Below are 109,344 nucleotides of genomic sequence, written 5' to 3' on the forward strand. Positions count from 1 at the left end.
CGCCGACATCGGCATGCTTGTGCTTGACCATGGCGCTCTCGGTCCACGAGGCATTGGCATCCGGCACCGCCTTCAGCGCCATGGCCATCGCCTTGATCACCATGTCGTTGACCGACAGCTTGTAGGCAGGCGCCTCACCCTTGTCGGTCTTCTTCACCGGCGCGGCGGCATTGAGTTGCGTGCGCAGGGCCAGCAGCGCATCGAGTTCGCAATCGAGTGTCAGGTAGAAATGCGGGATGGTGGTTTTGGCTTCGACCAGGCGCCGCGCGATGGTCTTGCGCATGTTGTCATGCGGAATGAGTTCGTAGGAGCCTTCCTCGAACAGCTTCAGCACCTGGTCGTCCGACATTGGCTTCACCGCCGGAGCGGCGGCTGGTGCGCCAGCCGGAGCCTTGGCGGCGGGCGCTGCCTTGGCACCACCGCCGGCGATCGCGGCATCCACGTCTGCTTTCACCACCCGGCCATGCGGGCCGGTGCCGGATATGGCCGACACGTCGACCCCCGCCTCCTTGGCGACACGGCGTGCGAGCGGCGATGCAAAGGTGCGGTCGCCAGCCGCATGACCATTGGCAGTGGCTGGAGCTGCCGAGGCAGGCTCGGCCTTCGACGCCTCGGTCTTTGGTGTCTCGGCCTTTGATGCCTCGGGCTTTGATGCCTCGGGCTGGGGCGCTTCAGCCTTGGCGGCTTCAGCCTTCGGCGCTTCGGCTTTCGCCGGTGCGGCATCGCCACCGCTTTTGGCGGCAGCGCCCGCATCCTCGCCTTCGGCGGCAAGCACGGCGATCAGCGCGTTGACCTTGACGCCTTCGGTTCCGGCCGGCACGACGAGCTTGGCAACCGTACCCTCATCGACGGCCTCGACCTCCATCGTCGCCTTGTCGGTCTCGATCTCGGCGATGACATCGCCCGGCGAAACCTTGTCGCCTTCCTTGACCAGCCATTTTGACAGATTGCCTTCTTCCATCGTGGGCGACAGGGCCGGCATGGTGATGTTGATAGGCATCGCTCACTCCTGGATGAATTTGAAAAGGCCGCGCATGACGGTCAGCGTGGCGACAATGAACACGGATGGCAAGACACCGAAATGGTAGCTACCCTTGCCCATCTCGAGCACCATCATGCTGCCGGTCTGGTCGACCTTTGCGGAAGCAGTTGCCACAATAGCAAGAACCAGCGACGCGGCACCGCTGAGCATCAACAAAACCGCATCGAACTTCCCGGTCATCGATCGCACGAAAAATGCGACCACGACAGTGGGAACAATGATGGCTGCCAACGTCCAGAAAGACAGCATCCGCATTGCTCCCTAGCGATATGTGACTGCCTTAACCGCCTCGATGACCTCGCCGACATTCGGCAATGCCAGCTTTTCGAGGTTGGCCGCATAGGGCATCGGCACGTCCTTGCCGGCAATGGTGATCACCGGCGCGTCGAGGAAATCGAAGGCGCGTTGCGAGACCTGGTTGGCGATATGGTCGCCGACCGAATTCTGCGGGTAGCCTTCTTCGACCACGATCAGCCGGTTGGTCTTCTTGACCGAGGCGATGATGGTGTCGAGATCGAGTGGACGGATGGTCCTGAGGTCGATGATCTCGGCATCGATGCCCATGCCGCGCAGTTCGGCTTCAGCCTTGACGGCATAGGTCATGCCGATGCCGAAGGAGACGATGGTGACATCCTTGCCTGCCTTGTGGATGCGCGCCTTGCCGATCGGCAGCACGAAATCATCCAGCTTCGGCACGTCGAAGGACTGGCCGTAGAGGATCTCGTTCTCGAGGAAGATGATCGGGTTCGGATCGCGGATCGCCGCCTTGAGCAAGCCCTTGGCGTCGGCCGCCGTATACGGCATCACGACCTTCAGGCCCGGAATGTGGCTGTACCAGGCGGCATAGCACTGCGAGTGCTGTGCGGCGACACGGGCCGCCGCGCCGTTCGGCCCCCGGAACACGATCGGCGCGCCCATCTGGCCGCCCGACATATAGAGCGTCTTGGCGGCCGAATTGATGATCTGGTCGATCGCCTGCATGGCGAAGTTGAAGGTCATGAACTCGACGATCGGCTTCAGCCCAGCCATCGCCGCACCGACGCCAACGCCGGCAAAACCATGTTCGGTAATCGGCGTGTCGACGACGCGACGCGGCCCGAATTCCTGCAGCAGGCCCTGCGTGATCTTGTAGGCGCCCTGGTATTCGGCGACTTCCTCGCCCATCACGAAGACATCGCCGTCGCGGCGCATTTCCTCGGCCATGGCATCGCGCAACGCCTCGCGCACCGTGGTCGAGACCATCTCGGTGCCGGCCGGAATATCCGGATCGGCGGCGATTTCCGTTTTCGGCGCGGCCGCGACAGGTGCGGCGGTTGGCTTTGCCACCTCCGCCTTGTCCTCGGCCGGCGCTTCCGCCTTTGCCGGTGCTTCCGCCTTGGCGGGAGCCGCGGACTTGCCGACATCGGCGGCGCTCTCGCCGTCCTGCAGCAGAACGGCGATCGGCGTGTTGACCTTGACGCCTTCGGTGCCGGCGGCGATCAGGATCTTGCCCAACGTGCCTTCATCGACGGCTTCGACTTCCATCGTCGCCTTGTCGGTTTCGATTTCGGCGAGCACGTCACCGGCGACGACCTTGTCGCCCTCGTTCTTCAACCATTTGGAAAGATTGCCCTCTTCCATGGTCGGCGAGAGCGCGGGCATGAGAATTTCGATCGGCATGTCCTGGCCCTCCCTTACAATACGATATCGGTCCAGAGCTCGGACGGATCCGGCTCGGCGTCGTGCTGGGCAAATTCGGCGGCGTCGGCGACGATGTCGCGAACCTCCTTGTCGACGGTCTTGAGTTCGTCCTCGGTTGCCCACTTCTTCTCGATCAGGCGCGCCTTGACCTGCTCGATCGGATCATGGTCGGAGCGCATCTTCTGGACTTCTTCCTTGGAGCGGTATTTGGCCGGGTCGGACATCGAGTGACCGCGATAGCGGTAGGTCTGCATTTCGAGAATGATGGGTCCGTTGCCGGCACGGCACCACTCGGTAGCCAAATCGCCGGCCGCCTTCACCGCACGTACATCCATGCCGTCGACCTGGATGCCCGGAATCTTGAAGGAGGCGCCGCGATGCGAAAAATTGGTTTCAGCCGACGAGCGCGAAACCGAGGTGCCCATGGCGTAGCGGTTGTTCTCGATGATGTAGATCACCGGCAACTTCCACAGCGAGGCCATGTTGAAGCTCTCATAGACCTGACCCTGGTTGGCGGCGCCGTCGCCGAAATAGGTCAGCGAGACATTGTTGTTGTCGCGGTAGCGGTTGGCGAAGGCCAGGCCGGTGCCGAGCGACACCTGCGCGCCGACAATGCCGTGACCGCCATAGAAATGCTTCTCCTTGGAGAACATGTGCATGGAGCCGCCCTTGCCCCTGGACAGGCCGCCGCGGCGTCCGGTCAGCTCGGCCATCACGCCGCGCGGCGACAGCTCCATCGCCAGCATGTGGCCGTGGTCGCGATAGGCCGTGATCATCTGGTCGCCGTCGATCAGCGCCATCTTCATGCCGGTGACGACCGCTTCCTGGCCGATATAGAGATGGCAGAAGCCGCCAATGAAGCCCATGCCGTAGAGCTGGCCGGCCTTTTCCTCGAAGCGGCGGATGAGCAGCATGTGCCGGTAGGCGGCAAGCTCTTCGTCCTTGGTGAAGTCAGCAGGCTTGGGTGCCGACAGACCGGATTTGCCGTCGGATTTCGATTTGGCAGGCGCTTTTCTGGCTGCGTTGGCCATGCATCACTCCCTGTTGGCGTCTCTTGGCGGACACTGGAGCAAGGTCAACCTGCTCCGGGGAGATCGCCCTCCCCTTCGATTTATGGGAGGCTAACACGTAGAAAGGCGTTCCGCCATGTCGAAATTGCATAGCTGGCATGCGCCTAAGCGGTTAAAATCATTGAAAATATTGCTGATTAACCGAAAATGGGTTACTTCGTCGAAACCGGCAGCATGATGGTGATCTCATCAGGTTGGGATAAATTGAGCGCTTTACGCGCCTGCTCGTCGAGCATGTCCTTCTCCAGCGTGCCATCATGCATGAGCTTGACGCGCCGTTCGAGCTCCGTCCTGCGCGCCTTGATCGCATCGAGCTGACCCTGCAGCGCGACCGTCTCGGCCTCCAGCTTGTATTTGGAATTGATGCCGAATTCACCATGGTAGGCATGAAAGCCGAAATAGGCCAGGAACGCCACGCAGAGCGAGGGAATGATCAGCCGGCCGGTGTTTCTCTGCTTGTGCTGACGTGTCCACATGTTCCAAATTCCTTCGGGTCGCGAACGCTACGACCTGGCATCTATCTCGCCCGATTGTGCTTAATGGACGGTTACGCACGACTGGATTTGGCAGGCTGCCGAAACGAAGAAACGAAAAAGGATGGACATACAGCGCACGCCATAGCCGCCTGAGATCGCTGATCAGAGTCCCCGAGGAGGAGTACCCCCAATGCAAACGCGAGCACTCGATATCACGGCGCGATGTGCGTTTGTTCTCTTTCTGGTTTTCGCGCACCTGCCTGTCTCCTTGGCGGAGTCGGGACATCTGGTTGCGGCGACCGCGATCTCTGGCGCTCCTGCGGGTGCGATGGCGTGGCGCATTCGCTACGACACGACCGAACACGAGGGACGCCCGGTGCAATCGACCGGCGTGCTCGTCGCGCCGAGCGGCCTTGCGCCGAGTGGCGGTCGCAAGGTGGTAGCTTGGGCGCACGGTACCACGGGCATCGCGGAGCCTTGTGCCCCGTCATTGGGACCGCGCGCATTGGCTTCCATTCCGGCCCTCGAACAAATGGTCAGGCAGGGATGGACCGTTGTGGCCACGGACTACCCGGGGCTCGGAACGCCGGGGCCTCATGCCTACCTCGTGGGGGAGGCCGCGGCACACGCGGTGCTCGATTCGGTCCGCGCCGCGCGACAGGTCGAGCATGCGAATGCCAGCACGCAATTCGTCGTGTGGGGGCTGTCGCAAGGCGCGCACGCCGCGCTCTTCACTGGACAGGAGGCGCACGGCTACGCGCCCGGTCTGCAACTGCTTGGTGTAGCCGCCGCAGCGCCACCGACAGACTTGATCATGAACCTTGGAGATAGCTCCAGTCCGATGGTTCGCACGATTTTGACGGCGTTTGCGGTCGACAGCTGGTCCAAGGTCTATCACGCGGATACGGGAACGATCGCCAAACCGACGGCCCGGCGCTTACTGCATCGGCTCGCCTCTACATGTGGCAGCGAGGATCCGGCCCTTCGAACCAAGATCCAAGTGGCACGCCTCCGTCGTCAGATTACGGATGTTGACCTGACCGCCATCGAGCCGTGGCGTTCGCTGCTTGTCACCAATTCGGCAGGTGGCGGTCCCGCTGGTGCACCGCTGTTCGTGGCGCAAGGCACCGACGATGCCGTCGTCTCTGCCGATGTGACGAAGCGCTTCGTTGTCAATGCTTGTGGACGCGGAGAACAAATTCGCTTCGTGTCGATATTGAACGGCATTCATCGCACAACGGCGACCGCTTCCGCCGAAGAGACATTGCGCTGGATGGCCGGACGATTCGCAGGTCAGCCATCACCGAACGACTGTCCTATCCGATGACGGGACGGCGAGATGTGACCTCGCCGCCTCCGGATATGGTGTTCCCGCTCAGCTCTTGATCACCGACTTGCCGGCGTAACGCGCCTGCTTGCCGAGTTCTTCCTCGATGCGGATCAACTGGTTGTATTTGGCCATGCGGTCGGAGCGCGACAGCGAGCCGGTCTTGATCTGTCCGCAATTGGTGGCGACGGCAAGATCGGCGATGGTCGAATCCTCGGTCTCGCCCGAACGGTGCGACATGACGGCCGTGTAGGCTGCCTTGTGCGCGGTCTCGACCGCGTCGAGTGTCTCGGTCAGCGAGCCGATCTGGTTGACCTTGACCAGTATCGAATTGGCGACACCCATGCGGATGCCATCGCGCAGGCGCGCCGTGTTGGTGACGAAGAGATCGTCGCCGACAAGCTGCGTCTTCTTGCCGATCAGGTCGGTCAGGTATTTCCAGCCTTCCCAGTCATCTTCGGCGAGGCCGTCCTCTATCGAGATGATCGGATAATCGGCGGCGAGCTTGGCGAGGTACTTGGCCTGCGCCTTGGGGTCGCGCGTCTTCTTCTCGCCCTCATAGACATAGTTGCCGTCCTTGAAGAACTCGGTCGCGGCGCAATCGAGGCCGAGCGCGATCTCTTCGCCTGGCTTGAATCCGGCCTTCTCGATCGATTCCATGATGAAGTCGAGCGCCACCGGCGCGCTCTTCAGGTTCGGTGCGAAGCCGCCCTCGTCACCGACATTGGTGTTGTGGCCGGCATCTTTCAGCTTCTTGCGCAGTGTGTGGAAGATTTCCGAACCCCAGCGCACGCCTTCGCGCAGCGTCGGCGCGCCGACCGGCAGGATCATGAATTCCTGGAAGTCGATCGGATTGTCGGCATGCGCGCCGCCATTGATGATGTTCATCATCGGCACCGGCAGGACATGCGCCTTGGTGCCGCCGACATAGCGATAGAGCGGCAGGCCGGCGGCATCGGCCGCGGCTTTCGCGACCGCCAGCGAAACGCCCAGAATGGCGTTGGCGCCGAGTCGGCTCTTGTTGGGCGTGCCGTCAAGCTCGATCATCGTCTGATCGATATGGATCTGGTTTTCGGCTTCCATGCCGCCGATCGCCTCGAACAGTTCGCCATTGACCGCCTCGACGGCCTTCAGCACGCCCTTGCCGAGATAGCGGGCGCCGCCGTCGCGAAGTTCGACGGCTTCGTGGGCGCCGGTCGAGGCGCCTGACGGCACAGCGGCGCGGCCCATCGAACCGTCTTCGAGAACGACATCGACCTCGACGGTCGGATTTCCACGGCTGTCCAGGATTTCACGCCCGACAATATCGATGATGGCGGTCATTGCGATGTCCTCGATTGATCTGGAGAAAGGGGTCGCGCCCGTCTTAGCCAAAGCGACGCAAAAGGCAATCGGGCCCTGGCCGAATATTGCCGTTCGCTCGATTCACGAAGCGCAAGTTTCTGTCATCATAAGTCATGCCACCACACGCGCATTCCGGGTTATGGATGTTGTCGCGCGGGGCGAAACAGGAGGAGTTTCGCCATGTCTGAGTTGAGCGGTATCGTCAGTCTGTTCCTGATCGCCGCGGCGTTCCTGACGTCATGCGACAATCAGCAGTCACCGCCAAAAGCCTTTGCGCCTTTGGCGGCTTCGCACATCAGCGAGTAGCGTTGCCTTGAATCGAAAAGGGGGCCGTCGAAACGACCCCCTTTTTCGATTGTGGCGTCAATGCCAATAGGGCGTGACTTTGTAATACTGATAGGACTCGTCGCGCGCGCTCTCGCCATCCGCGCCGGCCAGTTCGTTGATCGAATGGGCAGGCGCTGCCTTCAGCTGTTCCTTGGTGAAGGGTACGACATAGCCGCCTCTTGCCTCATCATAGTCGAGGGTTGCCCAAGGAACGGCGTGGTACTTCTCGCCAATGCCAAGAAAGCCGCCAAATCCGATCACCGCGAACATGATGCCATTCGACGTCTTGTCGAGCATGACGTCCTCGATGCTGCCGATGCTGTCGCCCTGGGTGTTGTAGACGGTAGTGCCGATGACTCGCGAAGCGGCAATGGCTTCGGTGTGGCCTGTCTGGGTTGTCATTATCGTACTCCTCGTTGTCGTTGATCACTGCTTGACAATGAGAGGCGCGGGCGAAAGTTCCCGACTTTTTGGCGGCTGCCTGATCACTCCGCGAGGATGAAAGTCACCTTCATGTTGACGCGATAGGCCGCGATCTTGCCGTCCTCGACAACGATCTTCTGGTCCTGGATCCAAGCGCCCTCGACGTTCTTCAGGGTCTTCGAGGCGCGCGCAATTCCCTGCTCGATGGCGTCCTGAAAGCTCTTGCTGGACGACGAGGTGATTTCGGTGACGCGGGCGACAGACATTGGCTTCCTCCTGCCAAAACGCTCATTTGCAGGACAAAGCGTACAACCGGGGCTTGTTCGCTACAAGACGGTGGCTTTTCAGCCCTTTGCGATCCTGTCGAAGGCCATCAGCCTTTCCAGCAGTGCCGGCATGTCTTTCAGCGGCACCATGTTGGGACCATCGGAAGAGGTCGAATTGTCGGGGTCCTGATGGGTCTCGATAAAGACGCCGGCAACACCGACGGCAACGGCCGCGCGGGCCAGCGTCTCGACAAAGCGGCGCTCCCCGCCAGACGACCCGCCCTGCCCGCCCGGCTGCTGCACCGAATGGGTGGCGTCGAAGATCACCGGGGCGCCGATCTCGGCCATAACAGGCAGAGCGCGCATATCCGACACCAGTGTGTTGTAGCCGAAAGAAGCGCCACGCTCGGTGGTCAGCACATTGGCATTGCCGGAACCGGTGATCTTGGCGACCACGTTCTTCATGTCCCAAGGCGCGAGGAATTGCCCCTTCTTGACATTGATGACCTTGCCCGTCCTTGCGGCGGCGACCAGCATATCGGTCTGGCGCGACAGGAAAGCTGGTATCTGCAGCACATCGACATGCGGAGCAACAATCGCGCACTGCTCCTCGGTGTGGACATCGGTCAACACGGGCAGCGAGAATTCCTTGCGCAATTCGTCGAAAACTGGAAGCGCGGCGTCCATGCCGGCACCACGCGTTGCCGACAGCGAGGTGCGGTTGGCCTTGTCATAGCTCGTCTTGTAGACGAGGCCGATGCCGAGCCTGCCGGTCAGTTCCTTCAGCGCACCGGCCATATCGAAGGCGTGCTGGCGCGATTCGAACTGGCACGGGCCGGCGATCAGCGCCAGGGGGCCTGCATTGTCGAAGACGACATTGCCGACGGTTACCGACGAATTGGGCGCCAGGGGGTTGCTCATTGGATCTCCCGAAAGATGAAAGCCGCGCCCTGCCCGGGTGCCGGCCGCACGATGATGTCATTGCCCGACATATCGTGTTCGATGGCATTGGCCGCAAGCAGGCTTGCGGCGGCGTCAATGTCGCGGATCGAAAAAACCACGGCGGCGAAGCGCAATTCTGATGGCGCCCCGGCCGGCATTCCAAAGCGCGCCGTGAAAGAGGCGGCGTCCAGGACGGTCAAGATCGCGTTCGGCAGATGAAAAGCGCCGCCTTGCGTATCGGCGGACGGGTCGTTGACCGCCACTGAAAGCAGCCGGTGCTGCTCGGCAGCGGCGCCACCGCTGATTGCAATCACCTCGACAATTCCGCCGACGCCGTTGGGGTGAGCCTGCAGTGCCGCGCGGTCCACTTTCGGCGCATTGATGCGCTGGCAGGTAAAAAGAAATGCGTCCGTTTGGCCGTGAGCCGCGGCAAAGGCGAGCTTGAACGAGGCCGTATCGCTTTTGCCCGCCGTGTCAGTGAAAGCTCGCGAGAAGCTCAGCGTGTCTCCCGCGGACAGGCCGGCTTTGACATGGCGTTCATGGTCACCATCGGCATTGTCCGTGCCAAGAGCCACCGCGGAAAATCCCTCGTTGCCATGGCTTTCGCGATAAAGGCGGTCGCGCGCAACGAAGACATTGCCCTCGGCAGCCGCCTCTGTCGCAGCCTGTTCACTGCCAATCGCAAGCGGCTCCAGATAGGTACCGTCGGCAAGGAAAACGCAGCAGTTTTCCGTGCCAAAGGGATGGATGCCGGTCGGAGCGACGACGAAGCCAAGCGCGTCGAGCCGGGCGCGCGCGGCATCGAGGCTCTGTGTCGGCAAAACCAGATGATCGAGCGGATGAATGCCTGATGAGGTCATGGAAGCGCGATGTGCATCATTCGGAAGATCGGTTCAAGACCTTGATCGCCGGCGGCGGCGCGTCGCGCTGGACGAATTGCGGGCCTGGCGGAAGGCCATCAAGCTTCCCGGCGGCCTTCACGTGCTGCCCGGTTATTTCACGGGGCGCCGCGAACGGCACCTTCTGGAGCAAGCGCTGGATCAGCTTCCGGCCACGACATCAGCGGAATAGCGCAGTTCGCGCATTGGTTTGACGTTGCTGGTGGTCTGCGCATAGAGCGGGTGCGCCTTGTAGGCGGCCAGCGCCGCGTCATCGGCGAATTCCGCGTAGACGACGACATCAACTTCATCCGACAGCGGGTCGACCTTGGTGTTCAACGTGACCTCGAAAAGGCTGGAATGAGGAATATCGCCGAGCGCCAGCAGCCCGGTGCGAACTGCTTCCACATCTTCCTTTCGCCGTGCGCTGAAGAAAACGATATGCCGGATCAATCCCGCCTCCTCGATCTGAATGTCGGGGTCTTTTGTGACGGCGGTCTCTTCGCGTCAACCGGTCATGGCGCCACACGTCCTTGCGACGCGCCTCGATCGGTGCTGGACCTCAGCTGCCAATTTGAAGGGGGATGTCTAGGTCTTGCCGGTGACGTAGCGCACCGCATGAGAAACCTCCCTGACCGTGACGTCGAGATACCGGCCCTGATTGTAGAGGCCGTCCCAGATCAGGAAGAACGCGATGGCGGCAATGACAATTACATAACGCATGGCTAAAGCTATCGCACTAGCGCCGCTGCTGCCATAGGCGTTTTTGATTGGGTTGCAGCGACCTTACGCAAGGCGTCAGATGCCGGGCGCCGCGTGGCAGGGTCCAGCTTTCGGCATGCCTCTTGAAGTCCCCCCTCATGACGTGGAAGATTGTGGCAGGCATTCACTGGAAGCGCCGAAGCCCTGGCTAAGGGGGCGCGCTTTCGTTCGAGCCCGCCTGTCGCCGGATCCGCAAGCTACCGGTCGAGGCAAGGGCGTTCGAACCCGGCGGATGATCCAAGGGAACCGTAGCTCGGCAATTGCGCCGACGCCACGGAGATCCAGGGGCATGGAATGGGACACGGGGAACATCACGGCATAGTGCCGAGCGAAGCGGTCAGGCTCGATGAATTCAATTTCGCCGAGATCGTCAAGGGCCTGCCGGCCAAGGCGCGCATGGTGCTGTCGGCGGCCATGAGCCTGCCGCGCGGTTCGCTGAAGGTCAGGATGCCGGACGGCCGAGCCGTTCTCGTCGGCGGCAAGGCGCCGGGTCCCGACGCCGAACTCGTGCTCAAGAACTGGCGTCTGCCAGGCCGCGCCTTTTCCGGCGGCACGATCGGCGTTGCCGAATCCTATATGGACGGCGATTGGGAAAGCCCTGACGTCACCAGCTTCCTCGAACTGTTTGTGGTCAACTCGGCGATCGGCGAACGCGTCGCGGGCGGCGCCAGCTGGCTCATCAACACGGTCCAGCGCATCCGCCACTGGTTCAACGAGAACACCCGCACAGGGTCGAAGCGCAATATCTCGGCGCATTACGATCTCGGCAACGCCTTCTACAAGGAATGGCTCGACCCGAGCATGACCTATTCCTCGGCGCTTTATGCCAATGGCGCCAACGATCTCGAGAGCGCCCAAGCCGCCAAATACCGGGAGTTGGCCAGGGATACGGGCATAAGTGGTAAGGATCATGTGCTGGAGATTGGCTGCGGCTGGGGCGGCTTTGCCGAATTCGCGGCGCGCGAAATCGGCTGCCGGGTTACCGGATTGACCATCAGCCGCGAGCAGCACGATTTCGCCAAGGCGCGCATCGCCAAGGCCGGGCTTGCCGACAAGGTCGACATCAAGCTGCAAGATTACCGCGATGAAACCGGCACTTACGATCGCATCGCCTCGATTGAGATGTTCGAGGCTGTCGGCGAGAAATACTGGCCGGTATTCTTCTCCAAGATGAAGGCTTGCCTGAAGCCCGACGGCACTGCGGGGCTGCAGATCATCACCATCAACGAAGCCGCCTACGACACCTACCGCGCCAGGCCGGATTTCATCCAGCGCTACGTCTTCCCGGGCGGCATGCTGCCGACGCCGTCCATCTTGAAGTCGCTTGGCGCGACGCACGGCCTTGCCCATCTACGCGAACGCGTTTTCCCCGAGGACTATGCCCGCACGCTTGCCGAATGGCGCCAGCGTTTCCGGGGATCGTGGGAAAAGATCGTGCCGCTCGGCTTCGACGATCGTTTCAAGAAGCTCTGGGAATTCTACCTGCATTATTGCGAGGCCGGCTTCCGCACCAGCTATATCGACGTGCGCCAGGTGGTCTACAAGGCGTAGGGCTGGCCAGGCTGACAGCGGCTTTGCCACGGATGCGCTGGATCTTGTCATGCCGGTGATCAAGGGCAATCCGCGCCGCCCACCCCTCCAAAGAGCTGACTGGAGGCCTTGGGGGTGCGGCCAGGACTGACCGCACCCGGCTTTGACGGCCTTATCAGAGAAGAATGCGATATCTGGCAAAACCGGCTTCGCCCTCGCCGGCAGGCTCGATCCTCAGCGACTTCACATCGGCGATGAAGTCCTTTGCCTTGACGCCTGTCTCGAAGACGACGCTGGCTCCCGGCAACGGCGCGAACGACCAGTTGCCATCCGCCGTCGGGTTGATGGTGCCTTGGCTGACGACGTAGCGGACGATGACGTCGCGGTTGGTGTCAGGCGCCTCGTAGATGATCTTCGAGGCATTGATGTCGGGAAAGTTGCCACCGCCGCCGGCACGATAGTTGTTGGTCGCAACGATGAATTTCGCTGCTGGATCAATCGGCTTGCCGTCGAATTTCAGGTCGAGAATGCGATTGGAACCGGCATTGGCGACGCCGCCCTTCGAATCGTATTTCGGCGGTTGCGACAGGTCTATCCTGTAGCTGACGCCATCGATGACATCGAAATTGTAGGAGGGGAATTCAGGGTCGATCAGCGGCTGGTCAGCCTTCCCTGCCTCGATCTTCTTGAAGATGCCGGCCGACATCTCCAGCCATTCCTTCACCTGCGCACCCGTGATCTCAACCGCGCGAACCGTGTTCGGATAGAGATAGAGGTCGGCGACGTTCTTGATTGCGATGTCGCCCACCGGCACGTCGGTGTAGTAGTCGGCGCCGCTGCGCCCGCCGGCCTTGAAGGGCGCCGCCGCCGACAACATCGGCACGTCCTTCCACGGGGTGCTCTTCAGGATATCCTTGAGATACCAGCTCTGCGCCTGGTTGACGATTTGCACCGACGGATCATCGGCCACCAGCGCGAAATAGGAATAGAGCGGCGCCGAGGTCTTGCCGACAGGGCGGCGCACATAGGCGAGTGTCGCCTCGTGGTCCTGCTCGAGAGCGGCGATGATGCGCTTGTCGTCCGGGACGGTCGGCTTGTTCTTGTTGTCGACACGCTCGAAAATCGGCCGCGCCTCCGATGTCGCCGAGACCACTTTCCACTTCGACCCGTCGCGTTCCAGCATCAGGTCGATCAGGCCCATATGCGAGCCCCAGAAACCGCCCATGACGGCGGGCTTGCCTTGCAGCGTCCCCTTCTGTGCGTCAACACCCTCTAACGCCTGGAAATCCTTCTTGCCGGGGAAGACCAGGTGCTGGTGGCCGGTGAAGACCGCGTCGATGCCTTTGACGCCGGCGACGAAGAACGAGGCGTTCTCCATCATGTCACCCTGTTTGACGTCGATGCCGGAATGCGAGAGCGCGATGACAATATCGGCACCCTCCTCCTTCATCTGCGGCACCCAGGCCTTCGCCGCCTCGACGATGTCGCGCGTCTTGACGTTGCCTTCGAGATTCTTGAGGTCCCAGATCATGATCTGCGGCGGTACGAAACCGATGATGCCGATCCTGATCGGCTGTTCCGCGCCTGACCCGTCCTTGATTTTCTTGTCCAGGATTATGTAGGGCTTGAGGTAGAGCTTGTCGTCGCGCGGGTTGGCGGCAAGCTCGGTCCCCCGGATCAGATTGGCGCAGACGAACGGGAAATTGGCGCCGGCCAGTACCTTGTCCAGAAAGGACAGGCCGTAGTTGAATTCGTGGTTGCCAAGTGTCGAACACTCATAGCCGAGCAGGTTCATGCCTTTCATGATCGGATGGAGATCGCCCTCCTTCAGACCCTTCTCATAGGCGATGTAATCGCCCATCGGGTTGCCCTGCAAAAGGTCGCCATTGTCGATCAGCATCGAATTGGCTGCTTCCTTGCGCACGGCGTCGATCAGGGACGCCGTGCGCGACAGCCCCATCGTGTCATTGGCTTTGTCGGCGTAGTAATCATAGGGCAGCACGTTCACATGGATATCGGTGGTTTCCATGATTCTCAGATGCGCCTGGTTGGCCTGCGCACGGGCGGAGAAGGGATGAAGCATGATCAGCGCCCCTGTGGCAGCGGCCCCCGCAAGGAGACCACGGCGAGAGACGGGATGGAGCAGTTGCGACATGTTTTCTCCTTAGTTCGACGACCTGACAGGCCCTGCCCCGAAGCGAACTTCGCTCTGAAACCGGCTCAAGTCCACTCAAGAAGTCGCGCGCATCGGCACGCCAATCCATCAGCTACAGATGACGGCCCGATGAAAAGCGCGGTGAAGAAAGTCAGCTCTTGTCGTCGTCGCCCTGGGTGATCAGCCGGGCGCTGCGCTGGCCTGTGACGTAGATCCATAGCCAGCTCAGCGAAACCGCAAGCCGGTTGCGGAAACCGATCAGGAAATAGATATGCGCAATGCCCCAGAGCCACCAGGCGAGCCAGCCGGTCAGCTTGATCCAGCCGAAATCGATCGCGGCCGCGCGCTTGCCGATCGTCGCCAGATCACCGGCATGCTTGTAGTGGAAATGCCGCGGGCTCGTGTCGCCGGCAAGCCTGGCCTTGACGGTCGCGGCAACATGCCGTCCCTCCTGCTTGGCGGAAGGTGCCACGCCGGGCACCGGCCGTCCGTCGGGCCGCAGCACAAGTGCTGCGTCGCCTATGACAAAAATCTCCGGGCTGCCAGGCACACTGAGATCAGGCTCGACCAAGACCCTGCCGGCCCGGTCCGCCTTCGCTCCCAGCCATTCGGCGGCGGGCGATGCGGCAACGCCGGCTGCCCACAGGATCGTGCGGGCCGGCAGAACCGTGTCGCCAAAAACCACGCCTTCGGCATCGCAGCGCGTAACGGCCCGGCCAAGCTCGACCACAACACCAAGCCGCTCCAGCGCCTTCCCGGCATAGTCGGAGAGCGTCGGCGCGAAATTGGCCAGAATGCGGTCGCCGGCCTCGATCAGCACCACGCGCGTCTGGTGCGTATCGATGTTTCGGAATTCGCCGCGCAGCGTGTCATGCGCCAGTTCGGCAATGGTTCCGGCAAGTTCGACGCCGGTCGGCCCGCCGCCGACGATGGCAATGGTCAGCAACGCCTGGCGCCTGGCTGGGTCGGATTCCCGCTCCGCCTGCTCGAAGGCCAGAAGAATGCGTCGCCGAATGGTGGTGGCGTCCTCCAACGTCTTCAGGCCCGGCGCGAAAGGCTCCCATTCGTCATGGCCGAAATAGGCATGGCGCGCGCCGGTGGCGAGCACCAGCGTGTCGTAGGCGACAGCGCTGCCGTCGTCGAGCAAAACACATCTGCCGGCCCGGTCGACTCCCGTGACATTGGCCAGCAGCGTGGCCACATCCTTGCGCTTGCGCAGGAGATGGCGGATCGGCCAGGCAACCTCCGAGGTCGCCAGCGCCGTGGTTGCCACCTGATAGAGCAGCGGCTGGAACAGATGATGGTTGCGCTTGTCGATCATAGTGATGCGCACTGGTACACCGGCCAGCGCGCGGGTGAATTCAAGGCCACCGAACCCGGCGCCGACGACGACGACATGATGTCTGGCATCGCTCATTTCATTCACCCTTGATGGGCAAGATTGCCTGCCTAGATGTAGGTATTTTTGTGCAATGCAACAATGGCAGAACAGTGCGCGAGACTCGTCGTGCCATGTCGTGAATGCGCATGTTGTATCGTATCGCGAGGTATAGCGTCATCGAACGCGAGATGAGGTGAGGCATGGCTAAAGATCATGACGAACAGGGGCCGGCACAGTATGCCTCGCCGCCCTGCTTCATGCATGAGCTCGATCCAGCGTTCCAGCCACCGCTCAGCGACTGGACCGACGTCAGGCGTTGGCGCAAGGCCGAGCGTGAACGCCTGATCGCGGCGCGCCTTGCCGTTTCCGCCGAAGCGCGAACGGCAATGTCGCAACGCATCGCGGAAGGCCTCGACGCCGTGATCGGTGGCATAGGAGGCCGGATGGTCAGCCTCTACTGGCCGTTTCGCGGCGAGCCGGATCTGCGGCCATGGATGGCGTCGATCAACGCGCACGGCGGCCGCACCGCGTTGCCCATCGTCGTCGAAAAGGGTCAGCCGTTGATCTTTCGCGCCTACAAACCGGGCGACCGGCTGGAGAAAGGTGTGTGGAACATCCCGATCCCGGCCGAAGGCGATCCGGTGCTGCCGGACATCGTCATCTCGCCCATTGTCGGCATTGATCCCGCAAGCTATCGGCTGGGCTATGGCGGCGGCTTCTTCGACCGCACGCTGGCCGCCATGTCGTTCAAGCCACTGGTCATCGGCGTCGGCTACGAATTGCAGCGCATCGCCACCATCTATCCGCAGTGGCACGACATCCCTATGGACCGGATCGTGACGGAGGCTGCCACGGCATAAGTTAGAGCCCGTTTCGAAGGCAGAAAACGCCTTCAGATGACCATAGGAACGAGGTTTCGGTCGGGCTCTAAGCCATTTCCGGCTTCAGCCCCATGGCCGTCCGGTCGACGATTTCACGCAAGGCGAAGGACGAATTGATCTTCGTTACATGCGGCATCGCCGACAACCATTCCTTGTGGATGCGCTCGTAGTCGACGAGATCCTTCGCCGCGATCCTCAGGATATAATCGTACTCGCCCGACATCAGGTGGCACGACAGCACGTTCGGACAGCGTTTGATCGCCGCTTCGAAATCCGACAGCGTCTTCTCGAACTGGCCGGAGAGCGATATGTGGACGATCGCCGTCATCTGGTGGCCAAGGGCTGCGTTGGAAAGCCGGGCGTGGTAGCCGCGAATGGTTCCGGATTTTTCCAGATTGTCGAGCCGGCGCGAACAGGCCGACTGCGACAGGCCGACCTTTTCGGCCAGGGCCGCGTTCGGCATCCGGCCATCCTTCTGCAATGTCTCCAGAATGGCGATATCAATCCTGTCGAGCGGCATTCTTCGTGATTCCTGCGAATATCGGTACATTTTTCGCAACGATTATCGAAGGACGCGCGCTCCCGCAAGCGCATTCGCAAACACCTGCGCGCCGATTCATGGTTCACTGCGTCCATACAGGGAGTGAGCCCAAAAGGGCCCGGATTAGGAGAAGAAAATGCGTGTCGGCTGCCCCAAGGAAATCAAGAACCACGAATACCGTGTCGGCCTCACGCCGGGCTCGGTACGTGAATATGTCGCCCATGGCCATGAAGTTCTGGTCGAAGCCGGCGCGGGCGCCGGCATCGGCGCCGATGACAATGCCTATCGCGCCGCCGGCGCCACCATCGCCAAGACGGCCGCCGACGTGTTCGCCAAGTCGGACATGATCGTCAAGGTCAAGGAGCCGCAGCCCAATGAGTGGGTACAGCTGCGCGAAGGCCAGATCCTCTACACCTATCTTCACCTGGCCCCGGATCCGGAACAGACCAAGGGCTTGCTCGCTTCGGGCGTCACTGCGATTGCCTATGAAACCGTGACCGACGATCGTGGCGGGCTGCCGCTTCTGGCGCCGATGTCGGAAGTCGCTGGCCGCCTGTCGATCCAGGCCGGCGCCACGGCGCTGCAGAAGGCCAATGGCGGCCGCGGCGTGCTGCTCGGCGGCGTGCCCGGCGTGCTGCCCGGCAAGGTCACCGTGCTCGGCGGCGGCGTTGTTGGCCTCCACGCGGCCCGCATGGCCGCCGGCCTTGGCGCAGATGTCACCATCATCGACCGCTCGATCCCGCGTCTGCGCCAGCTCGACGACCTCTTCGCCGGCCGGGTCCACACCCGTTACTCGACCGTCGAGGCGCTCGAGGAAGAATGCTTCTCGGCCGACATCGTCGTCGGCGCCGTGCTCATCCCGGGCGCTGCCGCGCCGAAGCTCGTCACCCGCGAAATGCTGTCCGGCATGAAAAAGGGCTCGGTGCTGGTCGATGTCGCCATCGACCAAGGCGGCTGCTTCGAGACCTCGCACGCGACCACCCACGCCGAACCCACCTACGAGGTCGACGGTGTCATCCACTACTGCGTCGCCAACATGCCTGGTGCGGTGCCGGTCACTTCGGCCCATGCGCTGAATAACGCAACGCTGCACTATGGCCTGCAGCTCGCCGACAAGGGCCTGAAGGCCCTGGTCGACGACCATCACCTGCGCAACGGCCTCAACGTCCACAAGGGCAAGATCACCAACCGCGCGGTCGCCGAAGCGCTCGGCTATGAACTGGTCGAGCCGAAGGCAGTGCTGGCGGCCTAATACACCCAGAAAAAGTCAACTTACGTTCTTGCCCGCCGGTTCGCTCCGGCGGGCTTTTTCTTTTGGCGATGATGCGCCAAACCTGCTTCCCACTGGATCCATTGAAGCGTATGCCGTAAGGGCACTTCGCCTCCCGTTGTTGCATTTTTGTCATACCAGTATTGGCCGACTCCCTGCTAGGAACATCTTGGGCTTATCATCAGGGGTACGGGCTATGTTTGTTCGCGTTTCAGCGAAATCTCTTCTTCTTGGTGCAGTTTCTGTTGTGGCTTTGATGTCGGCGGCTCATGCGGCTGATGTTGTGCAGCCGGTCGAAGCATCCGGTTTCAACTGGAGCGGGGTCTATGTTGGCTTCGGTGTCGGCGCCGGTGCTAACGTCCATAAGTTGAGCAGCGATTTTGCTCCCTTCTCTTTGGACGGCATCGGTGGTGAAGGCATCTACGGCGAGCTTACCGCCGGTTACGACTACATGGTATCGCCCCGCTTCCTGCTCGGCGGATTGCTGGACGTTCATGCGGGCGATATCAAAACCAAGCTCGACGCTGGTGGTTTCAACGCCTCGATCCAAGAGACATACGGTTTCGACGCCGGTCTGCGCGTAGGTTACCTGTTTACCCCGAACACATTGGGCTACGTGCTTGGCGGCTATTCCTGGCAGAAGTACAAGCTTGATTCCAACGCTGGCTTTGGCTTCGATTGGGACCAGAGCGGATATTTCGTCGGTGGTGGTCTCGAAACAGCCATCAACAGCAATTGGACGATCAAGACCGAGTATCGCTATACGCGCTTCGGCACCAAGGACGATCTCCTTTCCGAGGCCGGCCTTGTCGGGGCTCCGGATGGCCTTCTCAATCTCGATACGTCTCGGCATACATTCCAAGTTGCCGCCAGCTATCGCTTCGGGGCGCAGAACGGCGCCGCCACTTCGTTTGAAACACCCGCCTATAACTGGTCCGGCTTCTATATCGGTGGCGGCTTGGGCGCGGGTGCGTCCGTGCACCAGATCGAAATCCCACCGCTTGGCGGCGCGAACTTCAACGGCCTCGGCGGTGAAGGCGTGCTTGGCGAGTTGAACGTCGGCTATGACCAGGACTTCGGCAGCTGGGTTGCGGGTGTCATGGTCGACGCTCGCTATTCGAACATGACCACCCAGCTCGATATCCCAGGTGGATCGATCAACCTGGATACGGACTACGGCTTCGATGTGCTGGGCCGCGTCGGCATGAAGATGAACGAATCGACCCTTGCCTATGCACTGGCTGGCTACAGCTGGCAGCATTTCGATCTGAACGCTTCCGATCCGGTCGGTGATATCATCGACTGGGGTTCCAGCGGCTTCTCAGTCGGTGGCGGCCTGGAAACGGCAGTGTCCAGCAACGTTACGCTCGGTTTGGAATACCGCTATTCGCAGTTCGCCAAGAAGGATTTCTCGTCGGATCTCGGCCTCCCCGACGACTCCATCACTTCCAAGGCTTCCTTCCACACGGTGCGTATCGGCGCGAAGTACAAGTTCAACTAAGCCCCTCCAGGCAAACAGTCGAAGCCCGTCGGCATGCCGGCGGGCTTTTCTTTGCGGCGAAGACTTTGGGCTGAACGCAGGCAACAAAAAAGCGGAGCCAAAGCCCCGCTTCCTCGATATCGAGATTGCCGCCGGTTCATCCGCGGTCGGCCAATCGATCGACAACGGCTTTCTAGCGCGTCCATGCGACAGCAGTGCGACAGAAGCTTTCTTCCGGCAATCGTTGCATCTCATGCGCGCTCGATACGGCACTGGTAGCAATTGTTGCGCGCCGAGCGGACATGCACATAGGCAATGTCTTCACGCTCGAACAAGGTCTCGGCTCGTGCGGCAATTGCTTGGGTCGGGATGACGCCACCGCTACCGTAGACGATACGATCATCGCTGCCATAGCCGCGCACGATATAGTCCGGGCTATCGAGAATCTCCGGCGGCAGCCCTGTCCCGGCGGCACGCTCGCACTCCTGGGCATGCAGGAAGATCGGCCCTGTTTCAGCGTAGGGCTGAGGGTTCGGAAATGGCCGGTAGGCGAGGACTAGGTAGACATCTCCGGCGGCGATATTCCCAAGGCAATGCCGGCAAGGCATGCCATCACCGTCAGAGATTTTCCGCTCGGGCGTCTGGCCATAGGCATCGGGGCCGCCGCGCTGCAGGGCCCTTACATCTTCGGTCGGCAGAGCTGTGAACTGGATGGCCATGGCAAGATCTCCGTTGCTATCGACCGGAAATTACCCGCTCGCGACAGGGCTTCCCACCCGATTCCCGCCAAGCATCCGGGAACCGATCCGATGTGAGGATCGGTCCCCGTCGACCTACGATGGGATCACCGGCATCCTCAGATATAAGCCGGCTAATCAGTGCGACAAATCACTTGATGAAATCGTCGAAGCGGCGGTTCAGATTCCGGCTGGAGTTACGGCCGCATGACGCTGGCCGAGCGCTCGGCGAAAGGTAGGGGATGCACGACCTCTTTCTTCTGAGCGACCGGCTTGAAACCGAGCTTCTGGTAGAGCGGCAGGGCTGCGGGGTGGTCGAGCGTGCAGGTCTGCACCGTCACCCGTTTCGGCCCATACGACCATGCCGCCGCAATCGCCGAGCCAAGGAACCAGCGGCCGATGCCTTGCCCGGTAGCGTGTTCCATCATGCCGAAATAGGCGAGTTCGACTTCCTCGGGCAGATGCGGCTTGAGGTCGAAGAAGCCTGCCGGCGAACCGTCAAGATAGAGCACCCTGATGTCGCGATCCTCGCGGTGGATTCCGGCCGACAGCTCGTCGTCATTCAGCCTTAGAACATTCACCCAGTGCCATTTGCGCCCCACCCGGTCCATCAGGTAGCGGTAGAAATGCAAGGGAATATCCCTGGTCTTCAGCAGTGCGACCTGGCGGTTGTAGGGCACCGGTGGCGAGGCGGCCTGTGGGGCATGCATCTCCAGAAAAGTCACCGTGACTTCAATATCCTGCAGCACGCCGTTTTCCATCAATTCATTCCTTGCCGGTCGTCGCTGGGCCGGTCACGACCGGCGTATCGGACAGCCCGCCCCACTCGGTCCATGAGCCGTCATAAAGCCTGTTGTCGGTGTGGCCAAGCGTCTCCAGCGCCAGCGTGACCACCGCGGCGGTGATGCCGGAGCCGCAGGAGGTGACCACTGGTTTGGACAGGTCGATACCGGCGTCCTCCATCACCTTGCGCAAACGGTCTTTCGGCAGCAGCCTGCCGTTTTCGGAAAGCGCTGAATAAGGGATGTTGCGTGCGCCCGGCATATGGCCGGAGCGGATGCCAGCGCGGGGCTCGGGCTCGACACCGGTAAAGCGGCCCGGTCCCCGGGCGTCGGCAATCTGGCTTGCTTTCGTCTCGACGATCCGGCGCATGTCGGCCAGACCGACGACGCGACCGGCATCGAAATCGGCATGAAAAACGCTTGGCGCGATTTTGGTCGGCTCGGCCGTTACCGGCCGGCCGGATGCCTTCCATCTGTCGAAGCCGCCGTCCAGAATATAGGTCTGGAAGACGCCCATGATGCGGAACATCCACCATGCCCGGGGCGCCGAGAAGAAACCCGGGCCATCATAAACGACGATGGTGTCATCGGCCGAAACGCCCATTGAGCCGACATACTGGGCGAAATGCTGCGGCGATGCGAGCGTATGCGGCAAGGCGGCGTCGGGATCCGAGACGGCATCCTGGTCCAGGAAACGGGCGCCTGGAATATGGGCTGCATCATACTCGGCGCGCGCGTCGCGTTTTTGCGCCGGCAGATACCAGGAGGCGTCTATAATCGTCAGGCCCGGCTGGCCCAAGCGCTCCTGCAGCCAGTCCGCGTCGACGGTGAAAGGACTGTCTTGGGCCATCTTTTTTCTCCTACCGCCTTTCGACGGTGTCTGTCTGTTCAGTTCGCCGGCATGGGGCCGAAGCGGATGCGGAAGCGCCTGTTCTCCCGGCCCTTCTTCTCGATCTTGCCGATGTGGATCTCGCCGATTTCGCCGGTGCTCTTCACATGGGTGCCGCCGCAGGGCTGGCTGTCCACCGAGGCGCTTTCGCCGATGCAGACAAGGCGGATATTGCCCGTGCCAACGGGCGGTCGGACATTCTTGGATTTCACCAGGCCGGGATTGGCGGCCAATTCCTCGTCGCTGATCAGCCTGGTGAAGATGGGATGATCAGCCCTCACCAGGTCCATCATGCCGGCAGTCACATCTTCCTTGGTGAAGCTGGCGTCCGGAATGTCGAAATCGACACGGCTGTCGTCCTCGGAAACCGCCGCACCGGTGATCGGGAATGGACAGACGACGGTGAGCAGGTGGCAGGCAGCGTGCATGCGCATCAACAGGTGCCGGCGCTCCCATAAGATCGCCAGCTTCACCCGCTCGCCAACGGCCGGTGCCGCCTGCGCGGGCGCCGGCACATGGATGATCTCGTCCTTGGTTTCGCCTGTAATCGTGGCGGCGATCTCGATGCGGCTGCCGTCGGCACACTCCAACGTCCCGCTATCGCCCGGCTGGCCACCAGAAGTGGCATAAAAGATCGTCCGGTCAAGGATGATGCCGCCGCGCTCATTGATGGCGACGACCGTGGCGTCAGCCGTCCTGAGATAGGCATCGTGGCGAAACAGCGCTTCTGTCTTGTGCGCCATCACGCGACCTTTTCGAACGGCACCGAGATCTTGCTCTGCAGTTCCATCCAGCCCGGCACAGGCAGCTTCTTGTCGCGCAGGAATTCCGGGTTGAACAGCTTCGACTGATAGCGCGTGCCGTAGTCGCAGAGGATCGTCACGATGGTGTGGCCCGGGCCCAATTCCCTGGCCAGCCGCATCGCGCCGGCAATGTTGATGCCGGTCGAACCGCCGACGCACAGGCCTTCCTCCTGGATCAGGTCGAAGACGATCGGCAGCGCGTCCTCATCCTTGATCTGGTAGGAAAAGTCAGGCGTGAAGCCTTCGAGATTGGCGGTGATGCGCCCCTGCCCGATGCCTTCGGTGATCGAACTGCCTTCGGACTTTAATTCGCCGCTGGTGTAGAAACTATAGAGGGCGGCGCCGAGAGGATCGGCGAGCGCAATCTTGACGTTCTTTCTCTTGGCCCTCAAACCGAGCCCGACACCAGCCAGCGTTCCGCCCGAACCCACCGCCGAGACGAAACCGTCGACCTTGCCGCCGGTCTGGGTCCAGATTTCCTCGGCAGTGGTACGGATATGGCCATCGCGGTTGGCGACATTGTCGAACTGGTTGGCCCAGATGGCGCCGTTCGGCTCGGTTCTCGCCATCTGCTCGGCCAGCCGCCCCGACAGCTTCACATAATTGTTGGGGTTCTTGTAAGGCACGGCGGGCACTTCGATCAGTTCGGCGCCGAGCAGCCTGATCGTGTCCTTCTTTTCCTGGCTCTGCGTATCCGGGATGACGATGACCGTGCGATAGCCGAGCGCCTTGGCGACGAGCGTCAGCCCAATGCCGGTGTTGCCGGCCGTCCCCTCGACGATGACACCGCCCGGCTTCAACAGGCCACGTTGTTCGGCATCGCGGATGATGAACAGCCCGGCGCGATCCTTGACCGACTGGCCCGGATTCATGAACTCGGCCTTGCCCAGGATCTCGCAGCCGGTCTCTTCGGAAGCTTTATTGAGGCGGATCAGAGGCGTGTTGCCGATCGCGTCGATCACAGAACGGGGCATTCAGGATTCCTTGTGTACGTGCGCCGAAACCCTAGAAACCCAACGCTTCGGTTTCAAGGCAAGAATTCGTCTGGTCCAGTCGCATTTCCGGCGCTGCGGTGTATGGATGTCGCTGGGGACCGGGTGGACACAGGACAGTTCATTTGCACCCGGCGTCGAGAAGCACTCTTTTCATTCGATTTCTCCACCGCTAGAGCAAGACACCAATAACTCGGCGGGGGCGCAAGCATGACACTCTATCGGGCCGATCCGAAACACGGCGTCGCCTGGGTCACGGGCGGCAGCAGCGGCATCGGCCGCTCGCTGGCCAGGGATCTGGCGTCACAAGGGTATGCGGTGGCAGTGACAGCGCTGGACGACGATCCGATCGACACGCTCATCGTCGAGACCGCACAGATGCCGGGCAAGGTCGTATCCTTTCCCTGCGACGTCACCGACGAGCCGCGCATGGCAAGGACGGTGGCGGCGATCGAGAAGGACCTCGGGCCGATCGTGCTCGCCGTCTTCAATGCCGGAAATTACATCGCGACACCTGGAGAGTCCCTCGTCGTCAAGGACTTCCGCCGCACCTTCGAGGTCAACTATTTCGGCATCATCAATGGGCTCGTGCCTGTGGTCGAGTATATGCGGGTGCGCGCTCGTGGCCATGTCGTTCTGGTCGGCTCGGTGACCGCCTATTTCGGCTGGCCGACCACGGCGGCCTATGGCGGCACCAAGGCGGCGATCAACATCCTGGCCGAGTCGCTGAAATATGATTTCGACAAGATGAACATCCGCGTCCAGGTCGTAAACCCCGGTTTCGTCGACACGCCACTGACCGAAAAGAACATGCTGCCGATGCCGGGTCTGATGCCGGTTGGACGCGCGACGCGCCGCATGGTGAAGGGAATCAAGTCCGGCGGCTTCGAAGTCACCTTCCCGTATAGAACGAGCTGGCCGCTGAAAATTCTTGGCATGCTGCCAAGGCCTTTATGCAGATGGGTGATCAACCTGACGACCAGCTGGAAGGCACGGCCGCTGCAGTATGAGCGCAAACCGCCCAACAAATAGATGCCCACAGGATTGGTGGCTTGGCTGCCTGAACGGCCGTTGCCTGTGCATGGCCACCACCATAGCTTGAATGTTGTTGCGTGGAGTCTGCGATGGGGCGACGGATCGTGTTTGCTGTGCTGGGCCTGATCGCCGTCCTCGCACTGGCCTTTGTATTGGGTCCACGCGTACCGGTCGACACCACGATCCGTTTCGATCCTTCCGTCATCGGTGACGACCCACAGGCCTATGTGGCAAAGGTTGAAGCCGCCATGCCCGGTATTCGCGACGGGCTGGAGAAGGAGATCGTCTGGGCGAACCCGATGGTGCACGCCAAGACGCCGCTGTCGATCGTCTACATCCATGGCTTTTCCGCATCGAAGGGCGAGGTCCGGCCCTTGCCCGACGACGTTGCCGACCAGCTCGACGCCAACCTGTTCTACACCCGCCTCACCGGTCACGGGCAGGACGGCGCGGCGATGACGCAAGGCAGCGTCAATGCCTGGATCAACGACTATGAGGAGGCGCTCGCCGTCGGCCGGGCGATCGGCGACAAGGTGATCGTCATCTCAACGTCGACCGGCGGCTCGCTGGCGGCCTGGGCGGCGACGCAGGCCGGTGCTTCGGATGGCGTGGCGGCCATTGCATTCATCTCGCCCAATTTCGGCGTGAAGGCATCCGGCGCCGAGGTCCTGGCCATGCCATGGGGCAAGCAGATCGCTGAACTCGTCGCCGGCAGGGAACGCAGCTTCGCGCCGCGCAACGCGCTGCATGAGAAATTCTGGACCACCAGATATCCGATCGCAGCGACAATGCCGATGCAGGCCCTGACGGAGCTAGCCTATGGCGCGCCCGTGGAGAAGGCGACCATCCCGGCTTTGTTCATCTTCTCGGACTTGGACAGAGTGGTGCGGGCCGACCGCACCCGCGAAATCGCCGCGCGCTGGGGCGGCCCGCATGAACTGGTCCCCATCGAAAGCAGTGGCGATCCCGACAATCATGTCATCGCCGGCGACGCACTGTCGCCATCCACCACGGCTTTCCTGGCGCAACGGATTGCTGTCTGGGTCGAGGCGGTGGCGAAGTAAGGTTCGGAGACGAAAAGGGCTGATGAAGCATTGCTTCATCAGCCCCTTTCTTTGTTGGTCAGTCACCAGCCAACCACCAAGGGTTGGCCAACTGCATAAGGCGTATTAAGCAGCTCGCGCCGCCGGACGCTTGCCACCGAAGCGGCGCTTGTTGTTGCCCTTGAAGGGCTTGGCGCCTTCGGGCTTGCGTTCGCCGGCAAAGGCTGGCTTGTCGCCGAAACGCTTCTTGCCGAAGCCGTTGTTCTGCTTCTTCTCGCCGCCCGGTCGCCGGCCGTCGCGACGCCCATTGCGGTCGCTGCGATCATTGGCGGGTTCGAAGCGCTCGTTCTTTTCCGCCGGATTGCGTGCCGGATCCGGGCTGCCGAGATGGTCGGCAACAACAGGCAGCTTGGTGCGGATGATCCGCTCGACCTGGCGCAGCTTGCTGTTCTCCGAAGGATCGCAAAGCGTGATCGCGATGCCGTCCATGCCGTTGCGACCGGTGCGGCCGATGCGGTGGACGTAGCTTTCAGCCTCGTCCGGCAGGTCGAAATTCACGACATGGCTGATGCCGGGCACGTCGATGCCGCGCGCGGCGATGTCGGTCGCGACCAGAATGCGCACCGAACCGTCGCGGAAATCATTCAGCGCCTTCTGACGGGCATTCTGCGACTTGTTGCCGTGGATGACGGCCGCCTTGAAGCCGTCGCGCTCGAGGTCCTTGGTCACCCGGTCCGCACCATGCTTGGTACGCGAAAAGATGATGACGGACTTCATCGCCTCATCGGCGAGCATCGTCGACAACACCTGGCGCTTCTGCTTGGTGCGGGCGAAGACGACGCCCTGGACGATTTCGGCGGCCGCGGTGCTTTGCGGCGAGACTTCGACACGGACAGGGTTCTTCAGGAGGCCCTTGGCGAGTTCAGCGATCTCGTCCGGCATGGTGGCCGAGAAGAGCGCCGTCTGGCGATCGGGCGCGGTCGCCTTGGCGATGCGCTTGACGTCGTTGATGAAGCCCATGTCGAGCATGCGGTCGCCCTCGTCCAGCACCAGCCATTTGGTGTCGGAGAGGATGAGGTCGCCCTCGCGCACGAGGTCGGTCAACCGGCCGGGCGTGGCGATGAGGATATCGACGCCGGGAGCAACCTTCTTCACCTGGCTGAAGCGCGAGACACCGCCCAGCACGAGTGCCGTCGAGACATGCGCGCCCTTGGCGAGGATCTTGATGGTGTCCTCGATCTGCACCGCGAGTTCGCGGGTCGGCGCCAGGATCAGCGCGCGGGTCGTCTTGGCGCGCCGCTTGGTGCCGAGCGCGATGATCTTGGACAGGATCGGCAGCGCAAAGGCCGCGGTTTTGCCGGAGCCGGTCTGCGCGATGCCGAAAATGTCACGGCCTTCCAGCTGCGGCGGGATGGCCTGCATCTGGATCGGCTTCGGTTCGGCGAAGCCGGCATTGTGGGTGGCCTTGAGCAGCGCACCCGTAATTCCCAGCGCCGCGAAACCGGAGAGTTCCGCGGTATCGTTGCCGGGCAAAGTGTTTTCGTTGGTCAAAATAATCTTCTTTCACGCGGCCTCTGGCCGCAAACGTCAATCGCGGCAGGGCGCAACCTGCCGTCGAAAATTTGATATGAAACGACAAGGCGGGCGAACACGTGCGTCCACTCGGCTGCGCTGTCGCGCCCGCAGGCATCATGCCACGGGGCTTTTTCGCCACTTTGTGATGTATCGGAAAGAGGAGCCGATATACCGGAAAGAGGGAAAACAGACGCAACCAGTCTCATTTGTCGAGAAGGCCGGAATCTCCCGGCCCAAGCGCCTATGGGTTGCATATGGCTGAGTTCGCCCCGGAATGCAAGAGGCGCGATGTTGCGGTGCAGCAAAAACCAGCTAGAAGCCGACGCTTGCGCTCCCCGACGGGCACCATTACCACAAACGCAGCTTCCGTTTCCTGGGGACCCGAGCGATGAAAGACGTGCTGAAGGAACTCGAGCGGCGGCGTGACATCGCCCGCATGGGCGGCGGCCAGGCCCGCATCGACGCCCAGCACAAGAAGGGCAAACTCACAGCGCGCGAGCGCATCGAGGTGTTCCTCGACGAGGGGTCGTTCGAGGAGTTCGACATGTATGTCGAGCACCGCTCGACCGACTTCGGCATGGAGAAGACCAAGATCGCAGGCGATGGCGTCGTCACCGGCTGGGGCACGGTCAACGGCCGTCCGGTCTATCTCTTCGCCAAGGATTTCACCGTGTTCGGCGGTTCGCTGTCGGAAGCCCATGCCGAAAAGGTCATCAAGGTGCAGGAGATGGCGCTGCGCAATCGCGCGCCGATCATCGGCCTCTACGATGCCGGGGGCGCGCGCATCCAGGAAGGCGTCGCCGCACTCGGCGGCTACGCCGAGATATTCCAGCGCAATGTGCTCGCTTCGGGTGTCATTCCGCAGATCTCCGTCATCATGGGCCCTTGTGCCGGCGGTGACGTCTATTCGCCCGCCATGACCGATTTCATCTTCATGGTGCGCGACACCTCCTACATGTTTGTCACCGGGCCGGATGTGGTGAAGACCGTGACCAACGAGACGGTGACCGCCGAGAGCCTCGGCGGCGCTTCCGTCCACACGACGAAATCCTCGATCGCCGACGGCGCCTATGACAATGACGTCGAAGCACTCTTGCAGATGCGCCGGCTGGTCGACCTGTTGCCAGCTTCCAATACGTCGGAGCTCCCCGAGATCGAATGCTACCAGTCGGTCACCGACCATGACATGTCGCTCGACCGGCTGATCCCCGACAATGCCAACAAGCCCTACGACATCAAGGAGCTGATCCTGAAGGTCGCCGATGAGGGTGATTTCTTCGAGATCCAGCAGAGTTTTGCGAAGAACATCGTCACCGGTTTCGGCCGGGTCGAGGGCCGCACGGTCGGCTTTGTCGCCAACCAGCCAATGGTGCTGGCGGGCGTGCTCGATTCCGACGCCAGCCGCAAGGCGGCACGCTTCGTGCGCTTCTGCGACTGTTTTTCTATTCCCATCGTCACCTTCGTCGATGTTCCCGGTTTTCTGCCCGGCACGGCGCAGGAGTATGGCGGCCTGATCAAACATGGCGCCAAGCTGCTTTTCGCCTATGCCGAGGCGACCGTGCCGAAGATCACCGTCATCACCCGCAAGGCCTATGGCGGCGCCTACGACGTCATGGCGTCAAAGCATCTGCGCGGCGACATGAACTATGCCTGGCCGACGGCGCAGATCGCCGTTATGGGGGCGAGAGGCGCGGTCGAGATCATCTACCGCAAGGACATCGGCGATGCCGAGAAAATCGCTGCCCATACAAAGGCTTACGAGGACCGCTTCCTGTCGCCGTTCGTAGCCGCCGAGCGCGGCTATGTCGACGAGGTGATCATGCCGCACTCGACCCGCCGCCGTATCGCCCGGGCGCTTCGCATGCTGCGCAACAAGGATATGCAGAACCCCTGGAAGAAGCACGACAACATCCCGCTGTGAACTGGTGTCGCGGGCATCGCGGTTGATCAGCGCCAGCCTCCGGCAGCCACCAGTTCGCGCAGCACCGGCACCATTGCCAGCGGCAAATCCTCGGCGATCAGCCCCGGCCCGGACCGACTGCCGGCCTCGGCATGGATCCAGACCGCCGCGCAGGCCGCTTCGAAGGCCGGCATGCCTTGGGCAAGCAGTCCGGCCGTGATGCCGGACAACACATCGCCCGACCCAGCGGTGGCAAGCCAGGCCGCGCCATTGGAATTGATCGCCGCCCTGCCGTCCGGAGCGGCGATCACCGTATCGGCGCCCTTGTAGACGATGACGGCATTGGCGCGCGCTGCCGCCGCGCGTGCCTTGTCAAGCTTCGATGAGGCATTGTCATCGGCGATGCCAGGAAACAGCCTGGCGAACTCCCCTTCATGCGGTGTCATCACCAGCGCGGGCGCGTTCGGCCCGCGGGCAGCTTCGAACAAGACATCTGGCGCCTCACGAAACGAAGTGATCGCGTCGGCGTCGAAGACCAGGCCGGCAATTCCAGTGGACGCGGCCGCTGGCTTGCCCGACGCGAGCAGCGCAAGCGCGAACGCCTGGGTTTTTTCACCGACGCCAAAGCCAGGCCCGAGAACAAAGGCCGATGGCCGGCGCTCCTCGACAAATGCCTCAATGTCGGCAGCGTCGTCGGCCCTGTGCAGCATGATCGAGGTCAGGTGCGCGGCATTGACCTGCATGGCGTTGCCCGGCGACAGGACCGTCACCGCCCCTGCCCCGCTTCGGGCAGCGCCAAGCGCTGAGAGCCGCGCCGCGCCGGTGGCATTGGGGCCACCGGAAAAGACACCGACATGACCGCGCCTGTATTTGTGCGCGTCGACGGCCGGCACCGGCAAATAGCGCAACCAAAGCACTGGTCCGTTCTCGAACGTCCGGGGCTGGAGCCTTGCAATGATTTCCAGCCCAATGCCGATATCGGCAAGCACGATCTCGCCGCATCGCTGCCGGCCGGGCAGGAGCAGATGGCCAGGCTTCTTGCGCGCAAAGGTCACTGTGAGCTCGGCCGAAAACGACCTGCCGAGCACCTTGCCGCTGTCGCCGGCAATGCCGGAAGGCAGGTCGACCGCGACAACCGGCAAATGCAGGTCGGTGACCAGATCGACCGCCCTGGCGGCCTCACCCGAGAGCCGCTTGGACAGCCCTGCCCCGTAAAGCGCATCGACCACGATCGAGCCGAAACCGGCATCAAAGTCCGATAGCGGCCGGGGCTTGATTGAGCATTCGGCGGCGGCGAGTGCCGCATCGCTATGCGGTTTCGGCGGGGCAGACGCCCAGACCGTGGTGGCGACGCCGCTGCCGGCGAGGATCCGGGCAACGACATAACCGTCGCCACCATTGTTGCCCGGGCCGCACAACACATGGACGTGCGACGCCGCGGGATAGCGGCTGAGCACTTCGGCCGCGACGGCTTGCCCGGCACGTCGCATCAATCCAATGCCGCCGGTTGGACCTGCTGCAATTGTCAGCCGATCCGCCTCGCCCATCTCGGCGGAAGTAAGAAGTTCATGGCTCATGGATTGCCGATCCGCATTCGATCAAGCATTGTCCAGTTTTCGGCTCGACGCAAACGGGGAGGAGCTGGCGCTGTCATGACCATGTCGATCGGTGCAAGGATCGCGGGCACCAAGCTGCGCGCCTGATGAGCACTTTGCCCAGATCTTGGGCAGACATGCACAGGAGTGCCGGATAGGCTACAGCCGTTCATGCCGCTTCCAATGCAGCGAATAACGCGAATTTGCATCTGGGGGTGACATGGCTTTGAAATCGTATGACACCGCTTCTGTTCCCTCCGACTGGCACAGTTCGTGCTTGATTGAGGCGCAAGCGGGGGCTCACAACCCGTTTTTTTGGCAGTGGAGGCCACTTTTTACATGAAAAAGATCGAAGCGATCATCAAGCCATTCAAGCTGGACGAAGTGAAGGAAGCGCTTCAGGAGGCCGGACTGCAAGGCATCACCGTGACCGAGGCCAAGGGGTTCGGGCGCCAGAAGGGTCACACTGAACTCTACCGTGGCGCCGAATATGTCGTCGACTTCCTGCCCAAGGTGAAGATCGAGGTCGTGCTCGGCGACGATGCCGTGGAAGGCGCGATCGAGGCCATCCGCAAGGCGGCCCAGACCGGCCGCATCGGCGACGGCAAGATCTTCGTCTCCAACATCGAGGAAGTCGTGCGCATCCGCACCGGCGAAACCGGAATGGACGCGGTTTGATCCGAGCCGGCCATCCTCTAAGAAACGTCATCCATCAAAAAATGTCAGCACACAGGGATACATGACATGACGACAGCCAAAGACATCATGAAGCAGATCAAGGACAACGACGTGAAATTCGTCGACCTGCGCTTCACCGACCCGAAGGGCAAGCTGCAGCACGTGACGATGGATGTTGTCGAGGTCGAGGAAGACATGTTTGCCGACGGCGTCATGTTCGACGGCTCCTCGATCGCCGGCTGGAAGGCCATCAATGAGTCCGATATGGTGCTGATGCCCGATACGGACACGGTCCACATGGATCCGTTCTTCGCGCAGTCGACCATGGTCATCCTGTGCGACATCCTCGATCCGGTCTCGGGCGAATCCTACAACCGCGATCCGCGCGGCACGGCCAAGAAGGCCGAGGCCTACATGAAGTCGGAAGGCATCGGCGACACCATCTATGTCGGCCCGGAAGCCGAGTTCTTCGTGTTCGACGACGTCAAGTACAAGGCCGATCCCTACAACACCGGCTTCAAGCTGGATTCGACCGAACTGCCGTCGAACGACGACACCGATTACGAGACCGGCAATCTCGGTCACCGCCCGCGCATCAAGGGCGGCTATTTCCCGGTACCGCCGATCGATTCGGCACAGGACATGCGCTCCGAAATGCTGACGGTGCTCGCCGAAATGGGCGTGCGCGTCGAAAAGCATCACCATGAGGTGGCCGCCGCCCAGCACGAACTCGGCATCAAGTTCGACACGCTGGTCCGCAACGCCGACAAGATGCTGATCTACAAGTACGTCGTGCACCAGGTCGCCAACGCCTATGGCAAGACCGCGACCTTCATGCCGAAGCCGATCTTCGGCGACAACGGCTCGGGCATGCACGTTCACCAGTCGATCTGGAAAGGCGGCAAGCCAACTTTCGCCGGCAATGAGTATGCCGGTCTGTCGGAGAGCTGCCTGTTCTACATCGGCGGCATCATCAAGCATGCCAAGGCGATCAATGCCTTCACCAACCCACTGACCAACTCCTACAAGCGTCTGGTGCCAGGCTACGAGGCGCCGGTGCTGCTCGCCTATTCGGCGCGCAACCGTTCGGCGTCCTGCCGCATCCCGTTCGGCAGTTCACCGAAAGCGAAGCGCGTCGAGGTCCGCTTCCCCGATCCGGGCGCGAACCCCTATCTCGCTTTCGCCGCCATGCTGATGGCCGGCCTCGACGGCATCAAGAACAAGATCCATCCGGGACAACCGATGGACAAGGATCTTTACGACCTGCCGCCGAAGGAGCTGAAGAAGATCCCGACCGTCTGCGGTTCGCTGCGCGAAGCGCTCCAGAGCCTCGACAAGGACCGCGGCTTCCTGAAGGCCGGCGGTGTCTTCGACGACGACCAGATCGACAGCTATATCGAGCTCAAGATGGCCGAAGTGATGCGCTTCGAAATGACCCCGCATCCGGTCGAATACGATATGTACTATTCCGTCTAAGGTTTCCGTTCGGATAGTGTTTCAAAGCCCTTGAAGGATTTCCCCCTTCAAGGGCTTTTTTGCTGATCCAAGGAGGACGCATCACAGCTGGGGCAGCCGGCCCTCTTGGCCGCCGCAGAAGACCTCGGGTTGGGTGGCAAAAAACCCGTTCGAGCAAGTTGGCGGATGGCCTTTCGGGACGCAATCGAACGCCAGGAGCGAGCGGCGCACTGCCTCAGGCTGCAATGCCCGCTCGTCCGGCGCCCCCGCCAATGCCGTCGTTCACGAAACCCCCGCCCCGTTCGAACAGCATCGCTTTGGCGTAACCCCCAAGGCGACGAATACGCATGCCGCGCCGTGGCCTGTCAACGCCGCCTTCCGGAGGCACAAATCGCCGATTTCGATGTATGAACAGTGGCTTATATAACGGGTCGGTGGTGTACGGACGAGCTGAAACAGGCTGATTTCCGGGCTTTTTCAATGAAACTCGGAAATGCATGAGACGAGTGGCGGCAAGGGGCGTCAACCAAAGCCTCTCGTTCGGCTAAAATTGCCCGTCGCTTTTCAACCTGACTTTTTTTGGGGGAATTCGCCGTTCCGGCAAAAAGGCCCGGGCGTTTCCGCCCGGGCCTTTTCCACAATGAACATCCGCGTGCGGCGCGGAGCCGACCACGCCGCAAAGAATCAGGCAGCGGCCGAAACCTCTGCGCTCGCCGGCACCGAAGCGATCGTCTTCAGGATCTGCGAGGCGATCTGGTAGGGGTCGCCCTGAGAATTCGGACGGCGGTCTTCCAGATAGCCCTTGTAGTCGTTCTTGACGAACGAATGCGGGACGCGGATCGAGGCGCCTCGATCGGCGATGCCATAGCTGAACCTGTTCCACGGCGCTGTCTCGTGCTTGCCGGTCAAACGTTTGTCGTTGTCCGGGCCGTAGACGGCGATGTGGTCCATCAGGTTCTTGTCGAAGGCCGCCATCAGCGCTTCGAAATAGGCCTTGCCGCCGACTTCACGCATATAGGACGTCGAGAAATTGGCATGCATGCCCGAGCCGTTCCAGTCGGTGTCGCCGAGCGGCTTGCAGTGGTATTCGATGTCGATGCCGTACTTCTCGGTCAGGCGCTGCATCAGATAGCGGGCCATCCACATCTGATCGGCGGCCTTCTTGGAACCCTTGCCGAAAATCTGGAATTCCCACTGGCCCTTGGCCACTTCGGCATTGATGCCTTCGTGGTTGATGCCGGCCGCGAGGCAGAGATCAAGATGCTCCTCGACGATCTGGCGCGCAACGGAGCCGACATTCGAATAGCCGACGCCGGTATAGTACGGGCCCTGCGGCGCGGGATAGCCGCTTTCGGGGAAGCCGAGTGGACGGCCATCCTTGTAGAAGAAATACTCCTGCTCGAAGCCGAACCAGGCGCCTTCGTCGTCGAGGATGGTGGCGCGCTTGTTGGATGCATGCGGCGTAACGCCGTCGGGCATCATGACTTCGCACATGACGAGCACGCCGTTGGTGCGGGCCGGATCGGGATAGACGGCGACCGGCTTCAGCACGCAATCTGAGCTATGCCCCTCGGCCTGCTGCGTCGAGGACCCGTCGAAACCCCACAGCGGCAGCTGATCGAGCGTCGGGAACTCGGCGAATTCCTTGATCTGCGTCTTGCCGCGAAGATTGGGGACCGGGGTGTATCCATCGAGCCAGATATACTCGAGCTTGTATTTGGTCATTCTAGAGCCTCTCGTTGCTTGGACACCGCAAGCAGGCGATGTCGATGCATGGCCGAAACAGGCCGGCCTGCCGCCGATTAAAAAGCAATTCGTATGCCACTCGGCCTCCGACGGGTGCGGCAAAATGGTCATGCCAAGGCTTTGATTTTGCTGAGCCGTCTCGGCAATGCGTCAAGATCGGCCAAACGGCAATACTGCTTAAATCATAGGCAAATCATGATCTTTTCCTGAGCATATTGCCTAAATGACTCGCAGAACCTATTTTGATGAGAACTGAATCGGCAAGCTTCTGAAAAAGCAGGGAGACCGGCAATGCAAGTCACGCAATCGCGTCCGTCGGCGAAAATCCTGATGTTCCCGCTGGCAGCGCGCAAGCCTGCCTTAAATTTAGGCGCCAAGGCCAAATTCGCGGCAGAGCTTGCCGCGCTTCGCGGCGAGCACGCCGATTCCGATGGCTGGTATCACGAGGCCGCCGTCGAGGAAGAGAATCCGCAACGGAAGAGCTGAAGCCCTCCACGTCGATCTCACATGAAAAAGCCCGGCGCGATCGCTCGCGCCGGGCTTTTCGTTCGTATCGGCCGATCGGCTACTCCTTGGTGTGCAGGTCGGTCCCGAGCGTATCCTTGACGAAGATCATGCCGATGATCAACGTCATTGCCGCGATTACCACCGGATACCAGAGGCCATAATAGATATCGCCCTTGTAGGCGCTGAGCGCGAACACCGTCGCCGGTAGCAGGCCGCCGAACCAGCCATTGCCGATGTGGTAGGGCAATGACATGCCAGTGTAGCGAATGCGAGTCGGGAACATCTCGACAAGGATCGCCGCGATCGGCCCGTAGACCATGGTCACGAACAGCACCAGGATGAACAGGATACCGATTGTCATCGGCCAGTTCACCGCCGCCGGATCGGCGAACATGGCGAAGGCGCCGCCGCCCGGTATGTTGTAGACGGTGACCTCGGGCGCGCCCGCGGCCTCTTCGGTGGTCAAGAGCTTGTCCTTGACCGCCTGATCAATCGGCACAGTCGCCTTCTCACCGGCACGGATCGCGGCAGCGTCCAGCTTCAGTTCCGGGTTGGCGGCAACAAACGCATCGAGTTTCTGGTCCGCAACCTTGATCGCCGCACGCTTCAGCGGATAACCGCCGTCCCGCAGGGACATGTTGACAGCCTTGACGAAGGCCGCGTCCTTGGCCTTGGCCTGATCGCCGGCGGCGACCGCGTCGTAGGACGCCACCGTCTCTGTACCAATCTTGACTGACGCGGCCGTTCCGGGCGCGGCCGTCGACACCACATCGTACGGTACCGAGTTCTTGGTCAGGAACGAAGTCGCGATGTCGCAGGACGTCGTGAATTTCGCGGTTCCGACCGGATTGAACTGGAACCTGCAGTCGCCGGGTGCTGCCGTCACAGTTGCCCGAGTGCTCTGCTGTGCCTTGGCGAGCGCTGGATTGGCGGTCCAGGTCAATGCCTTGAACAGCGGGAAGGTGCAGACGATGGCGAGCGCCAGGCCAGCCATGATGATCGGCTTGCGGCCGATCTTGTCGGAGAGCCAGCCGAACACGACGAAGAAGATCGAGCCGAGCGCCAGCGCGATGGCGATCATGATGTTGACCGACTGCGCGTCGACCTTCAGCACGTTTTGCAGGAAGAACAGCGCGTAGAACTGGCCATTGTACCAGACGACGGCCTGACCGGCGGTGAGGCCGAGCAGCGCCAGGAGCGCGATCTTCGCGTTTTTCCACTGACCAAAGGCTTCCGAGAGCGGCGCCTTGGAGCCCTTGCCCTCGTCCTTCATCTTCTGGAAGGTCGGGGACTCCGAGAGAGACAACCGGATCCAGATCGAAATGGCGAGCAGCAGGAAGGAGACGATGAAAGGAATGCGCCAACCCCAGGCGGCGTAGCTCTCCTTGCTCAGCGATCCCTGCACAATCAGGATGACGATCAGCGACAGGAACAGGCCGAGCGTCGCTGTCGTCTGGATCCAAGAGGTGTAAAAGCCGCGGCGATCATCAGGCGCGTGCTCGGCGACATAGGTCGCCGCACCACCATATTCGCCGCCCAGCGCCAAACCCTGCAGCATGCGCAGGACAATCAGGATCACCGGAGCAGCGATGCCCAGGGTTGCATAGCCGGGCAACAAGCCGACCAGGAAGGTCGACAGGCCCATGATCGTCATGGTGACCAGGAATGTGTATTTGCGGCCGACGAGGTCGCCGATGCGACCGAACAGCAGCGCGCCGAACGGGCGCACCAGGAAACCTGCGGCAAAGGCCAGCAGCGCGAAGATGTTGCGCGTTGCCTCGGGAATCGTCGGACTGAAAAAGGTCGAGCCGATGAAAGCCGCCAGCGAGCCGTAGAGATAGAAATCATACCATTCGAAAACGGTGCCGAGCGAGGAAGCGAAGATGACTTTCTTCTCCTCCCGCGTCATGCCCCGGCTCCTTCCGCCGGCGGTCGATGCCATTGCCATTGAGTTATCCTCCCGTGAGACCCAGTCCTAGATGCTGTGCGCCAACGTCCGCGTTCTCCTCCGAACGCGGACTCAAAAAGCGCAGCCAGCACATGAAAAATGGCAGAAACCGCCGGGGAAAGGCACCGCGACGATGGGATTATGACTTTCGTATTAGGTGCAGTGCGAAGGCGGAGCGAAGTGCTCAGGCCCGCAGCGCCTCGAGCAAGCTGACGGCGGCCATCATGTCTCGTTTGCGGGCGGCACGACGCGCGGCTGCTTCGGCGTCCTGTCCCCACTGCGCGATCTGCCAGTCCTCGTCGACATGGCCGACGGCCCAGGCCTCCTCGCCGTCGAGCTCGCCGAAATCGACCGCCAACGCCAGCAATGCCGAGCCGGTCAGCGATGTCATGACATGAATGGCGGCCAGGCGCAGCGGCTCGGCGCGCTGCGCCAGGTGGCTGCCCAGCACGGCAATGGTTTCGCGCGGCTGCTCGACAGAGATGATACCCTCGGCAAGGTTGAAGCGAACCCCAAGCGCGGCGCGTGCCCAGTCGATGACGGGATCCCACTGTTCGTTCTGCCGCTCGACCAGCCCTTGCGGGGCATCGGCGCGGTAACAGAGCAGATCCGACGAGGCAAACCGCAGAATGTCTTCCAGCACCGCCTGCGGATCGCTGGCCACGCCATCGATGGCGGTGTTGACCAGCCGCATCACCGGCATCGTCACCGGATTGATCGTCTCGCCCTGTTCCGCGAACTCGCCGGCAACCAGCGCCGCGGCCGCCTCGGTCGGCAGCGCCAGCAGCGCCTTGCCCGGCGTGCGCACCGGCCTGCCGTCGAGTTGCACCGCGAAGCCAGCTTCCACCGGCACGACCGAGACCTCCTTGTAGAAGCGCTTGGGCAGCGGCGTCTTCATCTGGATCTGAGCGCGACGTACCGGATCCGGATCGGAAAGATACTTGCCCGCTTCAAGGTCGTTGAGGATATCACGCATGAAGTCTCTTTCTCACACCGGTGTCAGCTTGCGTGCCGGCCGGTTGACGATGATCAGCCCCGCCGCAATCAAGCCAAGTGCCAGAAAAATGCGAATGGTCAGCGGCTCGTTCAAGATGATCGCACCGCATAAAACACCGAAGACCGGCGACAGGAAGGTGAAGCTCGACAGCCCTGAGGCCGGATAGCGGCGCAGCAGCCAGAACCACAGCACGTATGTAAAGGCGACGAAATAGATTGCCTGGAAAAGCAGCGCCAATGTCGGCAGCAAGGCTGGATCGCGAACGGGTGGGCCCGCGAGAGGCATTACCAACACGCCAACGATCGCCGCGCCAGCGAGTTGATAGAGCAGCAGCTTCTCCGCGCTTGCCTCGACCAGTTTCGATCGCTTGATGAGGATATTGGTCAGGGCCCAGAAAAACCCGGAACCAAGGCTCAGGAGATCGCCGAACAGCATGTCTCCGCTACCGCCGAGCTTGTCGGAAAAAACGGTGGCGAGACCCGCGAAAGCCAACAGCAGGCCAAGGAACTTGCGCGTGGTGATCTGTTCGCCGAGCAGAAAGTGGCCGCCGATCAGCATCCAGAACGGCATTGAGTTGACCAGCAGCGTGTTGCGGGCAACGGTGGTGTGCTCCAGCCCGACATAGAGGCAAAGGAACTCGATGCCGAAAAGCACGCCGACCGCGATGCCGGCCAGCAATGTCCCATCCCTGGTGAACAGCGCAATGCCGCGCCAGCGGCACCAGAGGAAGACGCAGAAGCCGCCGATGACCGAGCGTGCGATTGACAGGAAGACGGGGTCGTAGCCGGCGTAGGAGATCTTGGCGGCGACATAGTTCAGGCCCCAGGAGAAGGTCAGCCCGGCCATGATGGCGGCGGCGGCCATATCGACCGTGTCGCGCCGATCGAGCGCGTCGGTGGCGCCGCCCACGGTCAATCCTCCGCGCTGGCGTCGTCGAAGCCGATCAGGTTCCAGCTCTGGCGCATGTGCGGCGGCATCGGCGCGGTGACGTCGATAACGCCCTTGTCCGGGTGCGGGATAATGATGCGGCGCGCGTGCAGATGCAGGCGGTTTTGAATGCCGCCGGGAAAATCCCAGTTGGTGTCGGCTTCGAAGTATTTCGGGTCGCCGATGATCGGGCAGCCGATATAGGCGGCATGGACGCGGAGCTGGTGGGTGCGGCCCGTATAGGGCTCCATCTCCAGCCAGGTCATGGTCTGCGCCGCCTGCTCGATGATGCGGTAATAGGACACGGCATGGTCGGCGCCCTTTTCACCATGCGCGGCGACGCGCATGCGGTCGCCATCCTCTGTCGGCTCCTTGATCAGCCAGGTCGAGATCTTGTCCTCGCGCTTGGGCGGCACGCCCTTGACCAACGCCCAGTAGGTCTTCTTGGTTTCTCGCGCCCGGAACGCCTCGGAGAGCTTCATGGCGGCAAGCCTTGTACGGGCGACAACCAGCACGCCCGACGTATCGCGGTCGAGCCGATGCACCAGCCGCGGCTTCTCGCCCTTCTGGCTGCGCCAGGCTTCCAGCATGTCGTCGACATTGCGCGTGACGCCGGAGCCGCCCTGAACCGCAAGGCCCGCCGGCTTGTTGAAGACGAAGACCTTCGGGTCCTCATGGAGCAGCATCTTGGCGAGCACATCGGCGTCGCCCTGGTTGCGGATCGAGTGGCCCGTGAGCGCGCTCTCGCCCTTCTTGTCCACCTCGAGCGGCGGCACACGCACCATCTGGCCCGGCTCGACGCGGGTGTCGGCCTTGACCCGGCCGCCATCGACGCGGATCTGGCCGGAGCGCAGCAGCTTCTGCAGGTGGCCGAAGCCAAGTCCCGGGAAATGCGTCTTGAACCAGCGATCGAGCCGCATGCCCGCTTCGCCGGCTTCCACCGTGATCTGTTCAACGCCTGCCATAGTTCCAATCGCCGTTTCGCCGGATGCAACCGTATTCGCCGCGTCCGCAACCTTACACGCGAGAGACACTGGACCCGTCGCCCGGATCCATTGCAGGTCACTCGTTCTCGGTTCCATATTGCAGAACCTGAACTTTCTCCAGTGTGATCAGGCCGCTTATCATGATTGTTTCAAGCGCGGGTAGGAAAGCAGCTATCTTTTCCTCGCCGTCGACGATCTCGATCACTAGCGGGAGATCCTCCGACAGACGGAGGATTTTCGTGGTGTGGAGTCGGCTGGAATGGCCGAACCCCATCGCGCCGCGCAGGACGGTCGCACCGGCAATCTGCATTTCGCGGGCCTTGAGCACGATTGCTTCATACAGCGGGTGGCCATCCGCCCGGTCGTTCTCGCCGATGAATATGCGCAGCAATTGCGCCTGCCTTGGTATCTTCATTGCCCGGATCCTCTCAGTCGGTTGAGGCGCATTGCAAAGATGTGGCCAAGCCAGACGGCGGCAAGCCACGCTATCACGGAGATAGCGATGTTGAGCCCCGCCGCCACATACCTTCCATTCTGCACCAGGGTGAGGGTTTCAAGGCTGAACGCCGAAAAGGTCGTCAGGCCTCCGCAGAAGCCGACCATGAAGAATTGGCGCTGCAGCGGGCTGGCAAAGACGCGGCCGTCGGGGCCCGTCAGCGTCGCGTAGAAACCGATGAGGAAGGAGCCGACAATATTCACGAGGAGCGTGCCGAAGGGAAATCCATTGCCCCACAGCGCGGTACTCGCCAATGAGGCAAGCGCCCGCAACACGCCGCCGATCATGCTGCCGGCAGCCACGGTCGCATAGGTACGAACCGTTTCACTCGTTTTGCGCCAGCCAATACGGCCCGTGGCTAACCCTGCCGCAGCGAGATCCGACCCGCCGGAGCCGAGCTTCTGCCGACCGCTCACAGCGTCCCGCCACCGATCAAAAGACTTGCCGCGGCAAAGCCCAGCGCCACGCCGCCAAGGCTCAGAAAGACCGAAAGCACCATATTGCCACCGGCGCGTAGCCATTCGCCCTCGCGCGCCAGCGCCAGCGTCTGCAGGCTGAAGGACGAAACCGTGGTATAGCAGCCGAGGCAGCCGGTAACGGCAAAGGCCCAAATAGCAGGCATCGCATCGCGCGCCACCGCATGCGCGATGACGCCGATCGCAAAGGCTCCCGAGACGTTGACGACCATCGTCCCCCAGGGAAAAGTCTCGCCGACCCGGCGGGCGACGAAGCCGGACAGGAAAAAGCGGGCCATTCCGCCGAGCGTGCCGCCGAGACAAACAAGCAATAGATACATCGCGATCCCTCTTGCCGGTCACTAGGAAGTTGTCAGGCAGTTCCAGCCTTCTTGGTCTTGGTCGAACCGATCATCTTCCAGTTCTTGTAGAACATTGAGTTGATGCGCTCGACGCTCACCGAGACGATGGCGAGCATGCCGGCGATCAGGCGAGGGAACAGGGACGGGCGAATGATATCCATGAACACGCAGTAGCGGCGGCCATCATATTCGTTGACCGAGCGATGCAGCAGCGTGTCGTCGAAAATGAACTGCGGATTGTCGTACCAGTAGTTCTTGACGTTGCCGCATTCGACGAAAATCTCAGCTTTCACCGGGATCAGATTGTAGAGGATGCGCAGGCTGAGCCGCAGCGGCCCGAAATGCCAGGAGGTCGATTCGCGCTTGCTGAAGACGGAAACGGCGATCGTCTTGATGTATTTGAAATCCTTGTTGAATTCCTCGACATTGTCTATCCTGTGCTTGCCGTACCACTGGTAGACATACATGCCGCGCCGGCCGGCGCCGAAATTGGCGTCGATGTCGGCGATGATCTCGTCCTTGCGCGCCTTGAACACATCAAGGATCTCGTTGACCTCACGCTGATAGTCGGCGGGAAACTGCTCCAGCTTCCACACGCCCGGATTTCTGTAGCATAGAAGATCGACCAGCAGGTTGAAGGGTGAGAGCAACCAGGTGAAGAGCCCGTTGCCAAGGAAGTAGCCGCTGAACAGCGCCAGATCCTTCCTGTCGTTGCGCAGCACATCGATCAGACCACAGACGATGAAGATCGTCGTCAGGATCGGTATGAAATAGAAGCCAAGGGCAAGAATCGGGATGGCAATAGCGAATTTGCGAAGTGATTTGCGAAGGGTTTTTGTCATTTTTCCACGCGCGATGCGCGATCCTGTTGCGAATGAGGTGCCCAAATCATGGCAACGGCCACCGCCCGACCGTGCGCCTTGATAGGGTTTTTTGGGTCACCGCACAACGGCCATGGTATCCGGCCGGGCTGGCTGCTTGGTGAGCCTGCCGGGCTGTCAATGCACCGCCGGCAAGCCAAGCTCGTCCCATTTGTCCCTGGCCACGGGATCGCCGACCAGGAACTCAAAGCCAATGACGCTTTCGCCGTCCTGTGCGAGCTGGCATTTGAACTTCAGACTGTACCAGTTTTTGCGGCTGCGGAAAGCCGCACCATCAGCGGCGATCGTCGTGCCGGTTATCTTTTCCTCGGCGGTTGCGTAGGGCACCACCCGCTCCGGCTGGAAATCCGCATGCCATTGGCGGATCTGATCCATGGCCTCCAGATTGCAAAGCTGCACCATCCGCTCGTCGGATGCGAAGGTCTTGAGATCGGCGCGCGCCTGCCTGCTGCGCGGATCGGCCAGGGTCTTGGCCGACAGCATCCGCGTCGGGCGAATCATGGCAGGCGCGGCGGGCGGTTGGGTTTTGGGCGGGTTCGAAGCAGGCGGTGGCTCTGCCGCCCTCGCCTCCGGCACCGCCGCAGCGGCGGAGGCCGGCGGCGGTCTCGCCGATGCCTCGAACTGTTCAGGCGTCAGGATGTCGACCGACACCCGCTCTTCCTCCAGCCGGTTCGGCCGCTTCGGCAACGGCATCAATGCCAGTGTCGCGGCGAACAGTGTATGAAGGACGACCGAAGTTGAAATGCCCCAGGGCGAAGCCTCGTCCCGAAGCGTGACGACCACCGGGCGACGCAAACAGGCTATTCCCGCTCTTTGCGCAGCTTTGCCCAGTAGTCGAGCCGCTTTCTGATATCGCGCTCGAAACCACGCTCGGGCGGATCGTAAAAGGTCTGTCGACCCATCTTTTCGGGAAAATAGTCCTGGCCTGAAAAGGCGTCCGGCTCATCATGGTCGTAACGATAGCCGGCGCCGTAGTCCTCCTCTTTCATCAGCTTGGTCGGCGCGTTGAGGATGTGCTTGGGCGGCAGCAGTGAGCCATGTTCCTTCGCGGCCCGCGTGGCTGCCTTGAAGGCCGTATAGACGGCGTTGGATTTAGGCGCCGTGGCGAGATAGACGGTGGCCTCGGCGAAAGCGAGTTCGCCCTCCGGAGAGCCGAGATAGTCATAGGCATCCTTGGCGGCGTTGGCGACGACCAGTGCCTGCGGATCGGCCAGCCCGATGTCCTCCATCGCCATGCGCACCAGCCGGCGGCCGAGATAGAGCGGATCCTCGCCGGCATCGAACATGCGCGCGAGATAGTAGAGTGCGGCATCCGGATCCGAGCCGCGCACCGACTTGTGCAGCGCCGAGATCAGGTTGTAATGGCCGTCCTGGCCTTTGTCGTAGATCGGCGCACGGCGCTGGACGATGCGCTGCAGCCCTTCGGGATCGAATATCTCGCCAGGCTTGGCGGCACGCCAGACTTCCTCGGCCAGCGTCAGCGATGCGCGCCCGTCGCCATCGCTCATGCGGATGAGCATCGCCCGCGCCTCGTCATCGAGCGGCAGCGCCCTGCCCTCGGTCTCCTCCGCCCGCGTCATCAGCTTGGCGATGCTGTCTTCGCCGAGCGAATGGAAGACCATGACCCGCGCGCGCGATAACAAGGCCGCGTTGAGTTCGAAGGACGGGTTTTCAGTCGTGGCGCCGACCAGGACGACCGTTCCATCCTCCATGACGGGGAGAAAAGAATCCTGCTGGGCACGGTTGAAGCGGTGGATCTCGTCAACGAAAAGCAGGGTTTGGCGGCCGTTGGCGCGGCGCAGCTTGGCCGCCTCGAACACTTTCTTCAGATCGGCGACGCCGGAAAAGACGGCCGATATCTGCTCGAAGGCAAGACTGGTCTCGCCGGCAAGCAGCCTTGCCACCGTGGTCTTGCCGGTGCCGGGCGGCCCCCAGAAGATCATCGAGCCCAGCGAACCGGAGCCGATCAGCCGGGTCAGCGCGCCATCGGGGCCCGTCAAATGCTCCTGGCCGACGACCTCGCCAAGGTTCTTCGGACGCAACCTGTCGGCCAGCGGCCGCCCGGGCGGCACCTTTTCCGGTTCGTCGACGCTGAACAGATCGGCCATGCACTTCCTCAGAGCAATTCCAGGAAAAGCGTGAAGCCTTTTCCGTCCGGAATTACGTCAAAACAAGGAGATAGAGCGGATCGGCGTTTCGGCAAAACGCCGATCTGCTTTAAGTTTGGAGCGCAATCCCATCAGGGGTCGAACTCAGTAACGCAACACCTGGCGCAGTATCTGCCCACCGCGCTCGACGGTAAAGCGCCACCAGCGCGTATCCTGCTGGGCTACCTGCGCCAACATTGCGGCGGTGTCGATGCTGGTGCCGTTGACCTCGCGCACGATGTCGCCAAGCTGGAAGCCGAAATCGGCGGCCGGCGAATCACGGTTGATGTCGATCACGGTCACGCCCTTGAGATCGGTGCGCAGGCCGAGCTTCTGGGCCAGCCGCGGCGACAGTTCCGAGACCTTGGCGCCCGAGAACGGGCTACGGCCATGCAGCGTCACTTCCGAGGCTTTTGCACCCTCCGGCGCGCGCTCCAGCGCGATATCCATCGCCGCCTGCTGGCCCTTGGTCAGGATCGCGAAATTCGCCTTGGCACCGATCGACAGGGTCGCCATGCGATAGTCCAGCGCCTCGATGCTCTCGACCGGCTTGCCGTTGATCTGCAGCACGACATCGCCCGGCTTCAGCCCTGCCTTGCCGGCGGGACCCGTCGCGTCGACCGAGGAGACCAGCGCCCCAATTGGCTTTTCCATGCCGAGTGATTCGGCGATCTGCGGCGTCACCGCTTCGAATTCGGCGCCGATATAGGGCCGTTCGAAGAAATCGAGGCCGGCCTTGGCGGCATCGGCGAAAGCCCGCACCATGTTGGCGGGAATGGCAAAACCGATACCGATCGAGCCGCCGCTGCGGCTGTAGATGGCGGTATTGATGCCGACAAGCTGGCCGCCCATATTGATCAGCGCACCGCCGGAATTGCCCGGATTGATGGCGGCATCGGTCTGGATGAAATAGCCAGAGTCCGAAACGCCTATATGGCTGCGAGCAAGGGCGGAAACGATACCGCTGGTGGTGGTCTGGCCGACGCCGAAGGGATTGCCGATGGCCAGCACCAGGTCGCCGACCTCGAGCGCGTCGGAATCGCCGATGGCGATGACCGGGAACGGCTTGTCGGACTCGATCTTGAGCACGGCCAGATCGAGCGTCTCGTCCTTGAGCATCACCTTGCTGGTGAATTCACGGCCGTCGGCGGTCGCCACCTTGACCTCGTCGGCGTCCTTGATGACATGGAAGTTGGTGACGATGACACCGCTCGGATCGACCAGCACGCCCGAGCCCAGCGAAGACTGCGCACGCGGCTGGGCGCGGCCGAAAAACTCCTCGAAGAAGGGATCGCCTTCGAAAGGCGAGGTCACCTTGGCCGTCTGCGAGGCATAGACATTGACCACCGCCGGCGCCGTCTGCTTGACCAGCGGCGCGAAGGAAAGCTGGACCTCCTCGCGGCCGAACGGCACGCGCTTGTCCGGGCCGGAAGTGGCATTCTCGCCTTCGACGCCATGCAACAAGTCGGTCAGCACATCGGAGAGCCCCGGATCGGCTGGCTTGGCGGCGTCCTCGGCCAGCGCCTGCCGGACTGCCGGTGCCGCTGCGAACACCATGAAGGCGCAGAGCAGAACAAGGGACAGTTTTTTGGCGCGCATTGCGAATCCTCCAAGCGAGTTCGGGCGCATTGTCCCGACGAATGTGCAAAATGAAAGGCTAAGCCGCTGAAATCCGATTATTTTCGCGGCAATCAATATTTTTGGCTGCGCCTTTGCGCGCGGAATATGAAAAAGGGGCCCGCAGGCCCCTTTAAATCAATCTGGAAGGACGAAACCTTATGCGGCTGCGGCTTCGTCCGAGCCTTCCGCCTCGAGGCGGGCGCGGTCGCCGGCGCCCTTGGCCGAGGTGTCGCGGTCGACGAACTCGATGACCGCCATCGCGGCATTGTCGCCATGACGGAAGCCGGCCTTCATGATGCGCAAATAGCCGCCGTTGCGGGTGGCGTAGCGCGGGGCGATGGTATCGAACAGGCGCTTGACGACGCCTTCATTGCCGATCTGCGCGATCACCTGGCGGCGGGCGTGCAGGTCGCCGCGCTTGCCGAGCGTCACCAGCTTCTCGACGATGGGACGCAGGTCCTTCGCCTTCGGCAAGGTGGTGACGATCTGCTCGTGCTCGAGCAGCGACACCGCCAGATTGGCGAACATCGACTTCCGGTGGCTTATGCTGCGGGCGAAGCGGCGGCCTTTGAAACCGTGGCGCATGGCTCTTTTCCTTCTTCAGTTGTTCAAGAGGCCACGGCCTCTGATGGTTTTCCGCACGACCGTCGGATCGAGCGGCTCACGCCGCCGATCCTTGGAGTTCATGCTCAATATTGGTCTTCGTAACGCTTTGCGAGGTCTTCGATGTTTTCCGGCGGCCAGTCCGGCACTTCCATACCGAGGTGCAGGCCCATCGCCGCCAGAACTTCCTTGATCTCGTTCAGCGACTTGCGGCCGAAGTTCGGGGTGCGCAGCATCTCGGCTTCGGTCTTCTGGATGAGATCGCCGATGTAGACGATGTTGTCGTTCTTCAGGCAGTTGGCCGAACGCACCGAAAGCTCGAGTTCGTCGACCTTCTTGAGCAGCGCCGGATTGAAGGCGAGCTCGGTGACGGCTTCCGCGGCGACTTCCTTCTGCGGCTCGTCGAAGTTGACGAACAGGCCAAGCTGGTCCTGCAGGATGCGGGCTGCGAAAGCCACCGCATCCTCGCCCGAGATCGAACCGTCGGTCTCGATGGTCATGGTCAGCTTGTCATAGTCGAGAACCTGGCCCTCGCGGGTGTTCTCGACCTTGTAGGAGACCTTCTTGACCGGCGAATACAAACTATCGACCGGGATCAGGCCGATCGGCGCGTCTTCGGCGCGGTTGCGCTCCGCAGGCACATAGCCCTTGCCCGTGTCGACGGTGAATTCCATGCGGATTTCAGCGCCTTCGTCCAGCGTGCAGATGACGTGGTCGGGGTTGAGGATCTCGACGTCGCCAACCGTCTGGATGTCGCCGGCCAGAACCGCGCCCGGGCCCTGCTTGCGCACGACCATGCGCTTGGGGCCATCGCCTTCCATGCGGATGGCGATTTCCTTGATATTCAAGACGATGTCGGTCACGTCCTCGCGCACGCCGGCGATGGACGAGAATTCATGCAGAACACCGTCGATCTGCACGGCGGTGACAGCCGCACCGCGCAGCGAAGACAGGAGCACGCGGCGCAGCGCGTTGCCGAGCGTCAGGCCAAAGCCGCGTTCGAGCGGCTCGGCGACCAGCGTGGTCAGCGTCTTCTTCTTCGACGAGAACTCGATCTTGTTCGGCTTGATCAGTTCCTGCCAATTTTTCTGGATCATGATGCTTTCCTTCCGTTGACCCGCCACCATCCAATCGTGGCGGGCGACCTGGAATACCGCGGAGGAGCGCCCTGGGCGCTCACGCGGCGTTCGATAAATTGCTTAGACGCGGCGCTTCTTGCGCGGGCGGCAGCCATTGTGCGGGATCGGCGTCACATCACGGATCGAGGTGATGGTGAAGCCGGCCGCCTGCAGGGCCCGCAACGCCGATTCACGACCGGAGCCCGGTCCGCAGACCTCGACTTCGAGCATGCGCATGCCGTGTTCCTGGGCCTTCTTGGCAACGTCCTCGGCAGCCATCTGGGCGGCGAACGGGGTCGACTTGCGCGAACCCTTGAAGCCCTGGGCACCGGCCGACGACCAGGCGATCGAATTGCCCTGCGCGTCGGTGATGGTGATCATCGTGTTGTTGAAGGTCGAATTGACGTGGGCAACGCCCGACGAGATGTTCTTGCGTTCGCGGCGGCGAACACGTGCGGCTTCCTTGGCCATGGTAGTCCTTTCAGTTGATCTCTACACCGCCGTAATGCCAGCGGCTCCACCTGGAAAAGTGAATAGTGAATTGGTGAGTAATGACGAGGTGCAGGCGTTAACGCCGGTTCTCACTACTCACTAACAGCTACTCACTCCCAATTACTTCTTCTTGCCGGCGATCGACTTGGCCGGGCCCTTGCGGGTACGTGCATTGGTGTGCGTGCGCTGACCGCGAACCGGCAGCGAGCGGCGGTGACGCAGGCCGCGGTAGCAGCCGAGATCCATCAGACGCTTGATGTTCATCGACACTTCGCGGCGCAGGTCGCCTTCGACCTGGTAATCGCGGTCGATGGTCTCGCGGATCTGCAGCACTTCCGCGTCGGTCAGCTGGTTGACGCGGCGCTCGGCCGGGATGCCGACCTTGTCGACGATCTCCTGGGCGAACTTCTTGCCAATGCCGTGAATGTACTGAAGCGCGATGACGACGCGCTTGTTGGTCGGAATGTTGACGCCGGCTATACGAGCCATGTTCTTCTCTTCTCCATATCGGCCAGCCAACCCTCAAAAAGGCAGATCCGGCGCTATCCACATTGCCCCGCGTCCGGTGGAGGCCGGCCCTTGCGGGAGTTTCCAGTTCAAAGCGACTGCCTTGCCCTTGCGGACAAGCAAAGTGCGCACCTGATAGGAAGACGGGCCGCCATACCGCAGCGAGCCTCCTCCGTCAAGCTTAATCTTTAAATTCCCTTACCGCGCCTTCGCGGCCGCCACGACCACGGCTTCGATCTCCGCGGTCACCGCGTCGATACTGGCCATGCCGTCCACGGTCTTGAGCTTGCCCTTGGCGTAATAGTAGCCGGTCAGCGGAGCGGTTTTCTTGTAGTACTCCCGCAGGCGCTCTTCGAACACAGCGGGATTGTCGTCCTTGCGCACTGGCTGGCCAGCCGCCTTGGCATCATCGGCGCGCTTGACGATCCGACCGACCAAGGCCCTGTCGTCGACGACAAGTTCGATGACCGTATCGAGACCAATGCCGCGCTCCAGGAGCATCGATTCAACCGCATCGGCCTGCACCAGCGTACGCGGATAACCATCGAGGATGAAACCCCTGGCGCAGTCGGCCTGATCGATACGCTCAGCGACGATGGCGTTGACGATGGTGTCCGAGACCAGCTCGCCGGCATCCATCACCGCCTTGGCGCGCTTGCCGACCTCGGTACCCGCCTGGACGGCGGCACGCAGCATGTCACCCGTCGAGAGCTGGGGTATGCCGTGTTTTTCTACCAATCTTTGTGCTTGTGTCCCCTTGCCCGCCCCCGGCGGCCCAAGCAAAATCAACCTCATCTGGCTTTCTTCCCCCCGCGCAGCTTCGACTTCTTGATCAGCCCTTCATACTGGTGCGCGATCAGGTGACCCTGAATCTGCGCAACCGTATCGAGCGTGACACTGACCACGATCAGAAGCGATGTGCCACCAAGGTAGAATGGTACGCCAGTCGCCGAGATCAGGAACTCCGGCAGCAGGCACACCAGCACCAGGTAGATGGCGCCGACGACGGTGATGCGGGTGAGAACGTAATCGATGTAGTCGGCGGTGCGCTCACCCGGGCGGTAGCCCGGGATGAAGCCCGAATGCTTCTTGAGCTGGTCGGCGGTGTCCTTCGGATTGAAGACAATCGCAGTGTAGAAGAAGGCGAAGAACACGATCATCGCCGCATAGAATGCCATGTAGAGCGGCTGGCCGTGGCCGAGCGAGGCCAGGATGGTGCTCGCCCAGGCCGGCATGTTGGTCGTCTGCGAGAAGCCGGCGACGGTGGCCGGCAGCAGGAGCAGCGACGACGCGAAGATCGGCGGGATGACGCCCGACGTGTTGAGCTTGAGCGGCAGGTGCGAGGTATCGCCCTGGAACATGCGGTTGCCGACCTGGCGCTTCGGATACTGGATCAGCAGGCGGCGCTGGGCGCGCTCGAAGAAGACGATGAGCGCGATGACGACGATGGCCAGCACGATGATCGCCAGGATCAGGCCGGTCGACAGCGCGCCGGTGCGGCCAAGTTCCAGCGTGCCGGAAATGGCGTGCGGCAGGCCGGCGACGATGCCGGAGAAGATGATCAGCGAAATGCCGTTGCCGATGCCGCGTGCGGTGATCTGCTCGCCGAGCCACATCAGGAACATGGTACCGCCGACCAGCGTGACGACGGTGGAGATGCGGAAGAACATGCCGGGATCGCTGACGATGCCGTTGCCGTTCTCAAGCCCGACCGAAATGCCGTAGGCCTGCACCAGCGCCAGGAGCACGGTGCCGTAGCGCGTGTACTGGTTGATGACCTTGCGGCCCTGCTCGCCTTCCTTCTTCAGCCCTTCCAGCGAGGGAATGACAGAGGTCATCAGCTGCATGATGATGGAGGCGGAGATATAGGGCATGATGCCGAGCGCGAAGATCGCCATGCGCTGCACGGCACCGCCGGCGAACATGTTGAACATGCCGAGCACGCCCTTGCTCTGCGAGGAGAAGGCCTGGGCGAAGGCGTCGGGATTGATGCCGGGAAGCGGGATGTAGGTGCCGAGGCGATAGACGAGCAACGCGCCGATGGTGAACCAGATGCGCTTCTTCAGGTCCTCCGCCTTGGCAAAGGCCGAGAAATTCAGATTCGAGGCTAGTTGTTCAGCAGCCGAAGCCATGCCTGATTCTCCGCTTGGTAACGCTTGATGGCCCGTGGGGTCAGGCGGTGCGTTTCACCGAAGCTCACGAGATAAGCTCCGGGCTGTAAACATGCAAGCGGCCGCGTTGACGCGGCCGCTAAATTGAGCAGATCAAAGCGCGATCGAAAGCAAAAACGAATGCCACTCTTGCCGACCGCACTTCAAATTGCCGTTACTCGGCAGCTGCCTTTTCCGGCAGCTTGACCGAACCACCGGCCTTTTCGATCTTCTCGATCGCGGCCTTGGAGGCGCCGGCGACGTCGAAGGCAAGCTTGGCCTTGAGTTCGCCGTCGGACAGCACGCGCACGCCATCCTTGACGCGACGGATGACGCCGGCGGCGACAAGCGTTTCGGCCGTCACGGTTGCCTTGACGTCAAGCCTCTTGGCATCGACGGCTTCCTGGATGCGGGCCAGCGAGACGACAACGAAGCTCTTGGCGAAGATGTTGTTGAAGCCACGCTTCGGCAGGCGCCGGTAGAGCGGCATCTGGCCACCCTCGAAGCCGTTGACGGCAACGCCGGAGCGCGCCTTCTGGCCCTTGACGCCGCGACCGGCGGTCTTGCCGGAACCTGAGCCGATGCCACGGCCGAGACGCTTCTTGGAGTGCGTCGCGCCGTCCTTGTCACGCAGATCGTTGAGTTTCATCTTGCTTCTCCTGCGCTTTGGCTCAGCCCTCGTCCACGACGCGGACGAGATGCTGGACGGCAGCGATCATGCCGCGCACGGAGGGCGTATCCTCCAGCGTGCGCTGCTTGTGCATCTTGTTGAGGCCGAGGCCGACCAGCGTCGCGCGCTGTTCCTTCGGACGGCGGATCGGCGAGCCGATCTGCTCAACGGTGATGGTTTTGGTTGCTTTCTTGGCCATGGTCAAAATCCCTGGTCAGATCGACTATTCTTCAGCCGCAACGGCGGTGCCGCGGCGGGCCTGAAGGGTCGAATACTTGATGCCGCGCGCCGCAGCCACATCCTTGGGATGCATCTGGCTCTTCAGCGCGTCGAAGGTGGCGCGAACCATGTTGTAGGGGTTCGACGAACCCATCGACTTGGCAACCACGTCATGCATGCCGAGCGTCTCGAAGACGGCGCGCATCGGGCCGCCGGCGATGATGCCGGTACCCTGCTTGGCGGCGCGCAGCAGCACGCGCCCCGCACCCCAGCGTCCTTCGACGTCGTGATGCAGCGTGCGGCCCGAGCGCAGCGGCACGAAGATCATGTCGCGCTTGGCCGATTCGGTTGCCTTGCGGATGGCTTCCGGCACTTCGCGCGCCTTGCCGTGACCGAAGCCGACGCGGCCCTTCTGGTCGCCGACGACGACGAGTGCGGCGAAGCCGAAGCGGCGGCCACCCTTGACGACCTTGGCGACGCGATTGATGTGGACGAGCTTGTCCACCATGCCGTCATCGCGTTCTTCACGCTCGCGGCCGCGGCCGCCTTCCCTACGTTCCTGTGCCATATCCTGTTCCTTGTTCTTTTCCGGAAGCACGGGTTGCTGATTGCTGATGCCGCTTTTGGGTCATCAGCGGTGAACTTCTCCTTTGCATGATCTTGTCCGAAAAGTCTGCAACTTTTCGGGATCATGCATTAGAAGCTGAGACCGCCTTCGCGGGCAGCCTCGGCCAGCGCCTTGACGCGGCCGTGATAGATGTACGGGCCGCGGTCGAAGACGACTTCCTTGACGCCTGCCTTGGTGGCGCGCTCGGCGATCAGCTTGCCGATCGCGGCGGCGGCGGCGGTGTCGGCGCCGGTCTTGAGCGAACCCTTGAGGTCCTTCTCAAGCGTCGAGGCGGCAGCGATAGTGTGCCCCTTGGCGTCGTCGATCACCTGGACGTAGATGTTCTTCGATGTGCGGTGCACAGAAAGGCGCGGACGCTCGCCGGCGACTTTCTTGATCTGGCGGCGGACGCGTTGCGCACGGCGCTGGATGGCTTCCTTGGTACCCATGATGTCTTCCTTGCCTTCAAAAAACGGGGGCCGCCATATGCGGCAGGCGAAGCGCCTCCCGCGACCGCTCCCCGCGGCGTTACACTTCCGTGGCTTGGCCCTGTCCGAAAAGTCTGCAACTTTTCAGGGCCAAGCAGACTACTTCTTCTTGCCTTCCTTGCGGACGATCTTCTCGCCGGCGTAACGGACACCCTTGCCCTTGTAAGGCTCAGGACCGCGGTATTCGCGGATTTCCGCGGCAACCTGGCCGACCTGCTGCTTGTCGATGCCGGCCACGGTGATTTCGGTCGGCTTCGGCACGGTGATCGTGATGCCGGCCGGCGTCTCGTAGACGACATCATGGCTGAAGCCAAGAGCCAACTGCAGGTTCTTACCCTGCAAGGCAGCGCGATAGCCGACGCCGGTGATCTCGAGCTTCTTCTCGAAGCCGTCCTTGACACCCTGCAGGATGTTGACGATCTGCGTGCGCGACATGCCCCACTTGGAGCGAGCTGTCTTGGTCTGGTCGCGCGGCTGGACAGCGATCTCGCTGCCTTCCATCTTGACCAGCACTTCGTCGTTCACCACGAACTTCAGCTCGCCCTTGGGGCCCTTCGCCGTCACGGTCTGGCCGTTGACGGTCGCGGTCACGCCCTGCGGCAGCGAAACGGGTTTCTTTCCAATACGAGACATTTTGTTGTCCTCGTCACTTCTCTTGTTTCAGGTCTCTGTCTTCGGAACGATCCGAAGACCGGATTCCAATTCGCGGTGAGCTGCCAGATCAGAAGATCTGGCAGAGGATCTCGCCGCCGACGTTCTGCTCGCGTGCTTCGTGGTCGGCCATCACGCCCTTCGGTGTCGAAAGGATGGCGATGCCGAGGCCGTTGGCGACGTGCGGGATCGACTTGGCCGAAACGTAAACGCGGCGGCCAGGCTTCGAAACGCGGGCGATTTCGCGCACGACCGGAGCACCGTCGAAATACTTCAGTTCGATTTCGATCTCGGACTTGCCGTTGTCGAAGTCGGTCTGGCTATAATCGCGGATGTAGCCTTCAGCCTTCAGCACGTCGAGGACGCGGGTGCGCAGACGCGAGGCCGGCGTCGAGACACTCGACTTCTTGCGGCCATAGGCGTTGCGGATGCGGGTCAGCATATCGCCGAGAGGATCGCTCAATGACATGTTATGTCCTCCTTACCAGCTCGACTTGACCAGGCCCGGGATCTGGCCGTTATTGCCGAGATCCCGAAGCGCGATGCGCGATACTTTGAGCTTGCGATAGTAGGCACGCGGACGGCCGGTGACTTCGCAGCGGTTGCGGATGCGGATCTTGGCCGAGTTGCGCGGCAGGGCAGCAAGCTTCAGCTGAGCGCGGAAGCGCTCTTCCATCGGCTTGGACTGATCCATGATGATCGCCTTCAGCGCGGCGCGCTTGGGACCGTACTGGTCTGCAAGCTTGCGGCGCCTGTTGTTCTTCTCGACTGAGCTGGTCTTTGCCATTTCAGATTTTTCCTTTTCTCGCTGCCGTTACTGGCGGAAGGGGAAGTTGAAAGCCTTGAGCAAAGCCCTGGCTTCGTCGTCCGTCTTCGCAGTCGTACAAACGATGACGTCCATGCCCCAGATCTGATCAACCTTGTCGTAGTTGATCTCCGGGAACACGATGTGTTCCTTGATGCCCATGGCGTAGTTGCCACGGCCATCGAAGCTCTTCGGATTCAATCCGCGGAAGTCGCGGACGCGCGGCAGCGCAATGTTCACGAGGCGATCGAGGAACTCGTACATGCGTTCCTTGCGCAGCGTGACCTTGGCGCCGATCGGCATCTTCTCGCGAACCTTGAAGCCCGCGATCGAATTGCGGGCGCGGGTCACGACGGCCTTCTGGCCGGCGATCATCGCCAGGTCCTCGGCCGCGACCGAAGGCTTCTTCGAATCGGCGGTCGCTTCGCCCACACCCATGTTCAGCACGATCTTGTCGATGCGCGGAACCTGCATCTCGTTGTCGTAGCCGAATTGCTCCTGCAGCGCCTTGCGGATGGTCTCGTTGTAGACCTGCTTGAGGCGCGGCGTGTTGTTGGCAGTCGCCTGCTTGGTTTGAGCCTTAGCCATTGATGACTTCTCCCGAGCGCTTGGCGACGCGCACCTTCTTGCCGTCCTTCTGGAAGATGAAACCGACGCGGGTCGGCTTGCCATCCTTCGGATCGGCCAGCGCGATGTTCGACAGCTGGATCGGCGCTTCCTTGGTGATGATCCCGCCCTCTTGGGACTGGGACTGCTTCTGGTGACGACGGATCATGTTGACGCCGCGCACCAGTGCGGTGTCATCCTTCGGCTGAACCGAGAGGACTTCGCCCGAACGGCCCTTGTCCTTGCCGGCCAGCACGACGACCTTGTCGCCTTTTCTAATCTTTTGCATTGGTCCGGCTCCTTACAGCACTTCAGGCGCGAGCGAGATGATCTTCATGTGGTTCTTGGCGCGGAGTTCGCGCGGAACCGGTCCGAAGATACGCGTGCCGATCGGCTCTTTCTTGTTGTCGACGAGAACGGCCGCGTTCTTGTCGAAACGGATCACGCTGCCGTCCGGGCGGCGGATGTCCTTGGCCGTGCGAACCACGACCGCCTTCATCACATCGCCCTTCTTAACGCGGCCGCGCGGAATGGCTTCCTTGATCGACACCACGATGATGTCGCCCACGGAAGCGTATTTCCGCTTCGAGCCGCCCAGCACCTTGATGCACATGACACGACGCGCGCCGGAATTATCCGCCACGTCGAGGTTTGTTTGCATCTGAATCATGACTGGCCGCCTTCTTCTTTTCTAACGGGACGGGCTCGAAGCCCCTCCCCGGTCTGTCCAAAATTCGTTGTTTACGCCCGGAGGTCAGGCTTGGTCCGAGGACACGACGATCCAGCGCTTGTCCTTGGAAATCGGCTTCGATTCCTGGATGAACACCTGATCGCCGACCTTGTGGGCGTTGTTCTCGTCGTGCGCCTTGTACTTCTTGGTCATGCGCACGGTCTTCTTCATCACGGGATGCGTGAAGCGCCGTTCGACCTTGACGACAACCGTCTTCTCGTTCTTGTCGCTGACGACGGTGCCCTGCAGAATGCGCTTTGGCATGGTTTTCGTCCTTAAGCCTTCTTGGCCGCGGACTTTTCCGCAGCGATGGTCTTGATACGCGCAATGTCCTTGCGAACCTGCCTCACGCGCGCGGTCTTCTCGAGCTGGCCGGTGGCCTTCTGGAAGCGCAGGTTGAACTGCTCCTTCTTCAGGCTGGCCAGGTCGTCGGTCAGCTGGTCCTGGGTCTTGGTCCGGATGTCTTCGGCTTTCATGATCAGCCCGTCCTTATTCTGCGATGCGCTGTACGAAGCGCGTCCTGACCGAGAGCTTGGCCGCGCCGAGACGCAGCGCCTCACGGGCGGTTTCTTCATTGACGCCGTCGATCTCGAACATGATGCGGCCCGGCTTGACGCGCGCCGCCCAATAGTCGACCGCGCCCTTGCCCTTGCCCATGCGGACTTCGGTCGGCTTCGACGTGACCGGCACATCCGGGAAAATACGGATCCACACGCGGCCGGCGCGCTTCATTTCGCGAGTGATCGCGCGGCGGGCCGCCTCGATCTCACGCGCGGTGACGCGGTTCGGCTCAAGCGCCTTCAGCCCGAAACCACCGAAATCCAGGTTGGTGCCGCCCTTTGCGGTACCATGGATACGGCCCTTGAACTGCTTGCGGAACTTTGTGCGCTTTGGCTGCAGCATCGTTCTAACTCCAAATTCCTAAATGTCTCAGGCGTTTTCGCGACGACGACCGCGTTCGCGATCACCACCACCGCCATGCGCAGCATCACCCTCGGTCGCACGACGCTCCGAAGCCATCGGATCGTGCTCGAGGATCTCGCCCTTGAATACCCAGACCTTGACGCCGCAAATGCCGTAGGCCGTGTTCGCCTCGGCCGTGCCGTAGTCGACATCGGCGCGCAGCGTATGCAGCGGCACGCGACCTTCACGGTACCATTCCATGCGCGCGATCTCGGCGCCGCCAAGGCGGCCGGCGCAGTTGATGCGGATGCCTTCGGCACCGAGGCGCATGGCCGACTGCACGGCACGCTTCATGGCGCGGCGGAACGCGATGCGACGCTCGAGCTGCTGGGCGATCGACTGGGCGACCAGGGTCGCGTCGATTTCCGGCTTGCGCACTTCGACGATGTTGAGGTGCGTCTCGGACTTCGTCATCTCCATCAGCTTCTTGCGAAGCTTCTCGATGTCGGCGCCCTTCTTGCCGATGATCAGGCCCGGGCGCGCGGCATGGATGGTGACGCGGCACTTCTTGTGCGGACGCTCGATCACGACCTTCGAGATCGCGGCCTGCTTGAGTTCCTTCTCAAGGTACTTGCGGATCTTGATGTCCTCATGCAGCAGCTTGCCGTACTCGCCGGTGTTCGCGAACCAGCGCGAATCCCAGGTGCGGTTGATGCCGAGGCGAAGACCGATCGGATTGACTTTCTGGCCCATTATGCGGCCTCCCCTTTTTCTTCGACTTCACGAACGACGATCGTGAGGTGCGAGAACGGCTTCTCGATACGGCTGGCGCGACCACGGCCACGAGCGTGGAAGCGCTTCATGACGATCGACTTGCCGACATAGGCTTCCGCCACGATCAGAGCATCGACGTCGAGGTCGTGGTTGTTTTCCGCGTTGGCGATTGCCGATTCCAGCGTCTTCTTGACCGTGCCGGAAATCCGCTTGGCCGAGAATTCGAGATCGGAAAGCGCTGTCGCGACCTTCTTGCCGCGGATCAGCGCGGCAACCAGGTTCAGCTTCTGCGGGCTGATACGGATCGTGCGCAACACGGCGCGCGCTTCGTTGTCAGCAAGCCTGCGCGGAGCTTTGGCCTTGCCCATGATTATTTCCTCTTCGCCTTCTTATCCGCGCCGTGACCGTAATAGGTCCGCGTCGGAGCGAATTCACCGAACTTGTGACCGACCATGTCCTCGTTCACCGAGACGGGAACGTGCTTCTGGCCGTTGTAGACACCGAAGGTGAAGCCGACGAACTGCGGCAGGATGGTGGAGCGACGGCTCCACATCTTGATCACCTCATTGCGACCACCTTCACGAACCTTGTCCACCTTCTTGAGAAGGTAGCCGTCGATGAAGGGGCCTTTCCAAATAGAACGAGTCACTTGGCGTTACCTCTTCTTAGCTCTTGCGCTGATGGCGCGAGCGCAGGATGAACTTGTCGGTCGCCTTGTTGGACCGCGTCTTCTTGCCTTTGGTCGGCTTGCCCCACGGGCTGACCGGATGGCGGCCACCGGAAGTGCGGCCTTCGCCGCCGCCGTGCGGATGGTCGACCGGGTTCATGGTCACGCCGCGATTGTGCGGACGCTTGCCACGCCAAACCGTGCGGCCGGCCTTGCCATCGTTGATGTTGCCGTGGTCCGGATTGGACACGGCACCGACGGTGGCCATGCAGGAGCCGTGAACGACACGCTGTTCGCCCGAGTTGAGGCGCAGGATCGCCATACCCTGGTCGCGGCCGACCAGCTGGCCGTAACCACCTGCCGAACGGGCGACCTGGGCGCCCTTGCCCGGCTTCAGCTCGATGTTGTGGACGATGGTGCCGACCGGCATCGAGGCCAGCGGCATCGCATTGCCCGGCTTCACGTCGACCGCTTCGCCTGCCACGATCTTGTCGCCGGGAGCCAGACGCTGCGGAGCGATGATGTAGGACAGCTCACCATCATCATACTTGATCAGCGCGATGAAGGCGGTGCGGTTCGGATCATATTCGATGCGCTCGACCGTGCCGACAACGTCGAACTTGCGACGCTTGAAGTCGATGATGCGGTACGAACGCTTGTGACCGCCGCCGATGAAGCGGGCCGTGATGCGGCCTTGATTGTTGCGGCCGCCCGATTTGGTCAGGCCTTCGGTCAGGCCCTTGACGGGCTTGCCCTTGTAGAGGCCCGAGCGGTCGACGATGACCAGCTGGCGGGTGCTCGGCGTTATCGGGTTGAATTTCTTAAGTGCCATTGTCCTGTCCTCGCGGCCTTGCTCAGAGACCCGTCGCGACGTCGATCGACTGGCCGTCGGCCAGCGTCACGATCGCCTTCTTGACGTCGCTCTGGCGGCCGATCGTGCCGCGGAAGCGCTTGATCTTGCCCTTGCGGACAAGCGTGTTCACGGCCATCACCTTGACGCCGAACAGCGCTTCGACGGCGGCCTTGATTTCCGGCTTCGACGCCTTCTTGGCGACGTTGAAGACGACCTGGTTCTGCTCGGAGGCCATGGTCGACTTTTCGGTGATCGCCGGCGAGACGATCACGTCGTAGTGACGAAGGTCGGTCATTTAAAGCGCTCCTCGAGAGCCTCGACGGCGGCCTTCGAAAGGACCAGCGTGCCGCGGCGCAGAATGTCGTAGACGTTGATGCCCTGGATGGGCAGCACATCGATGTTGGGAATGTTGGTGGCCGCCAGCTTGAAGTTCTTGTCAAGCTCGGCACCGCCAATCACCAGGGCGTTGGTCAGGCCCAGCGTCGCGAAATTCGCGATCAGCGCCTTCGTCTTGGCCTCGGTCAGCTTCAGCTCGTCGATGATGATGATCGACGCGCTCTTGGCCTTGGCCGAGAGAGCATGCTTGAGGCCAAGCGCACGAACCTTCTTGGGCAGTTCATGCTCGTGGCTGCGAACGACCGGGCCGTGGGCCTTGCCGCCGCCGCGGAACTGCGGAGCGCGTGCCGAGTGGTGACGGGCGCGGCCCGTACCCTTCTGCTTGTACATCTTGGCGCCGGTGCGCGCGATTTCGGCGCGGCCCTTTGCCTTGTGCGTGCCCTGCTGCTTCTTGGCAAGCTGCCAGCGCACGACGCGCTGCAGGATGTCTTCGCGCGGATCAAGGCCGAAAATTCCGTCGGAAAGTTCCACCTTGCCGGCGTCTTTACCGCCGAGCGTTGTGATCTTGAGATCCATTATTCCGCTCCCTCTGTGGCCGGAGCCTCGTTCTTCGCAGCTGCCGCGACAGCGCGGATCGCGGCGGGCTTCGGCGCATTGGCCGGCAGCGCCACCTTGGCCGCGTCGCGGACCAGGATCCAGGCGCCCTTCGATCCGGGAACCGCACCGCGGATCAGGATCAGGCCGCGATCGGCGTCGGTCGAGACGATCTCGACATTCTGCGTGGTGACGCGGGTGTCGCCCATGTGGCCAGCCATATGCTTGCCCTTGAACACCTTGCCCGGGTCCTGGCGCTGGCCAGTCGAACCGTGAGTACGGTGCGAGACCGAGTTACCGTGCGTCGCACGGCCACCACCCATGTGGTGGCGCTTGATGACGCCCTGGAAACCCTTGCCGATCGTCGTGCCCGTCACGTCGACCTTCTGGCCGGCGACAAAGTGCTCGACGGTGATCTCGGCGCCAACATCGATCATGTTGTCGGCGGAGACGCGGAACTCGGCAACCTTCGCCTTCGGCTCGACGGAAGCGGTCGCGAAATGGCCGCGCATCGCCTTCGACGTGTTCTTCACCTTGGCGAGGCCAACGCCGAGCTGAACGGCGGTGTAGCCATTCTTCTCCTGCGTGCGCTGTGCCACGACCTGGCAGTTCTCCATCTGGAGAACGGTGACGGGAACATGTTCCCCGGCATCATTATAGATGCGGGTCATTCCCACCTTCTTTGCAATCACACCTGAACGCATCGGTTCAATTCCTTTAGAGTTCCGGGCCAGGGACACCGCCCCCTACCGCGCTCTCATTCCCTTAGAGCTTGATCTCGACGTCGACACCGGCGGCCAGATCGAGCTTCATCAAAGCATCGACGGTCTGCGGGGTCGGATCGACGATGTCGAGCAGACGCTTGTGCGTGCGCATCTCGAACTGCTCGCGGCTCTTCTTGTCGACGTGAGGCGACCGGTTGACCGTGAACTTTTCGATCCGCGTCGGCAGCGGAATGGGGCCGCGGACGTTTGCACCAGTGCGCTTGGCCGTCGACACGATTTCCTTCGTCGAGGCGTCGAGCACGCGGTGGTCAAACGCCTTCAGGCGGATGCGGATATTCTGTCCGTTCATGCGTCACTTCCTTGTTCTGGCGCGGCGCGGGCAACTGCGGCGCCCGCGACAGATCGGTTTAAGTCCAAATTACTCTTTGATGGTGACGACGATGCCGGCACCGACGGTGCGGCCGCCTTCACGGATGGCGAAGCGCAGCTTCTCTTCCATGGCGATCGGCACGATCAGCTCGACATCGACGGTGATGTTGTCGCCGGGCATCACCATCTCGGTGCCTTCCGGCAGCGACACGATGCCGGTCACGTCGGTCGTGCGGAAGTAGAACTGCGGACGGTAGTTGGTGAAGAACGGCGTGTGACGGCCACCTTCGTCCTTGGTCAGGATGTAGGCTTCGGCCACGAACTTCTTGTGCGGCTTCACCGTGCCGGGCTTGGCCAGAACCTGGCCGCGCTCGACACCTTCACGGTCGACGCCGCGCAGCAGCGCGCCGATGTTGTCGCCGGCCTGGCCCTGATCGAGCAGCTTGCGGAACATCTCGACGCCCGTGCAGGTCGTCTTGGTCGTCGGACGGATGCCGATGATTTCCAGTTCCTCGCCGACCTTGACCACGCCGCGCTCGACGCGGCCGGTCACGACCGTGCCACGGCCCGAGATCGAGAACACGTCCTCGATCGGCATCAGGAACGGCTTGTCGAGCGGACGAACCGGCGTCGGGATGTAGGCGTCGACCTGAGCCATCAGCTCGCGGATCGCGTCCTCGCCGATCGTCTTGTTCGAATCCTCAAGCGCTGCCAGCGCCGAACCCTTGACGATCGGAATGTCATCGCCGGGGAATTCGTTCTTCGACAAAAGTTCGCGAACCTCGAGCTCGACCAGTTCGAGCAGCTCGGCGTCGTCGACCTGGTCGACCTTGTTCAGGAACACCACGATCGACGGCACGCCGACCTGACGGGCAAGCAGGATGTGCTCGCGGGTCTGCGGCATCGGGCCGTCGGCGGCCGACACGACCAGGATCGCGCCGTCCATCTGCGCGGCACCGGTGATCATGTTCTTCACATAGTCGGCGTGGCCGGGGCAGTCGACATGCGCGTAGTGGCGGTTGGCCGTCTCGTATTCGACGTGAGCCGTCGAGATCGTGATGCCGCGCGCCTTCTCTTCCGGCGCCGCGTCGATCTGGTCATAGCGCTTGTATTCGCCAAAATACTTGGTGATCGCGGCCGTCAGCGACGTCTTGCCATGGTCGACGTGACCAATCGTGCCGATGTTCACATGAGGCTTAGTGCGCTCGAATTTACCTTTTGCCATGTGATGTCTCCATTTCCTGCTCGCCCATGCGGGCTTTGAATTGCGTTACCGCGGCAGCTCTTTCGAGTTACGCGTATTTCTTCTGGACTTCCTGAGCGACCGCGGTCGGGACCGGCTCATAGTGATCGAACTGCATCGTGTAAGCCGCGCGGCCCTGGCTCATCGAGCGCAGGTTGTCGACGTACTTGAACATGTTGGCGAGCGGCACCATCGCGTTGATGACGACGGCCACGCCGCGCGCTTCCTGGCCCTGGATCTGGCCGCGACGGCCGTTCAGGTCACCGATGACGCTGCCGACGTAATCTTCCGGCGTCACCACCTCGACCTTCATGATCGGCTCGAGCAGCTGCACGCCAAGCTTGGGAGCAGCTTCACGGAAGCAAGCACGGGACGCGATTTCGAAGGCAAGAACCGAGGAGTCGACATCGTGGTAGGCGCCGTCGATGAGCGTTGCCCTGACGCCGATCATCGGGAAGCCGGCGAACGGACCAGCGCCCATGACGCTCTGGATGCCCTTTTCAACGCCCGGAATGTATTCCTTCGGCACCGCGCCGCCGACGATCTTGGACTCGAACACGAAGTCCTCGCTCTCGGAATTCGGCTCGAACACAACCTTGACACGCGCGAACTGGCCGGTACCGCCGGTCTGCTTCTTGTGCGTGTAGTCCTGCTCGTGCTTGCGGGTGATCGTCTCGCGATAAGCCACCTGCGGCGCACCGACATTGGCTTCGACCTTGAACTCGCGACGCATGCGGTCGACGATGATGTCGAGGTGCAGTTCGCCCATGCCGGAGATGATGGTCTGGCCGCTTTCCTCGTCCGTCTTGACGCGGAAGGACGGGTCCTCGGCAGCCAGGCGATGAAGGGCGAGGCCCATCTTTTCCTGGTCGTTCTTGGTCTTCGGCTCGATGGCGATCTGGATAACCGGGTCGGGGAATTCCATGCGCTCGAGGATGACCGGGTGCAGCGGATCGCACAGCGTGTCGCCGGTGGTGGTGTCCTTGAGGCCGGCCAGGGCGACGATGTCGCCGGCGAAAGCCTCTTCGACGTCGGCGCGCGAATTCGCATGCATCTGCAGCATGCGGCCGATGCGCTCCTTCTTGCCCTTCACGGTATTGTCGACAGAGACGCCCTTGGTGAGCTTGCCCGAATAGATGCGGGCAAAGGTCAGCGAACCGACGAACGGGTCGTTCATGATCTTGAAGGCGAGCATCGACAGCGGCTCGTTGTCGTCCGCATGGCGCTCGATTTCGGCGTCGGTCTTGGCATCGACACCCTTGATGGCCGGAACGTCGGCCGGCGACGGCAGGTATTCGACAACGGCATCGAGCAGCGGCTGCACGCCCTTGTTCTTGAAGGCCGAGCCACAGAACATCGGGTAGAACTTGACCGCGATCGTGCCCTTGCGGATCAGCGAACGGATCTCGTCATTCGACGGCATCTTGCCTTCGAGGTAGTTCTCGAGCGCCGTCTCGTCCATTTCGACGGCGGCTTCGATCATCTTCTCGCGATATTCCTCGGCACGCGCCTTGAGGTCGGCCGGGATCTCGACGACGTCCCAGGCAGCGCCCAGGGTTTCGTCGCGCCAGACGAGCGCGTTCATCTCGACGAGGTCGACGACGCCCTTGAATTCGGTCTCGGCGCCGATCGGCAGCTGCATGACGACAGCCTGCGCACCGAGGCGCGAGCCGATCATCTCGACCGAGCGGTAGAAGTCCGCGCCGATCTTGTCCATCTTGTTGCAGAAGATCATGCGCGGCACGCGGTACTTATCGGCCTGACGCCAGACGGTTTCCGTCTGCGGCTCGACACCGGCGTTTGCATCGAGCAACGCAATGGCGCCGTCGAGCACACGCAGCGAACGCTCGACCTCGATGGTGAAGTCGACGTGTCCAGGGGTGTCGATGATGTTGAAGCGGTGCATCTTGCCGTCACGAGCCTTCCAGAAGGTCGTGGTCGCAGCGGACGTGATGGTGATGCCGCGCTCCTGCTCCTGCTCCATCCAGTCCATGGTGGCAGCACCGTCGTGCACTTCGCCGATCTTGTGCGACTTGCCCGTGTAATAGAGGACGCGCTCGGTGGTCGTCGTCTTGCCGGCGTCGATATGCGCCATGATACCGAAATTGCGGTAGTCTTCGATTTTGTATTCGCGGGCCATCGTAGCTGCCTCTCAGTCCTGTTCGCGCTTTACCAGCGGTAGTGTGCGAAAGCGCGGTTGGCTTCAGCCATCTTGTGGGTGTCTTCACGCTTCTTCACGGCAGTGCCGCGGTTGTTGGCCGCGTCCATCAGCTCGCCGGAGAGGCGGTCGACCATGGTGGTCTCGTTGCGGTTGCGGGCCGCGGCAATCAGCCAGCGGATCGCCAGCGCCTGGCGGCGCTCGGGGCGCACGTCGACCGGAACCTGGTAGGTGGCGCCGCCGACGCGACGCGAACGCACTTCCACATGCGGCGCGACATTGTCGAGCGCCTGGTGGAAGACGGTGACCGGCTCCTGCTTGGTCTTCGACTGGACCTGGTCCAGCGCGCCGTAGACGATGGTCTCGGCGACCGACTTCTTGCCGTCATACATGACGGCGTTCATGAACTTGGTGACGATCAGATCGCCGAACTTGGGATCCGGGTTGATCTCACGCTTTTCTGCACTGTGACGACGCGACATGGCTTTTGTCTCTCAATCTCGTAGCCTTGCGCCGGAAAGCGACAAGGCCGGAAAATCTTACTTCGGACGCCCCTTACTTCGGACGCTTGGCGCCGTACTTCGAACGGCGCTGCTTGCGGTTCTTCACGCCCTGCGTGTCAAGCACGCCGCGGATGATGTGATAGCGCACGCCCGGAAGATCCTTGACGCGGCCGCCGCGGATCATGACCACGGAGTGTTCCTGAAGGTTATGACCTTCGCCGGGGATGTAACCGATCACTTCAAAACCATTGGTCAGGCGGATCTTGGCCACCTTGCGCAGCGCCGAGTTCGGCTTCTTCGGCGTCGTCGTATAGACGCGCGTGCAGACGCCCCGCTTCTGCGGGTTCTGCTGCATGGCCGGGACCTTGTTGCGCTTCACCGGCGCAATGCGCGGCTTGCGGATCAGCTGGTTGACGGTAGGCATTAAACCCTCTTGTCTCTCAATTCCGTGTCTCGTGCCGGTCAAGGCTCGCTCAAAGCGTCATTTCCATACGCAAATTCGGGCCACAAACCGCGCCTTGCGGTCTTGCCCGAACAAATCGCAGAGGAAGCGGAAACCGCTTCGTGCACGCCGGAGATGTCTTTTCGCTCGTAAAACGAACCCTGTTTGAGGCAAACTCCAAAGCGTGTCGCTTCGGAAGCAAGAGCCTCACATCGGTTCTGACTGGGCGGCTTCTACTCGTAAGCCCGCGAACCGTCAAGCCCGCAGTGGCAAATATTGCATTGAAGGCGGGGCTTGGCAGCCATGCGAAAACCGCAAGTAATTTTCTTTCGCCGTTTTGCAAGGGCGAGGAAGAAAGTGACCGGCCTTTGGCTGTTGCGGGGCCTTGCTTCATGCGAAAAAGGCCGCATGAACACTGACAATCCCTCGCCGCGGAGGAATCGGCCCGTGAACGACAATGAAGAACGCCCAGTCACCATCATCACCGGCCGGGTGTGGAAGAAGAAAGGCGGCAAGCCGGAAGGCGTGCATGTCATGCTGGTGGCGCCCGATGACGATTCGGCGGTGCGCCGCGCGCTCGAATCGCTTGCGGCGGAAGGCTATGCCGAAGCCGAACTCGACCAGATCGGCGACATGGAGGGCGAGCCCGACGATGAGCCGCATCTTTCGGCCTTTCAGGGCGCGCTCGAAGGCGAAGTGTCGATCGTGACCTTCGACGTCCCGATCTGATCGCAAGCGTGATGCCCCTCACCTGCCCTGTGCGATGGCGCCGATTCGTTGAGACGAGGCCTGGCCGGTGCTTGCCCGTCATGTCCGATCTGCTAAGAGACGCGCAGTCGTCCAAACCCGGCGGAGCCTCATGTCCTCATCCATCTCGCCCATAAGAATCGGCATAGTCGGCGTCGGCAAGATCGTCCGCGACCAACACCTTCCGGCACTGGCCAAGGATCGGGACTACCAGCTGATCGCGGCGGCCAGCCGGCACGGCAAGGTCGACGGCATCGCGAATTTCCCCGATATTGAGACGATGCTTGGCGCGGTTCCCGAACTCGACGCCGTGTCGCTGTGCATGCCGCCGCAGTTCCGCTATGACGCCGCGCGCAAGGCGCTCGAGGCCGGAAAGCACGTCTTCCTGGAAAAGCCGCCGGGTGCCACGGTCAGCGAAGTCGAGGACCTGAAGTCGTTCGCGACGAAACAAGGCATCTCTTTGTTCGCCAGCTGGCACTCGCGATACGCGCCGGCGGTGGAAGCCGCACGGACATTCCTGGCTTCGACCAGAATCAAATCGGCGGCGATCGTCTGGAAGGAAGATGTACGGCGCTGGCATCCGAATCAGGACTGGATCTGGCAGCCTGGCGGCTTCGGCGTCTTCGATCCCGGCATCAACGCGCTGTCGATCGCAACCTACATTCTGCCGGCCATGTACATCACTTCAGCCGTGCTCGATTTTCCGGAGAACCGTGATGCACCGATCGCGGCCCAGGTCGCCTTCCGCGCGGCGAACGGATCTGATGTGACGATGGATCTCGACTGGTTGCAGACCGGACCGCAGAGCTGGGACATCCTGGCCGACACGGATGCTGGACAGATGGTGCTCTCGGGTGGCGGCTCGAAGCTCGCGGTCGACGGCAGTGTCGTACACCAGGAGCCGGAAGCGGAATATCCGATGCTCTACCGGCGTTTTGCCGAGATCGTGCACGCCGGCGTATCGGATGTGGACCTGGCGCCGCTCCAGCACGTGGCCGACGCGTTCATGCTGGGCAAGCGCAATGTAGTGGAAGCGTTTTTCGACTGAGCTGATCGTGGCACCCCGAACGTCGCGCGGTCACATGACCGCGCGACAATATCCGGTGGATCAGTCCTTGGCCCGGCAGCCGGCACGCTTGACCATATCGGCGACGATCAGTGGCGTCGCCGGCGTCCGCGACCAACTGGCCTGACGGGGCGCACCCGCTTCAAGCGCGGCGCGTAGCGACCCCGTGTCCAGAGTGAAAGATTTCCGGCAGGAGACGGTGCGCGAGCCGTCATCGCCGATCATGTCGACTATCGCGCCAGCGGTTTCACCGACCCCCGCGACGTAAGCGACGAGCGTTTGCCGGGCGATCGGACTGGTGTCGGCCTTTTCGATCATTTCCATCACCTGCCCCACCGATATGTGGCCTGTTTCAGTCGACGGAAGAGCAGCAGCTGCGAAAGGCGTCATGGACGCCGCGACGGTGGCAAGAACGATTTTGCGTTTGAACGAAGGCATGGGTTCTCCTGTTGAGAGGGCGTTGACAAGGATCATCATTGCGCATAAATAAATTATTGTAAAACGATAATTTCTTATCGCAAATGGGGCTATTAATGACTTTACCCGCCGTATCGGGCCTTGATCCCAATCGCCAGGCACGATTGGACCGCATCCGTTTCTTCAGCATGATCCTGGCACGAGGTTGCGTCCTCCTGGCCGGGCTGCTGACGGCAGCATTGCTGCTTTATTGGTTCGGCGCCCCCTCTGCCTCGATCGCCAAGGATGCCCAGATCCCCGAGGGCTGGCTGGCGGATATTGGTCCTGGTCGAAGAGCACTGGCGTTTGGCATTTCGTTCGTGCCGCTCGGCTGCCTGATTCTAGCCCTGCTTGCCGCCAGGCGCTGCTTCAACGCCTTTGCGGCAGGGACTTTCTTCAGCCGGGAACCGGCCCGGGGTTTGCGCGACTTTGCCCTTGGCCTACTTGCATCCGCATTGCTCAAGCCATTTTCGATGGCAGCGATGTCCGTATTGTTGACCCTTGATGCACCCGCCGGCCAGCACCGGCTGACCCTGAGCTTCGGCAGCGACACGGTCCTGATGCTGTTGGCCGCCGGCACCATTGCGGTAATTGCCTGGGTAATGACCGAGGCGGCGGCGCTGGCCGAAGAAAACCAGCAGTTCGTTTGAGGATCCGCGCATGCCGATCAAAGTCAGGCTCAATGTCGTCCTCGCCGAACGAAACGTGAAGTCGAAGGACCTCGCCGAACATGTCGGCATCACGGAGGCCAATCTTTCCCTGCTGAAACAGGGAAAGGTGAAAGGCATCCGTTTCGACACGCTTGAACGAATCTGCGGCTACCTCGAGTGTCAACCCGGAGACCTACTTCGCTTCGAGACGCAGTCCGAATAAGCGAAAAGAGCCGCCGGATAGCCCCGACGGCTTCCATGCCTCAGACTCTTGCCGACCTCTTGCCGGTTCCCCGCATGGTTTTGGCGACGCAGCCTCAGCCGTCAGTTCAGTCGACGATCGCGATGGCAAAGCCGTCATAGCCCTTGGCGCCCACGGTCTGGATGGCGGTGCCGTCCAGCCGTTTGTCGTCGCCGATGAAGGAAAACGCCGCGCGTGCGCCTTCGACATTGGCATCGCGACCATCCTCATCCAGCACGGCGCCGTCACGGATGACGTTGTCGCAGATGATGACCGTTCCAGGGCGCGACAGCCGCAAGGCCCAGGACAGATAGTTCGGGTTGTTCGGCTTGTCGGCATCGATGAAGATGAGGTCGAACGGACCGGCGTTCTCGCCACCCAGTGCTGCAAGCGACTGGAGCGCCGGGCCGACGCGCAATTCCACACGGTCCGCAACCGCTGCCCGCTCGAAATTCGAACGCGCGACGCTGGCATGGTGCGGATCGAGTTCGAGCGTCACGACCTTGCCGTCAGCGGGCAATCCCCGCGCCATCCAGATGGTCGAATAGCCGCCCAGCGTGCCGATCTCGAGCACCTTTTTCGCGCCGCTGATGCGCACCAGCAGCGAGAGCAGTTTTCCCTGCGCCGCCGAGACGTCGATCGCCGGCAGGCCGTTGTCACGGTTGGCCGCCAGAACCGCGTCGAGAACGGGATCCGCCTCGAAGAGCGAGGAGACGATGTAGTTATCGACTGCCGTCCAGGTCTTCGTGCTCATCTGCTTTCCTCCGATTGTAAAAATGAAAAAGCCGCCGGGTTGCCCCGGCGGCTTCTGTTGCCCGAGATTTTTGCCGCCCCGCTTACTGCGCGGCGGTTGTCATGTCCGCCAGCATCGGCTCGGCGACTTCCACACCGGAGGCCTTGCGGCGCTCGTCGATGATGAGTTCGTCGCGCGAGGTGGCGATGCGCCGGATCTGGCTCATCGTGCCGCCGGTACCGGCCGGGATCAGCCTGCCGACGATGACGTTTTCCTTCAAGCCCTGCAGCATGTCGGTCTTGCCCGCAACCGCGGCTTCCGTCAGCACCCTGGTCGTCTCCTGGAAGGAGGCGGCCGAGATGAAGGACGGCGTCTGCAGCGATGCCTTGGTGATGCCCAGGAGCACCGGCTGGCCCTCGGCCGGCTTCTTGCCGTCCTCGACCAAGCGCTCGTTGACCTCTTCCAGTTCGATCACGTCGACATGATCGCCCGGGATGTAGGTCGAGTCGCCCTGCACCGTGATCTCGACCTTCTGCAGCATCTGGCGAACGATCACCTCGATGTGCTTGTCGTTGATCGACACGCCCTGCAGGCGGTAGACTTCCTGGATCTCGTTGACGAGGTAGGAAGCAAGTGCCTCCACGCCCTTGATCGCCAGGATGTCGTGCGGCGCCGGATTGCCGTCGAGGATGTAGTCGCCCTTCTCGATGACGTCGCCGTCCTGGAGATGGAACGGCTTGCCCTTCGGGATCAGGTACTCGACCGGCTCAAGCGTCGAGTCGTGCGGCTCGATGATGATGCGGCGCTTGTTCTTGTAGTCGCGACCGAAGCGGATCGTGCCATCGATCTCGGCGATGATGGCGTGATCCTTCGGACGACGTGCCTCGAACAGTTCGGCGACACGCGGCAGACCGCCGGTGATGTCCTTGGTCTTGGCGCTTTCCATCGGGATACGCGCCAGGACGTCGCCGGGGCGAACCTGGGAACCGGGCTCGACCGAGAGAATGGCCTCGACCGAGAGCAGGAAGCGGGCATCGCCGCCCTTCGACAGCTTGCCGACCTTGCCCTTGGAGTCCAGGATGGCAATCGCAGGCTTGAGGTCGTTGCCGCGCGGCGTTGACCGCCAGTCGATGACCTCACGCTTGGTGATGCCGGTAGACTCGTCGGCCGTTTCCTGAACGGAAATGCCGTCGACCAGATCCTCATACGACACCTTGCCCTCGATTTCAGTGAGGACAGGACGGGTATAGGGATCCCACTCGGCAATACGCTGACCGCGCTTCACCTTGTCGCCATCGTCCACGAAGATGCGTGAACCATAGGTGACACGGTGCGTCGCGCGCTCCTTGCCGGCTTCGTCGAGGATCAGCACCGCCATGTTGCGGCCCATGACCATCTGCTGGCCGTCCGAGTTGCGCACCACGTTGCGGTTGCGGATTTCGACCTTGCCCTCATAGGAGGCTTCAAGGAACGAGCTGTCCACCACCTGCGCGGTACCGCCCATGTGGAAGGTGCGCATGGTGAGCTGCGTGCCCGGCTCGCCGATCGACTGCGCCGCGATGACGCCGACGGCTTCGCCCTGGTTGACCGGGGTGCCGCGGGCCAGATCGCGTCCGTAGCAGACCGCGCAGACGCCGATCCTGACCTCACAGGTCAGGGCCGAGCGGATGCGGACCGACTGCACGCCGGCCTTTTCGATCTGCTCGACGTCACGCTCGTCCATGAGCGTTCCGGCCTTGACCAGAACCTCGCCCGACACCGGATGGGTGATTTCGTCGAGCGATGTACGGCCCAGCACGCGCTGGCCGACAGAAGCGACGACCTGACCGGCATCGACGATCGGCTGCATGGTGAGGCCCTTGTCGGTGCCGCAATCCACGGAGTTGACGATGCAGTCCTGCGCCACGTCGACCAGACGACGGGTGAGGTAACCCGAGTTCGCCGTCTTCAAGGCGGTGTCGGCCAGACCCTTGCGGGCACCGTGGGTCGAGTTGAAGTACTCGAGCACGGTCAGGCCTTCCTTGAAGTTCGAGATGATCGGCGTCTCGATGATTTCACCCGACGGCTTGGCCATCAGGCCGCGCATGCCGGCGAGCTGACGCATCTGGGTGGGCGAGCCACGCGCACCGGAGTGCGACATCATGTAGATCGAGTTCATCGGCTTCTGACGGCCATTGTCTTCGAACTCGACCGCCTTGATGCGGGCCATCATTTCGTCGGCGACCTTTTCCGAGCACTTGGCCCAAGCGTCGACGACCTTGTTGTACTTTTCGCCCTGCGTGATCAGGCCGTCATTGTACTGCTGCTCGTACTCCTTGGCCAAGGCCTCGGTGTCCGACACCAGCTTGATCTTGGTGTCCGGGATCAGCATGTCGTCCTTGCCGAACGAGATGCCGGCACGGCACGCATGAGCAAAACCGAGCGCCATGATGCGATCGCAGAAAATGACCGTCTCCTTCTGACCGCAATGGCGGTAGACGGTGTCGATCATCTTGGAGATGTTCTTCTTGGTCATCTCCTGGTTGGCGGTCTCGTAAGGCACATTGACGTTCTTCGGCAAAAGCTCGCCGATGATCATGCGGCCAGGCGTGGTGTCATGGATCTTCGACACGACCTTGCCTTCGGCGTCGACCGTGCGGAAGCGGCCCTTGATCTTGGCGTGCAAGGTCACGGCCTTGGTCTCGAGCGCGTGCTGGAGTTCGCCCATATCGGCAAACACCATGCCCTCGCCCGGCTCGTTCTGGTTGACGATCGAGAGGTAGTAGAGACCCAGAACCATGTCCTGCGACGGCACGATGATCGGCGCGCCGGAGGCCGGGTGCAGGATGTTGTTGGTCGACATCATCAGCACGCGGGCTTCCAACTGCGCTTCAAGCGACAGCGGCACGTGAACGGCCATCTGGTCACCGTCGAAGTCGGCGTTGAAGGCCGTGCAGACCAGCGGGTGAAGCTGGATCGCCTTGCCTTCGATCAGGATCGGCTCGAACGCCTGGATGCCGAGGCGGTGCAGCGTCGGCGCGCGGTTCAAGAGAACCGGATGCTCGCGGATGACCTCGTCGAGGATATCCCAGACTTCCGGACGCTCCTTCTCGACCAGCTTCTTCGCCTGCTTGACCGTCGAGGAGTAACCCTTGGCGTCGAGACGGGCGTAGATGAAGGGCTTGAACAGTTCGAGCGCCATCTTCTTCGGCAGGCCGCACTGATGCAGCTTGAGCTCCGGACCGGTGACGATGACCGAGCGGCCGGAATAGTCGACGCGCTTGCCGAGCAGGTTCTGACGGAACCGGCCCTGCTTGCCCTTGAGCATGTCGGACAGCGACTTCAGCGGACGCTTGTTGGCGCCGGTGATGACGCGGCCGCGACGGCCGTTGTCGAACAGCGCATCGACGGCTTCCTGCAGCATGCGCTTTTCATTGCGCACGATGATGCCAGGCGCCCGCAGCTCGATCAGCCGCTTCAGGCGGTTGTTGCGGTTGATGACGCGGCGATAGAGATCGTTCAGGTCGGACGTCGCGAAGCGTCCACCATCCAGGGGAACCAGCGGGCGCAGGTCCGGCGGGATCACCGGAACGACCTTCATGATCATCCATTCCGGACGGTTGCCGGATTCCATGAAGTTCTCGACGACCTTGAGCCGCTTCAGATACTTCTTCTGCTTCAGCTCGGACGTGGTCGAAGCCAATTCCGAACGCAGGTCGCCGGCGATCTTCTCCAGGTCCATGCCGGCCAGAAGGTCATGAATGGCCTCGGCGCCGATCATGGCGGTGAACGAATCCTCGCCATACTCGTCGACGGCGATCATGTACTCTTCCTCGCTGAGCAGCTGGTGCTCCTTCAGCGCGGTGAGGCCAGGCTCGGTGACGATGTAGTTCTCGAAGTAGAGGACGCGCTCGATGTCCTTCAGCGTCATGTCGAGCAGCGTGCCGATGCGCGAAGGCAGCGACTTCAGGAACCAGATATGGGCGACGGGTGCCGCCAGCTCGATATGACCCATGCGCTCGCGGCGAACGCGCGACAGCGTGACTTCGACGCCGCACTTCTCGCAGATGACGCCCTTGTACTTCATGCGCTTGTACTTGCCGCACAGGCATTCGTAGTCCTTGATCGGCCCAAAAATGCGCGCGCAGAACAGACCGTCACGCTCCGGCTTGAAGGTGCGGTAGTTGATGGTCTCCGGCTTCTTGATCTCGCCGAACGACCAGGACAGAATCTTCTCAGGGCTGGCAAGCGAAATCCGGATGGAATCGAACACCTGCGCAGGCGCCTGCGGATTGAAGAGATTCATGACCTCTTGGTTCATGCCGTTCTCCTTTTCGGGGTCCTCGAAAACCCCTTGCATCTAACGCGGGCCGAATGCCCGCTGAGTGGTCGGCCCACCGGCCGTCGAATTTCGTGGACGCGCCGCGGCATTCCGCGACGCGCCGTAGCCGTTACTCGGCTGCGTCCGGCAGTCGAACCGGAGCTTCGTCGAGCTTGGTGTTCTCCAGCTCGACATTGAGGCCAAGCGACCGCATTTCCTTGACGAGCACGTTGAAGCTCTCGGGAATGCCTGCCTCGAACGTGTCGTCGCCACGCACGATCGCCTCGTAGACCTTGGTGCGGCCGGCGACGTCGTCCGACTTCACCGTCAGCATTTCCTGCAGCGTGTAGGCGGCGCCGTAGGCTTCCAGCGCCCAGACCTCCATTTCGCCGAAGCGCTGGCCACCGAACTGCGCCTTGCCGCCCAGCGGCTGCTGGGTGACGAGCGAGTACGGGCCGATCGAACGCGCGTGGATCTTGTCGTCCACCAGGTGGTGAAGCTTGAGCATGTAGATATAGCCCATCGTCACCTTGCGATCGAACGGCTCGCCGGTGCGGCCGTCATAGAGCTGCGACTGACCGCTGGTATGCAGGCCCGCCTGCTCCAGCATGATGTTGATGTCAGCCTCATGCGCGCCGTCGAACACCGGGGTCGCGATGGAGACGCCGCGGCGCATCTGCTCGCTGAGGCGAACGATGCTCTCGTCGTCATACTCGCGGACCGGCTCGTTGCGGTCGTTGGCCGGCATGAAGCTTTCCAACGTCTTGCGCAGCGGCTTGATATCGCCGGCAGCCTTATACGTGTCGATCAGCTCGCCGATCTTCCTGCCCATGCCGGCACAAGCCCAGCCCAGATGCGTTTCCAGGATCTGGCCGACATTCATGCGGCTCGGCACACCCAGCGGGTTGAGCACGATATCGGCATGCGTGCCGTCCTCGAGGAAAGGCATGTCCTCGACCGGAACGATGCGCGACACGACACCCTTGTTGCCGTGACGGCCGGCCATCTTGTCGCCGGGCTGCATCTTGCGCTTCACCGCCACGAAGACCTTGACCATCTTCATGACGCCCGGAGGCATTTCGTCGCCGCGCTGCACCTTCTCGACCTTGTCCATGAAGCGCTGCTCAAGCGCCTTCTTGGAATCGTCGTACTGGCCACGCAGGGCTTCCAGTTCGCTCTGGAGCTTTTCGTTCTCCACCGCAAACTGCCACCACTGCGAACGCGGATACTCGTCGAGCGTGTCCTTGGACAGCGTTGAGCCCTTCTTGAAGCCCTTCGGTCCAGCGATCGCTTCCTTGCCGACGAGAACGTCGGAAAGACGCGCATAGACGTTGCGATCCAGGATCGCCTGCTCGTCGTCACGGTCCTTGGCGAGGCGTTCGATCTCCTCGCGCTCGATCGCCATGGCGCGCTCGTCCTTCTCCACACCGTGGCGGTTGAACACGCGCACCTCGACGACGGTGCCGAAGGTGCCCGGAGGCATGCGCATCGAAGTGTCGCGCACGTCGGAAGCCTTTTCACCGAAGATGGCGCGCAGAAGCTTCTCTTCCGGCGTCATCGGGCTTTCACCCTTCGGCGTGATCTTGCCGACCAGGATATCGCCAGGCTGAACTTCCGCACCGATATAGACGATGCCGGCTTCGTCGAGGTTCTTCAGCGCTTCTTCCGAGACGTTGGGAATATCGCGCGTGATTTCCTCCGGACCGAGCTTGGTGTCGCGGGCCATGACCTCGAATTCCTCGATGTGGATCGAGGTGAAGACGTCGTCGGCCACGATACGCTCGGAGAGCAGGATCGAGTCCTCGTAGTTGTAGCCGTTCCACGGCATGAACGCGACCAGCACGTTGCGGCCGAGCGCCAGATCACCGAGCTCGGTCGACGGACCGTCGGCGATGATGTCGCCCTTGTTGACCCGGTCGCCCATACGCACCAGCGGACGCTGGTTGATGCAGGTGTTCTGGTTCGAACGCTGGAACTTCATCAGCCGGTAGATGTCGACGCCGGACTTGCCCGGGTCGAGATCCTCGGTGGCGCGGATAACGATACGCGTCGCGTCCACCTGGTCGACGATGCCGCCACGACGGGCGCCGATGGCGGCGCCTGAGTCACGGGCGACGATCGGCTCCATGCCGGTGCCGACGAACGGCGCCTCGGCGCGCACCAGCGGCACGGCCTGACGCTGCATGTTCGAGCCCATCAGAGCGCGGTTGGCGTCGTCGTTCTCGAGGAACGGGATGAGCGCCGCGGCAACGGACACCATCTGCTTGGGCGACACGTCCATCAGGTCGACGTTTTCGCGCGGCGCCATCATCACTTCGCCGGCGCTGCGGCAAATGACGAACTCGTCGACGAAGCCGCCGTTCTTGTCGAGCTCGGCGTTGGCCTGCGCGACATGGTGCTTGGCCTCTTCCATCGCCGAGAGATAGACGACGTCATTGGTCAGCTTGCCGTCGACGATCTTGCGGTACGGGCTTTCGATGAAGCCGTACTTGTTGACGCGCGCGAAGGTCGCCAGCGAGTTGATCAGACCGATATTCGGGCCTTCCGGCGTCTCGATCGGGCAGATGCGGCCGTAATGCGTCGGGTGCACGTCGCGCACTTCGAAGCCGGCGCGCTCGCGGGTCAGACCGCCCGGTCCAAGCGCCGACAGGCGACGCTTGTGGGTGATCTCCGACAGCGGATTGGTCTGGTCCATGAACTGCGACAGCTGCGAGGAACCGAAGAACTCGCGCACGGCGGCGGCCGCCGGCTTGGCGTTGATCAGGTCCTGCGGCATGACCGTGTCGATCTCGATCGAGGACATGCGTTCCTTGATCGCGCGCTCCATGCGAAGCAGGCCGACGCGGTACTGGTTCTCCATCAGCTCGCCGACCGAACGCACGCGGCGGTTGCCGAGATTGTCGATGTCGTCGATCTCGCCCTTGCCGTCACGCAGTTCGACCAGCGTCCTGACCACGGCCAGGATGTCGTCCTTGCGCAGCACGCGCACGGTGTCCTCGGCCTTGAGCTCGAGACGCATGTTCATCTTGACACGGCCGACGGCAGACAGGTCGTAGCGCTCGCTGTCGAAGAACAGCGAGTTGAACATGGCTTCGGCGGTCTCGAGCGTCGGCGGCTCGCCCGGGCGCATGACACGGTAGATGTCGAACAGCGCGTCCTGGCGGCTCTCGTTCTTGTCGACGGCGAGCGTGTTGCGGATATAGGCGCCGACATTGACATGGTCGATGTCGAGGACCTGGATCTCCTGCTCGCCGGTGCCGAGCAGCACCTTGAGCGTCTTGTCGTCGATCTCGTCGCCGGCCTCGAGGAAAATCTCGCCGGTGGCGTAGTTGACGATGTCCTCGGCAAGGTAGTTGCCGAGCAGATCCTCGTCGGTCGCCTTGATCGCCTTGAGACCCTTCTCGCCGAGCTGACGTGCCTGGCGGGCGGTGATCTTCTTGCCCGCCTCGACGACGACCTCGCCGGTGTCGGCGTCGACCAGGTCGCCGACGGCCTTGAGGCCGCGGAAACGCTCGACGTTGAACGGAATGCGCCAATGGTCGCCGGCGCGCTTGTAGGTGATCTTGTTGTAGAAGGTCGACAGGATCTCCTCGCCGTCCATGCCGAGCGCCATCAGCAGCGACGTCACGGGGATCTTGCGGCGGCGGTCGATGCGGGCGTGCACGACGTCCTTGGAATCGAACTCGATGTCGAGCCACGAGCCACGGTAGGGGATGACGCGGGCGGCAAACAGAAGCTTGCCCGACGAGTGCGACTTGCCCTTGTCATGGTCGAAGAAGACGCCCGGCGAGCGGTGCATCTGCGAGACGATGACGCGCTCGGTGCCGTTGACGATGAAGGTGCCGTTGAGCGTCATGAGCGGCATGTCGCCCATGTAGACGTCCTGCTCCTTGATGTCCTTGATCGACTTGGCACCGGTATCCTCGTCGATATCGAACACGATGAGGCGCAGCGTCACCTTCAGCGGCGCGGCATAGGTCAGGTCGCGCTGACGGCATTCGTCAACGTCGAATTTCGGTCCTTCGAACTCGTACTTCACGAACTCCAGCATGGAGGAGCCGGAAAAATCGGAGATCGGGAAGACCGACTTGAAAACAGCCTGCAGCCCTTCGTCGGGACGTCCGCCCTTGGGCTCGTCCACCATCAGGAACTGGTCATAGGACGCCTTCTGAACCTCGATGAGGTTCGGCATCTCCGCAACTTCCGGGATCTTTCCGAAGAATTTGCGTACGCGTCTGCGGCCATTGAAAGTCTGGGTCTGGGCCATCGTCGCTCCTTAGCTCTAAACTCGGGACGAACCTCGCCGCGGTTCGTCTTGCATACCGAGCCACCTGGCCGGCGGCTCTCTGTCTGTTCTCCGGCCGCCTTTCCAATTGCTTGGCGGCTACCGGCTAAAACGGGAGAAAACCCGTTTCCTGAAGGCCGGTTTCGGCCCTCAGGAAAGAGGTTCTCGTACATCTCGCGTCACGCAGCCTCCCCTGGTCACCCAAGGGAGTGGCGGACGGCGCGAGGCCGCCCGCCGCTTGATACGCTTACTTCAGCTCGACCTTGGCGCCGGCTGCTTCCAGCTGGGCCTTGAACTTGTCGGCGTCGGCCTTGGAAACGGCTTCCTTGACCGGCTTCGGAGCCGCTTCGACCAGGTCCTTGGCTTCCTTGAGGCCAAGACCGGTGATGGCGCGGACTTCCTTGATGACGTTGATCTTCTGAGCGCCGGCGTCGGTGAGGACGACGTCGAATTCCGTCTTTTCCTCGACGGGAGCAGCGGCAGCGGCAGCACCGCCGGCAGCGGCAACCGCGACCGGAGCAGCAGCCGAAACGCCCCACTTTTCTTCCAGAAGCTTCGACAGCTCAGCCGCCTCGAGGACGGTCAGCTTCGAAAGGTCGTCTACGATCTTTGCGAGATCAGCCATTGTTGTATTCCTTCGTTAGGTTCGAACGTGTGTTTTTGATAGCGAGGAACGGCCTCATGCCGCCTCGTCCTTCCGGGCGTAAGCGCCGATGACGCGCGCGACCGAGGCCGCTGGCGCATTGACGATCTGGGCGATCCGGGTTGCCGGCGTGGCGATCATGCCAACCAGCCTGGCGCGCAGCTCATCGAGCGACGGAAGTGTGGCGAGTGCCTTCACACCGTCGGCGTTGAGCGAGGTGGTGCCCATTGCGCCGCCGAGGATGACGAGCTTGTCATTCCCCTTGGCGAAATCGGACGCGACCTTCGGCGCCGCAATCGGATCCTCCGAATAGGCGATCAGCGTCTGTCCCTTGAACAGGTCGATGATCGATGCGGAGTCCGTGCCCTGAAGAGCGATTTTGGCGAGACGGTTCTTCGCGACTTTAACGGTGCCACCGGCGGCGCGCATTTTCGACCGAAGGTCGTTCATTTGCGCGACGGTGATACCGGCATAGTGGGCCACGACGACTGAACCTGCGCCCGAAAACGCATCATTCAGGCCCGTGACGAGTTCGCGTTTTTCCGCTCTGTCCACTGCCTATCTCCAGTTGACCCCAGTCCCGTTGATGGGAACATTCCCATTTTCGAGGACAGGCGTCGGGTTGCCTTTTGCCGGCCGGGCCATCCAGTAACGGATCTCCCGAACGACGCTCGAGGATCCTGCCCCCTTTCGCCACATCGACGGCCAAGCCGGCGATGCGCAGACAAAAGGCAAACACGGTTCGAACCTTTCATTGGAGCTTGTTGCTCCGTTGTCCGGTTTTCACCCGTCTCATGCAGGCCCACATGAATTAAGGCCCTCCTCTTGAATCAAGGTTCGGGCCGCCCGCAATCTCGGACAGGATGTCCGGAAGCCTTCCGGCTTCCGGTACCGGGCCCAGGATCAATCCAAGGCCCGGAATTCAGTCACGGACCGGCCTTCGAGAGGCCGATCCAAATGGTCCAATCAGGACGCGGCGAGCGTCGAGACGTCGAGCTTGAGGCCCGGGCCCATCGTCGAGGTGACAGACACCTTCTTGACGTAGTTGCCCTTGGCGCCAGTCGGCTTTGCCTTGGTCACCGCATCGGCGAAGGCACGGATGTTCTCTTCCAGCGCCTTGACGTCGAACGAGACCTTGCCGACGCCGGCATGAACGATGCCGGCCTTTTCGACGCGGAACTCGACAGCGCCGCCCTTCGATGCCTTGACGGCCGCGGCGACGTCGGTGGTGACGGTGCCGACCTTCGGGTTCGGCATCATGCCGCGCGGGCCGAGCACCTTACCGAGACGACCGACGAGCGGCATCATGTCCGGCGTGGCGATGCAGCGATCGAAATCGATCGTGCCCTTCTGGACGATGTCGACCAGATCCTCGGCACCGACGATGTCGGCACCGGCGGCCTTGGCCTCTTCAGCCTTGTCGCCACGGGCGAACACGGCGACGCGAACCGAGCGGCCGGTGCCGTTCGGCAGGTTGACCACGCCGCGGACCATCTGGTCCGCGTGACGCGGGTCGACGCCGAGGTTCATGGCGACTTCGACGGTCTCGTCGAACTTGACCGAGGAGCGATCCTTGAGCAACTTCAGCGCATCACCGAGCGCGTAAGCCTTGTTGGGATCGATGCCTTCACGGGTCTTCGATACACGCTTTGCAATCTTTGCCATGATCTTAGCCCACCACTTCCAGACCCATCGAGCGGGCGGAGCCCTCGACCATACGCATGGCCGCTTCGACGTCGTTCGCGTTCAGATCCTTCATCTTGGCGGTCGCGATTTCGCGAACCTTGTCGCGCGAAACGGTGCCAGCCTTGACCTTGCCCGGCTCCTTCGAGCCCGACTTCAGGTTCGCGGCCTTCTTCAGGAAGTAGCTCACCGGCGGCGTCTTCATGACGAAGGTGAACGACTTGTCCTGGTAATAGGTGATGACGACCGGAACCGGCGATCCCTTTTCCATTTCCTGGGTCTGCGCGTTGAACGCCTTGCAGAACTCCATGATGTTGATGCCGCGCTGACCAAGCGCCGGGCCGATCGGGGGCGACGGCGTAGCCGATCCCGCGGAGACCTGGAGCTTGAGCTGGCCTGCAATTTTCTTAGCCATCTCTTTTCCTGCCTTTGTCTATGCCGGCCCCACGATCTGGGAAACACCGGCGGTTGCAGTCTGGTGGTGCGGTTCTTGCGGCCGGCTAAAGCCGCCTTCGCCTCCCACCGTTCTCTAGGCCGCGCGTTGCCGCACCGCCTCCCCTGATCGCCAGACCGGCATCAGGGATTTCGGATCAGCCCTTTTCGACCTGCCCGAATTCCAGATCGACAGGCACGGCGCGCCCGAAGATCGAAACTTCCACCTTGAGCCGCGCCCGCTCCTCGTCCACTTCCTGGACGAAACCGTTGAACGACGCGAAGGGACCATCCGAAACGCGGATCGCCTCGCCGATCTCGAAGGTGACCGAGGGCTTCGGCCGCTCGACGCCTTCCTGCACCTGGTTCAGGATGCGCTGCGCTTCCGCCTCGGTGATCGGCACCGGCTTGGAGTCGCCGAGGAAACCGGTGACCTTCGGCGTGTTCTTGACCAGCGAGAACACGGCGTCGGTCAGGTTAGCCTTCAAGAGCACGTAGCCCGGGAAGAACTTGCGCTCGGCGTCGACCTTACGGCCGCGACGAACCTCGACGACCTTCTCGGTCGGCACCACGATCTGCTCGATATCGGCGGACAGACCCTTCTGCTTGGCCTTGTTCTCGATGTCCTCGGCGACCTTCTTCTCGAAGTTCGAATAGGCGTGGACGATGTACCAGCGCGTAGCCATTTTTACGACTTCTCCTAATCGCCGGACTTAGCGTCCAATGCCCAGAATCTGCTCGACCGCGAGGCCCATGAGCTGATCGGCGGTGAAGAAGAAGATCATCGCGATCACAGCGAAGGCCAGGACCATGATCGTCGAGATCATCGTCTCGCGGCGCGACGGCCAAGTCACCTTGGCTGTCTCCGCGCGCACCTGCTGGAGAAAGACGAAAGGATTTGTGGTTTTCGAAGCCATATGCCGCCTGTCTTCAAGACCCGTTGGCCGGGTCCCCTGGATGATCCCGCTGGCCGGGACGTGCCGCCTGAGCCCAATCTCGCGCCGAATCAGCGCAATCATTTCGCCCATGCAAATCAGACGCGTAAAGCCGGCTTCCCAGCTTCACGCGTCGCGTGTCTGTTTCGTCTACATAAAACCGATTCTTGATCCACGCAAGTGGCAAGTGTCCGCTTTATGACCAAACGCCGCCTCGGAACCATCCAGTCGTTCCGTTCCGGCTATGGCACCTTTATGCCCCAACGGGCCTAATATGGCAAGCGGGTCACCGATTTTCAAAGGCCGCCTGCAAAATCATTGTGATGCCATCTCTAGAAATGGCACGGGCAGCAGGGCTCGAACCTACGACCTGCGGTTTTGGAGACCGCCGCTCTACCAACTGAGCTATGCCCGTACACGTGCGCCTCGGCGCAGGCGCTTCCTAAAAGCTTCCGCACGCTCTGTAAAGAGCGGTTTGCAAGCAAACATGCCTTAACCCCTCCGCCAGAAATCGGGATAGTCGGCAACTCAGCCAGGAACCGCCCCGCCTGCCCCCGCGGCACAAGATGTTCGAAGCCCGGTCCATCCCACTCGCGCCGGCGCACGATCTTGGCATCTTGCGGCACCGGCCATCCACCTCCCCGGCAACCGGAAGCTATTTTTCGTCCGGCACCCGGTACGGCCCGCCGGGCACGCCCCAGCCCCAGGCCGGCATCGGCTCGGTCTCGGGATCGCAGGTCTCGCCGAGATTGGAATTCATCTTGGCCAGCCGCGATCCCCATTCGATGTAGCCCATGAAGGCGGAACGGAATTCGGGATCGTCGGGCAAGCCAACCTCATCCGCCGCGTCGGCGAGAAGATTGATCCAGCGGCGGCGCTGCTCCTCGGTCAAACGCTTGCCCAGATGATGCATGACCATTTCGCGATGGCCGCCAAAGTCCTGGCTGTAGGTTTTCGGTCCGCCGAAGACCTCGCCGATGAAGGCGGCGACATGGGCGGGGTGATCCGGCGACATATGTTTGAACACCGGGCCAACGACCGGGTCTTGTGCGACCTTGTCATAGAAGGTTTGCGTCAGCCGGTTCAGCGCCGCGGCGCCGCCGGCCCATTCGTAGAGTGTCGGAACGTCCTGGCTCATTCTTGATCCTTCGCCGGCCCCGCGGCCGCGACGATAGCGGAAATCGGATATGGCTCAACCTGGCTCGATGGGCAGTTTCGACGTCGCCATGCTCTACAGCCTGGCAGGTGCGTCGGCCTGTGCATTGGCGGCTGGCAGGCCCCGGCAATTGTCGGGCTTGGCAACGGCCTTGCAAATCGTGGAGCCGGTCAACGCGTCGACCGATTGCGGTCCCGTTGTCAGTCCAACCCTGCGCATCATGTCGGCGTCAAGTTGCCCCTCGGCCGAGCGTCGCTCGACCGCGGCGAACAGAGCAGGACCGATCGCCATTTCGTCGAGATACGCCTTGACCACCAGCTTCTGTCCCATCGGATACAGGCTGAGCCGCGCCCGGGGACCGACAAGCCGTCTGGCGCCGCCGGCAAACACGAGCGCACAGGCAGAATCGCACTCCGCCCCCGCATCGATGCTCAATCCGGCATAGGCTCCTTCCGTGGCAAGGCAATTCCACACGCCGGGGTCGCAGTCGACGAAATCTGTCCGGGCAACGGCTATGTCGAGCTTTCTTTCATGGACAAGTCGTCCCATTGCGAGAGCGCTGGACAGGTCGCCTCCGCGTGAACTGATGACGATAGGCAGCCGCCGATTGCCAAGCGTGGCCAGCAACTGCCGCAGCTTCTTCGGCGTCTGGCCGGTGATCGCACCTTCCGCCGATATCCATTCCGGACAATCGGGGTTGCACAACGGATTGCTGCCGCGAACCACGACAAAGCGCATGTCCCCGCCGGCCTTCGCGGCGTCCGGTTGAACCGGTACGGCAGTCATGGGCTTGAGCGTGGCCGACGGCGTCGTCTTGTTTGCAGGTCCAGCTATTTCCCGGCAGTTCGTGGCCGGCTGGCCAAGCCCGCAGAGGCTTGCCGTGGTCAACAGATCCACTGCGTCCCGGCTGGTGACCAGCTTCATCGTCAACATGGCGTCGAGCGGAATCTGACGAATCTCGCTGGCCGGCGTAGCCTTCATGATTTCCAGCACGCCGTCGCCTATCCCCATTTCCCTCAGATACGCCGAAAGCGTCTTCTCGACGGCCCTACTCATCTCGTAGGTTTTGTAGCTGCCTGCGCTCTTACGGCTGACCACCTTGGTGCTGATGATCTTCTTCTTGCCGTTCACGATCCGGTACGTGGTCCGGTAGAGCAGTTTTTCCCGGTGATATGTGGTGGTGATCTGGTGGACGCCGAGATAGCCGAAATCTCCGATCACGCGGCGGACACCGCCGGAAAACATCAGCGGACAGGCCGAATTGCACATGGCTCCGTCGTCATGGACTATCCCGAAATAGTCGGCGCTCTTGCCCTTGTTGTCCTTGCAGTTTTCAATTTCCGGCTGACAATCGGAAAGAACCGTCACGCCGACGGCGACATCGAGCTTGTTCTTGCGGATCATCCGGCCAAGTGCCAGCGCCGCATCGACATTACCGCCGGGCGAATTGACGACCACCGGCAATTGCCTTCCCTTGAGCGCCTTGAGCGTGCGTTTGAGGAGCGCCGGCGTGCCCGCGGCGATGGTGCCGTCCGCCGATATCCACTCAGGACAGTTGGGTTCGCATCCCGGAGCGTTGCTGCGCACGACGACGAAGCGCATGGGCGGGATGTCGGGAGGCCCATCCTCCGCTCGCGCTGTCAGAACAGGCAGCAGCATAGCGACGACGAGGCAAACCAGTGCCCACAACCGCCATGCCTTCCCATCAAAACAGCGCCTTGGAACCACTGTTGGCAAAGCCCCCTCAGTGCAACCTATACTAGTTGCAGCCATGGCGCTTGCAACAGGTTTGAACCAACCCCTCGCAATACTTGCGCTGCCAAGCGCAAGTAAACGAAAAGGGCGGCCCGAAGACCGCCCTTTTCTTGTCGATCCGGCAGAGCCGGTCTCGATTATTCCTTGATGGTGACGACGATGCCGGCACCGACGGTGCGGCCGCCTTCACGGATGGCGAAGCGCAGCTTCTCTTCCATGGCGATCGGCACGATCAGCTCGACATCGACCGTGATGTTGTCGCCGGGCATCACCATCTCGGTGCCTTCCGGCAGCGACACGATGCCGGTCACGTCGGTCGTGCGGAAGTAGAACTGCGGACGGTAGTTGGTGAAGAACGGCGTGTGACGGCCACCTTCGTCCTTGGTCAGGATGTAGGCTTCGGCCACGAACTTCTTGTGCGGCTTCACCGTGCCGGGCTTGGCCAGAACCTGGCCGCGCTCGACACCTTCACGGTCGACGCCGCGCAGCAGCGCGCCGATGTTGTCGCCGGCCTGGCCCTGATCGAGCAGCTTGCGGAACATCTCGACGCCCGTGCAGGTCGTCTTGGTCGTCGGACGGATGCCGATGATTTCCAGTTCCTCGCCGACCTTGACCACGCCGCGCTCGACGCGGCCGGTCACGACCGTGCCACGGCCCGAGATCGAGAACACGTCCTCGATCGGCATCAGGAACGGCTTGTCGAGCGGACGAACCGGCGTCGGGATGTAGGCGTCGACCTGAGCCATCAGCTCGCGGATCGCGTCCTCGCCGATCGTCTTGTTCGAATCCTCAAGCGCTGCCAGCGCCGAACCCTTGACGATCGGAATGTCATCGCCGGGGAATTCGTTCTTCGACAAAAGTTCGCGAACCTCGAGCTCGACCAGTTCGAGCAGCTCGGCGTCGTCGACCTGGTCGACCTTGTTCAGGAACACCACGATCGACGGCACGCCGACCTGACGGGCAAGCAGGATGTGCTCGCGGGTCTGCGGCATCGGGCCGTCGGCGGCCGACACGACCAGGATCGCGCCGTCCATCTGCGCGGCACCGGTGATCATGTTCTTCACATAGTCGGCGTGGCCGGGGCAGTCGACATGCGCGTAGTGGCGGTTGGCCGTCTCGTATTCGACGTGAGCCGTCGAGATCGTGATGCCGCGCGCCTTCTCTTCCGGCGCCGCGTCGATCTGGTCATAGCGCTTGTATTCGCCAAAATACTTGGTGATCGCAGCCGTCAGCGACGTCTTGCCATGGTCAACGTGACCAATCGTGCCGATGTTCACATGAGGCTTAGTGCGCTCGAATTTACCTTTTGCCATAGTCTCTTTCCTTGGACGGCCTGGACCTTCAGTTCAGTCGAATGCGGGGCGATTAGCGAGAAAGGCCAAAAAACACAAGCGTCTTTTGCCCGGACGCCATCTCACTCGCCAGAACCCTTGATCCGATTGCGGGGATATGGCGCTGATATAGGGACCCGCCGTTGAAAAGGGAATGGGCGAAGGTCCGACGGAACAATGGGAGGATTCCGCAGGTCTGCGTATCTGTCGCTGTCGGATCTGCCGGCAGCCCATGGCCCATTGCGGCGGCGATCCTGGTCTGATTTCCTGCGCCGATGCATTTCATCCCGACTGCCATTCGCGGCCCTCTGTTCATGATCGTCTCGACCGGGTCATATCTGGTCAACGATACGATGATGAAGCTCGCCACTACGGGCTTGCCGTCCTACGAAGTGCTCTTCCTGCGTGGTGCCGCGGCAACGCTGTGGGGCTTTCCGCTGCTGTTTGCGCTCGGCTACGGCAAGCAGATCCCGCTGATCTTCGACAAGCGGGTGCTGCGCAGGAACCTGCTCGAACTGGCGGCGATCCTCTGTTACGTCATCGCGCTTGCCAACATGCAGATCGCCGATTCCACCGCGCTGGGCCAGATCACGCCGCTGCTGATGCTGGTCGGATCCTCGATCCTGTTTGGCGAGCGCATCGGCGGCCAGCGCATGGCGCTGATCGGGCTGGGCTTCATCGGGGCGCTGATGGTAGCGCAGCCGACCATGCAAGGCATTTCGGTCTACGCCTTGCTGGCGCTGGGCAACGCGACATTCGCCGCCGCCCGCGATCTGGCCGGCCGCAAGATCACCGCCGAAGTGCCTGGAATGATCGTGGCGATCTCGGCGGTCGTCGTGGTCCTGATCGGCGCCGGCGCCGCGCATCTGGTTTCCGAGCGCTGGGTAGCGCCGGAGGCGCACCACCTGCTGCTGATGGCGGGAGCCGGTTTCTTCCTGATCTTCGGCCACTTCTTCATCTTCATGGCCTATCGCGTCGGGCCGACCGGAGCGGTAGCGCCTTTCTACTACTGCTTCACGGTCTGGGCCGTCATTTCGGGCCTGCTGGTGTTCGGGCAATTCCCCAATGCACTGGCGGTCTGCGGCATCCTGCTGGTCGTCTGCAGTGGGTTGACCATCGTGTCGCTGGACCAGCGCAAGCGTAGGCTGGCCGTGGTCGCCTGATCCGCGGCGGCGCACCGGCATTGTAGGTTCCAACACCGTGAGTGCAGGCAGCACCGACGGCGGACTATCGCAATTCAGGATTCGGCAGAGCTGGCCATCTGCCGATTACGTCTAGATGGTCCGCTTGCCCGCGAACTGATGATAGGCCCACAACACCACGACGGCACCCACGACCGCGACGATCAGGCTGTAGATGTTGAGGCCGGTGACGCCCGAAGCACCGAAGGCACTGAAGATCAGGCCCCCTACGATGGCACCGACAATGCCGAGCACGATATCCATGATCATGCCCTGACCGGTCTTGTTGACGATCTTGCTGCCGATGAAGCCGGCGATGACGCCGAGAATGATCCAGCTGATGATACCCATTTTTTCCTCTCCATTCCTCCGCCAACCGGACATTTTCATATGAATGTCAAAACCACAAGCCAGGTTGAAATTCCGCCCGATTGCGTCATTGTTGAAGATGGGCCGGGCTTGGCTAGATGGAGGATCCACTATGGGACTTTTTGACAACGCCGTTCCCGGCGGCAACATCACCAAACCGCTGATGATCGCGCTCGGTGCCCTGCTGGTCGGAAAGATGCTGAGCGGCAGAAGTGCCGAACAGCCGGAGCAGCCTCAAGCTCCCGCTCCGGCCGATCCCACACCCGTCGGAACCGCGTCCGGTGACGGCGGCCTGCTCGGCGGACTGGGCGGCCTGCTCGACAAGCTCAAGAACGCCGGCCATGGCAATGTCGCCGACTCCTGGGTCGGCACAGGGCAGAACCAGTCGATCAACGCCAATGAGCTGGGCAACGCGATCGGACCGCAGGTCATTCGCGAGATCGCCCAACGGACAGGGCTCGACGAGCAGGAACTGCTCAAGCAACTATCCGCGGCCCTGCCCGGCATCGTCGACAAGCTGACGCCGAACGGCCAGGTGCCGCAACAGCACCAGGTCGCGTCAGCGTTCAACAGCTAGCGCGGTGCACACCAATGCCTGAAGCGCTGCGCGCCTGCCGCGCAGTGTTTCGGCTTGCCGACGGTGTCGCTGGAAATCTGGAGCGGGTAGCGGGAATCGAACCCGCACCAAGAGCTTGGAAGGCTCATGTGATACCATTTCACCATACCCGCGCACGCATGCCCTAGCTATGCGACAAGGTTCCGAAGGTCAAGAAGACCCAGCCGAAATTGCAGGCCAGGCACCAGGCTTTGGCAGCAACGGATGCCGGAGGCGGTAAATAGTCCAGATTTTTCAATAGCGAACAGGATCCGATCCGACACCGGTCTCGAGGCTGCGGCCACGGAATACCAAATGCCAGACGTCCACGTTCATCTGGTCAGGGGGAATGGGCGCGCCAAGGCGGAGGCGGGCGCCGCCCTCTATCGCTACAATGTAGCCAAAACCGGCGTTGACGACCGCGTGCCGATCGGCGCCGTATTGCGCGACACCTCGGGAAACATCCTTGGCGGCCTGTGGGGCAGGACCGAACTCGGCTTGCTGTTCCTCGACATGTTCTTCGTGCCTGAAAGCATTCGAGGCAAATCACATGGCAGCCGCCTGCTCTCTGCCGTGGAGGCGGAAGCGAGGAAGCGCGGCTGCCAACGTGCGGTGGTCGAGACCAGCAGCTTCCAGGCGCCCGGCTTCTATGTTCGTCACGGCTACGAGGAATTTGGCAGAGTTGAGTTCGGCCTTCACGACGCCGCCCGCATCTTCCTGAGCAAAACCCTCTGATGCTGGCGCAAGAGGCCGCGATACCCTTGATCGGCAGGCATGCGCGCGACGAGGGGCACCCTTGAAAAGCCGCAGGATCTTTGCGCGTGTCATGCGCGTCAGCCCCCCTGTCGCGCCTTGATCGTCAGCTTATCAAATCGTCTATCCTGATCGGCAAGTCTCGAATGCGTTTGCCCGTGGCATGGTACACGGCGCTCGCCACGGCCGCCGCGGTCCCGACATTGCCGAGCTCCCCCAGGCCTTTGACGCCGGCCGGATTGACGTCCAGGTCGACCTCGGGAACGAGGATGACGTCGACCTGTTTGATGTCGGCGTTGACCGGCACCAGATAGTCCTGCAGGTCACGATTGACGTAACGGGCGTTGCGCCGGTCGATTTCCGTCGCCTCGTGAAGGGCTTGGCCGATACCCCAGATCATGCCGCCCATCAGTTGGCTGCGCGCGGTGCGCGTGTTCATGATGCGTCCCGCCGCAAAGGCACCGACCACGCGCGGCACCCGGATTTCGCGTGTGTAGCTGTTGACGCGCACTTCGACGAATTCAGCGCCAAAGGCATATTTCACGGACTCCTTGTCCTGATCGCCGCCGTGGAACTCCGCTTGCCCGGCATAGAGCTTCTTCAGTGCTTCCGGCGTCGAACCCTTCGGCGCAAACTCGGCGTATTCCTCTATCGCGCCGATCTGCATCGCCTTGAAGACATCCGACAGCTTGGCGGATTTGCCGCCGCTGGCCACGATCTTCTCCTGCTCCATCTCCAGCTTGGCATTGCCGGAACCGGCCAGCGGCGCGTCTCCGGCGACGGCTGCCGCGAAAAGTTTGGCGCGCACCGCGTCACAGGCCTTCAGAACCGCCGAGCAGACGCTCGCTGTCGAAATCGAGCCGCCCGAGACCGGCGCCGGCGGCAGGGCGCTGTCGCCCATCTCGACGCTGATCTTGTCCATCCCTATCCCCAGACGTTCGGCGGCCATCTGCCCGGCGATGGTGCGCACACCAGTGCCGATCTCATGCGAGCCGCACTGAACGCGAACTTGTCCATCGGCGGTCAGGCGAACACGGGCCGCGCATGGCGCGCTTGCCGTGGGATAGATTGCGGTCGCGCACCCCATGCCGACCAGCCAGTCGCCCTCCCGCATCGATCCGACCGCGGCATCACGCTTCGACCAGCCGAAGGCCTCCGCAGCCTGGTCGTAGCATTTGACCAGCGACCGGCTGGAGAATGGCTTGCCGCCGATAGGCTCTTTTTCAGGCTCGTTGATGCGCCGAAACTCGACGGGATCCATGCCAAGCGCCACAGCCATTTCGTCCATGGCGTTCTCGAGCGCGTAGACGTACGGCGTCTCCGGTGGTGAGCGCATGTAGCCCGGTGTGTTGCGGTCGGCATGGACGATCGAAACATGTGTGAGCACCGAACCGTAATTGTACATGCGGCCGGTGGCGGACGTGCCGCCGACAACATAAGGGTCAGGGCGTGACGTCACCTCCCAGCCCTCATGTCCGAACGCCGTGATGCGGCCGTCCTTGCTGGCGCCTATGCGGATTCGATGCCTGGTCTCGGCGCGATAGGTCTGGGTGTTGAAGGCCTGCATGCGGCTGACGACGCAGCGTACCGGCCGCCCAACACGACGCGCGGCGACAGCGACAATTGCCGTGCGAGCCGTCATCGGTCCCTTGGAACCGAAGGCGCCCCCGACATAAGGGCTGACAATCCGCACATTGGCAGGGTCGACCTTCAACTGCCGGGCAAGTTCGATTTTCCAGCCGGTGACATTCTGGCTTGGCTCATGGACGGTGAGTTGATCGCCTTGCCACATCGCCGTGGTCGAGAACAGTTCGATCGGATTGTGATGCTGGGTCGGCGTGGAGTATTTTTGGTCGATCTTGACGGCAGCGGATGCATAGGCAGCGTCGAAGTCGCCTGCTTTGACATCCTCCTGCAACATCGGGCTTTTGCCGGCCGCCAGTTCCACTTTCACGCCTTTGGAATCGAAGCTGGCGCTGGGCGGCTCGTCTTCGTAGTCGGCGCGGATCAACATCGACGCTTCCTCCGCCGCCTCGAATGTCTCGGCAACGACCAGAGCGATGATCTGGCCGTCGTGGAAAATCGTCTTGTCATGCAGGGGTGCGATGGAGCTCGCACCGGTGTTGCCAAATTTCGGAGTGTCCGTCTGATCCATATCGCCATAGGTGATGATGTCCAGCACTCCGGGCACGGCCCTGGCGTCGTCGGTATGGAGTTTGGAAACCTTGCCCCGAGCGATGCTGCTTGTGGCAAGAGCGCCATAAGCGACATTGGCCGTGGTGATGTCGGCCGGATAGCTGGCTTGTCCGGTAACCTTCAGCCTGCCGTCGATGCGGACAACCGGTTGGCCTTGGTTTTCTTTTGGAACTGGCGCGGCTTGATTCATGGCTCAGACCTTCATGTCACGGGTTTCGAGCAGCGCTCGCACCAGCGTGCGCTTTCCCAGCGGTATCTTGAATGCGTTGTGTTCTCGCGGCCTGGCATCGGCGAATGCGGCTTCGGCGGCAGCTGCCGCGGCCTTGTCGTCGAGGGCATTGCCGCGCAGGGCATCCTCCGCCGCCCTCGCGCGCCACGGCACCGTCGCGACGCCGCCGAGCGCTATACGCGCTTGCCTGACCGTGTTTCCATCCATCTCCAGCGCAACCGCCGCCGATGCCAGCGCGAATGCGTAGGATTCGCGGTCGCGTATCTTCAGGTAGCGCGAGCGACGGCTCCATGCGCCAAGCGGAACATCGATGGCGACGATGACTTCATCGGCGGCCAGATCCGTCTCGATGTTGGGCGTGTCGCCGGGAAGCCGGTGCAGCCCGGCGAACGGGATCTTGCGCTGGCCACGCCGCCCTTCCACTTCAACGACCGCGTCGAGCGCAATCAGCCCCTGCGCGAAATCACCGTGATAGGTAGCGATGCAGGCATCGCTGACGCCGAGCACGGCATGCTGGCGGTTTACCCCTTCCATCGCCGCACAGCCGGAGCCGGGCTCCCGCTTGTTGCACGGCCAGGAGGTTTCGCGAAAATACTCGCACCGCGTTCGCTGCAGGATATTGCCGGCGAGGCTGGCCATATTGCGAAGCTGGCCGCTGGCGGCGAATTTCAGACTGTCGGCAAGGAGCGGGCAGCGGCGCCTGACGTCACTGTTATCGGCTGCCTCACCCATGCGAACCAGCGCACCGAAACGGATGCTGTCGTCGTTCGTTTCGATCTGCCGCAAAGCAGGCTCGGCAAGCTCATTAAGGTCGAGCAACCGCTCCGGCTGCGCGACACCCAGCTTCATGTAGTCGGCCAGATTGGTGCCGCCGGCGATGAACTGGGTGTTGGCCTGTGTTGGCGCAACATGCCTGGGCTCAAGATGAGACGCCATGGCGATCGCCGCCGAGACGCTCGTTGGTCTTTCATAGAGGAAGGGACGCATCCTAGGCTCTCCTGATCTCGTCGCGTGCCTGGATGATCGCCGCAACGATGTTCGGATAGGCCGCGCACCGGCACAGATTGCCGCTCATGTATTCGCGGATATCATCCTCCGAACCGGCATGGCCTTCATCGATGCAACCGATGGCGGACATGATCTGGCCCGGCGTGCAGTAGCCACATTGAAAGGCATCATGGTCGACGAACGCCTGCTGTACCGGGTGCAGTTCGCCGCCGGCCGAAGCCAGGCCTTCGACAGTCGTGACCTCGCGTCCCTGGTTCATGACGGCGAAGCTCAGACAGGATAGCACCCGCTTCCCATCGACAAGAACGGTGCAGGCGCCGCACTGGCCGTGGTCGCAACCCTTCTTGGTACCGGTCAGGCCAACATGATCACGCAGGGCGTCAAGCAGGCTCGTGCGATTGTCGAGTGCTAGGGTGTAGGCCTGCTTGTTGATCCGAAGCGAGATCGTCGACAGGTCGCGCGGTTCGACCGCTCTGGCGGGCGATGGCTCGGCGGCTCTTGCCGAGGTGGCCATGAGAGGCACTGCGGCTGCCGCCGTAACAGAACCCGTCATGAAGGTGCGTCTGCTCAGGCCGCTGGGATTTGTGGAATTGGACATGGCTGGCTTTCCGGCTGGCTGGAGTCTCAAGCGGACCAAACTGCTCGCGGGAGGCAAAGTTCCCCTCCTCACATCGCTGTGATCGTTTCTCTTGCAGGACGGCCATGCGGAACCTCACCCGCAAGGCCGTGGTTGTCCTCGACAGGTTTCCAGGAAGGAGGCGATCATGAGCAATGATCCGAGCGATCGGCGCAGCGATCGAAATGGTGACGAAGGCCCTGTCTTTTCGGCTGAACAGGCGCGGCAAGGTGAGATCATCCTGCGCACCCGCACACGCCGGATCATCTTCATCGCAGGACTGGTCGGCATCGTGATCCTCATCGCGGTGATCAGATTTGCCGTCCGTTGAATGGCGTTGGAGGTGATCCCCGACGCGTGCCGCCCAGCCTGTTCGTCAGGAACTTTTGTGAAGAGCTGTCGTTTAATCGGTCGTTACAGCGGTCAGCGCCATCCTTGAAAGTTCTCCCGTGGACGCAAAAACCGAGACTGAAGAACCAGACAAAATCAGGAATGCGCGCGGCGCTTCGAGCAAGGCCGGACCGGATGCGTCGCCAAAACGCATGGGCGATGTGGCGCAGCCTAACGCTCCGGAGCGCGAAACAGGGGACAAGGAGGCGGATGAACAAAAGCCCAGCCTCCTAGGTTTTCCCCGGCGGCATCCTTATGCGTCCATCGCAATCCTGATCGTGCTGCTGCTGGCCGCGGTGGGGCTGGCCATGTGGTGGCTGAATGCCCGCCAGTATGAATCGACCGACGACGCTTTTATCGACGCCCGCACGATAACGGTCAGCGCCGAGATATCAGGACGGATCACTGACCTTGCGGTGACCGACAACCAGCCGGTCAAGGCGGGCGACGTCCTGTTGCGCATCGATGACAGCGACTATCAGGCCAGCCTCAAGCAGGCCGATGCCGGGGTAGCCTCGGCACAGGCCGACATTGTCGACGTAGGGGCTCAGATCGCAGCTCAAAACGCAAAGATCGATGAAGCGCGGAAGCAGATGGCGCAAGCGCAGGCCGCCCTCGATTTTGCCAAAGCCGAGGATCAGCGGAACCGTGAACTTCTTGCCAAGGGCACGGCCACCCAACAGCAGGCGCAGCAGGCCGCTTCCACGCTGCGCCAGGACCAGGCCGCTCTCGACAGCGCCCAAGCCAATGTGGATGCCGCCAAGAGCCAGGTCGCTGTTTTGCAGGCGCAGACCAAGAGCGCCGAAGCCAAGCTCGATCAGGCCAAGGCCAGCCAGAACCAGGCGAGTACGATGCTGTCCCGCACAACCATCACCGCACCGGTCGCCGGGCGGGCAACCAGCATTTCGGTAGCCAACGGCACCTATGCCCAGCCAGGCCAGGTTCTGATGATGTTTGTTCCCGACGAAGTCTGGGTGAAGGCCAACTTCAAGGAGACACAGCTCGATCTGATGCGGCCGGGACAGCCGGTCGACATCGATATCGACGCCTATCCGGAAAGATCTTTTCATGGCCGCGTCGACAGCATCCAGGCGGGTAGTGGCACCGCCTTCAGCCTGCTGCCGGCCGAAAACGCCACCGGCAACTTCGTCAAGGTGGTGCAGCGCGTGCCGGTGAAGATCGTCTTCGACAAAGCGCCCGGCGTGCTGCTGGGGCCGGGCCTGTCGGTGGTGCCGACGGTCAAGGTGCGATGACTGGCGAAATCTCCAGCGACCAAAGCGAAAGCCGGTCCGCCGCCGGCGGGCGCAACCCGTGGCTGATCGCCATCGTCGTCTCCATCGCCACCTTCATGCTGGTGCTGGATACCTCGATCGCCAACGTGGCCCTGCGCAACATCGCCGGCAGCCTGGCTGCCGGGATGGACGAGAGCACCTGGGTGATCACTACCTATCTGGTCGCGAATTCCGTAATCATCCCGGTCAGCGGCTGGTTGGCCAGCGTGATCGGGCGGAAGCGCTACTACATGCTTTGCGTGGCAACGTTCACCATCGCATCGCTGTTGTGCGGCCTCGCGCCCAATCTGGAAATGCTTATTTTCTTCAGGATCCTGCAGGGTCTCGGCGGCGGCGGCATGGCGCCGAGCGAACAGTCCATCCTTGCCGATACCTTTCCGCCCGAGAAGCGTTCCCAGGCTTTTGCCCTTTATGGCATCGCCGTCATCGTCGCACCGACAGTCGGGCCGACCCTCGGCGGCTGGCTGACCGACCATTTCTCCTGGCACTGGATATTCTTCATCAACGTCCCGTTCGGCATCATGTCGCTTGCCTTGGTGCAGTGGCTGCTTGTCGAGCCGGACGTGATCGAGCGCGAACGTCAGGAGCGGCTGAAGGGCGGCCTCAGAATAGATTGGGTCGGGTTCATCCTTGTCGCCACCGCTCTTGGCTGCCTGGAAATCTTCCTCGATGAGGGTCAGCGCAACGACTGGTTCGCATCGGGTTTCATCACGACTTTTGCCGTGATTTCGGCGATCTCGTTCCTGCTGCTCATCCCATGGGAGTTTAGTCACCGCGATCCGATCGTCGATATACGCCTGCTCTTCAGCCGCCAGTTCGGTACGTCGTTCCTGGTGATGATGGCGGTCGGCGCCGTGTTGTTCAGCACCACGCAGTTGATGCCGCAGCTGCAACAGACCGCCTTCGACTATACGGCCACCCTGTCGGGCCTTTCCATGATGCCCGGCGGCATCGCCATGCTGATCCTGATGCCGATTTCCGGATTTGCCGCCGGATTGGTGCAGCCCAAATATCTGATTGTGATGGGCATGTCCGTTGTCGTGGTCGCCTTGTGGCACATGACGTCACTCACCCCGGATGCCAGCTTCCACTTCTTTGCATTCGCGCGCATCTTCCTGATGATCGGCCTGCCGTTCCTGTTCATTCCCATTTCGACAGCGGCCTATGTCGGCCTCGCTCCGCAGAAGACCAACCAGGCGTCGGCGCTGATCAACGTCGCCCGCAACATCGGCGGGAGCATCGGCGTGTCATTGTCGAACACCGTGATCGCGCAAAACGCGCAGCTGCATCAATCGAACCTTGTCAGCCATACCGCGCAATCGTCGTCCGCCTATCAGCAGTTGCTGCGTCAGGTGACGGATCACTTTGTCGCCCAGGGCTCGAACATGCTTGAGGCCAAGCAGCAAGCCGTCGGCTGGCTCGGGCAGTTGATCGCGCGCCAGGCCTCGCTGCTCGCCTACATCGACGTTTTTCGCTACTGCGCCATCGCGACGGCACTGTTTGTTCCCCTCGCCTTGCTGCTGCGGTCTCCAAAACCCGACAAGCGCCAGCCGAAATAACCGGCGCCCCGCCGACCTGTTCCAGAACTTCCGCCGCCTGCGTTTTCTCGGCACTTATTGCAAGTCGCGGGCATTGAATGTGGCGAATGACCGGCGACGTCAGATCCAGTTCGAGAGAACCGTCTCCATCTCGACGGTCTCCACCTGCTGTGCGAACCGTTGGTGATAAACGGTCAGCAGCGCGTCATGCGTTGCGTCGGAAGAACTGCACAGCGCGTCGGTAACGAGAACCACGCGATAGCCGAAATCGATCGCTCCGAGCACCGTAGCCAGAACGCACACGTCGGTTTCGCCGCCGGTGATGACCAGCGTATCGATGTCGCGTTCGTTCAGAAAAGCCCGGAGGTGACCTTCGAACCAGGGCGAGTATATGTGCTTGTCGATGACTGCCGCTGGCGGGCAGTAAGTGGCTAATGCCGGCAACAGGCCGACCATTTCGGGACCAATATTTTCGATCGCCATCGAGGCCCAGCGCTCATAATAGCGCTTCCATGTACCAACGCCCTGCCCCGGCTTTTGCGCGGGCAGGAAGCGCGTGAAGACGGTCTGTGGCGCTCGTCTTTCGACCAGCCTCTCGATCTGAGGAAGGACACGGGTGATCCAGGGGGTCGCCCACGGCGATGGCTCGGCAAACAGCTTTTGCATATCGACACAAACATGCATGCATCGGTGCCCCAACGGACCATATGCCAAGCCCGGCATCGACATCGAGGATAGTCCTATTCCATGACATGCGGGGTGTGCCGTTTGTCCTCCACCGGGTCGACATCGATGCGCGCCTTTTGCGGATCGAAGGTGCCATGACCTGCGATGGCCCGCGCTGCCGTGTCGGGCGTCTCGTATGCCCACATGAAGTCGTCGGCCGAGCTACCGACGGCATGGACCCGCCAATAGCTCGCGGTTCCCTTGAGCGGTGAACTGCTTGTGGTGTTGGTCTTTTCGAAAAGCTCGAAATAGATGTCCTCGAAAGGAATAAAGAACGTCGGCTCCTGCCCCTCTTCCGTGACTACCTTCGCGTGCTCCGTGGCCGCGACCACAGCATCGGAAAATCGCACGGTCACCGTTCCGGCAAACGGTTCTATGGTCAGTGGGCGAAAGTCGGGTTCTGACGTTGCGACTGAAGTTTGCATCCGAATTCTCCCTGGCTATCGATTGATCATCGATCCATCAATGAAAACGAAATGCGCGGCGATGCATCAGGTTCCAGCTTGTGCGGTGAAGCCAAATGGACCGCCGAGCCAAGCGATTATCGGCTACCGAAACTGTCGAGAAAGCTCGCCAACAGCCGCGAAACCTCGTGTGGAGCCTCACGTGTCGGGAAGTGCCCGACCGCGTCCAGGACCACTCGTTTGTAGGGCGCCGTGAAATGCACCTCCAGTCCTTCCGACGATGGGGTCAGTACAACACGGTCGTCGCCACCATGAAGCGTCAAGGTCGGCACCGTGATGATCTTGACCGATGTTTGCCGGCGGGCCAGCTCCGCGTAGCGCGGATCGGGCTCCGCCTCACCCCAGCGAACCCGATAGGAATGCAACGTCACGTCCGGCCAATCCGGGTTGTCGAAGGATGCAGCCACTTCATCGAAAATGGCGTCGTCGAACCACCCCAACGGGCTCCAGCTGTCCCATTGGAATCTTGCAAATTCCTTGCGGTTCTTTCGCACGAACTCGGCGCCGCGCGCTGTTGCCATGAACCATTGATACCAAAACGCTTTCGCCTGTTCAGGCGCCGGCGTTGTCGGTTTGCCGGGTTGCCAGCCAAGCGATAGCGCAGCGCAGCAACTGATGCGGTCGGGAAAGATCGAGGCCAGGAGGTAGGCGATCCGTGCTCCCCAGTCGTGGCCGACGATCGCAAAGCGGCTGAGGCCAAGCGCATCGGCAAAGTCCAGCACGTCCTGCGCCATTGCGGCAATTTCGCCGGATCGCATGGTTTCTTTCGACAGGAACGACGTCTGTCCAAAACCTCGCAGCCACGGCGAAAACGTCCGAAAGCCGGCCTCGTGAAGGACCGGCGAAATGCGCGCGTAAGTGGTCGCGTCGTCCGGCCAGCCATGCAGCAGGACGACCGGCGGACCGTCTTGCGGCCCACCATCGAGATAGGCGATGCGCAGCAGTGGCGTATCGCAAAATGAGACAGGGTTCATTTGCTCTCCGGCGCTGTAACCGGCTGGTCGCCGCCAGTCGTCGACTTGGGTCTGGCATCCTGGTCAACCTGCGGATTCTTGTTGATGGCGTCGGTGTTGGCTTTCGTCGGTTCGGTGCTGTCATCACAGGCACCGAGCGCGAGGGCAGCGGCCAACACCAGAAGCGACAAGGATTTCTTCATCGAAACCTCCTCTGGCTGATGTTCGACAACGAGGCTCCGCGAATTTGGTTGCCCGGCTTGCCGCTCGGGCGCCCGCCGGTCAGCCATCCGCGAAAAGCGTTGCCGCAACGGCGATTGAGGTCAGGCTCGACATTGCAAGGCATGCCCTGATGACGTGCGACATCTCCCAGATATTCCGGAAATCTCTCCAATCACCATCTTGCTTCCGAGCGAACATGGAGAAAAACGCCACGCCCGATCTCGGCATGGCGACGTCCTGCACCCAGAAATTATTGATGGGATGTGTGACCAACCAATAGGTCGCGTGTTGCGCCGCCAGGAAGAATAGCGAGGCGAGCGTCCACCAGAAACGAGTACTTGCAGAAGGCGTCGAATAGAGCAGGATGGCGAGCGCGAGGACGCCTCCGATTTCCGCAAAACCGCCGATCGTGAAGCCGGGATAGTAGATCGTCTGCACTGCCTTGTAGGTCGCCTCTTTCAGGCGCATTTTGCCCGGTAGCTCCAACGCATGTGCAAGCGAGAGCGCTGATGCGATTGCAACCAGCAGGAGCGTGAAAACGATCAAGACGCGCATGCTCTTACTTTTTTAACCGTGCCCTTTCGCAACCGGCATAGGGTGGCGGTTAGCCACCGCTGTAGTCGGCGGAACGCAGAGAAGTAATCGTGCAGCCGTTCGGCTATGCCACGAGCACAGGGACTGATCGACAAGACGGGTCAGGTGGGGTCGCACCGCACGCGGTTGCGAACAGGAGACGATCCTCACCTAAGCCGCCCGGCGCGTCAGAACATGATCCTTTGCCTCAACCAGGTAAGAAACCTGTTGCCGCCAATTGTCGCGCGGACCCGAGCCGCAGCCCACCGCGCTTTCATGGTAGCGCCTACGTGACAATCGCAAACGATGTCATGCAGTTGCCAGTCGTTCAGTTCGAAGAAGCGCTTGGCCTCGCCATAAGTGTCATCCCTTAGACCCGACGCGCGCAGCACCGGGTCTTCGAAGGCAACGGTAATTGCCGATCCTTCGCCGCGTGCCATGGAGCGTACCTCCGGATGCATATGTTCGGTACCTGTAAACGCGCCAAGGCATCGCTCGGGGTTCTGATCGAGAAGTTCGGCCCAGCGCGCGATGCGCTCATCTCGCGTCATTTCCGGATGCGGCGCCGAGGGTTCAATCCTGGCGACGGCCTGTAGTTGGTCGAGTGTCTGGTGTTTCATGGTCAGCTCCTGTCGTGGAGGGAGAAGTGCCCACGCCTTCAAGGGAATTACCGCGCGGCGGTGCTTCGACAAGGGCGCAAAACCGGAGAATTCGGCCCCCACCAAATGCGGCTGGCCGGATCATAAACGCGCTGACAGCGTTCACCGAATGGAGCGGTTTTCCATAAGCTCTGCCGACAGAGGAGCGGTCCCATGGCGATCTAGCACCCCCGCAGCAATCCGGAGGTTGCGTTCATCGCATCCTATTTCTTGATAATGTTGCCGTCGCGCAGGTCGAATGCCTCGGCGTCGCGAGCCTGGCGGTAGAAATCGTCCTGCAATTCACCCCATTCGCCGAGAAAAGCACCGCAATTGCTGCAATAAATTGGCGTCGACTCCGTGGCGTCGTCGGGAATGTCCATCTGGATCGTCCCGCAAGCCTTGCAATCGAGTTTGTCGTCCAATTTGCGTGCCATTTTCCAATGATCGCGCATTTTCACACAGGAGCCAATTGTCGATTTCGTACAGAGCGGTGCCTGCGATCACCCTCTGCCTCATCCTGATCCGATCCAAGATGCGGATCAAGCGATGACACGTTTCCGTGCGAGCGGCTCAGACGGCAAGCTGACGTCGGTCCGCTGTTTTTCGCGTTCAGGGCTTCCGGGCCGGCAGTGGTGGAGAGGGTTGGATTCGAACCAACGTAAGCTAAGCTAACGGATTTACAGTCCGTCCCCTTTAACCACTCGGGCACCTCTCCAATCTGCTGCCGGAGCCATGCAACGAGGCATTCGCGCCAATTTCGGACCCGAGTTGTGTCTTCTCCGAAACCAGCGAAGCGCCTTATGGCGGCAAGGCCAGTGGGTGTCAACCGCGCAGGAAGGGTTTTTCGATGTTGTTCGCCGGCTGCGGCGACAGGGCATATCCTTGGCGGGAGGAGACGGCTATAGAAGCCGGCCATGAGCAACAATTCCAATACCCCGAAAGACACCCACTACGCCAAGCTGCGCCGCGCCTTTCGCGACGAGAAAAGCGGCGGCGCGCCGGCGTTCAAGCCCCGGCAACCCGTGCCACCAGGCGAAAACGCGGCCGACGGGCTGGTGCGGCTCTACGGCCTGCATACGGTGCGCGCGGCACTCGACAATCCGCGCCGCCGGATCAAGAAAATGCTGGTGACGCGCAATGCGGCCGAGCGCCTTGAGATAGCCGATCTCGCCGCCTTGCCCTTCAAGGCGGAACTGGTCGAACCCAGGGACATCGACAAGCTTACCGGCTCGGACGCCGTGCATCAGGGCGTACTGATCGAGGCGGAGCCGCTGAAGCCCAAGCGCCTCGACGCACTCGGCGACACCAGGCTGGTGCTGGTGCTCGACCAGGTCACCGATCCGCACAATGTCGGCGCCATCCTGCGTTCGGCGGTGGCTTTCGGCGCCGGCGCGTTGATTACCACGGCCCGCCATAGTCCGCAGGAATCCGGCGTGCTGGCAAAATCCGCTTCCGGCGCGCTGGAGCATATCGATCAGATCGAGGTCAAGAACCTCGCCGATGCGCTGGGCCAGTTGCACGAGGCCGGCTTCCAGACCATCGGGCTTGATTCGGACGGGCCGGCGGAACTCGAAATCAGCTTTGCCGGAGACCGGATAGCGCTGGTGCTCGGCGCCGAAGGCAAGGGCCTGCGCCAGAAGACCCGCGAGACCGTGACGACGTTGGCCCGCCTCGACATGCCCGGCGCTATCCGCTCGCTCAACGTGTCGAACGCTGCGGCGGTCAGCCTTTATGCGGCGCGGGCATTTCTGAAGCGCGGCTGACTGGGAGCGGCAAGCCTCTCGCCAGGAATCAAAACGGGTTCCGGCGACGCTTGCCGGAACCCGTTCCTGGGTTAGGACAAAAGGTGACGGCTTGGGAACGTTATGCCGCCCTCTCCCGACCTATGCCGCTTTGCCTTTCACTTCGGCTGGCTCGCCACCGACCTCGAAATTCGCCATCCGCTCCAGCGCCCTCACCAGCGCGGAATGATCTTCCTTCGCGCCGCCATTGGCCGCACAGGAATTGAACAGCTGCTGGGTGGTCGAGGTGTTGGGCAGCGACACACCGAGCGCCTTCGCACCCTCCAGTGCCAGGTTGAGATCCTTCTGGTGCAGTTCGATGCGGAAACCCGGAGCGAAGGTGCGCTTGACCATGCGCTCGCCATGTACTTCGAGGATGCGTGACGCTGCCAGCCCGCCCATCAGCGCCTGCCTGACCTTGGCCGGATCGGCGCCGGCTTTCGATGCAAAAACAAGTGCTTCGGCGACGGCTTCAATGGTTAGCGCGACGACGATCTGGTTGGCGACCTTGGTGGTCTGGCCGACACCGTTCGGCCCGACCAGCGTGATGTTCTTGCCCATCTTTTCGAAAACCGGTTTCGCACGCTCGAAGATCTTTTCGTCGCCGCCGACCATGATGGTGAGGGATGCCGCCTTGGCGCCAACCTCACCGCCCGAAACCGGCGCATCGAGATAGGCGCAACCGAGATCGTTGATCCTTTTTGCGAATTCCTTTGTCTCGATCGGCGAGATCGAACTCATGTCGATGACGAGTTTGCCCTTGGTCAGGCCGGACGCGACGCCGTTCTGACCGAACAGCACCTCGGCCACCTGTGGGGTATCCGGCACCATGGTGATGATGATCTCGGCGGCCTTGGCCACGGCGGCATGGCCGGCAACCGTCTTCAGGCCCTTGGCAATGAGATCGGCAGGCGGCTTGGAGCGGTGGTCGCTGGCGATGACGCTGTAGCCGGCGTCGAGCAGATGCCCCGCCATAGGCTCGCCCATGATGCCGAGGCCTATGAAGCCGATGATTTCCATTGTTTCTCTCCGTCTCTGTCAGGGCAGCGTGCCGTGGCGCAAAATTCCCGCTACGCCGCCGCGCTTCCCCGCCCGGTCAGTTCCCTGAACCACCCCAGTCCGGCTTCCGTCCCCGCCTTCGGCTTGTATTCCGCCCCCACCCAGCCGGAATAGCCAATCCGATCGATATGGTCGTAGAGGAAAGGATAATTGATCTCGCCCGTCCCTGGCTCGTGACGGCCGGGATTGTCCGCAAGCTGGATATGCGCGATGCGGCCGAGGTTTGCCTCGATTTTACGGGCGAGATCCCCCTCCATGATCTGCATGTGATAGATGTCGTATTGCAGGTACAGGTTCTTCGAGCCGACGCGGTCGATCAGGGCCAGCGCCTGGTCGGAATAGTTCAGGAAGAAGCCGGGAATATCGCGCGTATTGATTGGTTCGATCAGCAGCTTGATGCCGGCCTGCTCCAGCTTCTCCGCCGCGAAGGCGAGATTTTCGGCAAAGACATTTCCAAGCGTATCCCGTGCAATGCCCTGCGGCGCGATGCCGGCGAGGCAGTTGACCTGCCCGCAGCCAAGCGCCTGCGCATAAGTGATCGCCTTGGCAATGTCCTGGCGGAATTCCGGCACGCGATCCGGCAGCGCGGCGATGCCGCGCTCGCCCTTGGCCCAGTCGCCCGCCGGCAGGTTGAACAGCACTTGCGTCAGGTCGTTCTTCTTCAGTCGTGCGGCCACCACATCGGGCGGGTGATCATAAGGGCCGATATATTCGACACCCTTGAAGCCGGCGCGGGCGGCGGCATCGAAACGGTCAAGGAAATCATGCTCGCCAAAGAGCATCGACAGATTGGCTGAAAAACGCGGCATTCTTTTTCTCCCTGGAGCATCGGACCCGATGCTCAAACAAAATTAGTCGAGCATCACGATCGCGGTCGGCGCGTCTTCCTGACGTTCGGCAAGGTCCTCGAATTCGGTGATTTTGTCGATCTCGGTGCCCATCGAGATGTTGGTGACCCGTTCGAGAATGAATTCGAGCACGACCGGAACCTGGTGTTCCTTCATCAATCGCTCCGCTTGCTTGAAAGCGCCGGCGAATTCCTCCGGCTTGCGCACCCTGACTGCCTTGCAGCCCATCGCCTCGGCGACGGCGACATGGTCGACGCCGTAGCCGGCCTCGGGATCGCCGGTACGGTTGATGTTCTCGAAGGCGAGGCTGACCTCATAGTCCATCGAGAAGCCGCGCTGGGCCTGGCGGATCAGGCCGAGATAAGCATTGTTCACGACGACATGGATGTAGGGCAGCTTGTGCTGCGCGCCGACCGCCAGTTCCTCGATCATGAACTGGAAATCGTAGTCGCCCGACAGCGCCACGATGGTGCGGTCTGGATCGGCGGCGCGCACGCCAAGTGCTGCCGGCAAGGTCCAACCGAGCGGACCGGCCTGGCCGCAATTGATCCAGTTGCGCGGCTTGTAGACATGCAGGAACTGCGCCCCGGCAATCTGCGACAGGCCGATGGTGGTGACATAGGTGACGTCACGGCCGAACGCCTTGTTCATCTCCTCATAGACACGCTGCGGCTTCAGCGGCACCTGGTCGAAATGCGTCTTGCGCTTCATCGTCTTCTTGCGGCCCTGGCATTCCTTGGCCCAGCCCGACCAGTCGCGCAGCCTGCCCGCCGTCTTCCACTCGGTGGCGACGTCGAGCAGCATCTTCAGCGCCGCGCCCGCATCGGAGACGACGCCGAGATCAGGCGCGAAGACACGGCCTATTTGAGTGGGCTCGATGTCGACATGGATGAACTTTTTTCCCTTTGTATAAACATCGACCGAGCCGGTGTGGCGGTTGGCCCAGCGGTTGCCGATGCCGAAGACGAAATCGGCCTCCAGCATGGTGGCGTTGCCGTAGCGGTGTGAGGTCTGCAGCCCGCACATGCCGGCCATCAGCCGGTGGTCGTCGGGGATCGCGCCCCAGCCCATCAGCGTCGGGATCACCGGAACGCCCGTGATCTCGGCGAATTCGATCAACAGGTCGGAGGCGTCGGCGTTGATGATGCCGCCGCCGGCGACGATCAGCGGCTTCTCGGCCGCGTTGAGCATCGCCAGTGCCTTTTCGGCCTGGGCACGTGTCATCGCCGGCTTGAATGGCGGCAGCGGCTCATAGGCATCGATGTCGAACACGATCTCGGCCAACTGGACGTCGACCGGCAGGTCGATCAGCACCGGACCCGGCCGCGACGAGCGCATCAGATGGAACGCCTTCTGCAGCGCCATCGGCACCAGATAGGGCTCCATGACCGTCACCGCCCATTTGGCGACGGGCGCGGCGATGGCGGCGATGTCGACAGCCTGGAAATCCTCCTTGTTGAGGCGCGCGCGCGGCGCCTGTCCGGTGATGCACAGGATCGGAATGGAATCGGCCGCGGCCGAATAGAGCCCGGTGATCATGTCGGTGCCGGCCGGCCCCGAAGTGCCGATACAGAGACCGATATTGCCTGCCTTGGCGCGGGTATAGCCTTCGGCCATATGCGAGGCGCCTTCGACGTGGCGGGCAAGGACATGGCGGATGGTGCCCCTCGCCTTCATCGCCGAATACAGCGGATTGATCGCCGCGCCCGGCACGCCGAAGGCACAGGAAATGCCTTCCTTTTCGAGAACGAGAACAGCGGCATCGACAGCGCGCATCCTGGCCATTTCCAGCCTCCACGAGATGATTGTTGGATGGCTAAGGATGTCACCGGGCGGGTGATTTTTCAATTTTTCCAGAATATTTTTTCATTTCGAAAAAACGGCGACTATCGACTGATTTTATTGACTTTTCTCTTTTCCAGGATTTGTGCTCGGAATTCCTGAAAAACTTTTTCATTGCTTCTTGGGGGAAACGGCCGAGAATGCCGGCCATGGAAACGAACGAAAAACGTCAGCGCGGGCGCCCGCGCTCCTTCAATGGTCCGGCCGAAGCTGCCTCGGTGCAGTCGCTCGACCGTGCCTTGCGCATTCTGGCCATTGTCGCGGAAGGCAGCGGCCTGTCGCTGAGTGAGATATCGGCGCAAAGCGGGCTCGCGGCCTCCACCGCGTACCGCATGCTGACGACGCTCGAAAACCACGGCATGGTCGAGTTCGACAAATCAGACCAACTCTGGTCGATCGGTGTCGAGACCTACCGCATGGGCGCGGCGTTCCTGCGCCGCCGCAAGCTTGTGGATCGTGCCCGCATCGTCATGCAGGAACTGATGGAGAAGACCGGCGAGACCGCCAATCTCGGCGTCGCCGAGGATGACTGCGTGGTCTTCGTCAGCCAGGTCGAGACGCACCAGGCGATCCGCGCCTTCTTCCGGCCGGGCACGCGCAGTCCCTTCCATGCCTCGGGCATCGGCAAGGCGGTGCTGGCGCATCTCGAACCGGAGCGCGTCGGAACCATCCTGCGCAAGGCGGGCCTGCAGCGCTATACGGACAACACCCTTTCCGACATCTCCGCCCTTGCCCACGATCTGGCAACCACCAAGCATCGCGGCTGGTCGGTCGACGACGAGGAGCGCCACCCCGGCATGCGTTGTGTCGCCGCCGCCATCTTCAACGAATATGGCGAACCGATCGGCGGCGTTTCCGTTTCCGGACCGACGGTACGGGTCACGCCCGACCGACTGGCCGAGATCGGCCCGCTCGTGCGCGACGCCGCGATCCAGGTGACCAGGATGATAGGCGGCGTGGCGGTCAGTTGATCGCCAAGCGCATGGCAAGGTGTTTGGAGCCGCATGTCCGACATGGCGCGCGCTGAATAAAATTGGCCGTCTTGCCGTGGCGCCCGAATGCATGCGACAGGGCGCGAATGAGGAAAATGGTTCAGCTTCTGCTTGCCGCTTCGCTTTGCGGATGCGTGGCGACGACGCCACGACCCGATACCGGCGGCCAGCGGGTCAATCCCATCCCGATCTCACTCGCGCTGGAAGAGATCATCACGACCGGTATCCGCCAGCGCCTGCTGGATTCGGCCTCCGCCAGGTTCGGGACCATGCTCGCCGGCGAGCGAACGCTGGACGGCCGACAGGAGATCGTGGTCTGTGGTACCGTCAACGCCAAGACCTCGCCTGGCGTCGATGGCGGCGACAAGCCATTCATCGCCAAAGTCTATCCGCAAGCCGCAAGCAGCTTTGAACTGGTCGCGATGGGCGACGATACGGAGGCTGCCCGGCTTCAAATTGGCGGCTCCTGCCGCGCGGCCGGTTTGCCGATCCTCGACCCGAAGACGCACCTCTAGGAAGGCGATCTTCAAACGACGAAGAGGGGCTGCCTCGCAACCCCTCTTTCCTGTCGTCCGCCTCCCCTCAGAGTCGGCAGTAGTGGCTATAGCCGTCATGGCCGATATAGGTATCGGAATCCGGGTCGTAGCTCGCGTAACGCGCAAAGCAGCGGCGGACGTGCCAGGAACCGCCATCTTCGTCGACGTAGACCGTGCGCGGTTGCTGCTGGGCAAGCAGGCTGCCGAGGACGAAACCGCCAACGCCGGCGGCGATGCCGATGCCGAGGTCGTGGTGATGCGAGTGAGCCGCCGATGGCTGGACGGTGCCGACCAAAGCGGTGGCGGCGACGGTGGTGGCGATGAGGCCGGAAACGAATGTGCGCTTGAACATGATGATCTCCTTGCTTCGTTGACCGAGGCGATCCATCCGCCTCTTGATCATCTGTCGCCGCGGCATTGAAAAAGGTTCGACGGGGTTTGATTTTTTTTCGAGGAAGCTGGGATCCGCTGTCTGAAGGCCGGCGGCGCTCGCCGGCGTTGATCATCCAGATTCCGGCGCTTCAGGCACCTTGCGCCCAATCGCGTCATCGGCCGTCACGGCGACAGATCGATGCAAAAAGGGCGGCCGAAGCCGCCCTTTCCTGGACTGGTTTCTTCAATCACGCCGTCAGGCTGCGCTCAGTAGATGATGATGCGGTGGTGGTGATGACGGTGATGATGATGGCCATAGACCCACCAGTAATCCGGGTAGTCCGGGTAATCCTGGTAGTAGAGGTAGTCGTCGAAATGACGATGATGGTGATGCATGCCATGAGCCGACGAAGACTGGACGGTGCCGGCGAGCGCGCCGGTTGCAACGACGATGGCGACGAGGCCGGAAACGAAACTGCGCTTAAGCATAGTGATCTCCTGGATCCTTTGATCGAGGCGACCATTCGCCCCTGAACCTCAGTCGGCGCGGGCCGGCAAAAGGTTCGACAGGTCCGGAGATTTTTAGGGGGGTGGATGGTGGGTGAGTAGTGAGTAGTGAGTAGTGAGTAGTGAAATGAAACCACGCCGGACGGCTCACTACCGACTACTCACTCTCTCACCAGCCCATGCCGGTGATGTGGCGCAGCCAGAAGGCGAGCGCGATGAAGCCGATGATGGTTGTGACGCCCGTCCAGTCGACATTGGCCTTCTTCACATCGTTGATGATCTTCACCAGCAGCATCCAACTGACGAAGATGATGGGGAGAATGATGACAAATCTGACCATGCGAGCCTCGCCCGAGCGATTGCATCCTCATCCTCATGTAGGAAGCGCGTTTGCGGATTTCAGCACGGGCCATGGCATCTTCCACCACGGCTGACGCCTAAAAAAACGGAGTTTTGTCTTTACTGGCGCAACAAATATGCTAACCGGAGCGCCGTGCCCTTGTAGCTCAGCTGGTAGAGCAGCGGTTTTGTAATTCGCTGGATCAATCAGCTAAGGGGTTGGAAAGCCGCAATGTTTTTCAAAGCCGGGTTTCAGGGGTATACGTACGGGTAAATGTGCCGCCTTAGCTCAGATGGTAGAGCAGTAGTTTTGTAAACTATTGGTCGGGGGTTCGAGTCCCTCAGGCGGCACCACACGTCTCGCTTCCGCGCACTCCCAAAGCGCAGCTTAAGCCGTTGAACCGGAAAAAGGGCTTTTCTTTTTCGCCCGCCAGTCCCCCGGGTATAGGGCCTCAGTTTGGGCCAGCTTGCGTTTTCTGTCGCTGGTTCTTTCGACTTTGTCTTCGTCGGGATCGAGCAGCGGTGATGCAGCGTTTTCGCGAAGTACCTGTTCAATGATCTGAACGATTTCGTCGCGCTCTTTTTGCAACTGCCCGATAAGTTTGAACACCTTCATGCGGTAAGCCGGTGGAAGCCTATCCACCTTAAAATTCCGCAGAGCCATAAAGCCGGCGGCTATCGCACTTTCACAATCCGTCAGACGCGAGCGTATCTCTCGAAGCCTGCGCAGCGCTTGCCTGTTAAGGTCTAGTGCGTCGATATTGAAGTCTCCGAGCTTGGAAAGCGACGCCAACCGCAATCCCGAGCGACGAAAATGGTCAGAGTACCTATCGACATCGGGTCTAAAGAAACGCACGCCGTCCTGTCTGGCGCTTTCGGGAGGGCAACGATTTCCCTTCAACTCATTGCAAGTGTCGCAACACCACATCAGATTTTTGTAGGTGTCCGTAAGCTCAGGCCGCACGCTGCGAGGCTCATAATGATCGATTGTAAAGCGATATCCCTGCGCTTCTGATTCGCTAATCGTGCAGTACGCACAACAATGAAAAAAGTCATGTCGCAAAATATATTTGTAGTCCGGATATGGCTTTCCATCTACCACCTCCGTTCTTAAGACGAGAGATACCTCGTCTCTTTCGTCGTCTACGGAAATTACTTCGGTGCTTTTAGACGTCATTACTTCCTACGAGAATTTGATGCCGCCTCAATCTGCTTGGTAAAGCTGCGCACCTCAGCAAGCAACCTTTCATACATGACAACTCTGTTCTCCAAATCGTCCATGTTGCCGCCGTATTTCGCATCTTCGATTCGATCGAGCGACCAGCGGACGTATGACAGACGATTTTCATCCTTTCGCGTCATTTC

At 61.7% G+C, this 109,344-nt stretch carries 123 protein-coding genes and 4 tRNA genes (1 of these 127 only partly in view); 26 read left to right on the forward strand and 101 right to left on the reverse strand.

Annotation, left to right across the window (positions count from 1 at the left end):
- From O7A70_RS11995 to O7A70_RS12015, 5 genes are all read right to left on the reverse strand, one after another.
- A partial coding sequence (locus tag O7A70_RS11995; protein WP_337140569.1) for a 2-oxo acid dehydrogenase subunit E2 occupies positions 1-1,000 on the reverse strand: 1,000 nt, incomplete at its 3' end.
- A gap of 3 nt (positions 1,001-1,003) precedes the next feature.
- Positions 1,004-1,273: a hypothetical protein gene (locus O7A70_RS12000; protein ID WP_337140570.1), complete on the reverse strand. Its 270-nt coding sequence runs from the start codon at positions 1,271-1,273 to the stop codon at positions 1,004-1,006.
- Positions 1,274-1,303: 30 nt separating this feature from the next.
- Entirely contained in the window at positions 1,304-2,701 is a 1,398-nt protein-coding gene (locus O7A70_RS12005) for a pyruvate dehydrogenase complex E1 component subunit beta (RefSeq protein ID WP_337140571.1), read from the reverse strand.
- A gap of 14 nt (positions 2,702-2,715) precedes the next feature.
- A complete protein-coding gene (gene pdhA, locus O7A70_RS12010) occupies positions 2,716-3,753 on the reverse strand; it encodes a pyruvate dehydrogenase (acetyl-transferring) E1 component subunit alpha (protein ID WP_027146759.1) in 1,038 nt (345 codons plus the stop codon).
- A gap of 191 nt (positions 3,754-3,944) precedes the next feature.
- Positions 3,945-4,268 (reverse strand): FtsB family cell division protein, encoded by a 324-nt coding sequence (locus O7A70_RS12015; protein WP_337140572.1) that lies wholly within the window; start codon positions 4,266-4,268, stop codon positions 3,945-3,947.
- A 190-nt stretch (positions 4,269-4,458) separates the two neighbouring features.
- Here O7A70_RS12015 and O7A70_RS12020 point away from each other — a divergent pair, with 190 nt between their 5' ends.
- Positions 4,459-5,595 (forward strand): lipase family protein, encoded by a 1,137-nt coding sequence (locus O7A70_RS12020; RefSeq protein WP_337140573.1) that lies wholly within the window; start codon positions 4,459-4,461, stop codon positions 5,593-5,595.
- 48 nt (positions 5,596-5,643) lie between these two features.
- Here the strand turns inward: O7A70_RS12020 and eno are convergent, their stop codons facing one another.
- The gene (gene eno, locus O7A70_RS12025) at positions 5,644-6,918 is read right to left on the reverse strand and encodes a phosphopyruvate hydratase (RefSeq protein ID WP_337107138.1); all 1,275 of its coding nucleotides are present in this window, start codon (positions 6,916-6,918) and stop codon (positions 5,644-5,646) included.
- A 201-nt stretch (positions 6,919-7,119) separates the two neighbouring features.
- Between eno and O7A70_RS12030 the strand changes: the two genes are divergently transcribed.
- Positions 7,120-7,245 carry a hypothetical protein gene (locus O7A70_RS12030; RefSeq protein ID WP_084636826.1) on the forward strand — a complete coding sequence of 42 codons (126 nt, stop codon included), beginning with the start codon at positions 7,120-7,122 and terminating at the stop codon, positions 7,243-7,245.
- 57 nt (positions 7,246-7,302) lie between these two features.
- Here O7A70_RS12030 and O7A70_RS12035 read toward each other — a convergent pair whose 3' ends face one another.
- The 6 genes from O7A70_RS12035 to O7A70_RS12060 all read right to left on the reverse strand — a co-directional run bounded on the left by O7A70_RS12035 (position 7,303) and on the right by O7A70_RS12060 (position 10,498).
- Positions 7,303-7,668: a PRC-barrel domain-containing protein gene (locus O7A70_RS12035; RefSeq protein WP_337140574.1), complete on the reverse strand. Its 366-nt coding sequence runs from the start codon at positions 7,666-7,668 to the stop codon at positions 7,303-7,305.
- An 83-nt stretch (positions 7,669-7,751) separates the two neighbouring features.
- Positions 7,752-7,955, reverse strand: coding sequence for a dodecin family protein (locus O7A70_RS12040; RefSeq protein ID WP_140758630.1), 204 nt, complete (start codon positions 7,953-7,955; stop codon positions 7,752-7,754).
- Between the two features lie 78 nt (positions 7,956-8,033).
- Positions 8,034-8,876 (reverse strand): 3-deoxy-8-phosphooctulonate synthase, encoded by an 843-nt coding sequence (gene kdsA, locus O7A70_RS12045; protein ID WP_027145610.1) that lies wholly within the window; start codon positions 8,874-8,876, stop codon positions 8,034-8,036.
- Positions 8,873-9,757 carry a VOC family protein gene (locus O7A70_RS12050; protein ID WP_337140576.1) on the reverse strand — a complete coding sequence of 295 codons (885 nt, stop codon included), beginning with the start codon at positions 9,755-9,757 and terminating at the stop codon, positions 8,873-8,875. The genes kdsA and O7A70_RS12050 overlap by 4 nt, the downstream gene beginning before the upstream one ends.
- Before the next feature lie 180 nt (positions 9,758-9,937).
- Positions 9,938-10,228, reverse strand: a complete 291-nt coding sequence (locus O7A70_RS12055) for a Dabb family protein (RefSeq protein WP_027145608.1) — start codon at positions 10,226-10,228, stop codon at positions 9,938-9,940.
- Between the two features lie 135 nt (positions 10,229-10,363).
- Complete coding sequence (locus tag O7A70_RS12060) at positions 10,364-10,498, reverse strand: hypothetical protein (protein ID WP_263489212.1); 135 nt, start codon at positions 10,496-10,498, stop codon at positions 10,364-10,366.
- A gap of 333 nt (positions 10,499-10,831) precedes the next feature.
- On the opposite strand from O7A70_RS12060, the gene O7A70_RS12065 reads away from it, so the two are divergent.
- The gene (locus O7A70_RS12065) at positions 10,832-12,088 is read left to right on the forward strand and encodes a cyclopropane-fatty-acyl-phospholipid synthase family protein (protein WP_337128267.1); all 1,257 of its coding nucleotides are present in this window, start codon (positions 10,832-10,834) and stop codon (positions 12,086-12,088) included.
- A gap of 154 nt (positions 12,089-12,242) precedes the next feature.
- Here O7A70_RS12065 and O7A70_RS12070 read toward each other — a convergent pair whose 3' ends face one another.
- Together O7A70_RS12070 and O7A70_RS12075 are read right to left on the reverse strand one after the other, a co-directional pair.
- Entirely contained in the window at positions 12,243-14,222 is a 1,980-nt protein-coding gene (locus O7A70_RS12070; RefSeq protein ID WP_337140577.1) for a bifunctional 2',3'-cyclic-nucleotide 2'-phosphodiesterase/3'-nucleotidase, read from the reverse strand.
- A gap of 151 nt (positions 14,223-14,373) precedes the next feature.
- Complete coding sequence (locus O7A70_RS12075; RefSeq protein ID WP_337140578.1) at positions 14,374-15,639, reverse strand: NAD(P)/FAD-dependent oxidoreductase; 1,266 nt, start codon at positions 15,637-15,639, stop codon at positions 14,374-14,376.
- A 164-nt stretch (positions 15,640-15,803) separates the two neighbouring features.
- Between O7A70_RS12075 and O7A70_RS12080 the strand changes: the two genes are divergently transcribed.
- Complete coding sequence (locus tag O7A70_RS12080; protein ID WP_337140580.1) at positions 15,804-16,463, forward strand: 5-formyltetrahydrofolate cyclo-ligase; 660 nt, start codon at positions 15,804-15,806, stop codon at positions 16,461-16,463.
- Between the two features lie 67 nt (positions 16,464-16,530).
- Here the strand turns inward: O7A70_RS12080 and O7A70_RS12085 are convergent, their stop codons facing one another.
- The gene (locus tag O7A70_RS12085) at positions 16,531-17,004 is read right to left on the reverse strand and encodes an Lrp/AsnC family transcriptional regulator (protein ID WP_015317948.1); all 474 of its coding nucleotides are present in this window, start codon (positions 17,002-17,004) and stop codon (positions 16,531-16,533) included.
- Positions 17,005-17,161: 157 nt separating this feature from the next.
- Here O7A70_RS12085 and ald point away from each other — a divergent pair, with 157 nt between their 5' ends.
- Together ald and O7A70_RS12095 are read left to right on the forward strand one after the other, a co-directional pair.
- On the forward strand, positions 17,162-18,277 hold the full coding sequence (gene ald / locus O7A70_RS12090; RefSeq protein ID WP_019858003.1) for an alanine dehydrogenase: 1,116 nt from the start codon (positions 17,162-17,164) through the stop codon (positions 18,275-18,277).
- Positions 18,278-18,491: 214 nt separating this feature from the next.
- Complete coding sequence (locus O7A70_RS12095; protein ID WP_337140581.1) at positions 18,492-19,796, forward strand: outer membrane protein; 1,305 nt, start codon at positions 18,492-18,494, stop codon at positions 19,794-19,796.
- Between the two features lie 230 nt (positions 19,797-20,026).
- Here the strand turns inward: O7A70_RS12095 and O7A70_RS12100 are convergent, their stop codons facing one another.
- The 5 genes from O7A70_RS12100 to O7A70_RS12120 all read right to left on the reverse strand — a co-directional run bounded on the left by O7A70_RS12100 (position 20,027) and on the right by O7A70_RS12120 (position 23,960).
- The gene (locus tag O7A70_RS12100) at positions 20,027-20,494 is read right to left on the reverse strand and encodes a DUF1203 domain-containing protein (RefSeq protein ID WP_337140582.1); all 468 of its coding nucleotides are present in this window, start codon (positions 20,492-20,494) and stop codon (positions 20,027-20,029) included.
- A 215-nt stretch (positions 20,495-20,709) separates the two neighbouring features.
- Positions 20,710-21,273, reverse strand: a complete 564-nt coding sequence (locus O7A70_RS12105; protein WP_027145601.1) for a GNAT family N-acetyltransferase — start codon at positions 21,271-21,273, stop codon at positions 20,710-20,712.
- Positions 21,274-21,277: 4 nt separating this feature from the next.
- Positions 21,278-22,144 carry a 3-mercaptopyruvate sulfurtransferase gene (gene sseA / locus O7A70_RS12110; RefSeq protein ID WP_337140583.1) on the reverse strand — a complete coding sequence of 289 codons (867 nt, stop codon included), beginning with the start codon at positions 22,142-22,144 and terminating at the stop codon, positions 21,278-21,280.
- 38 nt (positions 22,145-22,182) lie between these two features.
- On the reverse strand, positions 22,183-22,926 hold the full coding sequence (locus tag O7A70_RS12115; RefSeq protein ID WP_337140584.1) for an alanyl-tRNA editing protein: 744 nt from the start codon (positions 22,924-22,926) through the stop codon (positions 22,183-22,185).
- Positions 22,926-23,960 carry a cysteine synthase A gene (locus tag O7A70_RS12120; RefSeq protein ID WP_337140585.1) on the reverse strand — a complete coding sequence of 345 codons (1,035 nt, stop codon included), beginning with the start codon at positions 23,958-23,960 and terminating at the stop codon, positions 22,926-22,928. Before O7A70_RS12120 ends, O7A70_RS12115 begins: the two co-directional genes overlap by 1 nt.
- A gap of 228 nt (positions 23,961-24,188) precedes the next feature.
- Here O7A70_RS12120 and O7A70_RS12125 point away from each other — a divergent pair, with 228 nt between their 5' ends.
- Both O7A70_RS12125 and O7A70_RS12130 read left to right on the forward strand, forming a co-directional pair.
- Complete coding sequence (locus O7A70_RS12125) at positions 24,189-25,010, forward strand: SDR family oxidoreductase (RefSeq protein ID WP_337140586.1); 822 nt, start codon at positions 24,189-24,191, stop codon at positions 25,008-25,010.
- A gap of 92 nt (positions 25,011-25,102) precedes the next feature.
- Positions 25,103-26,077 (forward strand): alpha/beta hydrolase, encoded by a 975-nt coding sequence (locus O7A70_RS12130; RefSeq protein WP_337140587.1) that lies wholly within the window; start codon positions 25,103-25,105, stop codon positions 26,075-26,077.
- 105 nt (positions 26,078-26,182) lie between these two features.
- Here the strand turns inward: O7A70_RS12130 and O7A70_RS12135 are convergent, their stop codons facing one another.
- Positions 26,183-27,607, reverse strand: coding sequence for a DEAD/DEAH box helicase (locus O7A70_RS12135; protein ID WP_027145595.1), 1,425 nt, complete (start codon positions 27,605-27,607; stop codon positions 26,183-26,185).
- Between the two features lie 412 nt (positions 27,608-28,019).
- Here O7A70_RS12135 and O7A70_RS12140 point away from each other — a divergent pair, with 412 nt between their 5' ends.
- Positions 28,020-29,552 (forward strand): acyl-CoA carboxylase subunit beta, encoded by a 1,533-nt coding sequence (locus O7A70_RS12140; protein WP_027145594.1) that lies wholly within the window; start codon positions 28,020-28,022, stop codon positions 29,550-29,552.
- Positions 29,553-29,578: 26 nt separating this feature from the next.
- Here O7A70_RS12140 and O7A70_RS12145 read toward each other — a convergent pair whose 3' ends face one another.
- Entirely contained in the window at positions 29,579-31,108 is a 1,530-nt protein-coding gene (locus tag O7A70_RS12145) for an NAD(P)H-hydrate dehydratase (protein ID WP_337140588.1), read from the reverse strand.
- Positions 31,109-31,465: 357 nt separating this feature from the next.
- Here O7A70_RS12145 and O7A70_RS12150 point away from each other — a divergent pair, with 357 nt between their 5' ends.
- Positions 31,466-31,804 (forward strand): P-II family nitrogen regulator, encoded by a 339-nt coding sequence (locus O7A70_RS12150; protein WP_006205430.1) that lies wholly within the window; start codon positions 31,466-31,468, stop codon positions 31,802-31,804.
- A gap of 66 nt (positions 31,805-31,870) precedes the next feature.
- On the forward strand, positions 31,871-33,280 hold the full coding sequence (gene glnA, locus O7A70_RS12155) for a type I glutamate--ammonia ligase (protein WP_337140589.1): 1,410 nt from the start codon (positions 31,871-31,873) through the stop codon (positions 33,278-33,280).
- Positions 33,281-33,943: 663 nt separating this feature from the next.
- On the opposite strand, the gene O7A70_RS12160 is transcribed toward glnA, so the two are convergent.
- Positions 33,944-34,984: a glutamine synthetase beta-grasp domain-containing protein gene (locus O7A70_RS12160; RefSeq protein WP_140505231.1), complete on the reverse strand. Its 1,041-nt coding sequence runs from the start codon at positions 34,982-34,984 to the stop codon at positions 33,944-33,946.
- A gap of 312 nt (positions 34,985-35,296) precedes the next feature.
- Between O7A70_RS12160 and O7A70_RS12165 the strand changes: the two genes are divergently transcribed.
- The gene (locus O7A70_RS12165; protein ID WP_027145591.1) at positions 35,297-35,491 is read left to right on the forward strand and encodes a DUF2735 domain-containing protein; all 195 of its coding nucleotides are present in this window, start codon (positions 35,297-35,299) and stop codon (positions 35,489-35,491) included.
- 79 nt (positions 35,492-35,570) lie between these two features.
- On the opposite strand, the gene O7A70_RS12170 is transcribed toward O7A70_RS12165, so the two are convergent.
- The 42 genes from O7A70_RS12170 to rpsL all read right to left on the reverse strand — a co-directional run bounded on the left by O7A70_RS12170 (position 35,571) and on the right by rpsL (position 65,526).
- Complete coding sequence (locus O7A70_RS12170) at positions 35,571-37,460, reverse strand: MFS transporter (RefSeq protein ID WP_337140590.1); 1,890 nt, start codon at positions 37,458-37,460, stop codon at positions 35,571-35,573.
- Positions 37,461-37,644: 184 nt separating this feature from the next.
- Entirely contained in the window at positions 37,645-38,436 is a 792-nt protein-coding gene (locus O7A70_RS12175; protein ID WP_337140591.1) for an ATP12 family chaperone protein, read from the reverse strand.
- A gap of 12 nt (positions 38,437-38,448) precedes the next feature.
- Entirely contained in the window at positions 38,449-39,321 is an 873-nt protein-coding gene (locus O7A70_RS12180) for a DMT family transporter (protein ID WP_337140867.1), read from the reverse strand.
- 47 nt (positions 39,322-39,368) lie between these two features.
- Positions 39,369-40,349: an RluA family pseudouridine synthase gene (locus O7A70_RS12185; RefSeq protein WP_337140592.1), complete on the reverse strand. Its 981-nt coding sequence runs from the start codon at positions 40,347-40,349 to the stop codon at positions 39,369-39,371.
- A 97-nt stretch (positions 40,350-40,446) separates the two neighbouring features.
- Positions 40,447-40,785 (reverse strand): DUF190 domain-containing protein, encoded by a 339-nt coding sequence (locus tag O7A70_RS12190; protein ID WP_337140593.1) that lies wholly within the window; start codon positions 40,783-40,785, stop codon positions 40,447-40,449.
- On the reverse strand, positions 40,782-41,153 hold the full coding sequence (gene crcB / locus O7A70_RS12195) for a fluoride efflux transporter CrcB (protein WP_442920995.1): 372 nt from the start codon (positions 41,151-41,153) through the stop codon (positions 40,782-40,784). Before crcB (O7A70_RS12195) ends, O7A70_RS12190 begins: the two co-directional genes overlap by 4 nt.
- A 125-nt stretch (positions 41,154-41,278) precedes the next feature.
- On the reverse strand, positions 41,279-41,662 hold the full coding sequence (gene crcB, locus O7A70_RS12200) for a fluoride efflux transporter CrcB (protein ID WP_337107156.1): 384 nt from the start codon (positions 41,660-41,662) through the stop codon (positions 41,279-41,281).
- A 32-nt stretch (positions 41,663-41,694) separates the two neighbouring features.
- On the reverse strand, positions 41,695-42,525 hold the full coding sequence (locus O7A70_RS12205) for an aspartyl/asparaginyl beta-hydroxylase domain-containing protein (protein WP_337140594.1): 831 nt from the start codon (positions 42,523-42,525) through the stop codon (positions 41,695-41,697).
- Positions 42,526-42,681: 156 nt separating this feature from the next.
- On the reverse strand, positions 42,682-43,359 hold the full coding sequence (locus O7A70_RS12210) for a DUF930 domain-containing protein (protein ID WP_337140595.1): 678 nt from the start codon (positions 43,357-43,359) through the stop codon (positions 42,682-42,684).
- A gap of 5 nt (positions 43,360-43,364) precedes the next feature.
- Positions 43,365-44,672 (reverse strand): replication-associated recombination protein A, encoded by a 1,308-nt coding sequence (locus O7A70_RS12215; protein ID WP_224614514.1) that lies wholly within the window; start codon positions 44,670-44,672, stop codon positions 43,365-43,367.
- 144 nt (positions 44,673-44,816) lie between these two features.
- Positions 44,817-46,310, reverse strand: a complete 1,494-nt coding sequence (locus tag O7A70_RS12220) for a DegQ family serine endoprotease (protein WP_337140596.1) — start codon at positions 46,308-46,310, stop codon at positions 44,817-44,819.
- A 177-nt stretch (positions 46,311-46,487) separates the two neighbouring features.
- Positions 46,488-46,916, reverse strand: coding sequence for a 50S ribosomal protein L17 (gene rplQ, locus O7A70_RS12225; RefSeq protein ID WP_337140597.1), 429 nt, complete (start codon positions 46,914-46,916; stop codon positions 46,488-46,490).
- Positions 46,917-47,020: 104 nt separating this feature from the next.
- Positions 47,021-48,031: a DNA-directed RNA polymerase subunit alpha gene (locus O7A70_RS12230; protein WP_006205443.1), complete on the reverse strand. Its 1,011-nt coding sequence runs from the start codon at positions 48,029-48,031 to the stop codon at positions 47,021-47,023.
- A gap of 102 nt (positions 48,032-48,133) precedes the next feature.
- Positions 48,134-48,523 (reverse strand): 30S ribosomal protein S11, encoded by a 390-nt coding sequence (gene rpsK, locus O7A70_RS12235; protein ID WP_006205444.1) that lies wholly within the window; start codon positions 48,521-48,523, stop codon positions 48,134-48,136.
- 141 nt (positions 48,524-48,664) lie between these two features.
- Positions 48,665-49,033 (reverse strand): 30S ribosomal protein S13, encoded by a 369-nt coding sequence (gene rpsM, locus O7A70_RS12240; RefSeq protein WP_006205445.1) that lies wholly within the window; start codon positions 49,031-49,033, stop codon positions 48,665-48,667.
- 216 nt (positions 49,034-49,249) lie between these two features.
- Positions 49,250-49,846 (reverse strand): adenylate kinase, encoded by a 597-nt coding sequence (locus tag O7A70_RS12245; protein WP_027145579.1) that lies wholly within the window; start codon positions 49,844-49,846, stop codon positions 49,250-49,252.
- Positions 49,843-51,183: a preprotein translocase subunit SecY gene (gene secY, locus O7A70_RS12250; RefSeq protein WP_337140598.1), complete on the reverse strand. Its 1,341-nt coding sequence runs from the start codon at positions 51,181-51,183 to the stop codon at positions 49,843-49,845. The genes O7A70_RS12245 and secY overlap by 4 nt, the downstream gene beginning before the upstream one ends.
- Positions 51,184-51,376: 193 nt before the next feature.
- The gene (gene rplO, locus O7A70_RS12255) at positions 51,377-51,850 is read right to left on the reverse strand and encodes a 50S ribosomal protein L15 (protein ID WP_337140600.1); all 474 of its coding nucleotides are present in this window, start codon (positions 51,848-51,850) and stop codon (positions 51,377-51,379) included.
- Positions 51,851-51,872: 22 nt separating this feature from the next.
- A complete protein-coding gene (gene rpmD / locus O7A70_RS12260) occupies positions 51,873-52,070 on the reverse strand; it encodes a 50S ribosomal protein L30 (protein ID WP_006205449.1) in 198 nt (65 codons plus the stop codon).
- 24 nt (positions 52,071-52,094) lie between these two features.
- Entirely contained in the window at positions 52,095-52,658 is a 564-nt protein-coding gene (rpsE, locus tag O7A70_RS12265) for a 30S ribosomal protein S5 (RefSeq protein WP_032933400.1), read from the reverse strand.
- 128 nt (positions 52,659-52,786) lie between these two features.
- A complete protein-coding gene (rplR, locus tag O7A70_RS12270; RefSeq protein WP_149907592.1) occupies positions 52,787-53,146 on the reverse strand; it encodes a 50S ribosomal protein L18 in 360 nt (119 codons plus the stop codon).
- 138 nt (positions 53,147-53,284) lie between these two features.
- The gene (gene rplF / locus O7A70_RS12275) at positions 53,285-53,818 is read right to left on the reverse strand and encodes a 50S ribosomal protein L6 (RefSeq protein ID WP_013895694.1); all 534 of its coding nucleotides are present in this window, start codon (positions 53,816-53,818) and stop codon (positions 53,285-53,287) included.
- A gap of 88 nt (positions 53,819-53,906) precedes the next feature.
- Positions 53,907-54,305: a 30S ribosomal protein S8 gene (gene rpsH, locus O7A70_RS12280; RefSeq protein WP_006205453.1), complete on the reverse strand. Its 399-nt coding sequence runs from the start codon at positions 54,303-54,305 to the stop codon at positions 53,907-53,909.
- Between the two features lie 12 nt (positions 54,306-54,317).
- On the reverse strand, positions 54,318-54,623 hold the full coding sequence (gene rpsN / locus O7A70_RS12285) for a 30S ribosomal protein S14 (RefSeq protein WP_010909282.1): 306 nt from the start codon (positions 54,621-54,623) through the stop codon (positions 54,318-54,320).
- Between the two features lie 27 nt (positions 54,624-54,650).
- The gene (gene rplE, locus O7A70_RS12290; protein ID WP_032935916.1) at positions 54,651-55,229 is read right to left on the reverse strand and encodes a 50S ribosomal protein L5; all 579 of its coding nucleotides are present in this window, start codon (positions 55,227-55,229) and stop codon (positions 54,651-54,653) included.
- Positions 55,222-55,536, reverse strand: coding sequence for a 50S ribosomal protein L24 (gene rplX, locus O7A70_RS12295; RefSeq protein WP_006205456.1), 315 nt, complete (start codon positions 55,534-55,536; stop codon positions 55,222-55,224). Before rplX ends, rplE begins: the two co-directional genes overlap by 8 nt.
- Positions 55,537-55,548: 12 nt before the next feature.
- Positions 55,549-55,917 carry a 50S ribosomal protein L14 gene (gene rplN / locus O7A70_RS12300; protein ID WP_006205457.1) on the reverse strand — a complete coding sequence of 123 codons (369 nt, stop codon included), beginning with the start codon at positions 55,915-55,917 and terminating at the stop codon, positions 55,549-55,551.
- An 84-nt stretch (positions 55,918-56,001) separates the two neighbouring features.
- Positions 56,002-56,241 carry a 30S ribosomal protein S17 gene (rpsQ, locus tag O7A70_RS12305; RefSeq protein WP_010909280.1) on the reverse strand — a complete coding sequence of 80 codons (240 nt, stop codon included), beginning with the start codon at positions 56,239-56,241 and terminating at the stop codon, positions 56,002-56,004.
- An 11-nt stretch (positions 56,242-56,252) separates the two neighbouring features.
- Positions 56,253-56,453, reverse strand: a complete 201-nt coding sequence (gene rpmC, locus O7A70_RS12310) for a 50S ribosomal protein L29 (RefSeq protein WP_006205459.1) — start codon at positions 56,451-56,453, stop codon at positions 56,253-56,255.
- 13 nt (positions 56,454-56,466) lie between these two features.
- Positions 56,467-56,880: a 50S ribosomal protein L16 gene (gene rplP, locus O7A70_RS12315; RefSeq protein ID WP_006205460.1), complete on the reverse strand. Its 414-nt coding sequence runs from the start codon at positions 56,878-56,880 to the stop codon at positions 56,467-56,469.
- Positions 56,881-56,907: 27 nt separating this feature from the next.
- Complete coding sequence (gene rpsC, locus O7A70_RS12320) at positions 56,908-57,633, reverse strand: 30S ribosomal protein S3 (RefSeq protein ID WP_013895697.1); 726 nt, start codon at positions 57,631-57,633, stop codon at positions 56,908-56,910.
- Complete coding sequence (rplV, locus tag O7A70_RS12325; RefSeq protein ID WP_006205462.1) at positions 57,633-58,022, reverse strand: 50S ribosomal protein L22; 390 nt, start codon at positions 58,020-58,022, stop codon at positions 57,633-57,635. The genes rpsC and rplV overlap by 1 nt, the downstream gene beginning before the upstream one ends.
- Positions 58,023-58,024: 2 nt before the next feature.
- Entirely contained in the window at positions 58,025-58,303 is a 279-nt protein-coding gene (gene rpsS / locus O7A70_RS12330) for a 30S ribosomal protein S19 (protein WP_006205463.1), read from the reverse strand.
- 16 nt (positions 58,304-58,319) lie between these two features.
- A complete protein-coding gene (gene rplB, locus O7A70_RS12335; RefSeq protein ID WP_337140602.1) occupies positions 58,320-59,153 on the reverse strand; it encodes a 50S ribosomal protein L2 in 834 nt (277 codons plus the stop codon).
- A 22-nt stretch (positions 59,154-59,175) separates the two neighbouring features.
- Complete coding sequence (locus O7A70_RS12340) at positions 59,176-59,469, reverse strand: 50S ribosomal protein L23 (RefSeq protein ID WP_010909275.1); 294 nt, start codon at positions 59,467-59,469, stop codon at positions 59,176-59,178.
- Positions 59,466-60,086: a 50S ribosomal protein L4 gene (rplD, locus tag O7A70_RS12345; protein WP_015317984.1), complete on the reverse strand. Its 621-nt coding sequence runs from the start codon at positions 60,084-60,086 to the stop codon at positions 59,466-59,468. Before rplD ends, O7A70_RS12340 begins: the two co-directional genes overlap by 4 nt.
- A complete protein-coding gene (rplC, locus tag O7A70_RS12350) occupies positions 60,086-60,808 on the reverse strand; it encodes a 50S ribosomal protein L3 (RefSeq protein ID WP_023757978.1) in 723 nt (240 codons plus the stop codon). Before rplC ends, rplD begins: the two co-directional genes overlap by 1 nt.
- 61 nt (positions 60,809-60,869) lie before the next feature.
- Positions 60,870-61,178 (reverse strand): 30S ribosomal protein S10, encoded by a 309-nt coding sequence (gene rpsJ / locus O7A70_RS12355; RefSeq protein WP_010909272.1) that lies wholly within the window; start codon positions 61,176-61,178, stop codon positions 60,870-60,872.
- 69 nt (positions 61,179-61,247) lie between these two features.
- Positions 61,248-62,423 carry an elongation factor Tu gene (gene tuf / locus O7A70_RS12360; RefSeq protein ID WP_013895701.1) on the reverse strand — a complete coding sequence of 392 codons (1,176 nt, stop codon included), beginning with the start codon at positions 62,421-62,423 and terminating at the stop codon, positions 61,248-61,250.
- A gap of 67 nt (positions 62,424-62,490) precedes the next feature.
- Positions 62,491-64,581 carry an elongation factor G gene (gene fusA, locus O7A70_RS12365; protein WP_027146624.1) on the reverse strand — a complete coding sequence of 697 codons (2,091 nt, stop codon included), beginning with the start codon at positions 64,579-64,581 and terminating at the stop codon, positions 62,491-62,493.
- A gap of 29 nt (positions 64,582-64,610) precedes the next feature.
- Complete coding sequence (gene rpsG / locus O7A70_RS12370) at positions 64,611-65,081, reverse strand: 30S ribosomal protein S7 (protein ID WP_008875664.1); 471 nt, start codon at positions 65,079-65,081, stop codon at positions 64,611-64,613.
- A gap of 73 nt (positions 65,082-65,154) precedes the next feature.
- Complete coding sequence (rpsL, locus tag O7A70_RS12375; protein ID WP_006333356.1) at positions 65,155-65,526, reverse strand: 30S ribosomal protein S12; 372 nt, start codon at positions 65,524-65,526, stop codon at positions 65,155-65,157.
- A gap of 465 nt (positions 65,527-65,991) precedes the next feature.
- Between rpsL and O7A70_RS12380 the strand changes: the two genes are divergently transcribed.
- A complete protein-coding gene (locus O7A70_RS12380; protein ID WP_127277968.1) occupies positions 65,992-66,273 on the forward strand; it encodes a transcriptional regulator in 282 nt (93 codons plus the stop codon).
- A gap of 142 nt (positions 66,274-66,415) precedes the next feature.
- Positions 66,416-67,339 (forward strand): Gfo/Idh/MocA family protein, encoded by a 924-nt coding sequence (locus O7A70_RS12385; RefSeq protein WP_337140870.1) that lies wholly within the window; start codon positions 66,416-66,418, stop codon positions 67,337-67,339.
- 60 nt (positions 67,340-67,399) lie between these two features.
- Here the strand turns inward: O7A70_RS12385 and O7A70_RS12390 are convergent, their stop codons facing one another.
- Positions 67,400-67,831 carry a chlorophyllide reductase gene (locus tag O7A70_RS12390; protein ID WP_337140603.1) on the reverse strand — a complete coding sequence of 144 codons (432 nt, stop codon included), beginning with the start codon at positions 67,829-67,831 and terminating at the stop codon, positions 67,400-67,402.
- A 59-nt stretch (positions 67,832-67,890) separates the two neighbouring features.
- On the opposite strand from O7A70_RS12390, the gene O7A70_RS12395 reads away from it, so the two are divergent.
- A complete protein-coding gene (locus O7A70_RS12395; RefSeq protein WP_337140604.1) occupies positions 67,891-68,463 on the forward strand; it encodes a DUF2975 domain-containing protein in 573 nt (190 codons plus the stop codon).
- Between the two features lie 10 nt (positions 68,464-68,473).
- The gene (locus O7A70_RS12400) at positions 68,474-68,686 is read left to right on the forward strand and encodes a helix-turn-helix domain-containing protein (RefSeq protein ID WP_337140605.1); all 213 of its coding nucleotides are present in this window, start codon (positions 68,474-68,476) and stop codon (positions 68,684-68,686) included.
- A 106-nt stretch (positions 68,687-68,792) separates the two neighbouring features.
- On the opposite strand, the gene O7A70_RS12405 is transcribed toward O7A70_RS12400, so the two are convergent.
- The 13 genes from O7A70_RS12405 to tuf (O7A70_RS12465) form a co-directional block, all read right to left on the reverse strand.
- The gene (locus O7A70_RS12405) at positions 68,793-69,458 is read right to left on the reverse strand and encodes an O-methyltransferase (RefSeq protein ID WP_337140606.1); all 666 of its coding nucleotides are present in this window, start codon (positions 69,456-69,458) and stop codon (positions 68,793-68,795) included.
- A gap of 82 nt (positions 69,459-69,540) precedes the next feature.
- Complete coding sequence (gene rpoC / locus O7A70_RS12410) at positions 69,541-73,737, reverse strand: DNA-directed RNA polymerase subunit beta' (protein WP_337140607.1); 4,197 nt, start codon at positions 73,735-73,737, stop codon at positions 69,541-69,543.
- A gap of 130 nt (positions 73,738-73,867) precedes the next feature.
- Complete coding sequence (gene rpoB, locus O7A70_RS12415) at positions 73,868-78,004, reverse strand: DNA-directed RNA polymerase subunit beta (protein ID WP_337140608.1); 4,137 nt, start codon at positions 78,002-78,004, stop codon at positions 73,868-73,870.
- 265 nt (positions 78,005-78,269) lie between these two features.
- Positions 78,270-78,647 (reverse strand): 50S ribosomal protein L7/L12, encoded by a 378-nt coding sequence (gene rplL / locus O7A70_RS12420; RefSeq protein ID WP_027146630.1) that lies wholly within the window; start codon positions 78,645-78,647, stop codon positions 78,270-78,272.
- Between the two features lie 54 nt (positions 78,648-78,701).
- Entirely contained in the window at positions 78,702-79,220 is a 519-nt protein-coding gene (gene rplJ / locus O7A70_RS12425; RefSeq protein WP_027146631.1) for a 50S ribosomal protein L10, read from the reverse strand.
- Positions 79,221-79,631: 411 nt separating this feature from the next.
- On the reverse strand, positions 79,632-80,330 hold the full coding sequence (rplA, locus tag O7A70_RS12430; RefSeq protein ID WP_027146632.1) for a 50S ribosomal protein L1: 699 nt from the start codon (positions 80,328-80,330) through the stop codon (positions 79,632-79,634).
- Between the two features lie 4 nt (positions 80,331-80,334).
- Complete coding sequence (gene rplK / locus O7A70_RS12435; RefSeq protein ID WP_010909262.1) at positions 80,335-80,763, reverse strand: 50S ribosomal protein L11; 429 nt, start codon at positions 80,761-80,763, stop codon at positions 80,335-80,337.
- A 175-nt stretch (positions 80,764-80,938) separates the two neighbouring features.
- Positions 80,939-81,466 carry a transcription termination/antitermination protein NusG gene (gene nusG, locus O7A70_RS12440; protein WP_015317996.1) on the reverse strand — a complete coding sequence of 176 codons (528 nt, stop codon included), beginning with the start codon at positions 81,464-81,466 and terminating at the stop codon, positions 80,939-80,941.
- A 27-nt stretch (positions 81,467-81,493) separates the two neighbouring features.
- Positions 81,494-81,697, reverse strand: a complete 204-nt coding sequence (gene secE, locus O7A70_RS12445; RefSeq protein WP_027146633.1) for a preprotein translocase subunit SecE — start codon at positions 81,695-81,697, stop codon at positions 81,494-81,496.
- 357 nt (positions 81,698-82,054) lie between these two features.
- A tRNA-Trp gene (locus O7A70_RS12450) sits at positions 82,055-82,130 on the reverse strand.
- 240 nt (positions 82,131-82,370) lie between these two features.
- On the reverse strand, positions 82,371-82,853 hold the full coding sequence (locus tag O7A70_RS12455; RefSeq protein WP_337140609.1) for a group II truncated hemoglobin: 483 nt from the start codon (positions 82,851-82,853) through the stop codon (positions 82,371-82,373).
- A 93-nt stretch (positions 82,854-82,946) separates the two neighbouring features.
- Positions 82,947-84,599, reverse strand: a complete 1,653-nt coding sequence (locus O7A70_RS12460; RefSeq protein ID WP_337140872.1) for a hypothetical protein — start codon at positions 84,597-84,599, stop codon at positions 82,947-82,949.
- A 164-nt stretch (positions 84,600-84,763) separates the two neighbouring features.
- A complete protein-coding gene (gene tuf, locus O7A70_RS12465) occupies positions 84,764-85,939 on the reverse strand; it encodes an elongation factor Tu (protein ID WP_013895701.1) in 1,176 nt (391 codons plus the stop codon).
- A 293-nt stretch (positions 85,940-86,232) separates the two neighbouring features.
- Between tuf (O7A70_RS12465) and O7A70_RS12470 the strand changes: the two genes are divergently transcribed.
- The gene (locus tag O7A70_RS12470; protein WP_337140611.1) at positions 86,233-87,120 is read left to right on the forward strand and encodes a DMT family transporter; all 888 of its coding nucleotides are present in this window, start codon (positions 86,233-86,235) and stop codon (positions 87,118-87,120) included.
- Between the two features lie 111 nt (positions 87,121-87,231).
- Here O7A70_RS12470 and O7A70_RS12475 read toward each other — a convergent pair whose 3' ends face one another.
- Positions 87,232-87,489: a GlsB/YeaQ/YmgE family stress response membrane protein gene (locus O7A70_RS12475; protein WP_015318000.1), complete on the reverse strand. Its 258-nt coding sequence runs from the start codon at positions 87,487-87,489 to the stop codon at positions 87,232-87,234.
- Between the two features lie 130 nt (positions 87,490-87,619).
- On the opposite strand from O7A70_RS12475, the gene O7A70_RS12480 reads away from it, so the two are divergent.
- Positions 87,620-88,084, forward strand: coding sequence for a YidB family protein (locus O7A70_RS12480; protein WP_337140612.1), 465 nt, complete (start codon positions 87,620-87,622; stop codon positions 88,082-88,084).
- Positions 88,085-88,162: 78 nt separating this feature from the next.
- On the opposite strand, the gene O7A70_RS12485 is transcribed toward O7A70_RS12480, so the two are convergent.
- A tRNA-Gly gene (locus O7A70_RS12485) sits at positions 88,163-88,236 on the reverse strand.
- Between the two features lie 181 nt (positions 88,237-88,417).
- Here O7A70_RS12485 and O7A70_RS12490 point away from each other — a divergent pair.
- Positions 88,418-88,837: a GNAT family N-acetyltransferase gene (locus O7A70_RS12490; protein WP_337140613.1), complete on the forward strand. Its 420-nt coding sequence runs from the start codon at positions 88,418-88,420 to the stop codon at positions 88,835-88,837.
- A 124-nt stretch (positions 88,838-88,961) separates the two neighbouring features.
- Here the strand turns inward: O7A70_RS12490 and O7A70_RS12495 are convergent, their stop codons facing one another.
- From O7A70_RS12495 to O7A70_RS12505, 3 genes are read right to left on the reverse strand one after another with little or no spacing between them, the layout of a single operon-like run.
- The gene (locus tag O7A70_RS12495; protein WP_337140614.1) at positions 88,962-91,241 is read right to left on the reverse strand and encodes a xanthine dehydrogenase family protein molybdopterin-binding subunit; all 2,280 of its coding nucleotides are present in this window, start codon (positions 91,239-91,241) and stop codon (positions 88,962-88,964) included.
- A 3-nt stretch (positions 91,242-91,244) separates the two neighbouring features.
- Positions 91,245-92,267 (reverse strand): FAD binding domain-containing protein, encoded by a 1,023-nt coding sequence (locus O7A70_RS12500; RefSeq protein WP_337140615.1) that lies wholly within the window; start codon positions 92,265-92,267, stop codon positions 91,245-91,247.
- A gap of 1 nt (position 92,268) precedes the next feature.
- Entirely contained in the window at positions 92,269-92,886 is a 618-nt protein-coding gene (locus O7A70_RS12505) for a (2Fe-2S)-binding protein (protein ID WP_337140616.1), read from the reverse strand.
- 166 nt (positions 92,887-93,052) lie between these two features.
- Here O7A70_RS12505 and O7A70_RS12510 point away from each other — a divergent pair, with 166 nt between their 5' ends.
- From O7A70_RS12510 to O7A70_RS12520, 3 genes are all read left to right on the forward strand, one after another.
- The gene (locus O7A70_RS12510; protein ID WP_140711497.1) at positions 93,053-93,235 is read left to right on the forward strand and encodes a hypothetical protein; all 183 of its coding nucleotides are present in this window, start codon (positions 93,053-93,055) and stop codon (positions 93,233-93,235) included.
- Between the two features lie 118 nt (positions 93,236-93,353).
- A complete protein-coding gene (locus O7A70_RS12515) occupies positions 93,354-94,547 on the forward strand; it encodes an HlyD family secretion protein (protein ID WP_337140617.1) in 1,194 nt (397 codons plus the stop codon).
- Complete coding sequence (locus O7A70_RS12520; RefSeq protein WP_337140618.1) at positions 94,544-96,145, forward strand: DHA2 family efflux MFS transporter permease subunit; 1,602 nt, start codon at positions 94,544-94,546, stop codon at positions 96,143-96,145. Before O7A70_RS12515 ends, O7A70_RS12520 begins: the two co-directional genes overlap by 4 nt.
- Positions 96,146-96,244: 99 nt before the next feature.
- On the opposite strand, the gene O7A70_RS12525 is transcribed toward O7A70_RS12520, so the two are convergent.
- The 8 genes from O7A70_RS12525 to O7A70_RS12560 form a co-directional block, all read right to left on the reverse strand.
- Positions 96,245-96,853: a cysteine hydrolase family protein gene (locus tag O7A70_RS12525; protein ID WP_337140619.1), complete on the reverse strand. Its 609-nt coding sequence runs from the start codon at positions 96,851-96,853 to the stop codon at positions 96,245-96,247.
- An 11-nt stretch (positions 96,854-96,864) separates the two neighbouring features.
- Positions 96,865-97,275: a DUF427 domain-containing protein gene (locus O7A70_RS12530; protein WP_337140620.1), complete on the reverse strand. Its 411-nt coding sequence runs from the start codon at positions 97,273-97,275 to the stop codon at positions 96,865-96,867.
- 116 nt (positions 97,276-97,391) lie between these two features.
- A complete protein-coding gene (locus O7A70_RS12535) occupies positions 97,392-98,288 on the reverse strand; it encodes an alpha/beta fold hydrolase (protein ID WP_337140621.1) in 897 nt (298 codons plus the stop codon).
- Entirely contained in the window at positions 98,285-98,470 is a 186-nt protein-coding gene (locus tag O7A70_RS12540; protein ID WP_027146879.1) for a hypothetical protein, read from the reverse strand. The genes O7A70_RS12535 and O7A70_RS12540 overlap by 4 nt, the downstream gene beginning before the upstream one ends.
- A gap of 79 nt (positions 98,471-98,549) precedes the next feature.
- Entirely contained in the window at positions 98,550-99,044 is a 495-nt protein-coding gene (locus tag O7A70_RS12545) for a DUF1772 domain-containing protein (protein WP_337140622.1), read from the reverse strand.
- Positions 99,045-99,250: 206 nt separating this feature from the next.
- The gene (locus tag O7A70_RS12550) at positions 99,251-99,682 is read right to left on the reverse strand and encodes a hypothetical protein (protein WP_337140623.1); all 432 of its coding nucleotides are present in this window, start codon (positions 99,680-99,682) and stop codon (positions 99,251-99,253) included.
- 242 nt (positions 99,683-99,924) lie between these two features.
- Positions 99,925-100,083, reverse strand: coding sequence for a hypothetical protein (locus O7A70_RS12555; RefSeq protein ID WP_084637125.1), 159 nt, complete (start codon positions 100,081-100,083; stop codon positions 99,925-99,927).
- 250 nt (positions 100,084-100,333) lie between these two features.
- Positions 100,334-100,418: transfer RNA gene (locus tag O7A70_RS12560), tRNA-Tyr, on the reverse strand.
- A gap of 199 nt (positions 100,419-100,617) precedes the next feature.
- On the opposite strand from O7A70_RS12560, the gene O7A70_RS12565 reads away from it, so the two are divergent.
- Entirely contained in the window at positions 100,618-101,466 is an 849-nt protein-coding gene (locus O7A70_RS12565) for a TrmH family RNA methyltransferase (protein ID WP_337128226.1), read from the forward strand.
- Between the two features lie 120 nt (positions 101,467-101,586).
- Here O7A70_RS12565 and O7A70_RS12570 read toward each other — a convergent pair whose 3' ends face one another.
- Genes O7A70_RS12570 through O7A70_RS12585 form a run of 4 tightly spaced genes read right to left on the reverse strand, consistent with a single transcriptional unit; the run spans position 101,587 to position 105,384 of the window.
- Complete coding sequence (locus O7A70_RS12570) at positions 101,587-102,504, reverse strand: 2-hydroxy-3-oxopropionate reductase (protein ID WP_337140624.1); 918 nt, start codon at positions 102,502-102,504, stop codon at positions 101,587-101,589.
- A gap of 50 nt (positions 102,505-102,554) precedes the next feature.
- Positions 102,555-103,352 carry a 2-oxo-tetronate isomerase gene (gene otnI / locus O7A70_RS12575; protein ID WP_337140625.1) on the reverse strand — a complete coding sequence of 266 codons (798 nt, stop codon included), beginning with the start codon at positions 103,350-103,352 and terminating at the stop codon, positions 102,555-102,557.
- Between the two features lie 42 nt (positions 103,353-103,394).
- On the reverse strand, positions 103,395-105,176 hold the full coding sequence (gene gcl / locus O7A70_RS12580) for a glyoxylate carboligase (RefSeq protein WP_337140626.1): 1,782 nt from the start codon (positions 105,174-105,176) through the stop codon (positions 103,395-103,397).
- A 40-nt stretch (positions 105,177-105,216) separates the two neighbouring features.
- Entirely contained in the window at positions 105,217-105,384 is a 168-nt protein-coding gene (locus tag O7A70_RS12585) for a hypothetical protein (RefSeq protein ID WP_337140627.1), read from the reverse strand.
- Between O7A70_RS12585 and bhcR the strand changes: the two genes are divergently transcribed.
- Positions 105,383-106,204 carry an HTH-type transcriptional regulator BhcR gene (gene bhcR / locus O7A70_RS12590; protein ID WP_337140628.1) on the forward strand — a complete coding sequence of 274 codons (822 nt, stop codon included), beginning with the start codon at positions 105,383-105,385 and terminating at the stop codon, positions 106,202-106,204. The two genes, O7A70_RS12585 and bhcR, sit on opposite strands and share 2 nt — an antisense overlap.
- A 116-nt stretch (positions 106,205-106,320) precedes the next feature.
- Positions 106,321-106,740 carry a hypothetical protein gene (locus O7A70_RS12595; RefSeq protein WP_246672579.1) on the forward strand — a complete coding sequence of 140 codons (420 nt, stop codon included), beginning with the start codon at positions 106,321-106,323 and terminating at the stop codon, positions 106,738-106,740.
- Positions 106,741-106,807: 67 nt separating this feature from the next.
- On the opposite strand, the gene O7A70_RS12600 is transcribed toward O7A70_RS12595, so the two are convergent.
- From O7A70_RS12600 to O7A70_RS12610, 3 genes are all read right to left on the reverse strand, one after another.
- A complete protein-coding gene (locus tag O7A70_RS12600; protein ID WP_337107188.1) occupies positions 106,808-107,113 on the reverse strand; it encodes a BA14K family protein in 306 nt (101 codons plus the stop codon).
- 287 nt (positions 107,114-107,400) lie between these two features.
- Positions 107,401-107,622 carry a hypothetical protein gene (locus O7A70_RS12605; protein ID WP_337140629.1) on the reverse strand — a complete coding sequence of 74 codons (222 nt, stop codon included), beginning with the start codon at positions 107,620-107,622 and terminating at the stop codon, positions 107,401-107,403.
- 187 nt (positions 107,623-107,809) lie between these two features.
- Positions 107,810-107,980 carry a hypothetical protein gene (locus tag O7A70_RS12610; RefSeq protein ID WP_337107190.1) on the reverse strand — a complete coding sequence of 57 codons (171 nt, stop codon included), beginning with the start codon at positions 107,978-107,980 and terminating at the stop codon, positions 107,810-107,812.
- 277 nt (positions 107,981-108,257) lie between these two features.
- On the opposite strand from O7A70_RS12610, the gene O7A70_RS12615 reads away from it, so the two are divergent.
- Positions 108,258-108,333: transfer RNA gene (locus tag O7A70_RS12615), tRNA-Thr, on the forward strand.
- A gap of 34 nt (positions 108,334-108,367) precedes the next feature.
- Here O7A70_RS12615 and O7A70_RS12620 read toward each other — a convergent pair.
- The gene (locus tag O7A70_RS12620) at positions 108,368-109,156 is read right to left on the reverse strand and encodes an HNH endonuclease (protein WP_337140630.1); all 789 of its coding nucleotides are present in this window, start codon (positions 109,154-109,156) and stop codon (positions 108,368-108,370) included.
- On the reverse strand, positions 109,156-109,344 hold the 3' portion of the coding sequence (locus tag O7A70_RS12625; protein WP_337140631.1) for a hypothetical protein. It continues 258 nt past the right edge of the window; only the last 189 of its 447 coding nucleotides appear in the window; its start codon lies off the right edge, out of view; it ends in the stop codon at positions 109,156-109,158. Before O7A70_RS12625 ends, O7A70_RS12620 begins: the two co-directional genes overlap by 1 nt.

It is taken from the genome of Mesorhizobium sp. Cs1299R1N1, from assembly GCF_037179655.1.
Taxonomy (GTDB): Bacteria; Pseudomonadota; Alphaproteobacteria; order Rhizobiales; family Rhizobiaceae; genus Mesorhizobium; species Mesorhizobium salmacidum.

Bases quoted from the DNA above. Each gene is read 5' to 3' on its own strand.
- O7A70_RS12005 (WP_337140571.1), bottom strand. From the start codon at position 2,701: ATGCCGATCGAAATTCTCATGCCCGCGCTCTCGCCGACCATGGAAGAG.
- pdhA (WP_027146759.1), bottom strand. From the start codon at position 3,753: ATGGCCAACGCAGCCAGAAAAGCGCCTGCCAAATCGAAATCCGACGGC.
- O7A70_RS12015 (WP_337140572.1), bottom strand. From the start codon at position 4,268: ATGTGGACACGTCAGCACAAGCAGAGAAACACCGGCCGGCTGATCATT.
- O7A70_RS12020 (WP_337140573.1), top strand. From the start codon at position 4,459: ATGCAAACGCGAGCACTCGATATCACGGCGCGATGTGCGTTTGTTCTC.
- eno (WP_337107138.1), bottom strand. From the start codon at position 6,918: ATGACCGCCATCATCGATATTGTCGGGCGTGAAATCCTGGACAGCCGT.
- O7A70_RS12030 (WP_084636826.1), top strand. From the start codon at position 7,120: ATGTCTGAGTTGAGCGGTATCGTCAGTCTGTTCCTGATCGCCGCGGCG.
- O7A70_RS12035 (WP_337140574.1), bottom strand. From the start codon at position 7,668: ATGACAACCCAGACAGGCCACACCGAAGCCATTGCCGCTTCGCGAGTC.
- O7A70_RS12040 (WP_140758630.1), bottom strand. From the start codon at position 7,955: ATGTCTGTCGCCCGCGTCACCGAAATCACCTCGTCGTCCAGCAAGAGC.
- kdsA (WP_027145610.1), bottom strand. From the start codon at position 8,876: ATGAGCAACCCCCTGGCGCCCAATTCGTCGGTAACCGTCGGCAATGTC.
- O7A70_RS12050 (WP_337140576.1), bottom strand. From the start codon at position 9,757: ATGACCTCATCAGGCATTCATCCGCTCGATCATCTGGTTTTGCCGACA.
- O7A70_RS12060 (WP_263489212.1), bottom strand. From the start codon at position 10,498: ATGCGTTATGTAATTGTCATTGCCGCCATCGCGTTCTTCCTGATCTGG.
- O7A70_RS12065 (WP_337128267.1), top strand. From the start codon at position 10,832: ATGGGACACGGGGAACATCACGGCATAGTGCCGAGCGAAGCGGTCAGG.
- O7A70_RS12070 (WP_337140577.1), bottom strand. From the start codon at position 14,222: ATGTCGCAACTGCTCCATCCCGTCTCTCGCCGTGGTCTCCTTGCGGGG.
- O7A70_RS12075 (WP_337140578.1), bottom strand. From the start codon at position 15,639: ATGAGCGATGCCAGACATCATGTCGTCGTCGTCGGCGCCGGGTTCGGT.
- O7A70_RS12080 (WP_337140580.1), top strand. From the start codon at position 15,804: ATGGCTAAAGATCATGACGAACAGGGGCCGGCACAGTATGCCTCGCCG.
- O7A70_RS12085 (WP_015317948.1), bottom strand. From the start codon at position 17,004: ATGCCGCTCGACAGGATTGATATCGCCATTCTGGAGACATTGCAGAAG.
- ald (WP_019858003.1), top strand. From the start codon at position 17,162: ATGCGTGTCGGCTGCCCCAAGGAAATCAAGAACCACGAATACCGTGTC.
- O7A70_RS12095 (WP_337140581.1), top strand. From the start codon at position 18,492: ATGTTTGTTCGCGTTTCAGCGAAATCTCTTCTTCTTGGTGCAGTTTCT.
- O7A70_RS12100 (WP_337140582.1), bottom strand. From the start codon at position 20,494: ATGGCCATCCAGTTCACAGCTCTGCCGACCGAAGATGTAAGGGCCCTG.
- O7A70_RS12105 (WP_027145601.1), bottom strand. From the start codon at position 21,273: ATGGAAAACGGCGTGCTGCAGGATATTGAAGTCACGGTGACTTTTCTG.
- sseA (WP_337140583.1), bottom strand. From the start codon at position 22,144: ATGGCCCAAGACAGTCCTTTCACCGTCGACGCGGACTGGCTGCAGGAG.
- O7A70_RS12115 (WP_337140584.1), bottom strand. From the start codon at position 22,926: ATGGCGCACAAGACAGAAGCGCTGTTTCGCCACGATGCCTATCTCAGG.
- O7A70_RS12120 (WP_337140585.1), bottom strand. From the start codon at position 23,960: ATGCCCCGTTCTGTGATCGACGCGATCGGCAACACGCCTCTGATCCGC.
- O7A70_RS12125 (WP_337140586.1), top strand. From the start codon at position 24,189: ATGACACTCTATCGGGCCGATCCGAAACACGGCGTCGCCTGGGTCACG.
- O7A70_RS12130 (WP_337140587.1), top strand. From the start codon at position 25,103: ATGGGGCGACGGATCGTGTTTGCTGTGCTGGGCCTGATCGCCGTCCTC.
- O7A70_RS12140 (WP_027145594.1), top strand. From the start codon at position 28,020: ATGAAAGACGTGCTGAAGGAACTCGAGCGGCGGCGTGACATCGCCCGC.
- O7A70_RS12145 (WP_337140588.1), bottom strand. From the start codon at position 31,108: ATGAGCCATGAACTTCTTACTTCCGCCGAGATGGGCGAGGCGGATCGG.
- O7A70_RS12150 (WP_006205430.1), top strand. From the start codon at position 31,466: ATGAAAAAGATCGAAGCGATCATCAAGCCATTCAAGCTGGACGAAGTG.
- glnA (WP_337140589.1), top strand. From the start codon at position 31,871: ATGACGACAGCCAAAGACATCATGAAGCAGATCAAGGACAACGACGTG.
- O7A70_RS12160 (WP_140505231.1), bottom strand. From the start codon at position 34,984: ATGACCAAATACAAGCTCGAGTATATCTGGCTCGATGGATACACCCCG.
- O7A70_RS12165 (WP_027145591.1), top strand. From the start codon at position 35,297: ATGCAAGTCACGCAATCGCGTCCGTCGGCGAAAATCCTGATGTTCCCG.
- O7A70_RS12170 (WP_337140590.1), bottom strand. From the start codon at position 37,460: ATGGCAATGGCATCGACCGCCGGCGGAAGGAGCCGGGGCATGACGCGG.
- O7A70_RS12175 (WP_337140591.1), bottom strand. From the start codon at position 38,436: ATGCGTGATATCCTCAACGACCTTGAAGCGGGCAAGTATCTTTCCGAT.
- O7A70_RS12180 (WP_337140867.1), bottom strand. From the start codon at position 39,321: ATGGCCGCCGCCGCCATCATGGCCGGGCTGACCTTCTCCTGGGGCCTG.
- O7A70_RS12185 (WP_337140592.1), bottom strand. From the start codon at position 40,349: ATGGCAGGCGTTGAACAGATCACGGTGGAAGCCGGCGAAGCGGGCATG.
- O7A70_RS12190 (WP_337140593.1), bottom strand. From the start codon at position 40,785: ATGAAGATACCAAGGCAGGCGCAATTGCTGCGCATATTCATCGGCGAG.
- crcB (WP_442920995.1), bottom strand. From the start codon at position 41,153: ATGATCGGCGGCGTGTTGCGGGCGCTTGCCTCATTGGCGAGTACCGCG.
- crcB (WP_337107156.1), bottom strand. From the start codon at position 41,662: ATGTATCTATTGCTTGTTTGTCTCGGCGGCACGCTCGGCGGAATGGCC.
- O7A70_RS12205 (WP_337140594.1), bottom strand. From the start codon at position 42,525: ATGACAAAAACCCTTCGCAAATCACTTCGCAAATTCGCTATTGCCATC.
- O7A70_RS12215 (WP_224614514.1), bottom strand. From the start codon at position 44,672: ATGGCCGATCTGTTCAGCGTCGACGAACCGGAAAAGGTGCCGCCCGGG.
- O7A70_RS12220 (WP_337140596.1), bottom strand. From the start codon at position 46,310: ATGCGCGCCAAAAAACTGTCCCTTGTTCTGCTCTGCGCCTTCATGGTG.
- rplQ (WP_337140597.1), bottom strand. From the start codon at position 46,916: ATGCGCCACGGTTTCAAAGGCCGCCGCTTCGCCCGCAGCATAAGCCAC.
- O7A70_RS12230 (WP_006205443.1), bottom strand. From the start codon at position 48,031: ATGATCCAGAAAAATTGGCAGGAACTGATCAAGCCGAACAAGATCGAG.
- rpsK (WP_006205444.1), bottom strand. From the start codon at position 48,523: ATGGCCAAGGAAGCCGCACGTGTTCGCCGCCGCGAACGCAAGAACATC.
- rpsM (WP_006205445.1), bottom strand. From the start codon at position 49,033: ATGGCTCGTATAGCCGGCGTCAACATTCCGACCAACAAGCGCGTCGTC.
- O7A70_RS12245 (WP_027145579.1), bottom strand. From the start codon at position 49,846: ATGAGGTTGATTTTGCTTGGGCCGCCGGGGGCGGGCAAGGGGACACAA.
- secY (WP_337140598.1), bottom strand. From the start codon at position 51,183: ATGGCTTCGGCTGCTGAACAACTAGCCTCGAATCTGAATTTCTCGGCC.
- rplO (WP_337140600.1), bottom strand. From the start codon at position 51,850: ATGAAACTCAACGATCTGCGTGACAAGGACGGCGCGACGCACTCCAAG.
- rpmD (WP_006205449.1), bottom strand. From the start codon at position 52,070: ATGGCCAAGAAAGCAACCAAAACCATCACCGTTGAGCAGATCGGCTCG.
- rpsE (WP_032933400.1), bottom strand. From the start codon at position 52,658: ATGGCACAGGAACGTAGGGAAGGCGGCCGCGGCCGCGAGCGTGAAGAA.
- rplR (WP_149907592.1), bottom strand. From the start codon at position 53,146: ATGGGTACCAAGGAAGCCATCCAGCGCCGTGCGCAACGCGTCCGCCGC.
- rplF (WP_013895694.1), bottom strand. From the start codon at position 53,818: ATGTCTCGTATTGGAAAGAAACCCGTTTCGCTGCCGCAGGGCGTGACC.
- rpsH (WP_006205453.1), bottom strand. From the start codon at position 54,305: ATGTCATTGAGCGATCCTCTCGGCGATATGCTGACCCGCATCCGCAAC.
- rpsN (WP_010909282.1), bottom strand. From the start codon at position 54,623: ATGGCAAAGACCAGCTCAGTCGAGAAGAACAACAGGCGCCGCAAGCTT.
- rplE (WP_032935916.1), bottom strand. From the start codon at position 55,229: ATGGCTAAGGCTCAAACCAAGCAGGCGACTGCCAACAACACGCCGCGC.
- rplX (WP_006205456.1), bottom strand. From the start codon at position 55,536: ATGCAAAAGATTAGAAAAGGCGACAAGGTCGTCGTGCTGGCCGGCAAG.
- rplN (WP_006205457.1), bottom strand. From the start codon at position 55,917: ATGATTCAGATGCAAACAAACCTCGACGTGGCGGATAATTCCGGCGCG.
- rpsQ (WP_010909280.1), bottom strand. From the start codon at position 56,241: ATGCCAAAGCGCATTCTGCAGGGCACCGTCGTCAGCGACAAGAACGAG.
- rpmC (WP_006205459.1), bottom strand. From the start codon at position 56,453: ATGAAAGCCGAAGACATCCGGACCAAGACCCAGGACCAGCTGACCGAC.
- rplP (WP_006205460.1), bottom strand. From the start codon at position 56,880: ATGCTGCAGCCAAAGCGCACAAAGTTCCGCAAGCAGTTCAAGGGCCGT.
- rpsC (WP_013895697.1), bottom strand. From the start codon at position 57,633: ATGGGCCAGAAAGTCAATCCGATCGGTCTTCGCCTCGGCATCAACCGC.
- rplV (WP_006205462.1), bottom strand. From the start codon at position 58,022: ATGGGCAAGGCCAAAGCTCCGCGCAGGCTTGCTGACAACGAAGCGCGC.
- rplB (WP_337140602.1), bottom strand. From the start codon at position 59,153: ATGGCACTTAAGAAATTCAACCCGATAACGCCGAGCACCCGCCAGCTG.
- O7A70_RS12340 (WP_010909275.1), bottom strand. From the start codon at position 59,469: ATGACCGACCTTCGTCACTACGACGTGATCGTCTCGCCGGCGATCACC.
- rplD (WP_015317984.1), bottom strand. From the start codon at position 60,086: ATGGATCTCAAGATCACAACGCTCGGCGGTAAAGACGCCGGCAAGGTG.
- rplC (WP_023757978.1), bottom strand. From the start codon at position 60,808: ATGCGTTCAGGTGTGATTGCAAAGAAGGTGGGAATGACCCGCATCTAT.
- rpsJ (WP_010909272.1), bottom strand. From the start codon at position 61,178: ATGAACGGACAGAATATCCGCATCCGCCTGAAGGCGTTTGACCACCGC.
- tuf (WP_013895701.1), bottom strand. From the start codon at position 62,423: ATGGCAAAAGGTAAATTCGAGCGCACTAAGCCTCATGTGAACATCGGC.
- fusA (WP_027146624.1), bottom strand. From the start codon at position 64,581: ATGGCCCGCGAATACAAAATCGAAGACTACCGCAATTTCGGTATCATG.
- rpsG (WP_008875664.1), bottom strand. From the start codon at position 65,081: ATGTCGCGTCGTCACAGTGCAGAAAAGCGTGAGATCAACCCGGATCCC.
- rpsL (WP_006333356.1), bottom strand. From the start codon at position 65,526: ATGCCTACCGTCAACCAGCTGATCCGCAAGCCGCGCATTGCGCCGGTG.
- O7A70_RS12390 (WP_337140603.1), bottom strand. From the start codon at position 67,831: ATGATCCTTGTCAACGCCCTCTCAACAGGAGAACCCATGCCTTCGTTC.
- O7A70_RS12395 (WP_337140604.1), top strand. From the start codon at position 67,891: ATGACTTTACCCGCCGTATCGGGCCTTGATCCCAATCGCCAGGCACGA.
- O7A70_RS12400 (WP_337140605.1), top strand. From the start codon at position 68,474: ATGCCGATCAAAGTCAGGCTCAATGTCGTCCTCGCCGAACGAAACGTG.
- O7A70_RS12405 (WP_337140606.1), bottom strand. From the start codon at position 69,458: ATGAGCACGAAGACCTGGACGGCAGTCGATAACTACATCGTCTCCTCG.
- rpoC (WP_337140607.1), bottom strand. From the start codon at position 73,737: ATGAACCAAGAGGTCATGAATCTCTTCAATCCGCAGGCGCCTGCGCAG.
- rpoB (WP_337140608.1), bottom strand. From the start codon at position 78,004: ATGGCCCAGACCCAGACTTTCAATGGCCGCAGACGCGTACGCAAATTC.
- rplL (WP_027146630.1), bottom strand. From the start codon at position 78,647: ATGGCTGATCTCGCAAAGATCGTAGACGACCTTTCGAAGCTGACCGTC.
- rplA (WP_027146632.1), bottom strand. From the start codon at position 80,330: ATGGCAAAGATTGCAAAGCGTGTATCGAAGACCCGTGAAGGCATCGAT.
- rplK (WP_010909262.1), bottom strand. From the start codon at position 80,763: ATGGCTAAGAAAATTGCAGGCCAGCTCAAGCTCCAGGTCTCCGCGGGA.
- nusG (WP_015317996.1), bottom strand. From the start codon at position 81,466: ATGGCTACGCGCTGGTACATCGTCCACGCCTATTCGAACTTCGAGAAG.
- secE (WP_027146633.1), bottom strand. From the start codon at position 81,697: ATGGCTTCGAAAACCACAAATCCTTTCGTCTTTCTCCAGCAGGTGCGC.
- O7A70_RS12455 (WP_337140609.1), bottom strand. From the start codon at position 82,853: ATGAGCCAGGACGTTCCGACACTCTACGAATGGGCCGGCGGCGCCGCG.
- tuf (WP_013895701.1), bottom strand. From the start codon at position 85,939: ATGGCAAAAGGTAAATTCGAGCGCACTAAGCCTCATGTGAACATCGGC.
- O7A70_RS12470 (WP_337140611.1), top strand. From the start codon at position 86,233: ATGCATTTCATCCCGACTGCCATTCGCGGCCCTCTGTTCATGATCGTC.
- O7A70_RS12475 (WP_015318000.1), bottom strand. From the start codon at position 87,489: ATGGGTATCATCAGCTGGATCATTCTCGGCGTCATCGCCGGCTTCATC.
- O7A70_RS12480 (WP_337140612.1), top strand. From the start codon at position 87,620: ATGGGACTTTTTGACAACGCCGTTCCCGGCGGCAACATCACCAAACCG.
- O7A70_RS12490 (WP_337140613.1), top strand. From the start codon at position 88,418: ATGCCAGACGTCCACGTTCATCTGGTCAGGGGGAATGGGCGCGCCAAG.
- O7A70_RS12495 (WP_337140614.1), bottom strand. From the start codon at position 91,241: ATGAATCAAGCCGCGCCAGTTCCAAAAGAAAACCAAGGCCAACCGGTT.
- O7A70_RS12500 (WP_337140615.1), bottom strand. From the start codon at position 92,267: ATGCGTCCCTTCCTCTATGAAAGACCAACGAGCGTCTCGGCGGCGATC.
- O7A70_RS12505 (WP_337140616.1), bottom strand. From the start codon at position 92,886: ATGTCCAATTCCACAAATCCCAGCGGCCTGAGCAGACGCACCTTCATG.
- O7A70_RS12510 (WP_140711497.1), top strand. From the start codon at position 93,053: ATGAGCAATGATCCGAGCGATCGGCGCAGCGATCGAAATGGTGACGAA.
- O7A70_RS12520 (WP_337140618.1), top strand. From the start codon at position 94,544: ATGACTGGCGAAATCTCCAGCGACCAAAGCGAAAGCCGGTCCGCCGCC.
- O7A70_RS12525 (WP_337140619.1), bottom strand. From the start codon at position 96,853: ATGTCGATGCCGGGCTTGGCATATGGTCCGTTGGGGCACCGATGCATG.
- O7A70_RS12530 (WP_337140620.1), bottom strand. From the start codon at position 97,275: ATGCAAACTTCAGTCGCAACGTCAGAACCCGACTTTCGCCCACTGACC.
- O7A70_RS12535 (WP_337140621.1), bottom strand. From the start codon at position 98,288: ATGAACCCTGTCTCATTTTGCGATACGCCACTGCTGCGCATCGCCTAT.
- O7A70_RS12540 (WP_027146879.1), bottom strand. From the start codon at position 98,470: ATGAAGAAATCCTTGTCGCTTCTGGTGTTGGCCGCTGCCCTCGCGCTC.
- O7A70_RS12545 (WP_337140622.1), bottom strand. From the start codon at position 99,044: ATGCGCGTCTTGATCGTTTTCACGCTCCTGCTGGTTGCAATCGCATCA.
- O7A70_RS12550 (WP_337140623.1), bottom strand. From the start codon at position 99,682: ATGAAACACCAGACACTCGACCAACTACAGGCCGTCGCCAGGATTGAA.
- O7A70_RS12555 (WP_084637125.1), bottom strand. From the start codon at position 100,083: ATGGACATTCCCGACGACGCCACGGAGTCGACGCCAATTTATTGCAGC.
- O7A70_RS12565 (WP_337128226.1), top strand. From the start codon at position 100,618: ATGAGCAACAATTCCAATACCCCGAAAGACACCCACTACGCCAAGCTG.
- O7A70_RS12570 (WP_337140624.1), bottom strand. From the start codon at position 102,504: ATGGAAATCATCGGCTTCATAGGCCTCGGCATCATGGGCGAGCCTATG.
- otnI (WP_337140625.1), bottom strand. From the start codon at position 103,352: ATGCCGCGTTTTTCAGCCAATCTGTCGATGCTCTTTGGCGAGCATGAT.
- gcl (WP_337140626.1), bottom strand. From the start codon at position 105,176: ATGGCCAGGATGCGCGCTGTCGATGCCGCTGTTCTCGTTCTCGAAAAG.
- bhcR (WP_337140628.1), top strand. From the start codon at position 105,383: ATGGAAACGAACGAAAAACGTCAGCGCGGGCGCCCGCGCTCCTTCAAT.
- O7A70_RS12585 (WP_337140627.1), bottom strand. From the start codon at position 105,384: ATGGCCGGCATTCTCGGCCGTTTCCCCCAAGAAGCAATGAAAAAGTTT.
- O7A70_RS12595 (WP_246672579.1), top strand. From the start codon at position 106,321: ATGGTTCAGCTTCTGCTTGCCGCTTCGCTTTGCGGATGCGTGGCGACG.
- O7A70_RS12600 (WP_337107188.1), bottom strand. From the start codon at position 107,113: ATGTTCAAGCGCACATTCGTTTCCGGCCTCATCGCCACCACCGTCGCC.
- O7A70_RS12605 (WP_337140629.1), bottom strand. From the start codon at position 107,622: ATGCTTAAGCGCAGTTTCGTTTCCGGCCTCGTCGCCATCGTCGTTGCA.
- O7A70_RS12610 (WP_337107190.1), bottom strand. From the start codon at position 107,980: ATGGTCAGATTTGTCATCATTCTCCCCATCATCTTCGTCAGTTGGATG.
- O7A70_RS12620 (WP_337140630.1), bottom strand. From the start codon at position 109,156: ATGACGTCTAAAAGCACCGAAGTAATTTCCGTAGACGACGAAAGAGAC.